We start from the raw sequence: 115,343 nt of genomic DNA, 5'->3' as shown, positions 1-115,343 counted from the left end.
TTCCATCAGAATTTTACCCAGCATATTCAGGCCGCTACCGTCGCCGCCATCCGCCCAGTAACGGTCATTGGCGGTGTGCTCGACCAACTCGGCGTCGCCGGTTTCCAACAGTATAGAAGTAAGTTTTTCATGCTGAACGAATTTGGCCATGACCGCTGCGCGCATGATGTCGTCTTTGACTTCCTCCCAATCCGGCCGCAAGGGACGTGTGCGTTCGCGCCCCATATTGGCGGCCTCCATGGGCTTTGACGCCATGCGCACGGCTTCTTCGTGTTCAGTGCCTGCGAATTTCTGCGCCTGAAAATAATGTTCGGACGTAGGCCAGCGCTTGTCTTTCAGATATACCGGGTCGCGGGAGAAATTGGAAAAGCATCCGTATTCGCCGTTGGCCAGGTAAAAGTGAATGGTTTTCTTCTCAGTCATTACATCTCTCCGACATTAACTGCGCGGTCCTTCGATGGTTCTGGGGAAGAAATGATTCTCCACGCCGCGCTTGAGTCGATACAGTTTTGCAGGTCGGTTGCTGCCGGTGCGCATGGCGCCGCTTTCCTCCAGAATATCCGCATCCAGGATGCGGCGACGGAAGGACTTTTTCTCCACCTCGTTGCCCAGAATCACTTCGAATACTTTCTGCAGCTCCGTCAGCGTAAATTCCTCAGGCAGCAAGTGAATCGGCAGCGCCGTGTATTGCACCTTGCTGGTCAGCCGTTCGCGACACAGGCGCAGAATCTCGTTGTGATCAAACGCCAATTTATAGTCGCTTAAGGCTTCGCTTACGGGAACCCAGCGCGTTTCTTCTTTGGCGCCTTTGGGGTCGACATCGATCTCCTCATGGGCGACCAAAGCGAAGTACACCACTGTCACCGACCAGCCGCGAGGGTCCCTTTGCTTGCCGCCGAAGGTGGCGACCTGCTCCAAGTAGGGGCTTTTTACCCCGGTTTTTTCCACTAACTTCCGATGGGCGGTGTCTTCAAGGACATTGTCTTTCTTCAGGTCGATAAATCCGCCCGGCAGCGCCCATGTATCTTTGGCCGGGTGTTGCGAGCGCTTCACCAGCAACACTTCGAGTTGCTGCTCCCTGAGCTTGAATATCGCCATGTCAACGGAGGTGAGAGGCACTTCGTAGTCATGAATGTTGTAAGCGGCGAGAAAGTCTTTTTCTGAGGCGTGATCTTGCATAACCTGAAAAACATACTAATATTAGTGGCATTAGGCCACTAATATTAGCGGCACTGAACGATGGTGTCAAAACAGACGCAATCGCTGTAACAATAAAAGCATATCCAAACTCCAGAGTAATACCATGGACATACAATCCTTTTTGGTCGGCTTCTTCGGCGGCTCCGCGATAGAAATTATCGCATCCCTGGCGGGCTTCACCTGCGTGTTCCTGATCATTCGGCGCAATATCTGGTGCTGGCCCATCGGGCTGGTGCAGGTGGCGCTGTATATGATTGTGTTTTATGACGCCAAACTTTACTCCGACTTCATTCTCCATGGCATTTATGTGGTGATGCAGTTTTATGGCTGGTGGTATTGGCTGCAGGGCAGGGGACAGGATGATGATCTGGTGGTGTTGCCTACAGCCCTGCCGATTACGTTGCTGTGGGTGGCGGTCGCCATTCTCGGCAGCTTTGGCCTGGGCTACGTCATGTCTACCTATACCGACGCGTCGCTGCCATACCCTGACGCCTTCACGACAGTCGCCAGTCTGGTGGCGCAATGGTTGTTGTCCAGACGCCAGCTGATCAACTGGGGATTCTGGATTGCCGTAGATATAGTCGCCATCGGCGTGTATTGGCAGAAAGGTCTGTATCCGACGACGGTTCTTTACGCGACCTTCCTTGTTATGGCGAGCGCTGGCCTTATGGTCTGGTTGCGTCGCTATCAAACTCAAATGCTGGAGATGAAAGCGGAATATGCGAAAGCCTGAGTTCGATGCGGAGCGCAGGGTTGGCCTGACGTTAGGGAAGTTCGCGCCGCTGCACAAAGGGCATCAGTATCTGATAGAACAGGCGTTGGAGCAGGTGGGTCACCTGCTGGTGATGATTTACGGCTGTCCTGATGTGATTGATGTTCCGCTGGAACGGCGAGCGTCCTGGATTAAAACTCTGTACCCGCAAGTAGAAGTCATTCTGGCGCCGGATGGACCTCAGGAAGTGGGCGATACGCCGGAGATATGTCGGAAGCAGGAGGACTACATCGGGCAGTGCCTGGCTGGCAGAAGGGTGACTCATTTTTTCTGCAGTGAATTCTACGGCGATCATGTCAGCCGTTATCTCAACGCGCAGGACTGTCGAGTGGATGAAGCCAGAAAGATCGTACCCATTTCCGCGACTCAGGTGCGTAATAACCCCTTCGCCGCCCGAGACTGGCTGCATCCGCTGGTGTACCGGGACCTGGTGAAGAAAGTAGTGTTTCTGGGGGCTCCGTCTACCGGTAAAACCACGTTAGCGCAGGCGGTGGCGGCGCGCTTTAATACGCAATGGATGCCGGAGTACGGGCGGGAGTATTGGGAGGAAAATCAGATTGAGAGACGTCTGACCCCCAAGCAACTGGTGGAGATCGCAGAAGGTCATCTGCAGCGGGAAGAGAACCTGCTGCTGGATAGCGATAGTTATTTGTTTGTAGACACCAATGCCCTGACGACGCGTCATTTCGCTCATTATTATCATGGGTTCGCATTGCCCGAGCTCGAACGCTTGGCGGATGCGGCGGCGCAAAGATACGACCGCGTATTTTTGTGCGCTGACGATATCCCCTACGAAGATACCTGGGATCGTTCAGGGGAAGTGAATCGCGGAGATTTTCAGCGGGAAATCATTGCGGAGCTGGAGCGCAGAAAGATTGATTTTGTGCTGTTGGAAGGCGATGTGGAAGCGAGAATCCGGCAGGTCACGGAAGTTCTGAAAGAGGATAAAAAAAGCGCTTGACCACTTAGTGGCATTATGACACTATATATCCATCGACAGGGTTCATGGGACTCATGAATCCACGGAGAAAAAGATTTAAGCGGACCTGGAAAGACCGGGTTCCCGTCAACGACAGCAAGGAGATTGCTGATATGCAAAATTTCGAATACGACTTTTTAGTATTTATCGGACGTTTCCAACCCTTTCATCGCGGCCACCTTGCGGTGATTGAACAGGGACTGCGTAAAGCGCGTCAAATGATCGTCTTATGCGGATCGGCGCATCAGCCCCGCTCCACACGCAACCCCTGGAGCGTCAGCGAACGCGAAGACATGGTGCGCAGCGCCCTCAGCAAAGAAGATAGCCAACGCGTACATATCGCGCCGCTGATGGACATTGTCTACAACGATGAGATCTGGGTCAGAAACGTACAGTCCACGGTTCAGGGACTGGTCACCGCTCATCACGGCATGCCGCACAAATCCGCCAAGGTGGGATTGATTGGCCACAGCAAGGACCACAGCTCTTTCTACCTGAAGTTGTTCCCTCAATGGGGGAATGTTGAAGTAGAAAACGTGGATGGCATCAGCGCCACGCCGGTGAGAGAAGCGATTTTCGGCGTTAACCAGACGGATCGTCGCGGTGGTTTGAATTATCTGGATAGCGACGAAGCCGCGCAGGTGTTGCCGACAGCGGTGCGGGAGAAACTGGCGAAATTCTGTCTCAGCGAAGACTATGAGGAAATCAAATACGAACATGATTTCATCGCCAAGTACAAACGCGCCTGGAGCGCCGCGCCCTATGCACCCACTTTTGTAACGGTCGATGCGGTTATCGTACAAAGCGGACATGTGCTGCTGGTGGAGCGCAAAGCGCGTCCCGGTAAAGGGTTGTTAGCGTTGCCGGGAGGCTTCGTAGATCAGAATGAAAAATTACTGGATGCATGCCTGAGAGAGTTGCGGGAAGAAACCCGACTGAAAGTGCCGGCGCCGGTGTTGAGGGGCTCAATCAAAGCGCAGCAAGTGTTCGATGATCCTCATCGTTCAGCCAGAGGACGCACTATCACTCATGCATTTCACATTGAGCTGGAGCCAAGCAGCGAGCTGCCGAAAGTGAAAGGCGGCGATGACGCCAGACAGGCCATGTGGGTGCCGCTGGCGGAACTGGACCCAGGCAAATTATATGAAGATCACTACTTCATCATTCAGGAAATGACCGGTATCTAACCGGAAAATTATTAAGACAAACGAGGGACGCGGATAGACCGCAACACCCTTTACCCAAACATTGACCGGAGGATTTCCGTCATGAAAAACAGCATTATCTTAAACGTAGATTCTTATAAAACCTCTCACTACCTGCAGTACCCAGCTGGCGCCACGCAGGTTTCCAGCTACATCGAATCACGGGGCGGCGCGTTTGAAAAGGCGGTGTTCTTCGGCTTGCAGATGTTCATCAAAGAGTATCTGACCAAGCCGATTAACGCGGACGATATCGAAGAAGCCAAGCTGGTGTACCAAGCCCACGGCGTTCCCTTCAATGAAGAAGGCTGGCGCTATATTCTGGATAAACACGAGGGTTATCTGCCGATAGAAATCCAGGCTGCGCCGGAAGGGACTGTCATGGATGTGAAAAACGTGATGGTGCAGGTGATCAACACGGACCGCAATTGCGCCTGGTTGACCAGCTATGTGGAAACGGCTTTGTTGAGAGCGGTCTGGTATCCGACTACGGTCGCCACCGTATCCTGGAGCTGCCGCAACATCATCAAGCGTTACCTGGAAGAAACGGCGGACACTATCGAAGGATTGCCATTCAAACTGCACGACTTTGGCGCTCGCGGCGCGAGTTCTGAAGAAACCGCTGCGATTGGCGGGGCCGCTCACTTGGTGAACTTTATGGGCACTGACACCGTTAGCGGCATCATGGCGGCGAGACGCTACTACGGCGCTGATATGGCGGGCTTCTCAATCCCTGCGGCGGAGCACAGCACTATTACCAGCTGGGGCAAAGAAGCGGAAGTGGACGCCTACGCCAACATGCTGGAGCAGTTCGCCGAGCCTGGCAAACTGGTGGCGGTGGTCAGCGACTCTTATGACTTGTGGAACGCTATCGACAACCTCTGGGGCGAAGCGTTGAAAACCAAGATTGAGCGCAGTGGCGGCACCTTGGTAGTGCGTCCTGACAGTGGCGATCCTGTCGCGATTGTGACCGAAACCATTGAACGACTGATGCGGAAATTCGGCTTCACCGTCAACAGCAAAGGATACCGGGTATTGCCTGCGTGCATCCGGGTGATTCAAGGCGACGGCATCTCTTTGCACACGATCGAAGCCATTCTGGCGGCGATGAAAGCGCGCAAGCAAAGCGCTGAAAATATTGCTTTCGGCATGGGTGGAGAGCTGCTGCAGAAGGTGAACCGGGATACTTTGAAATTCGCGATGAAAGCCTCTGCAATATGCGTGAAAGGCATCTGGAGAGATGTTTACAAAGACCCTATCACCGATCAGGGCAAGCGTTCTAAGAAAGGACTTCTGGCGCTGGTTAAAGGCCTGGATGGCGGCTTTCAGACAGTGCGCCGGCAGGATCTGGGCAATCGGGAGGATCAACTGGTCACAGTCTTCCGTAATGGCGACCTGATGAAGGAATGGACCTTCGACGAAGTCAGGGCCAACGCAGCGCAATAAGCCCGTTGCTACAGCGGAGTCGGTTTTCCGGCTCCGCTTTTTGCGTTTCTGGACGTTGTCATTTTCTCGATAAAAGCGGATTGAATACTAAACAAAGGCTTGTTAATATCCGCGCCCACTAAACGAATTTATCTGAAGAGCAAGGTTATGACATTCACCACTACCAGCATCAGCGGCCGTGTCGGAGCGATCACCATCGTTCGCGACAGCGCGTGCATTTTGGTATTGAAGTCATAGCCTTCGCTATAGCTGGCGGAGGCGTATAGGCCTCCGGTTGCAGTGTGAAAAAACCCCGGTAGGCCTCCGCCTCCCGGGGTTTTTTCGTTTTCGGTTCCGAAAAATTTCGGACGCTTATTCAACATCGCCAAGCAATGGTTTCGTTATGAGAACTTACGACAAGTACATCGCAGCAATAGTCCCAGCCCAAGGGCCGGAGTTCTCGCGCCTATCCCTTGGTGCTTCCACTTTTTCCACGCTTGTTCGTCCTGTTTTTGTAATGGGTAAGCGCGGAACGCCAAAAGACCGGGAAACAACTTAACGCTCCCATGACGCCTCTTGCGCCCTGGGAGTAAAACCTTCCGGGCGTATTCAGAAAAACCTGTCCGGAAGAGAGATTTCAGGTTTTCAGAGGTTTGTTATGAAACTTCAAAAGTTAAGAAATATCGGCATCATCGCTCACGTTGACGCAGGCAAAACCACCTTGACCGAAAGGTTGCTGCACTTTACTGGCGCTCTGCACAGCATGGGCGAAGTGCATCATGGCGGAACCGTCACCGATCACATGGTTCAGGAACGCCAACGAGGCATCACTATCGCCAGCGCGGCGGTTACAGTGGGCTGGCGGGATCATCGCATCAATATTATTGATACGCCTGGTCACATCGATTTCAACATCGAAGTGAATCGCTCGTTGCGCGTGCTGGACGGCGCAGTCGTGGTTTTCGACTCCGTAGCCGGCGTTGAGCCGCAGTCGGAAACCAACTGGCGATTGGCGGATCAGTACGGCGTGCCGCGCATATGTCTGGTCAATAAAATGGACCGCATCGGCGCTGATTATTTACGCGTGGTGAATATGATTCGCGAACGGCTTGGCGCCAGGCCGCTGGTGGTTCACTTGCCGGTCTTCGTCGAAGAAATCTATGTCGGTTTGATCGATTTGACGACCATGACCCTGCATCGCTGGAACACGGATGATGGCTGGAAATATTCGTCCGAAGACATTACGCCTGAGTATCAGGAACAGGCTGCGCATTATCGGGCGCAACTGGAAGAAACCCTGGTTGAGCTGGATGATGAGCTCCTGGAAGGCTGGCTCAATGGAGCCGCCTTGCAGACTGATGATCTGCGACGACTGATTCGTCAGGGCGTTGTCAGTGGCGCATTCGTTCCTGTGTTGTGCGCGTCTGCATTCAAGAACAAAGGCGTGCAGATGGTGCTGGACGCGGTGGTTGATTACCTGCCTTCGCCGCAGGATGTGAAAGGCGTGGAAACCGTCGATGGCGCTCAGGTTGTGGAAGCGGACATCGAAGGCGCCTTCGCTGCATTGGCCTTTAAAGTGGTGAACGATAAACACGGCGCTTTGACGTATGCACGGGTTTATCGGGGTTCGCTTGCAGCAGGCTCGCGGGTGTTGAACGCCAATGTTGGTCAATATGAACGCATTGGCCGCATATACGAAATGCACGCGGACCGTAAGGTGGCGCGTGATCGTATCGGCGCCGGCGACATTGTATCGCTGGTCGGCATGAAGCACACGCAGACCGGCGATACATTGTGCGCCCCGGAAGCGCCTTTGGTGCTGGAGCGCATCAATGCGCCGGAACCGGTTATGGATATCGTGATCGAGCCTAAATCCAGACAAGATCAGGATCGTCTGGGTGAAGCATTGCGTGCGATTGTTGGCGAAGATCCCAGTTTGCGCCTCAGCACGGGCGCAGCAGGAGAAACGCTGGTGTCAGGCATGGGCGAACTACACTTGGAAATTGTGGTGGACCGACTGCAAACGGATTACGACATCGCCGTGGCGATTGGTCGACCACAGGTGGCGTATCGGGAGACGATCACGCAACTGGCTGCTGTGGACTATGTCTACAAGAAGCAAAAAGGCGGACCCGGTCAGTTTGCGGAAGTGCGCATGCACTTTGAACCCATCGCCGGTGACGGCATCGAGTTTGAAAGCCAAATCGTCGGCGCGGCCATCCCGCGGGAATATGTTCCCGCAGTGGAAGACGGCGTCAGACAGGCTGCGCGCTCTGGCATATTGGGCGGTTATCCCAGCGGCGGCTTCAAGGCGGTGTTGCTGGACGGCTCCTACCATGCGCAGGATTCGTCGCAGCTGGCGTTCAGCGTTGCCGGACGGGAAGCCTTCAAGGAAGCCATGTCGCAGGCGGCGCCCAGACTGTTGGAGCCCGTGATGGCGGTTGAGATTGTGACGCCTCGCGACCACGTCGGCGACTGTATTGGCGACCTCATGCGACGTCGTGGTTCGATCCTCGTCCAGGCGGACCGAGGCGACGCCTGCGTCATCAACGCGGAAGCGCCGCTGGCGGAAATGTTTGGCTATATCGGCGACCTGCGCACTATGACGGCAGGACGAGCCAGCTTCTCCATGACGTTCTCGCACTACGCGGAAACGCCACAGGGAGTCGCCGACTCGGTACTTAACGCCGATTGATCTTAATCACCCAGTGCGAACTGTGTTCCACACTCAAAAGGGGCCCGGAGTTATTCCGGACTCCTTTTTTCTTTCATTTTTCAATAGATAAATCGAGATAGCGATTCAAGCTGCCCGTCATCTTTTCCATCGCGTTTTCAAGCGCGCAACTTTGCCCTGCAAGATGTTTCTTACTGGTTATTAGTCCGCATGTGTTTCCAATCATGTGCGTCGTAGATGGACCTACCGTGGGAGAAGAAAACAAGAAAGTCGCCATGACAGCCGCTAAGACTGTCGCCCGTATTTCTTGATCTTCATATTCATTCAACCTGCAGGATCACTACTATGTCTACCCGGGAAACCGTCAACGCGTTACTGTCAGATCTCGCCAGTCAGTTGAATCTGTCGTTTCTGAAACTGAATGAAAACGGAATATGCGCTTTTGAAAACCCTGAAGGCGTCAAATTTCTGATTGAAGCGCCTGAGCACAGCGCTCTGGTGTTTATCGCCAGTCCAATGCAGTTTATGCCGAAACTGAATGATCAGCGTCGGGAATTGCAGCAGCATCTGCTGGAAGGGAACTTCTATTTTCATAACAATCTCGGCGCCGTATTTAGTCTGGATACCCGGGAGGACCGAATATATCTGCAGTACAGTTTTCCCGTCGCATTTCTAGACAAAGACCTGTTCGGCAATATCCTGAATAATTTCATTACCTACGCTACCCACAGCTATAAGGAACTGCAGGATAACTTTTTTGCGGAAACGGCTGCGCCAGAGCATAAGCCACCCATGTTTTACCAACGTTTTTAAGCGTTCTGGAGGCATAAAGCTATGCAAGTCAGTCATTCAACGCAATCTGTTCAGACCCAAACCGGGGCGACCCCGGAAGTAGTAACGCATGAGACTACTAAGGCCTCACACCCTTATGCCGGTTTGAGCGCCTCGCCACCCAGCGCCAACACGGCTCCGGATAATGCAGGCTCAATGAGTCAAACCGCGCTGAATAACCTTTTACCCACTCTGCGCCGTTCAGACTCTATGGAACTGAGTCATTTGGAAAAATCTCATTCCCAGGGCGTGGGAATAACGTCGCAAGGCAGAGTCAGCGTCATTAGAAGTGGCGCGGAACTGCAGAAGTCGGTTGCCCATACGCAAGTCATGGAGAAGATTTCTGAACGGGGGCAGACCAAAACTAAAATGTGGGATGCTGGCGGTTCGTCGGATAGTCCGGCCAAGACTTACACCAAAGATCAGGTTAAGGATAATACGGCGCTCACTAAAGAGGATGCCTGGGGAACGGGACGAGGAGATATTCATAAAGGGAATAATTCCCGCAACACTCCGTCATTTGAAGCTAATGTCTCCAAACAAGACGCTGAGGCGTTGATGTTGTCGCAGATGCAAGACTTGGTGAAGAGCAAGATTATTGGCAGCGGCAATTTACAAAAGGGAGATGTTGTTCGCTTGGAGTTTCATGGCAACGAGGGGCCCTGTGATGGTTGTAAAGGTCGCCTGGAAGCGTTCACTGTCTCTCTGAAAGCTCACTTGGAGACAAAGGGCGTCAAAATCGAGTCAGATATATTTTATAACCAGGACGCAGTGGCGACGCAGCGCGCCGGTTCCGATACCTCATATGGCTGGCTGGGGGCGATAGGCGACATCAAAGAAAGCTACTTAGCGGAAACATCCAGGCTTTCTTCATATTCAGGCAATCAGACGGAAATATTGTCTGACTCTAAATACGGCTCAACGGGCAAAGAGAAGACCTTGCATGGCGCCAGACTTCACTTTGCAGAACCGCCCAAGCCGTCGACAGTAGACGTTGCAGTACAGACGGATCAGCAAGACCAAAAAGTTTAACTGATAGGATTTACCGCCAGGGACTGGCAATGACTCAACCTGGGACCTAGCATAAGTTAAGCGCCCGGCACTGCGTACATCCGCGCATTGTCTGGGCTGGATGCGGCGCCTATATTTTTCGGCCCGGCACATTAACCTGACATTGCTGAGTCCATGAAGTTACAGAAGTCCGAACTCCCTGCATTGCTTGAGCGTATTTATTCTGAGGTGACGCCTTTGTATGGCGTAGGTAAGACGGCGGATTACATTCCTCCTCTGTCGAGGGTGAATCCGCGCCAGTTCGGCATGGCGATTCGCTTTGTCGATGGTGATGAATTTACGGTGGGCCAAGCCTCGACGCCTTTTTCCATTCAGAGTATCTCCAAACTGTTCGCCCTTATGCTGGCCTTGGACATCGTGGGCGACGACTTATGGAAGCGGGTGGGACGCGAACCTTCCGGTATGCGCTTCAACTCATTGTTGCAGTTGGAGAATGAAAACGGCATTCCGCGTAATCCTTTTATCAACGCCGGCGCTATTGTGGTGACCGACACCATCGTTAATCACAGTGCGTCTCCGGTGAAACGTCTGGAGCAGTTCATGGCGTCGCTGTCCGGTAATGTATTCAACCGGTACGACCCGGAAGTTTATGTTGCTGAAGCGCGTACGGGATATCGCAACGCCGCCATCGCTAACTTGCTTAAGGCGCTGGGTAATCTGGAAGGTGAAGTGGATGTAGTGCTCGACAGTTATTACAAGCAGTGCTCCATGACCATGAGCTGTCTGGATCTGGCGCGCGCCACCGAGAGTCTGGCCAATAAAGGTAAATCCAGTTTCCGCACACAGTTTCATGGCGAACGCATGGACAAACGGGTCAATGCCTTGATGCTGACTTGCGGGCTGTACGACGCCGCCGGTAATTTTGCGTATCAGGTGGGGTTGCCTGCCAAGAGCGGCGTGGGAGGAGGCATTGTGGCGGTGTTGCCCGGCTATTTCTCCGTTGCGGTGTGGTCGCCGGAACTCGATAACTACGGCAACTCAGTGCTGGGCCAGAAGGCGCTGGAGTTACTCACTCATTACACCAGCAGTTCTATCTTCTGACGTCACTCATCCTGAGAGTCTGTATGGGTAGGAAGGGGCGTCAGCGGGGCGCTCCAGGTATTTAGTCTTTCACCCCGCCTATCCAGGTTTCCTCGACCTCTAATTGGTCATTCAACAATACCAAATCAGCGCGATATCCCGGCGCAATACGGCCGTACTCGTCATCAATCCCCAGGAATTGCGCGGGATACAGCGACGCCATACGCAGCGCTTCCTCTACGTCGAGGCCAATAGCGCTGACGGTATTACGCACTGCGGTGGCCATATCCAGGTCTGATCCCGCCAGCACGCCTAGCTCCGTCGCCAGTCGACCGTTACAGCGCACCAGTTTCTCGCCCAGCAACTCGAACTCTTCACCCGGCATGCCGACAGAATGCATGGCGTCGGTGACCAGCATGATTTTTCCCTGAGCCTTGGCGCGCAGGGCGATACGCATAGTAGCTGGATGCACATGATGATTGTCCGCGATCAGGCCACACCAGCTGTCGGCGTCATCCAGCGCGGCGCCGACGACGCCAGGATCGCGATTGCGCAGCGGCGTCATGGCGTTGAACAGGTGAGTAAAACCTGTCGCCCCTTCCGCCAGCGCCTGATGAACCTGCTCATAACTGGCGGCGGTATGTCCCAGGCAGACGTGAACGCCACGCTCCCGCAGTTTGCGTACAAAGCCTTCCGGCACTTTTTCCGGCGCCAGGGTGACGATAGTGACGCCAATGTCGCCGAGGCTGCTGAGCAACTGCAGGGCGTCGGCTTCTGGTTCACGAATAACCGATTCCCGATGAACGCCTTTGCGGGCCACGTTCAGATAAGGTCCTTCCAAATGAATGCCGAGCACCCCCGGCGCGCCTTCGCGTAATGCGGCTTCCACCGCGCGCACCGCAGCTTCCATTTTGTCGCGGGTGTCGGTGATCAGCGTCGGCATGAAAGCGGTGGTGCCGTAGCGCCGATGGGCGGCGCCCATTTCCCGCAGCACCGCTGGACTGGGGTTGTCGTTGAACAAAGCGCCGCCGCCGCCGTTGACCTGAACATCGATATATCCTGGGGCCAACAACATTCCATTCAGAGAGAGACGGACCGCATCTGCGGGAATTTGATGCTCGGGCGTGATGCTGTGAATGCGTCCGCCTTCGATGATTAACGCTTGTTGCGAGAGTAGGGTCTCGCCGGTAAAAATCCGGCCATCAGTTAAGGCTGTTAGCATTCGCTTATCTCGGACTTCTGTTTGATCAGTAAGATGGCGCCGTCCAGCGCGTCCCCCAAAGGAGAGGTCAGGTAAGGCGTAATATCCCGCGGCAACCAGGGGACAATGGCTTCGCTCAGGCCCCCCATGATGCAGACGGCGGGCGCGCCTAGATTAATCAGGCCGCGAATCATCAACGCCGCTTCATCGGCGGTTTTCGCCAATAACTGCGTAGCGACGGGGTCATCCAGGCGGGCGTGCTCGAACACCAGTGGAACGAAAGCGGCGTAATCTCTGGGTTTGGCCTGATCCATCCAGGCCACGACGTTTTCCTGGTTGTTGTCGAAGCGCTGCATGACGGCGTCGGTCAGCGCCGAGGCCGGCTGCAGTCTTTCGAACGCCAGCAGGGAGTGACGCAGCGTGTTCAGGCCGAGCCAGGCGCCGCTGCCGCAATCCGATACCGGGAAACCCCAGCCGCCCAGTAAGTGAAATTCATGATCTATCGTGGCTACGGCGCAGGAGCCGGTGCCCATGATTAATATGCCGCCGTTGGCGCCATTGAAGGCTCCCAGACAGGCGGTATGTGCGTCGGTAAGCAAGGCCAGATCCGCGAACGGGTGAGGGTGGTTCAATACCAGTTCCCGTTCTTTCTTCTGCGCGACCCCCGCCAGACCAAAGCCCGCGTGAATATAAGGCAGCGCCTCGTCATCCAGATTCGCCGCCGTCAGCGCCTGACGGGTGGCCAGCATAATATTGGCGTAGGCGAAGTCAAGGCCCAGGCGCGGATTGGCGCCCCCTGCGAAGCCTTCGCCGAGGAGGCGGCCATCGGCGGCGCAGAGGCGGGCGCGACAGGAGGTGCCGCCGCCGTCGACGCCGAGATACATAGGTTGCTGCGTCACAAATAGGCCCCCTGTACGCGTAAAGTTTCGCTCTGCACCCAACGATAATAGTCGATCAACTCCAGTTTGGAGGCGGCTTCCGTGTCCACGATCACCAGCGCGGACGGATGCATCTGCAAGGCGGAAGCTGGGTGCATGGCGCTGATTGGCCCTTCCACCATGGCTTTGACCGCATCCGCTTTGGCGGCGCCCGCCGCCAGCAGCATGACTTTGCGCGCATCGAGGATCGTACCAATGCCCATGGTGATGGCCAGATGCGGCTGCTCTTCGTCAGCGGAAAAAAAGCGGCTGTTATCGCGAATGGTTTCCTGGGTCAGGGTTTTCGCGCGGGTGCGAGAGCTCAGGCTGGAAGTGGGCTCATTAAAACCGATATGACCATTACGGCCAAGCCCCAGTATCTGCAGATCAATGCCGCCGGCGCTATGGATTTTATCTTCATAGGCGCGGGACTCCGCCATGGGATCGCCCATGCCGCTAGGGATATGAGTGTTCTCGGGAAGAATATCAATGTGGTCGAATAACTGCTTCTGCATGAAGCTACGGTAGCTCTGCGGATGTTGCGGGGCAATACCAATGTACTCGTCCAGATTAAAGGTGCGTACCTGACGGAAGCTCACCTCTCCCTGCTGGCGCCGCTGAATCAAGTGTGCATACAATGCAATGGGCGTGCTGCCTGTGGCGAGACCCAAGACCGCAGCCGGTTTGTCCTGTAATAAACGAATGCACTGTTCGGCGCCCATCCGGGCCACTGCTTCCGGGGAATCTGCGATGATGACGCGCATAAGATCTCCTGCTGATTCAACGCCCTCTGAAGCAAGCATCCGGGACGTTCGATCGAAGACAATACCTTTTTAATACCATTAATATAATAAGCGCACATGCGGACGAATAACAGCCCCAAATTTAGATAAAGGCGCCATTTTTGGACAAAGGTATTAAATTTCAGCGCTAGGAAGGCTTGATTACCACTTTGCAATGGGTTTATATTGGTATTGTCAAATAAAAATACCAATTATTCTCCGGTATTGAGTACGAGCTGTTGAATCACTAACAACCTCTATGGGAGAAACAAGCGATGAGCTTTTTAACAATAAAGGGTGCGTTTCGCCATGCGGCGAAGATCGGGTTGGGCGTTTTCGCCCTGACGACATTAACTGCAGAAGCCGGCGACAAGCTGGTCATCGAAAGCTGGCGCAACGACGACGCCAAAGTCTGGAACGACGTTATCATTCCCGCCTTCAACAAAAGTCACCCCGATATCAAAGTCACTTTTACCCCTACACCTCCCGCAGATTACAACTCGGCTCTACAGGCTAAGCTTCAGGCGGGCACGGCTGGCGATCTGATAACCTGCCGTCCGTTTGACGTGTCCCTGGCTCTTTATCAGAAGGGCAATCTGGAGAAGTTGAACGATCTTGAAGGCATGAATAACTTCCCTGAAGTCGCCAAAACCGCATGGTCCACTGACGACGGTAAAGATGTATTCTGTCTGCCAATGGCCTCGGTCATTCACGGTTATATCTACAATAAGGAAATTTTCAAAGAACTTGGTTTGTCCGTACCCAAGACGGAGTCCGATTTCTTCAAGGTGCTGGAGAAGATCAAGGATGAATCCCGCTATACACCGCTGGTAATGGGCACTGCTGACCAGTGGGAAGCCGCCACCATGGGCTTCCAGAATGTCGGTCCCAACTACTGGAAAGGGGAAGAAGGACGCAAGGCCCTGATCGACGGCAAAGAGAAGCTGACCGACCCTGAGTACGTGAAAGTCTGGGAGCATCTGGCGAAATGGAAACCTTTCCTGGGCCGGGGCTATCAGGCGCAGAAATATGCGGATTCGCAGAACCTGTTCACTCTGGGGCGCGGCGCAATCTATCCCGCCGGCTCCTGGGATATCACCACCTTCAACGAGCAGGCCGACTTTGAATTCGGCGCCTTTCCTCCGCCAACTCCAGATGGCCAGAAAACCTGCTACATCAGCGATCACACTGATATCGGCATGGGCCTGAACGCAGGATCCGCCAACAAGAAGGAAGCCCGTATTTTCCTATCCTGGATGGCGGGTCCGGAGTTCGCAGAGCTTTATGCTAACCAGCTGCCAGGTTTCTTCCCGCTGGGCAACCACAAGATTTCCATCAAAGATCCTGTGGCGAGCGAATTCCTGAGCTGGCGCGGACAGTGCGAACAGACCATTCGCAACTCTTACCAGATTCTGTCTCGCGGCACGCCCAATATGGAAAACCAGCTTTGGAACGTGACCGTGCAAGTGCTGAACGGCTCCATGGCGCCCAAAGCGGCGGCGGAAGAAGTCGAAAAAGGCCTGAAAACCTGGTATCAGCCGCACATGTAATCTTCCGTTAGTGAAGATCCCGCCCCGGCGCTCCGTATATAAGGAGCGCCGGGCGCATAATAAACACAGCCGCAGACGCATTATCGCCTGTGCAAAGGCAAACCGGGGCGGGCTTTCCGTCTCTCACCGGCTTGGTGTAGCTATTATGACTCACTCTGATATACGCAAACCTTTTCCATGGCACATCCTGGTCTTTCTGGGACCCGGACTGCTGATTTATCTGACTGTCAGCGTATACCCGTTGCTGGATACGCTAAGACTGGGCTTTTTTAGTGAAGACGAAAGCGGCGCCACCTTTTTTGTCGGTATGCAGAATTACGCCAACCTCCTGTTTAGCGAGGTCTGGTCGGAGCCTTTCTGGAACGCCCTGAAAAACAATTTAATGTTCTTCGTTATCCACATGCTGCTGCAGAACCCTATTGGTCTGCTGCTGGCTCTGCTATTGAGCTCGCCGCGGCTGCGCCTGAGTGGAACCTATCGCACTCTGCTGTTCATGCCGACCATGTTGTCGGTGGTGATTGTCGGCTTCGTGTGGCAGTTATTGCTGAGCCCGCTTTGGGGGATTTCCGAAGACTTCATGTACAACATCGGGCTGGGCGATTATTTCGACGCCTGGCTTGGGAAAGAAGGCACGGCGTTAGTGACGCTGTCGTTAATTTCCGTGTGGCAGTTCGTCGGCATTCCCATGATGCTGATTTACGCCGCACTGCTGAATATTCCTGAGGATCTCAATGACGCCGGCGTGGTGGACGGCGCCAATAGCTGGCAAATCTTCTGGAATATCAAACTGCCTTTGTTGCTGCCCACCATCAGCATGGTGTCGATCCTGACCTTCGTCGCCAACTTCAACGCCTTTGAACTGATCTACGCAGTGAAAGGCGCGCTGGCGGGCCCCAATTTCTCCACGGACATCATGGGCACCTTGTTCTACCGCACCTTCTTCGGCTTCCAGCTGCAGCAGGGTAGCCCCACCATGGGCGCGGCGGTGGCGACGCTGATGTTCCTGATCATCCTTATCGGCGTGGCGATTTACCTGTTCTTCGTACAACGGCGCATCCAGCGCTTCCAACTGTAACGGGGAGGCGAACTATGCTAAACAAGATGACGCTGACTATGCCTTGGAGCGGTATGAATAAACTGACGTTAAAGCCGGATCTCGGTAAAAAGTTGATGGTGCACGCAGTGTTGCTGACCTACACCGTCATCGCTTTGTTCCCGATTCTGGTGATTCTGATCAACTCATTCAAAACCCGTAAGGCGATCTTTAACGACCCGCTCGGGTTGCCGGACGCGAGTAGCTTCACGCTGGTCGGTTTTGAGGAAGTGCTGGCGCGCTCCTCGTTCGATGTGTTTTTCTTCAACAGCCTGATCGTGACAGTGTTGTCGCTGTTCTTCGTGTTGTTGTTCGGCGCCATGGCGGCCTGGGCGTTGACGGAGTACCGTTTTCGCGGCGCGCTGTTTATCGCGGCGCTATTCGCCATGGGCATCATGATTCCAATTCGTCTGGGCACGGTGAGCATCCTGCAGCTGATGGTGGACTTGGATCTGGTGAACACCCGCACCTCCCTTGTCTTGGTGTACATCGCGCAAGGGCTGCCGCTGGCGGTGTATATCCTGTCGGAATTCATACGCACCATTCCGAAAGAACTGAAAGAGGCGGCCCGCTGCGATAATGTCAGCGAATACAAAATCTTCTTCCAGATCGTGCTGCCCTTGATTCGTCCGGCGATGGCGACAGTGGCGGTGTTCACCATGATTCCTATCTGGAACGATTTGTGGTTCCCGCTGATACTGGCTCCCGGCGAAAGCACGCAGACCATTACATTGGGTGTGCAGCAGTTTATCGGTCAGTTCGTGACGGACTGGAATGCGGTGTTGTCCTCTCTGACGCTGGCGATTGCGCCGGTACTGGTGCTGTATCTGGTTTTTTCACGCCAATTGATTCGCGGCCTGACGGCGGGAGCGGTGAAATGAGCGGCGTAATCTATATTCGTGGCCTGCGTTCCGGCGCACCGGCGGGGCTATGTCGGACAAGAGGTGAGTAATGGCTGACGTACAACTTAAACAGATTAAGAAGAGTTACGGCCAGGTCAATGTCCTGCACGGCATAGATCTGGACATCAAGCACGGCGAGTTCGTGGTGTTGGTAGGCGCGTCCGGATGCGGTAAATCCACATTGCTGCGCCTGATCGCCGGTTTAGAGGACATTAGCGGCGGCGAACTGCTGATCGACAACAAAGTGGTGAATCATCAGCCGCCCGCCAAGCGCGGCATCGCCATGGTGTTCCAGTCCTACGCTCTGTACCCGCACATGTCGGTGTTCAAGAACATGGCTTTTGGCCTGAAAATCTCCGGCAAGGACAAGAACTTCGTGCGGGAAAAAGTGGAGCACGCCGCCAAGATACTGCAGATCGATCATCTGCTGGAGCGTTTGCCCCGGGAATTGTCTGGCGGTCAACGTCAGCGGGTGGCGATAGGGCGCGCTATCGTGCGCGATCCTAATGTGTTTCTGTTCGACGAGCCGTTGTCCAACCTGGACGCCGCCTTGCGGGTGCAAACCCGGGTGGAGATCGGCAAGCTGCACAAAGACCTGGACGCAACCATCATCTACGTCACCCATGATCAGGTCGAGGCCATGACCCTGGGCGATAAGATCGTGGTGATGAACAAGGGCAGGGTGGAGCAATGCGGTTCGCCTCTGGAGCTGTATCGTCATCCTCGCACGCAGTTTGTCGCCGGCTTCATCGGCTCGCCGAAAATGAACTTCATGAAAGGGAAAGTCTCTGTAAAAACAGAGGGCTCCATTTATGTGAAACTGGCTGACGGCGTTGAAGTGGAAGCCCGCGTGGAAAGCGGCGCCATTGCTGTTGGCGAAGAAGTGACGGTCGGCGTGAGACCTGAACATTTGCAGGAAAGCCTTCACGGCGAAGGCCGGTTAAAAGGAAAAATTAACCTGGTCGAGCATTTGGGTGAAGTCAGTTATATATACATGACATTGACGGATGGATCTGAAGTTGTCGTGCGTGGAGACGGCGAAACGGAAGTGAAAGTGGGCGAAGAGATATACGCTGACTATCAACCGCAGAATGTTCATGTATTCAATGCGCAGGGACTGGCTTTCAAACGATTAACGGCAGCGGAAGCCGATGCGCCGGCGGCTGCCATGATTAGGCAGGCAGCCGGTGGAAATACCTGACTTTATTCAAGTTTCTGCTATGCTAGCGTCTTCTCGCAGCTCAAAAAGCAAATCTACTGCTAAGAACCTACGTCAAGACGCTATGAGCAAACCAGACAGTCTGATTACGAAAATCTTCGGAATACCGGAGCAAATCTCGCGGCACTCCGCGCCGTTGTATCTGCAATTGCAGACCAAGATCCGCGAGGCGGTGGACGCTGGCGTACTCCGCGCCGGCGATGTGGTGCCCGCGGAGCGCGAAATCGCCGCCGCCATGAAAGTTTCCCGCGTCACGGTGAGGCGCGCCATCGACGATCTGGTGGAAGAAGGCCTGCTGACCCAGCGCCAGGGTGCGGGCACATTTGTGACCGAGCGCGTGGAACAGCCGCTGAACTATCTCAAGAGCTTCTCTGAGATCATGCAGGAGCGCGGCAAAAAGCCGGGCTCTCGCTGGCTGGACCGTTCCGTTGGCGTGCCCCACGAAGATGAACGCGTGGCGCTGAAACTGGCGGTGGATAGTGAAGTGGTGCGTTTCCATCGTCTGCGTTTGGCGGATGATAAACCCATGGGGCTGGAAGTGGCGACGATACCGCGACAGTTTCTGGACAATCCGTTTGAAGTCACCGGGTCGCTGTATGAAGCGCTGGCGGAAAAGGGATTGCGTCCGGTTAAAGCGTTGCAGCGTCTGCGCGCTATCTCCATTGATGAAACCCGCGCCAAGCTGCTGGACATTCCTGTGGACAGCGCCGTTCTCTATATCGAGCGTTTAGGCTTGCTGGAAGATGGCGTACCCATCGAGTTCACGCGTTCCTATTTCCCTGGCGACGCTTATGACTTCGTCGCGGAGATTCGCAACGTATCTCACTATGCGCCAATGGGCTTTCACAAGTCGGATGGCGTTGAGGAATACGACGAGGACTGAGCGCGCTGAGTCGGGTCGTATTTAATTTAGACAGAATGGAAGTAAGGTGGACGGCGATAGCCGGCTCCACCTTATTTTTTATCACGCCAAATCAATTCAACTGAAACCGAATCGGCACCGCCATTTTCCAATGGGTGCGCTCAAGCTCATCTGGAATAGGCTCGAACTGGGCCAAGGTGACCAGCGCTTTGACGGCGGCTTCGTCCAGACGGGAAATACCGGAGCTGTCCCGCAAACGCACTTCCGCAATATCGCCGCTTTTTGTAATGGTGAACTCCACCGTGCTGGTGCCTTCCTGGCGGCGGCGCTTGGCGCTCAGCGGGTATCTCTTGTTCTTCTCCAGGGCCAGTTGCAACGCATTGATATAGGCCTGTTCAATACTGACGATCTGCGCTGAGCTTAGCTGCAGCTGCTCCGCAATGGCTGGAGCCGTGGAGATATCCGTATGCGGGTCTGGTGAAGGAACGGGGTTTTCCGCCACTTCCTTGTTGGGTTCAGGGTCGACTTTGGCGACTTCCTCTTTTTTGGTGGGCTGAGACGTCTTTACCTTTTCGACGACTTTTTTCGGCTCAGGCTTTTTCTTAACCGGCTTCTTGGGTTCTGCCGGCTTTTCCACCTTGGCCACCTCCGGCTTGGGCTCGGGAGGCGTCTCTACCGGTTTAGGCGTTTCCTCTACGATTTCAGGCTCGGGCTCTTCAATGACCGGCTGTTCGGTTTCCACCACCTCTTCCACTTCTGGCGCTGGCTCCGCTTCCGGTTGCTTCGCCTCTACCTGTTGCTCGACGATGCGCATTTGCGACAGCACCAGGGACACTGGCGCGGCGGCGATGGGAGCCGGCGCTGGCGATGAGACGCCGGAAATCAGCCAGGCTGCGAGCGATACGTGCAGACATAGAGCGACGGTGATTCCGATGATATGGCGTTTCATTGGTTACGACTGGCGAGTACGGAGAAATTGGTCAGTGAATATTTCTGCAGCAGGTCGGCGACCGCTACAAAGCTTTTGAAATCCGCCTGACTGTCGACCTTGAGAGTGATCGGGCTGGATTTCCCCAGCGCTTTCAGGTGACTTTCCATTTGTTCCAGAGACGCGGCTTCATCCTGGTAGTAGTAAAGATTTTCCTTGTCGATAACGATATTCACCGCGTGTTCCGGCGCGGACTTGTTGGAAACGTTTTCCGCACTGGGCAGTTCAATGGGGATTTTACCCTGCACCACGAAGGTGGCGGTGGTCAGCACGATGGCCAGGAGCACCAGCATGATGTCGATAAACGGAATGACGTTGATCTGATCAAACTTTTTCATCGTGGGCCTAGCTCCCCTGGCGGGTATCTCTGTCGGCGCGCCATAGCGCCTGTGTGACTTCCACTTTGCGGGTCAGCGCGTTGTAAATCATCAGGGTGGGGATCGCCACCAGCAGGCCCAGGGCGGTGGCTTTCAATGCCAGCGCCAAACCGCTCATGATGGCGCCCACTTCCACATTGCCGTTTTGGCCGATCTGATAAAAGGTCAGCAGAATGCCGGCGACGGTGCCCAACAGGCCAACATAAGGGGCGTTGGCGCCGATGCTGGAAATAGTGGTGAGGTGCTTGGTCAGGTCGACGGTGAGTCGATCGAAATTCTGGTAATCCGGCAGCGACAGGGCGCGCATGAACAGCCAGCGTTCGATGGACAGCCAGACGACGGTGAAGCTCATCAGGCCCAGGATGCCGAAAATGGTGAGATCAAGGTATTCAGAAAGAAGTTCCACTACGCCTCCCTTTGCGTCCGGCGCTGAAACGCTGTTGCGATGGAGTGGATCGCCGGGCTGCAAGACTAATTTGGGGATCAAAGACGAAAAACAATAATCATACACAAATGAAAATGATTATCAATAAGTAGCTGAGGCGACGATAGCGTGGAAAAGTCCTTTTGGGGGGGGCCAACCAGGTCCGACGCGGGAATGGGATTTATCGACTACTATTTAATTAAATCATCAAGGCTTTATTTGGGGAATTATGGGCGCACCACCTCGTTTTCACCGCTATAGCCGTACGCCTCGTCGCCTTGCCGGTCTGGCGTTAGCGCTGTTGTTGTCCGCCACCTCAGCCTCCGCCGCTTCCGTGGGAGTGTGCGATACGCTGAATGTGACCGGCAATCCCGAGTATCCGCCATTCTTATGGCGGGATCGCGATAACCCGGATCAGCTTATTGGAGTAGCCGTAAGGTTGCTGGAGATCGCGCTGGAGCCGGAAAACATCACAGTCGAATCACGTTATGTCGGCCCCTGGTCCCGGGCCCAGGTGGAGGCGCAACTGGGACGGGTGGATATGCTTACCGGCGCCTTTATCACCGAAGAGCGGCAGACTTATATGGACTATATCAAGCCGCCCATGATGATTATGCCCAACGTCATTTTTGTAAAAAAAGGCAAAGCCTTTCCAATGAACAGCTGGCTGGACCTCAAAGATCGCCATGGCGATACTCTGATCAACAACAGCTTTGGCCAAGAATTTGATGAATTTGCTGAGCGCCAATTGAACATTGAAGAAGTCCGTTCAATTGAGTTTGCGTTTGAGCGCCTGTTGCTGGGGCGCACTGACTATGTGATCTATGAGCTGTATCAGGGGTACGCTATCGGCGAGGTCAGGGGGTTCAAAGGTGAGATCGAGCATTTGCCGACCCCTATCAGCTCGGAAGGGCTTTACTACACCGTGTCGAAAAAATCTCCTTGTCACAATCCGGAACTGATTGATTTCCTTAACAAGAGACTGCGTGAGCTGGTGGATAAGAAAGCGCCGGAGAGTCTGGTGGAGCGCTATATGACGCTATGGCGCAAACAGGCCACAGCCATCGATATCTCAGAAATTTCCTCCCTTAGAACGAAAAAAAGCCGCTTCTCAAAGTGAGAAGCGGCAAACTCCCAGGATATTGAAACGCTGAGGGCAGGTTTCAATTACTTGCGTGCGTCCTCCCAGGACTTGATCAGAGCGTCATAGCTGACGGTCTCGCCTTTAGGTTTCTCGTTAGCCAGTTTGGCTTTCGGAGAACCAGGCTGATTCAGCCAATAGCTCGGGTCCTTCTTCTCGTTCAGCTTGGGACCGCACTCGCCCTGTACATTGGCGCGTTCAAGGCGCTGTAGTACTCGGTCTTGTGCTTCCGCCAAACCGTCCAAGGCTTGCTGCGGAGTCTTCTCGCCGTTGGCGGCCTCCGCGATGAACTGCCACCACAACTGGGCCAGTTTCGGATAGTCAGGCACGTTGGTGCCGGTAGGCGTCCACTGAGTACGGGCCGGGCTGCGATAGAACTCGATCAGACCGCCCAGTTTCGGCGCCACAGTGGTCATGTCTTCAGACAGGATGTCGGACTCGCGGATAGGAGTCAGACCCACCAGCGTTTTCTTCAGAGAAACGGTTTTGGCTACGGTGAACTGCGCGTACAACCATGCCGCCAGACGACGATCATCCGGAGTGGACTTCAAGAAAGTCCAGGAACCGGTGTCCTGATAGCCCAGCTTCATGCCGTCTTCCCAGTAAGGTCCTCTGGGAGATGGCGCCATCCGCCACTTCGGCGTGCCGTCTGCGTTAACTACTGGCAGACCAGGCTTGGTCATGTCCGCGGTAAATGCGGTGTACCAGAAGATCTGCTGAGCGACGTTGCCTTGCGCAGGAACCGGACCGGCTTCAGAGAAGGTCATGCCCTGTGCTTCAGGCGGCGCGTATTTACGCAGCCAGTCTACGTATTTAGTGGTGGCGTAAACCGCCGCCGGGCCATTGGTGGCGCCGCCGCGTTCTACGCTGGAGCCCACTGGACGGCAACCGTCGACGCGAATGCCCCATTCGTCAACGGGAAGTCCGTTAGGCAGTCCTTTGTCGCCCGCGCCCGCCATGGAGAACCAGGCGTCAGTGAAACGCCAGCCCAGGGAGGGGTCTTTCTTGCCGTAATCCATGTGGCCGTAAACGCGCTGACCGTCGATGTTTTTGACCTTGTCGGTAAAGAACTCAGCGATGTCCTCATAGGCCGACCAGTTCTTGGGAACCCCCAGCTCATAGCCGTAGATTTCCTTGAACTTTTTCTTGAGGTCGTCGCGCTGGAACCAGTCATAGCGGAACCAGTACAAGTTGGCGAACTGCTGGTCTGGTAGCTGATAGATTTTACCGTCTGGGCCAGTGGTGAAGGACAGGCCGATGAAGTCCTGCAGGTCCAGGGTCGGCAGAGTCAGGTCTTTGCCGTCGCCTTCCATCATGTCGGAGATAGGGACAACTTTTCCGTAGCGGAAGTGGGTGCCGATCAAGTCGGAATCGTTGATGTAACCATCATAGATGTTGCGGCCGGACTGCATCTGAGTCTGCAGTTTTTCGACCACGTCGCCTTCCTGAATCAGGTCGTGGTTAATCTTGATGCCGGTGATTTCATAAAATGCTTTCGCAAGTACTTTGGATTCGTACTCGTGAGTGGTGATGGTTTCGGAAGCAACGTTGATTTCCATACCGCGGAAACGCTTCGCCGCCTCGGTGAACCACGCCATTTCTTTCATCTGTTCTTCTTTCGACAGCGTTGAAGCGGTGAACTCGCTATCCACCCATTTCTTCGCTGCGTCACTATACTGGTCCGCCCAGCTCGCACTACTTGAGACCATCGCCACTGCCGCAGCTAAGCTGGCCAGCTGTAGCTTCATTGGTCCGGTGGGCAGTTTAACCTTATTATTTTTTTTCATGTCTACCTCTCTAATTGTTAGTTGGTTGGCTTCCATGCAAAGTCCATTTGAATCCCTATGACGCAGGGGGCGGTTTACCCCCACCTCATTACAATTCCCATCCAAAGAAGGGAAATGATCGTCGCTATCCACACCGCCATGCTGGTGAAGCCCACAAATGCCAGGTGGATATAGGCGCTGCCGAGCAACCCGATAAAGAGACGGTCGCCACGGGTGGTCAAAAGCGGCAGAAAACCTCTACGTTCAATACTTGGTGACTTCAGCTCCCAAACCGTCATCGCAATCAGAATGAGCACGATGGTGGTGAAGAAGCTAGCCGTTGGTACAGTCCACGCCATCCAGTTCATACAAAACCCCCTTACACACGACCCAAAGCAAAGCCTTTGGCGACATGGTTACGGACGAACCAGATCACCAATACGCCAGGAACTATAGTGAGGACGCCTGCGGCTGCGAGCACACCCCAATCGATGCCTGATGCGGAGACGGTCCGCGTCATGACGGCTGCGATGGGTTTGGCGTCCACAGAGGTCAGCGTCCGCGCCAGAAGCAGCTCCACCCATGAGAACATGAAGCAGAAGAATGCTGTGACGCCAATGCCGGAACGGATCATGGGGATGAAGATTTTGATGAAGAATTTCGGAAAACTGTACCCATCAATATAGGCGGTTTCGTCGATTTCGCGAGGCACTCCGCTCATGAAGCCTTCCAGAATCCACACAGCCAGCGGCACGTTGAACAAACAGTGCGCCAACGCGACGGCGAGATGGGTGTCGAAAAGGCCGACAGAGGAATACAACTGGAAGAAAGGCAGCAGGAATACCGCCGGCGGCGCCATCCGGTTGGAAAGCAGCCAGAAGAACATGTGCTTGTCGCCGATGAACTTGTAGCGGCTGAAGGCGTAGGCCGCCGGCAGCGCGATCAACAGGCTCATGATCATGTTCAGAGACACATAGTAAATGGAGTTTACATACCCCATGTACCAGCTGGGATCAGTGAAGATCTTGATGTAGTTGTCAAAAGTGATGTCCTGTGGAAACAGGCTCAAACCGCCCAGAATCTCCGCATTGGTCTTCAGAGACATATTGAGTAGCCAGTAGATCGGTAGCAGCACGAAGGCGATGTAGGCCACCAATCCGAATTTGCTGCGACTGAACATAGACATTACCCCTCTGGTTGCTTTGGCGGAGTCCCTGGCGCCTGTTTCGGCGGCCACGTTGGCCGCCAGATTTACGTTTTGTTGACTCATTACCTACTCCTCATTAGCGGCCGTCGCGGCTGATGTGCATGATGGTGGTGTAGAACAACCAGCAAACCAGCAGGATGATGAGGAAGTAGATCAGGGAGAACGCTGCCGCGGGACCCAGGTCAAACTGTCCAACCGCCATCTTGGTCAACGACTGACTCAGGAAGGTGGTGGAGTTGCCGGGACCGCCGCCGGTCAATACGAACGGCTCGGTGTAGATCATGAAAGAGTCCATGAACCGCAACAGCACGCCGATGATCAGTACGTTGGTGAGCTTCGGCAGCTGGATGAAGCGGAACACCGCCCAGCGTGAGGCGCGGTCGATGCGCGCAGCCTGGTAATACACTTCAGGAATGGCGCGCAGACCGGAGTAGCACAACAGCGCCACCAGCGGAGTCCAGTGCCAGACGTCCATCAACAATACGGTCAGCCATGCGTCCACCGGGTCGCCAGCGTAGTTATAGTCAATGCCCATGGCGTTGATGCCCCAGCCAAAGAGGCCGATGTCGGCGCGACCGAAAATCTGCCAGATGGTGCCGACCACGTTCCAGGGAATCAGCAGGGGCAGGGCGATGAGAATCAGGCTCAGGGAAGCGGCCTTGCCTTTGGTCGGCATCAGCAGCGCCACGCCGACGCCCAAAGGAATCTCAATCAGCAGTACGGCGAAGGAAAACAGGAATTGACGCACCAAGGCGTCATGCAAACGGGCGTCGTTCAGCATTTGCTTGAACCACTCAACGCCGACGAAGTAAGCGGTGTTCTGGTCAAAAATGTCTTGCACGGAATAGTTGACCACCGTCATCAACGGAATGATGGCGGAGAAAGCTACAATCAGGAATACCGGTAATACCAGAAACCAGGCCTTATTGTTTTCTACCTTGTTCATTGGTCGCCCTCCAGCAGGAATTCATCCACATAGACCTTGAGCCATTGATCCGGGAAGCTGATGAAAGCGACGCCTTGCGGCACTTTCTGGTCTTCCTGCAGGCGCGCTTTCATTTCCACGCCGCCGAGGTAGAAGGTCATGATTTTGTAGGTGCCCAGATCTTCCACAAACCTGACGTTAACCTGCATGGCTTCGTCGTTGGCTTCATCCCAGACATGGACGAATTCGGGGCGGATGCCGATTTTGATGTTGTTGCTGCGGATCTGTTTCAGACGCTCCATCACCTTTGGCCGCATGGGCAGTTCGACGCCGCCGAAGGTGACGCCATTCTCCGTCAGCTCCACGCTGACCAGGTTCATGCCCGGGCTGCCGATAAAAAAGCCGACAAAGGTGTGATTCGGCGCTTCAAACAGGTCGCGGGGCGTGCCGAACTGCACGATCTGGCCTTCATACATCACCGCGATTTTGTCGGCGAAAGTGGAGGCTTCCAACTGGTCGTGGGTGACGTACACCATGGTGATGTTGAACTGCTCGTGGATCTGCTTCAGCTTGCGGCGCAGTTTCCACTTCAAGTGCGGGTCAATTACCGTCAGGGGCTCGTCGAACAGAATGGCGGATACATCATCCCGCACCAGGCCGCGTCCCATGGAGACTTTCTGCTTCTCGTCCGCGGTCAGGCCCTTGGCTTTCTTATCCAGCAATGGAGTCAGATCCAGAATGGACGCGATCTCATGAACTTTGCTTTTGACCTTGTGTTCCGGCGTTTTCACGTTACGCAGGGGAAACGCCAGGTTATCGAACACGGTCATGGTGTCGTAAATCACCGGGAACTGGAAAACCTGGGCGATGTTACGGGCTTCCGGCGGCAACGTATTAACGCGTTTACCGTCGAACAGCACGTCGCCATCGGAAGGCGCCAGCAGTCCGGAAATAATGTTCAACAGGGTGCTCTTGCCGCAGCCGGAAGGGCCTAGCAGCGCGAAAGCGCCCCCTTGCTCCCAGACGTGGTCCATCTTGCGGATGGCGTAGTCGTCGTCGCTTTGGGGGACGGGCGCATAGGAGTGCGCCAACTGAGATAGTCTGATTTCTGCCATGGCTTAAACTCCAACGCGTCTTACCGGCGCTTGCACCAGATGTCCGCTCATATCGAACGCATACAATTTATGAGTGGGGAAATAGATATTGATGCTCTCATCCACGTCGTAAGCGTGTACGCCGGACAGGTGCATCACCAGGCTCATATGATCGTTGCGAACGTGCAGGAAGGTTTCAGAACCACTGATTTCAGCCAGATCGACATTGACGGATAGCTCCAGGTCATCGTCGTTCTGCGGCACCAGCCCGATATGGGAGGCTCTGACGCCGAACTTGTAGCGCCCTGGCTTCAGGGTGCGCAAATCCTGATTCAGCGGGAAATGAACAGTTTCGTCGAAGGTGACTTCTTCGTCGGTCACCAGGCCTTCAACTACATTGATAGGCGGCTCGCTGAACATTTCCGCAGTGAGAATATCCTGCGGACGGTGGTAAACTTCTGCGGTCGGACCGTGTTGGAGAACACGCCCTTCATGAATAACTGTCGTCGTGCCGCCCAGAGCCAGGGCTTCGTTGGGCTCAGTGGTGGCGTAGACAGCGATGGTGTTGCGTTCTTTGAACAGCTCCCGTAATTCCTGGCGCAGCTCTTCGCGCAGCTTGTAGTCCAGGTTCACCAGCGGCTCGTCAAACAGAACCATGTTGGCGTCCTTGACCAGGGCGCGGGCCATCGCCGTGCGCTGCTGCTGACCGCCGGAAAGCGCCAGAGGCAGCCGGTCCAGGTAGGGTTCAATGTGCAGCATCGACGCCGTCTCACGCACCCGCTCCTTGATCTTGGCTTCGCTCATATTGGCGAGGCGCAAAGGAGACGCGATGTTTTCGTAGACGGTCAGGTTGGGGTAGTTGATGAACTGCTGGTAGACCATGGAGATATTGCGGTCTTTTACCGGCACTCCGGTAACGTCTACGCCGTTCATGAAGATTTTGCCGCTGCTGGGTTTATCCAACCCCGCCATCAAACGCATGAGGGTGGTTTTACCGGCGAGGGTGCGGCCTAGGAGTACGTTGAAGGAGCCGGGTTTCAATGTGAGGTTCACATCGTTAATCCAAGTCTCGCCGTCAACAATACGACTGACATTTCTAAGCTCAAGGGACATCTTGCTAATCCCACCTTTGTTCTTGTTTGAATATGTTCGTAAATGTTCTTTTGAACAATTTGTTTTTTTCGAGTAGGTATATATACAAACATCGGGCCAACTTTTTTGCAAATCCGTCGTTTGTCACCGCTTGAACAAATTAGATAGGTATAACAATGATTTGCAGAGGCGAACGCTGCCGCTGAGAAAGAAAGGTAACGCTTGGACAACAATTTTCCATTTCGAAAAGTGTTGACAACTGTTCACACTTAACAACAATGATTGAACAGGTTGACTGTTTTGTGAACAGTTGAACACTGTCCTGAACACCGAATTGAACACTCATGCGAGCTCACCATTCAGAAAGACGAGGGTCCTATGGACTCAGATGAAAATAAAAACGCATCAGTCTTCGCCGCTGAGGGGACGGCGCGAACTCATAGGGAGTTGATCGAGGATTCCTGGCGTCGCTGTAAAGAATACGGGCTGACTCATAACAGCGTGCCGCAATACGGCGCTTTGAGAAGAGGCGACGTGTCAGCGCTGTTGGAAGAGCATCAGTTATTGGTGAACACCACGCAGAAAGAGGTGTTGCCTTATTACGACCATATTTTGTCCAACTCCAACTGCCTGATCGTATTGGCGGATCGGCGCGGGCATGTGCTGAACACCTGGGGCGAACAGCGCTTTACGCCGTTGGAATGCGCGCATGGCCTGGTAGTGGGCAACCGCTGGACGGAGGTGGGGGCGGGCACTAACGCCATTGGCACTGCAATCGCCACGGGCGCAGCGGTGCAGGTGGGCAGGGATGAACATTTCCTGCGCGCCAATCGTTTCATGGTCGGCTCCGCGGCGCCGATATTCAATACGCAGAAAGAGATGGTGGGCGTGCTGGACATTTCCTCCGACGCTTATCTGCCCCAGGATCATACCCTGGGAATGGTCAAGCTGATGACCCTGAGTGTGGAGAACCGGTTGATTCACAACGCCTTCCAGCGTGAACACCTGTTGATCACCTTCAACACGAATATCGCTGCGTTGGAAAGCCCGTGGTCAGGTTTGGTTGTGATTGATGAGGAAGGGCGCATCATTTCCGCCAACCGTCGCGCGGAAGTGATGCTGGCCCATGATCTGGCTTTGGCGAACATCGAAGACATCTTCAATTGCAAGCTGAGGGAACTGCGGCATCATCCAGAGGGAATGCCGATGGAGGTCTCCGCGTTGGGCAAATACCGCATGCACCTGATGATTAAACGTCCTCCTCAGGCGGCGATTATCGCTCCGGATTATCGTAAAAAGGAAAAGCCTGCGCCGGTAATAGTGGAGGAAGAACTGCCGGACGACGTCATTCCCTTTCACGAACTGGAGCATGGCGATGAACGGGTGGCGCGGATGGCGAAACAGGCCAACCGCATCATGGAAAAAGACATTCCCATTCTGATCCATGGCGAGACCGGTAGCGGCAAAGAAATTTTCGTACGTTCACTGCATTACCACAGCTCCCGCAAAGCGTTTCCGCTGGTGGCGGTGAACTGCGCGGCCATTCCAGCGGAACTGGTGGAGTCTGAATTATTCGGATATGAAAAAGGCGCGTTTACCGGCGCCAGCAACAAAGGCTCCATCGGACTGATCCGCAAGGCGCACCGGGGCACATTATTTTTGGATGAGATCGGCGAAATGCCCCTCAAAGTGCAAGCCCGTCTGTTGCGGGTGCTTCAGGAGCGCTGCGTAACGCCATTGGGTTCCACGGAAACCTTCCCTGTGGATATCAAATTGATCTCCGCCACTAACCGGGTGTTGAAAGAGGAAGTCAAACGGGGCGCATTTAGAGAAGACCTGTATTACCGTATTTCCGGCCTCAATCTGGAGTTGCCGCCATTACGGGAGCGTGCGGATAAAGCCAGACTGATCGAATATGTGCATGGCAGACTGACTCGCAGCGCCGGGGAAACCTATCATCCATTGAGCGCTGACGTGCTCGCCATGCTGACGGACCACCCCTGGCCGGGCAATGTGCGCCAGTTGATAAGCATTCTAAGCGTGGCGCTGGCCATGGCGGATGGCGACCCGATCGAAGACTGGCACATTCCTGATGATTTTTATGACGACCTCAATGGCCTTGGTCTGGCGGAGCCGGACGGAGATAGCCTGAACGAAGACGTCGATGGTTTCGGTGATGGACCGGCGATACGCAATCCGAAAGAAGAATTGGAAGCGAAGATCGTGAGGTTATACAGAGAATACGGTGGCAATGTAAGCCAGACCGCCAAGGCGGCGGGCGTCAGTCGCAACACTGTGTATAAATATATCCGCTAGGCTTGCGTCCAGCGGATGACGAGGGTCTGCTGGCGGAAACGTCAGCAGACCCTGTTGAAGGAATTATTTCTTGTGGGCGGCCTTGGCCATATTGCGCACGCCTTCCACGGAGTTGAGCCAGCCTTTGTAAAGGCGGTCGGCAACGGCTTCTTCCATGCTTGGCGGGAATGTCTTTTCGCATTGCCAAAGTTCCTGCACCTCTTCCAGTGACGAGTAAACGCCAGCTTTCAGACCTGCCAGAAACGCTGCGCCCAAAGCGGTTGTCTCAGTGACAAAGGGACGATCCACGCGCACGTCCAGAATATCCGCGAGGAATTGCATGGCCCAGTCGTTCACCACCATGCCGCCGTCCACGCGTAATGCCGCCAAATTTTCCACGCCATCCGACTTCATCGCTTCAAGCAGGTCGCGAGTCTGATAAGCCACAGACTGCAGGCCCGCCGTGACAATCTCGGCGATGCCGGTGTCCCGGGTCAGACCGACGATGGCGCCGCGAGCGTTGGGCTCCCAATAGGGCGCGCCCAGGCCGGTAAAAGCGGGAACCAGATATACGGAATGGTCCGGTCCGACTTGTTCCGCATGCCCTATACTTTCACCGGCGCTTTTTAACAGACTGATGCCATCGCGCAGCCATTGCATGGTGGCGCCGGCCATAAAGATACTGCCTTCAATGGCGTAAGTGGGTTTTCCATTAAGCCGGTAACCAACAGTGGTGAGCAGCTTATTGTTGGATTCCAGTGGCGCATCGCCGGTGTTCATGATCATGAAACAACCGGTGCCGTAGGTGCTCTTGCACATTCCTGGCGCGAAGCAGGCCTGGCCAAACAAAGCCGCCTGTTGATCGCCGGCGACGCCAGTGATGGGGACTTCCGACCCCAGAAACTGATGCTCCGTCATACCGAAATCGTCGGAGCTGTCTTTCACCACCGGCAGCATATTGCTGGGCACATTGAGCATATCGAGCAGCTCATCATCCCATTGCTGGCTGTGGATATTGAAAAGAAGCGTGCGGGAAGCATTGGTGGCGTCAGTGGCGTGCACAGAGCCGCCGGTCATCTTCCAGATAAGAAAGGTATCGACGGTGCCGAACAGGAGGTCGCCGCGTTCCGCTTTTTCCCGTGCGCCTTCCACATTGTCGAGAATCCAGCGGATCTTGGTGCCGGAAAAATAAGGATCGAGCAACAGTCCGGTTTTCTCGCGGACCATGGACTCGCGACCGTTTTCATACAACTCGGCGCAGAAAGCGGAGGTGCGGCGGTCTTGCCATACGATAGCGTTATAAATGGGTTCGCCGGTGTGACGATCCCACACCACAGTGGTTTCCCGTTGGTTAGTGATGCCGATGCAGGTGATGTCGCGGCCGGAGATCCCGGCCTCTTTCATAACGGCGCTGCAAACGCGCTTGACGGTATCCCACAAATCATGCGGGTTGTGCTCCACCCAACCGTCATTCGGAAAATGCTGGGCGAATTCTTGTTGCACGCTGTATGCGGGCAGGCCTTCACGGGTAAACAGAATGGCGCGGCTGCTGGTCGTGCCTTGATCGATTGCTAATATGTACTTGCTCACAGTCGTCGTTCTCATGTTTGGCCACGGCGACGCAAGCCAGTCTGGAAATTAACACCCGGCCGCCGCGGTCTGCTTATTATTGTTCAATACCCTTTCGGTCGCTTGCGTTACTTTCCGTCAGTTCCGTTTATCCGCTCTGTTTTGTCCTCCCGCTCATGCGCTCGCTTGCATGGGCTGGTAAGGCTCAGCGGCCCGGGGGCGCTTACCCGCGAGGTATTCCGCCAGGGCGGCCTGTTGATCTTCATTCAGGAACAGACCCATCTTCGTGCGGCGCCACAGGATATCGTCAGCGTTCATCGCAAACTCATACTCTAGCAGATAGTCCACCTCTTTTTGGAAAAAGCCTTCTCCGAACTTCTGACCCATATCGGCTTCTGATTGCGCGTCTTTCAAGAACATCTCGCAGCGGCTGCCATAAGTCGTGGCGAAGCGTTTTGCGGTGCGTGCGGTCAGGAACGGATAGCGATTCTGCAGCCCCTGGCTGTAGTTGGCGACTGTGCCGGGCAGGTCGCCGCCTGGCAATACGCTGTCAGCAGTCCATGGCGCGCCCATTTGTGGGTAGAACGGCTTGAGAGTTTTCAGAGCTGACTCCGCCAGTTTGCGATACGTGGTCAGCTTGCCGCCAAAAATGGAGAGCAGCGGTAGTTCGCCTTCAGTCTCCAGCTCGACGGTGTAATCGCGGGTGATCGCCTGGGCGGAGTCGGATTCATCGTCGCACAGAGGGCGTACGCCAGCATAGGTCCACACTACGTCAGCCGGTGAAATCTGCTTCTTGAAGTGAGCGTTCACTATGTCGCAAAGGTAATCTATTTCTTCATTGGAAATGGCGACGGTTTCCGGCGCGTCTTTGTGCTCCACATCCGTGGTGCCGACGATGGAGAACTCATCCAGATAAGGAATCACGAACACAATGCGCCCATCTTCGTTTTGCAGAATAAAGGCTTCATCTTCGTTATGTAGTTTTGGAACCACCATGTGGCTGCCTTTGATCAGGCGAATGCCACGCGGGCTACTGCGGTGCATTTCTTTCGTCAGCAGCGTTTTAACCCAGGGGCCGGCGGCGTTTACCAGTCCTTTGGCTTTCATGGTGTGTTCTTCGCCGGTGACTTCATTGCGCAATTGTACATGCCACAGGCCTTTTTCCTGGGATACGCCCACGCATTTGGTCTGTACGAAAACATCTCCGCCCAGTGAACGGAATTGCATTGCGTTCAGCACCACCAGACGCGCGTCATCCACCCAGCAGTCTGAGTATTCGAAGCCTTTGGTGATCTCTGGTTTCAACGCTGCGGCAGGCTGATTGAAACGAATGAATTTGCTGCCTGGAAGAATGTCGCGTTTGCCCAGCATGTCATACAGGAAAAGTCCGATGCGAATCATCCAGGCGGGACGCAGGTGAGGGCGATGAGGCAGGCGGAACCGCATGGGTTTTACGATATGGGGCGCCTTGCGGTAGACCGTTTCGCGCTCGTTCAGCGCTTCTTTCACCAAGCGGAACTCGTAATGTTCCAGGTAGCGCAGGCCGCCATGAATCAATTTGCTGCTTGCGGAAGAGGTGGCCCATGCGAGATCGCGCATTTCCACCAAGGCGGTTTGCAATCCGCGGCCCTGGGCGTCTACGGCGACGCCGACGCCATTGATGCCTCCGCCGATTACGAGAAGATCGTAAATTTTCTCACTCATTATTCGGAACCTTTCCATGCGGTTAAAAATTGACTAAAGTTTAAACGAAAGAAAAAAGAAAATAAAAGGAAAATTTACGAATTATTTTGTGACAGTTTCTAAATATTTTCCACTTTTTAGAGCGCATGATGAAGTAAAATGAAAATAAATTATTAAATTCAGCAAGTTAGCGATGGCCTTAAAAACTGACTACGAATTGCTTCGAGGAAGAAAAAACAAAACGTCAGGTCGATAGTCGGAAGTGGATTACTTACCCTGTGGCGGCGGAATAGACGCGATGCGGAGAGAAAAGAAAAAAAACGAAGATAGGTCTGTGAGCAGTCAAAGCAGTAATGGCGAGCGGGCGTTCCCTGGCCCGTTCCCGGGTGACGCTGTTAAGGCGTACAGATATGCAGGCGTACGTCGTGATTCTTCATCATGGTTTCTATTTCTTCACTGGGACGCTGATCGGTGAAGAACATGTTGGCCTGGGTGATGCTGCCTAGACGCACCATGGCTCTGCGACCGAACTTGGAATGGTCCGCCGCCAGAAACACATGCCGGCTCTGTTGGATGATCGCCTGGGCGACGCGCACTTCGCGATAATCGTAGTCCAGCAGGGCTCCGTCTTCGTCAATAGCGCTGATGCCGATGATGCCGAAGTCCAGGCGAAACTGTTGTACGAAGTCCATGGTGGCTTCACCTACAATGCCGCCGTCTCGCGCGCGAACCTCGCCGGAGGTGACGATCACGCGAAAGTCTTCCTTTTGGCTCATCATACTGGCGACGTGCAGATTGTTGGTCACTACCTGCAAACCTTTGTGGTTCATCAACGCTTTGGCGATGGTTTCGGTGGTGGTGCCGATATTGATGAACATACTGCTGTGATCAGGAACATGCAGCGCAATTTCCCGGGCGATGGCTTCCTTTTCCTCCAGGTTGCGGATTTGTCGGTCCTGATAGGACAGGTTCTCCGTCGATGTAATGGAGGTGGCGCCGCCGTGAAAGCGTTGGATCAGGTTGTAATCCGCCAGCAGGTTAAGATCCCGTCGCAGTGTTTGGGGAGTGACGTCGAAGGCCTCCACCAGTTCGTCTATAGTGGCGACGCCGTTCTTTTCGATGAGCTTGAGAATCGCGGTTTGCCGCGCATTTAAAGGCTTGTCAGCGGACATGTTCGTTTTATTTTCGTGCGCAAATGATAAAACGAAATGTTAGTAGAAAATTACCCAGGGCGAAACCAGTAATAGTACTTCCCTCGAAAAGGCGGGAATTCTTATCCGGACAACAGGTTAAGAACGAATCTCGCCTGCGCGTTGGCTTGGGCGCGGATGGCTATCTGGGCTTGCGTAAGTATTTTTTGGGTCGCCAGATTGGCGCTTTCAGCGGCGATATCGGTATCCGCGATGCGGCTGCGCGCCTCGGTCGCATTAAGATGCGCGGTTTCCAGTTCGCGTATGCCAGCCTCGAAACGGTTCGACAAGGCCCCGAATTGCGCCGCCCGATCAACCGTCGCTTGCAGGCTGTCGTCAATGACGGATACGGCGCTGATGGCGCCCTGTTGGCTGGAGATATCCAGGCTTTCCAAACCGAAGTTGCTCAACTCCTGCACCAGATTACGGCCTTCCAGAACGATCTGTTCTCCACCTTCTGCGCCAGCCTGGAAACGGTGTTCATCACTGGAATCGAACAGATTGACGCCATTGAAGTTGGACTGCTTCAACAACTGACGCGTACTTTCCAAAATCTGTGCGGCTTCCTGCTGCAAGGCGGCGCGGTCACTGTCGTTGTATACGCCGTTGCTGGCTTGCAGGGCGAGTTGGCGGATACGCTGTAAATTGTCGGTAACTTGGCCCAATGAGCCTTGAGCTGTCTGAGAGAGGGAAATGCCGTCGCCGGCGTTGCGAATAGCGGTGGAGAAACCGCTGATACGGCTGCTGATACGGGTGGCGATGGACAGACCGGCGGGGTCGTCAGCCGCGCTGTTAATACGCGAACCTGAACTGATGCGGGCGAAGCTCCGCTGAATTTGCGCGTCGTTCGGCGAAGGTAGCGCCGGGCCGTTAATCGTGATCGCCATGAAGTACCTCTATAATCCATAGCCTCAGGCCATTTTAGATCAATAAATAATCAATTGCGACTACCTTATATCGTTACGAGCCCCGTCCTTATGCGCACGCAGCTTTCTTTTCCGTTTCTGAGCGGCATCGCTTAGACTCTGTGTTTTAACGTTTTACTGAAGAGAAATAATCATGCGTATATGGGTAGACGCCGATGCATGCCCGAACGTCATCAAAGAGATTCTGTTTCGGGCGGCGGAAAGGGTGAAGCTTCCCTTGATTCTAGTGGCCAATCAGCCGCTTAAGACGCCGCCGTCGCAATATATCCGCAGTTTGCAGGTGGCGCCGGGATTTGACGTGGCGGATAACCATATCGTGCAGCATGTCGAACAGGGCGAGCTGGTGATCACCGCCGACATTCCCCTGGCGGCGGAAGTGATAGACAAAGGCGCTCATGCGTTGAATCCCAGGGGTGAGTTTTACAGCAAGGAAAACATTCGTCAGCGCCTGATGATGCGAGACTTCATGGAAACCATGCGCAGCAGCGGCGAACACACTGGCGGCCCCGCGGCGTTCAACCACGGCGACCGCATGGAGTTCGCCAATCAACTGGACCGTTTTCTGGCGAAAGCGAGTAAGCCTTGATCGGCGCGACGGCTTACGCCGTCGCCTCCATTCCGCCCGCCGCCTCACATAGCTCCGCCATGCGCTCCGCGGCGGCGTCACTGCCTAGTTTTCCTTGCCATTCTATATAGCGGGAACACACCGCAGCTACCTCCACACGTCCTCGCAACTGGCGCAAATCCTCTGCGCTGCGCACGCCGAAACCGACGGCGAGAGGAAGGTCCGTGTAGCGCTTGAGGCGCGCGATATAGTTATCGAACTCGGCGTCCCAGCGGGTTTGCGAGCCAGTGACGCCGGTGCGCGCCACGACGTACACCATGCCCCGGGCGGCGGCGCTGATTCGTTGCAGGCGCTCGGGAGGCGTCACGGGGGTCACCATCATGATTGGCGCCAAATTAAGCTTATCCAGCAGTGGCAAGTGCGGCTCCAGGGCTTCTACGGGCAGGTCGGGGATAATCAACCCTTTTACGCCGGCTTCGGCCGCATCGATGAATAAACGGTCAAGGCCATAGCGGTAGAGAGGGTTGAGGTAGCTCATCAATAGAAAGCTCACCTGTGGGTGACGTCGTGAGACTTGCTCCGCCAGCGCCAGCGCTTGTTTGACGCCGCCGCCGTTCTTGAGGGCGACATGGCAGGCGTGAGCCAGTGTCGGGCCGTCCGCTACCGGGTCGCTGAATGGAATTTGCAGCTCGATCATTTTCACGCCAGCGGCGACCAATCCGTCAATCGCAGGCAGGTTGGCTTCAAGAGAGGGATAGCCCACCACCGCATGGGACATGACTAGCAGTTCTTGTGGTTTTTTCTCAGGCAACATCGGCGGCGTTCTCCCCTTGCGTTGTGAAATCAGGTTGGCGAGCCAGCTCGCGTTGCAGGAAGGCGGACCAATCCGGATGCGGGAAAGCGCGCGCCACATTGAAAATGTCTTTATCGCCGCGTCCGCTCAAATTAATCACCACATGTTCGCTGGGCGACATCTGGGCCGCGCGGCGGAACCCGCCCGCCAATGCATGGGAGGATTCCAGCGCAGGGATGATGCCTTCGTGGCGCAGTAATGTCTCAAACGCCGTCAGGGCTTCCTCGTCGGTTGCGGAATCTGGCGTTAATCGCCCGCGTTGAGCGAGGTCCGCCAGAATTGGCGATACGCCGACGTAGTCCAGTCCCGCCGCTACGCTGTGCGTGTGTCCAAGTTGTCCGTCGGAGTCCTGTAAGAAAAGTGTTTTGAAGCCCTGGGCGATGCCGTCTTCGCCGGTTCCTTCCTGAAGCCGGATAGAGTGCTGGCCTTCTTCGCGGCTGCGTCCGCCAGCTTCTACGCCTATCAACTCGACGTCACCTTGATCGATATACGGCGCGAACGCGCCAAGGGCGTTACTGCCGCCGCCGACGCAGGCTACGACGCTGTCAGGATTGCGACCGATTTGGGACAGAGCCTGTTGCTGTAGCTCTCTGCCGATAATACTCTGGAAATAAGCCACCAGCTCCGGGAAAGGCGCAGGTCCGCAGGCGGTGCCGAGCACGTAATGGGTGTCTTCGAAACTGGCGGCCCAGTCGCGCAGCGCTTCGTCCATGGCTTCTTTCAAGGTGCGAGCGCCGGTGGCGACCGGAATAACTTCTGCGCCCAGGCGCCGCATCCAGAATACATTGCCGTACTGACGCTCAATGTCGTCCGCTCCCATATAAATGCGGCACTCCAGACCCAGGCGAGCGGCCATGATCGCCGTGGCCAACCCATGCTGTCCTGCGCCGGTTTCTGCGATTACCCGGCGCTTGCCCATACGCCGCACCAGAAGGCCTTGGCCCAGTACGTTATTCACTTTGTGGGCGCCGGAATGGTTGAGGTCTTCCCGTTTTAACCAGATTTGCGCGCCGCCAATCGCCTTAGACAGGCGTTCGCAGGGCGTGAGAGGCGTGGGCCTGCCGCTGAATTGCTGCGCCAGGGTCTGATATTCTCGCCAAAAGTCAGGATCGTCGCGCAAACTGAAAAATAGGCGTTCCAGCTCCATCAGAGCGGGCGTCAGTATTTCCGGGGTGTAACGGCCGCCGAAGCTGCCGAACATACCGTTGTTGCTGCGGATCATGGCGATTTTCTCCTGTATTATTCGGGCCCATAAGGCATAATGGAAACAGTTCAAATTAAACTAAACTGTTTAGTTAAAATAAAGTGAAATTCTGAGCATGGCAAGAGCATCGAAGCGAGATTTTATTGTTGAGACGGCGACAGGGATTTTTCTGGAGCAGGGCTTCAAGGGCACATCGATCGATATGGTGGTCAATGCCTGCAAAGTATCCAAACCCACGGTATACAACCATTTTCCCGACAAATCCCAGCTCATTGACGCCGTCATCGATGACTGGCTCAGGGCGCAAAACCCGGTTATGCCGGAGTGTGAGGATGAGTCCGTTCTGTGGCGCGTGTTAAGCGAAAACTGGTGGTGTGATGAAGCTATCGCCATGTATCGATTGGTTATTGGCGAAGGCTGGCGCTTCGATGAGGCCGCGCAGCGGTTCTGGCGCGAATATGACGCAAAATGGCGTGATTATGTAGGAAAATACGGGAAAAGTAAGAGTTTTACTGCGGACGCAGTCGACGTATTGCAAGCCAAAGTCAGCCATGAATTGTGGACGCGGCTCAGCGACGGAGGAAAGCGGCCATGAAAATTCTTTTAACTGGCGCAGGCGGGTTTATCGCCAGTGTCGTTCTGGAGAAACTTCTGGAGCAGGGATGTCAGGTGGTGGCGGTGGCGCGGCGGCGTGCGAACATTCCCGCATCTGAAGCAGTCAGTTTTATCCAGGCGGATTTGCAGAACCTGACCCGAATGGAAGACTGGTCCCCGATGCTGCGCGGCGTGGACGCCGTCATTAACTGTGCGGGCATCCTGCGGGAGACGCGCAAGGGCGACTTCGAGCTGGTGCACTTTGATGCGCCGAAAGCGTTGGCGGAAGCCTGCATACAGAACGGCGTAGAGCGATTTGTGCAAATCTCGGCCCTGGGAACGGAGCTGGACGGCGCTTTTATCACCTCCAAGCACAAGTTTGATGATTACCTGATGCGGGCGCTGCCCACGGCGGTGGTGTTGCGGCCATCCGTGGTGTTGTCAGAGAGAGGCTCATATGGCGGCACCTCTCTGTTGCGGGCGTTAGCGGCTTTACCTGGTGCGCTATTCGTTCCTGGTGATGGCGATCAGAAGATTCAGCCGATCCTGCTGGAGGATCTGGCGTGCGTGGTTGCACAGGCGGCGACCGGCGCCAGCGATGCGCAGAGTCTGGAGCAAGCCAGTGGCGTGGCGTATACCGTCGGACCGGAAATCGTTACGCTGAAAGAGTATCTTACCTTGGTGAGGCGCTGGTTGAAGTTTCCCGATGCGCGGATAGTTTCGGTTCCGCTTTCATTGGTGGGGGCGGCGGTATGGATTGGGCGTCGACTAGGGGCCGGTCCGCTAAATGATACGGTATGGGGCATGTTGCAGCGAGGTAACTATGCCGAGTCGGGCGCTTATGAACGTTCCTGTGAAAAATTCGACTATGCGCCGCGTTCCGTAAAGGGATATCTACAAACGTCCGCCAGCTTTGTGCAGGACCGCTGGCACGCCAGACTGTACCTGTTGCGGGAGCCCATATGGTTGACGCTGGTTGTGGTGTGGCTGCTGTCCGGCGTCGCGGGGTTCGTCGCTCAACCCGAGACATTCTCGCCTATATTAAAGGCGATGGGCCTACCCGAATTCCTATGGCGTCCTATGGTCTGGTTCACAAGCGCAGTGGACCTCGCGCTGGGGGCGTTTTTGCTGAGCCGCCGTCATATGGCGTTGGCGGGACAATTGATGTTGGCGTGCACGTTGGGATATACGCTGGCGCTGGGTCTGCTGGCGCCGGCTGTATGGCTGGAGCCTCTGGGCGGGTTGTTGAAGAATTTACCGCTGCTGTGCCTGCTGAGTGTATTTCTGGTGGTGGAAAAGCTGCGTTGAAAGAGGCGTTGTCGTATGGAGTGGTATCCCCTGGTCAAACTGATTCATATTCTTTCCTCCACCTTGCTGTTTGGTACGGGATTGGGGACGGCGTTCTACATGTGGCGGGCGGACTGTAGCGGCGATGTGCGGGTTATCGCCGTAGTGGCTCGCAACGTGGTGCTGGCGGACTGGCTGTTCACCACTCCGGCGGTGATCATCCAGCCGTTGACCGGTTTTCTGATGCTGCATTGGTTGAATATTCCATATAGCACGCCCTGGATAGGGATAAGTCTGGCGCTGTTTGTCCTGGTGGGATTGTGTTGGCTGCCAGTGGTCTGGCTGCAGATAAAGGTCGCCCGCGGAGCGGAAGCGGCGGTGCGGGAGGGGACAGGATTCAATTATCCCCACCGCGCTTATATGCGTATCTGGTATGCGCTGGGTTGGCCGGCCTTTATCGCCGTTATGGGTATTTTCTATCTGATGGTGACCAAACAGGGCTGGTGACAAGGCGTTGGCGCGCTGACGAGTGAAAAGGCGAGGGATTGCGGTTAATGCTTGGGTAAAAAATACGGAGTCTCCGTATATCGGTCTGATCTTTGCTAAGCTTTTGAAAAGAGTGGAATTATCATTTTACCCCGTTACAATTGCGATGAGGCTGGGGACATCTTCCAATCGTTGAGGATGGCGCGAAGGAACAGTCCCAGCAGTCAGCTTCTTGTTAATAGTGAGGCGCATGGATGCGCCTGCGCGGCGCTTTGCCGCGGGAGACAGGACCAGCATGTGCAGGCCCTGTCGTTGCAGACAAACAGAAGGAGGCTATTTGTCTGCCTGGTTAATGAAACATGATGTCGGTCAGATGGGGACGCGAACGGCGACGGCCCGGAGACCGGGGAGGAAGGAAATCTCTCCCTGTGGGATGCGTACGTAATATTGTGACCGCCCACTGAGCAGTGACGAATGAGTTGTTAACGTAGTAATGGATGCGACGACCCGGTCCAGGTTAGAAGTTCGCAGTCTGCGGTTTACGTTCCCTTTGTAGACGGTTGGATATCTCCGACGCGTCTTACCGATGATGTCATATCACAACAAGAAGGGAATGATTTATGAACATGGATCAGGAAAAGTCAGGCGAACGTCTGGCTTTGAGGAAAGTTGTCGGCGCTTTTTTTATCACCGCCATGATATCCGCCCCGGCCCTCGCCGCAGACCTCGTCTGCGCTTATGGCGACGGCCAGACTTTTCTCAAATGGAATGAAATCAACGATCCCAGCGTCCGCTATCAGATATATCGGGGAACGCAGCCTTTTCAGGTGGATCAAGCTTCACAGACTGTATTAGTGGGAGACGCCGAGCTGCTCGGCGATGCCGCATTCGCTTCAGGGTTGAATAAGCGAAGGTCGGGACGACCATTCCTCACGCCGTTCTTTCCGATGACCAAAGGCGAAGGCCTGTATGTGCACACGATCAGGCAGGATACCGCCACCGCTTATTACGCCGTATTTCCCAATCGCGGCGGTCAGCGCCTGGAGTCTGTAGAGGACGTCTCCTTCGGTTGCGCGGTCAGTAATGAAAGCGTCGCGAAAACCGTGCCTTTTCTGCAGGAAAACGTAGGGGGCGTACGATACTTTACTCATTGGGGCGCGCACTATGACACCGCCGTGCAGAAAGCCTTCTCCAACACGCCCAGCTCTCCATTCACCTTTGGCATTGAAGGCGATCTCAGCAAGACCGGCCAGCCTTTGTTTGTCGGCTTCCACCCGCGCCGGGCGGACCCGACCAAGACCCCTGAATTTGAAGTGAAGCCAGGCTCTTTTGATAATCCCGCCGAGGATGAGATTGTCTACTATCCGGAAGACTTCAACACTAACCTGCTCGACGCCTGTGGCGGAGACGACACTCAACCTTCCTGTGAAAGAGGACCGGTAGAGTTCGTGAATGACTTCTGGTACGGCTATCCTGATCGCCTCGGCATCCGTAATTGCAGCGCGCAGGAACTGCCTCGTAATAGCAACGGACAAGTGATTATCCGCGATTACAGTCGCCAGCGGGTGCTGCATATTATTGGCTGGCTGAAGGGGTTATTGGTCAAGAACGACGGCGAACTGAAGTCAGTCATTGATCCTGACAGAGTGTACGCCGGCGGCTATTCCATGGGCGGTATCGGCGCTCTGTTCACGGCGGTGGCGTCGCCGGACGTCTTTGCGGCGGTCATGGCCAGTGCGCCCAAATTCAATTTCTCCGCTTCCTACAGCGAGCAGTCCGACCAATGGGATATTGGAGAAACCGAGCGCTGCTACGGCGATCATTTATGGGGGGATATGCCTTCCAGTACGGTATTTGTCGACCCGGATGGATTATGGATTTACGACCGTCTGAACCTGAATTATCTGGTGGATCATGCCCGCGTAGACTTACCGATTATGTATGTCATCAATGGTAAGAACGACAACGTCGTCAGTTGGGATGAAAAACCGGAGTTCTACCAGACGATGGAAGCCAATAAGCAGTTGGGCTATTTCTTTTGGGACCAGCGCGTCAAAAACGGTAAGACCCATACACCCGTGGGCGGCGAGTGGGACCCCATGATCGACTTCTCCACAATTTACGCCTATCGCAAGAACCAGAGTTACCCGGTGTTCACCCATGTACAGGGCGCGGATAATCCTGGCTCCGGTTCGCCGATGGACGGTGACGCAGTGGGCGTGCTCAATGGGTATTTGACGTGGGAGACGCATACGATTGTCGATACGCCTGTGCGTTTTCGCATGACGCTGAAGCTGCGCAGCCTGCGTAAGTGCGTTCGCTTTAACCCGGAGCGGGAGTGCCTGCAGATGGGCAGGGCGAACGCCCCTTCCAGCATTGTGACGGCGGATGTCAGCTTACGTGGTCTGCAGAGTTTCGAGGCGGAACCGAAAGGCGTTTATCTGTATAAAGCGACCAATCCGGACAACCCCTCTGAAATCTATCAGAGCGGGTTGGCCAAAGCGGATCCAAATGGTTTGATCACCATTGAAGGGCTGCAGATCCGCGACGCCGGCGTCACCTTGTTTCTTGGCAAGGCCGAAGATTCTGGCTCACGGCCTTAGATCTTAACTTCCTCTCTTTAACGTCGCCGTATTGCGGCGGCGTTAACTCTGACGCTCTCTACTTTCAGTTGCGCCTGGTCTAGGGACTTTGTAAGGTCTGCGCTACTATCCTGCTTCGCGACCTAGGGAATCTCTGAAAAACTACCTGCGTTGCCATTGCTGCGTCAAAAGTCGGCTCAAGATGCTCATTTATTTACGATAAACAGCGCTTTTTCGCCGACTTTTTCCTTGCACTGGCGGCCTCGCCAACGTTTTTCAGAGGTTCCCTGGCTATCGCCAGTGAAGCCGCCTAAATGTAACCGGGAACGACTTGTGAAAAAGAAACGCGCGCTGTTAATTCTGTTGGGAATATTCATTGTCTGGATGGCGGCGCCGGAGTCTCCGACCATACCGGTGCAGGGAGCGACCAGTAAAGACTGGCATCCCAATGCCTTCTGGTACGAGCCCTGGGGTAAATCAGGCGTGCATAAGGGGATTGATATTTTTGCTGACGCGGGAACGCCGGTAGTGTCGCCCACCTATGGTGTGGTGGTGTTCCGCGGCGAACTCGGTTTGGGCGGGAAAGTCGTGGCGGTGTTGGGGCCAAAATGGCGAATACACTACTTCGCTCACCTTAAAGATCAGTCAGTTTATCCCGGTTATCTGGTGCGCACGGGAACGAAGGTAGGATCTGTGGGAGATACCGGCAACGCAAAAGGCAAGCCGCCGCATTTGCACTACTCGGCTGTGACATTGCTTCCTTACCCATGGCGAGCGGACGACGCCATGCAGGGCTGGAAGAAAATGTTCTTCCTTGATCCCAATGAAGTATTGGACGTGAAGTAAGGCTGCAGTCCAAGAGAGCGAAAAGAGAGAAAGAGGTAAAGCGCCTGTGAGACAGGCGCTTTGAAGGAAGGGATTACAATACCCAGTTCAACTGTACGGAGTACAGGTTGGCGTCACCTTCGGAGGAGCCGTTGAACTCACCTAAAGTGGACTCTTCAGACAGGTAAACCTTGTCGCCGTTCAGATGGGTATAACCTGCGTCTACGCTAAGATTAGCATTAACTCTGTAGGTCGCTCCGATGCTGTACCACATACGGTCTGCATCAGGGATGCTCAGGCTGCGATTCTCTTCCGCCACAGGCGTTTCGTCGAGGGCCAGACCTGCTCTCAAAGTCAGGTTGCTATCGACATCATAAGTTGCGCCGAGGGCATAGCGGATGGAATCGTCCCAGTTTTCTTCTTTCAGTACCTTGTCAACACCGCTGTTCAGTTTAACTTCCAGGTTATCGAAGTTCTCCCAGCCCATGTAAGTGACGCTGGCGTGAACGGCGAACTGGTCGTTTATACGTTGGAACAGAGACAGCTCAGTAATGTCGGGCAAATCTACAGTTAACGAACCGCTGTCGTTAAATGCGAGGATTGTGTCGGACTTAATGTCACCTTCCAGTTTGATGGACAACTTGGAGCGATACGCCAGGCCCAAGCGGGTATTCTGGCTGAGGTTCCAAAGTACGCCTGCATTCCAGCCCCAAGCATCGCCGTCGCCGGAAAGGTCTACGTTTTTGGCTCGAGCCAATCCAGGAACCCCATCAGGAACAGTAGATAAAAGCTCCGCCTCGGCTTTTACGTAGTTAATACCAAAGCCCAGGCTGAATTGGTCGCTCAGCTTGTAAGCGATGCTGGGATTGATATTGACGGTAGTGATGCTGGTTTTGTTGGCGATATCGCTAGCGCCAAAACCGTCGCCGTAATCAGTCTCCAATCCGAAGTTTGAGAATGCGCCGATACCAACAGTTACTTGATCATTCAGCGGGTGAACGAAATAAACTGCTGGGACTAAAGCGCTAGGCGCCGCACTGTCTTTGCCTGCATCGCGAGAGGGTAGAGGGAGTCCTGTGAAACTTCTTTCACCATCAACCTCAACGTTAGGATCGATATAACTCAATGCGCCGCTGAATGTGGTTTTTTCAATCAGCGACATTGCCGCCGGGTTGGCCGCCAGTACACTGGCGTCATCGGCGATTGCTGCTTCGCCGGCGTATGCCCGGCCCATACCTGACGCGCTGTGCTCCACAAGTTGGAAACCTGCCGCCAGGGCGGAATTACTCAGCGCCAGCGCTGCGCCAGTCACTAGAGATCTAACTACTTTATCTTGAAAGTGCTTCATCAATTTCCACGCTTTTTTTAGATTTTTTACGATGTCGTGTAACGGGCGATTTACCCGTCTCTTGAAAAGAGAGGATACAGGGTAGGCGTGAGGCCCGCTTCCGCCAATTGGCGTAAATTACCGTGGCTGTTTGTTTTTTAGGCGTGCTGCCCGAGAGGGCGCGTGGTTGCTGGGTTTTGCTAAAACATTAATTTTGTTAATTTTTATTAACTACGCCTTTTGAACTACCTAAAACGTGGCGATGCAGGGGCGAACGGCTGCACTCTTCCCGCAAACTTGCGTATCGGAACAGGGCGCTAACATGAGAGATGGAGGAGAAAAGGCGGCGCTTGGGCGCCGCCTTAGAGAGATTATTGAGAGGTCCACTCCAGGGTGACGCCGCTGAAATCGGTGTAACCGCGCAGGCTCATGAACCATTCGCCGGCTGAAGGGTTAGGAATGTCGCAGGACTCGTTGTTGCCGTCTTTATAGGGACGACACTGGAAACGACTGCCGCTGGGCTGTCTGCCCTTGCGCACGTACAAGTCTGCATCGCCACTGCCGCCGGAAATCTTAACGGTCAGTGTGGATACGCCTTCTGGAATGACGTCGCTGAAATGCAGCCATTCGCCAGAACCGCCGCTCAGACCACTTTCAACGCCATTGCCTTCGCTGCCGTCTCCGTTGTCTCCGCCGTCATCACCGCCGCCGCTGTATGAACCGGTCAGGCTCAGTCCGCTGTAGGCGCTGTAGCCCTGCAGCATGACGTAGTATTTGCCGGGCTTAACAGGCAGATCGGAGCAGGTTTCATCATTGCCGTTTTTGTAGGGACGGCAGTCATAGCTGGAGGAAGTCGGCTTCTCGCCCGCCTTCACGTAGAGGTCGGCGTCGCCTGAGCCGCCTGCAATCTTGAAGGAAATGTCGCTGGCGCCAGCAGGCACATCCAGCACATAGTATTTCGAGCTGCCGGCGGAACCGCTCAGATCCGTCAGGGCTTTGCCGTTGCTCAGGCTGGTGGCGTCGCCGTTATCTCCGCCATCATCGCCGCCGTCGTCTCCACCGTCATCCCCGCCGGTATGAGTGTTGATCCAGCTGGCGAAGCTGGGCACCGCCGTATAGACGCCATACTTGTTCGGCCGCGCACAGCCATCGCCCCAGCTGACGACGCCCAATTGCCGGAATTCGCCCGCCTGGTTGATGAACAATGGACCGCCGGAGTCGCCCTGACAGGAATCTTTGCCGCCCTGTTTGAGGCCTGCGCAGACGTTATGGTCATGGATATTGCTGCTGCCGTAGGCGCTGCGACACTCATCCAGAGACACGACCGGCACATCTACTTTCTGCAGAGCGTTGGGAGAATTGCCGCCTTCGGACGTATCTCCCCAGCCGATGACTGTGGTCATGAGGCCGTCATAGATATCGTTGGGCGCGCCCAATGTGATGCGGGTGTATTTCTCGTCGATTTTTTGCGCGACTTTCAACAACGCAATATCGTTTTGCATGGTGTTGGAGTTATAGCCCGGGTGATTGATGACTTCCGTCACCTGAATGACCTGGGCGTCGCTCATGTCGTTCTGACGATGCAGACCAACAACCGCCTTGAAGCTGCTGGCGGAGCGTCCGGATGTACAGTGGGCGGCGGTGAGGACATAGTAGTCGCTGACTACGGATGCGCCGCACCATTGTCCGCCGTTGTATTGCAGATACACCATGAACGGGAATTCGCCTTCAGACGCTTCTTCTCCGCCCACGATTTTCGCGGTAATGCTACGGTAGGATTCAATATTGTCGGGACCGCTGGCGTAGACATTGGCGGCGAACGTCAGTCCGGTCATCATCCCTACAAGCAGGGGTTTTTTGCACAGTTTCATTGTCGATTCCATTGCATGAGATTGTTTTAATTAAAGAGAGCTTTTTCTTAGTTGTACTGATTGCTCCCCGTCGGCTGTGCACCAAGGCGAGAGGGGACTGCGCTCCCGCGGCTCCTTTATATTTATTGGTGTTCAGATAATAAACCATACATCCACCTCTGAATGCCTTCAATTCGGTCGAATGTCTTAGGTTCAGGGGTCTATGTCAGGGTCTTATCGGCTTGGCCTGCAAATCAATATAGCGGTGAATTTGAGACTATGTATCACCTGTATAGCCTAGGCGCCGCTGACTCAGGTCTCGTAGTTTTGTCGTGAGGCCCGAAAGCGCACGCGCAGCTTGCCGCGACGCACCTCGACGTTCTTCACCAGAGCGCGCGCCAGTCGGTGGCGAAGGCTGTCCACGCGGAATTGGAAAACCGGAGCGCCGGCGACATAACGGGATAGCGCAATACGCACGGCGGCGCGGGCTGGCTTGAGGTAGCGGCCGGGGATGGGATGTAGCTGTAGGTCGGTGATTTGCGGGTCGAAGAGATAAAACGCGCCTTCCTGCGGCGAGTAGGAGAGAACGCCCTCCATCTCCACGACGCCAGTGGAGATAAAGCCGCCGGGAAGTTGCAGTTCCACCTTCGCTCCCACGGCGATGCGATTGCGGGCGTCGTCCAGGCGCACCCAGGGATCATGCAGCCTGACTCCCAACAGGTATTTTCTGGTTTCAATAGGGAAGTGCGCGGTGAGATAGCGCTGCAAATCCAGCTCGGTCAGGGCCAGCCTGTAAGCCAGCGCTCTGACGATGCTGCGACTGATTTTATAAGTCCACGCGAGCCTTAAATTTTGCATACCGCTGCTGATTATGTTGTTTTAAGCGCCATGTTCAATCCCCGGCGGAGACGTTTGATCATGGTAACCAGTAATGAGTCTGAACTGATAATAAGAACTTTCCAGTTGAAAAATGAGGACGAGGTCGTCGTTTTATGGGAAAAATGCGACTTGGTGCGCCCCTGGAACGATCCGCGCAAGGATATTCATCGCAAACTTAAAGTCGATCCTGATTTATTTCTGGTGGGAGAGTGGCGTGGACATCCGGCGGCGACGGTAATGGGCGGCTACGAGGGGCATCGCGGCTGGGTGAATTACCTGGCGGTGGACCCTCAACATCAGGGTTCGGGCTGGGGGCGCGCATTGATGGATGAGCTGCAGAGGCGTTTGCTGGCGCTGGGGTGTCCGAAAATAAACTTACAGATTCGTAAGGATAATCTGGCCGCCATCGGGTTTTATACTGCCCTGGGCTATTTGGAGGATCAGTCCATCAGCATGGGCAAGCGGTTGATCCCGGACTGATTCATCGCCCTGCGGATGACGCGGATATACGCTATTGCTCCCCGCGTCGGCATATTGCAGGATGGACGACAAAGAACTCTGGAAATAATCCACATGAAAAAACTGTTTTTACCGATATTGGTTTTGATGTCTCTGTTGAGTGGTTGTGCGGCGTTATCGCCTTTCAGCATCAGCGAGGCCACACTGGAGAGTTACATGCAGGAGCAGGTGAGTCGCTACGACCGCCAGCAACTAGAATCCGGATCGCCACTGTCATTGGCGCTGGATAAAGTGGATGTCACCCTGGGGCCGGAAGACCGTGATGTAGCGGTGTTGGAGCTGAACGGAGAAGTCGCGGTCAACGCGCTGATGGCGAAACTGCCGGTGGGCGTTTTCCTGAAAGTAGAGGGCGCGCCCTATTACAACAGCCAGGAGAAGGCGGTGTATATCCGTCGCCTGCGCTTGCTGGACAGCCGTATTGACTCCCCTTACTTCAAGGGCGATTTCAAGCCCGTGACGGACAACGCCATGCGCTTCCTGGCGCAAATGCTGGAGACCATGCCAGTGTACCGCCTGGATGACGCTAACTTGGCGGGACAGTTTATGTCTCTGACCAATATGGATTTGAAAGTGGCGCCGGGCAAACTGGTGTTCGTACCTTCCGACAAGTAATTTCCGTCGGACTGGCCGCCTCGGGCGGTCAGTCCATGATGGCTGCTTCCCCTTCCGCCTCGACATCATTCCATTGATGTAAATGACACACCTGCGGACAACAGCTTGGCAGGTATTTAAGCCACTCGGCGATAGTGAAAAACTTGATCTTCTCTCTCAGCCACAGCACCCCGGGATCACGATCATGGCGGGCGTGCCAGATCATGGACACGGGGGTGGGGCGTATCTCCAGAGGCGGCTTGGTGACATGCAGCGATCCGCATTTGGCGCCTTTGGCGATCACCATATTGGGAACGACGGAAATCAGGTCGCTGCCTTCCAACAGCGCCGGCACAGAGGCGAAATGATTCACCGTCATCGCCACGCGACGACTCAACCCCTGCTGGCTGAGCGTAATATCGACGAAACCGGTGGCTTCTCCTGTTAAAGACACCAGCAAATGATCCGCCTTCAGATATTTCTCCAGGGTCAGCGGTTCTGCCGCCAATGGATGGTCTTTGCGCATGGCGCATACATAATCGCTTTCAAACAGAAAATCGTTGCGGAATGAAGTGCGGAACTCCTGCATCACGCCCACGATAATATCCACTTCACCGTTGGTCAGGATACTTTCCGAGTTATTGCCGTTGGCGGGAACCGCATGCAGGTCAATGTTAGGCGCTTCCGTTTCCACCATTCTGCGCATGGGCAGCCAGATAAGATCCGTCGTGATGTCGCTCATGCCCACGCGGAAGCGTCTGCGAGTTGACGATGGGTCGAAATCCTGCGGGTTGACGGCGTCCTTCAGTTGAATCAATGGGCCGCTCACCTGGTGCCATAGACTGAGCGCGTGGGTGGTGGGCTGGATGCCGCGCCCGTTTTTCACGAACAAGGGGTCGTTCCAGACCTGACGCATACGCGCCACCGCATTGGACACCGCCGGCTGGGTCATGGAAAGCCGCTCCGCCGCGCCGCTAATGGAGTTCTCGGTCATGATGGCGTCGAAAATAACGAGCAAATTCAAATCTATATTACGCATATCGAGCCTTCATATAAAAATTAATGATGTATCGAATATCAAATATAAATTAGACGATATCAATGATTGCGAACAGAATGCAAGCATCGCAAAAAACCTGAGGCGCTAACGGAGCTACTGACAGCAGGTTGTCAGTAGAGGCCGGTTATTGTGCGCCTGTCAGTCAAAGGAGCTTGTCATGAAATTTTCCAGATCTCTCATTCTATACGGAGCGGTAGTGTCGGCGGCAGTCCTGTTGAGCGCCTGCCAGCCCGCTGAACCTCCACAACAGCAAGGCCACGCTATGGCGCCGCCAATGGTGGACGTCGCCACCGTGCTGAACGAGCCCGTTACGGAATGGGACGAATTCACCGGTCGCCTGGAGGCGACGCAAACAGTTGAGTTGCGCCCGCGGGTGTCAGGTTACATCGATAAGGTAACCTTCGAAGAAGGCGCGCAAGTCAACAAAGGCGATCTGCTGTTTGAAATCGATCCTCGCTCTTTTCAGGCGGAAGTGAATCGCTTGAACGCTGACCTGGCCAGCGCCGAGGCGCGCCTGGAACTTGCCGATCGCGATATGAAGCGGGCGCAAAGCCTGAAAAAGCAGAACGCGATTTCCGTAGAGCAGGTGGACAGCCGCGAGAGCCAGTTGAGTCAGGCTCGCGCCCAGGTGCAGTCTACTCGGGCTGCGCTTGAATCGGCCAAGTTGAATCTGAGCTTCACCAAAGTGACGGCGCCGATTGCCGGTCGCGTCTCCCGCGCTGTGATTACTGAAGGCAACTATGTGCAGGCTGGTCAGAGCCTGCTCACCACGCTGGTGTCCACGGATAAGGTTTACGCCTATTTCGACGCTGATGAGCGCACGTATCTGAAATACCGCGATCAGGTCGCCCGGGGCGATCGTCCCAGCGCCCGCGACGGCGATAACCCTGCGCTGATGAGTCTGGCGAACGAGCAGGACTATTCTCATACCGGCTACATCGACTTCCTGGATAACCGGGTAAATCCCGAGACTGGAACTATTCGTGGACGGGCTGTGTTCGATAACCAGAACGATGAATTCACGCCGGGTCTGTTCGCTCGCGTCAGAATTATCGCCAGTGGCCGTCATGAAGGCATTCTGATCAACGATCGCGCCATCAATACGGACCTGAGCAACAAATTCGTGCTGGTGCTCGGCGAAGATAACAAGGTGACCTACCGTCCAGTGGAGCTGGGTCCGAAAGTGGATGGCCTGCGTCTGATCCGCAAGGGGCTGCAACCTGGCGAGAAAATCGTGGTGAATGGTCTGCAACGGGTGCGTCCCGGCGCTGAAGTGACGCCGCAGGAAACCGCCATGGCGGAGCCCGCTGCGCTGGAGCGCTTCTACGCGCAACAACAGATCGTGGAAAAATATTTGACGGAGCAGGCCCGTCTGGAAGCGGCGCAAGCGGCCGCCCCGGCGAAAGCCTCTCCCAACGCCGCACTGGAACAGCCTCGCGGCTAAAGGTAAGCAGTTATGAATCTGTCGCAATATTTCATCCATCGGCCCATATTGGCCGGCGTGCTGTCGATAATGATATTTATCGCAGGCGCACTGGCGGTGTTCGAGCTGCCTATTACGGAATATCCCGAGGTGGTTCCACCCACGGTGGTGGTGAACGCCACCTATCCCGGCGCCAACCCCAAGGTTATCGCTGAAACTGTCGCCTCGCCGTTGGAGCAAGAGATCAACGGCGTGGAGAACATGCTCTATATGTCTTCCCAGGCCTCTTCCGACGGCCGTATGGCGTTGACGGTGACCTTCGCCTTGGGTACAGACCTGGACGAAGCGCAGGTGGACGTGCAGAACCGCGTCAGTCGCGCATTGCCGCGTCTGCCCAATGAAGTGCAGCGTCTAGGCGTGACGACGGAGAAATCCTCGCCGGACCTGACCATGGTTGTGCACATGGTGTCGCCGGATAACCGTTACGACACGCTCTATCTGGCGAACTACGCCACCTTGAACGTGAAAGACGCGCTGTCGCGAATTGAAGGCGTGGGCGCAGTACGTGTGTTCGGCGCCGGAGATTACTCTCTGCGCATCTGGCTGGACCCGGAAAAAGTGGCTGCGTTGAATCTGACCACCAGCGACGTGCTGCAAGCCATTCGTGAACAGAACCGCGCGGTGGCGGCGGGCACCCTGGCGGCTCCGCCATCTCCCAGCGCCAGTGATTTCCAGTTGCTGATCAACGTGAAAGGCCGCCTGGAATCCACGGAAGAGTTTGAAAACATCATTGTCCGCGTCGGTCCGAATGGGGAAATGACCCGTCTGAAAGACGTCGGCCGCGTGGAGCTGGGCTCCAGCACTTATGCATTGCGCTCTTTGCTGAACAACAAGCCTGCTGCGGCGTTGCCGATATTCCAGCGTCCTGGCTCCAACGCCATTGAAATTTCCGACAACGTGCGCGCCACCATGGCGGAATTGAAGAAGTCGTTTCCGGAAGGCGTGGACTACTCCATCGTTTACGATCCTACGGTTTTCGTAAAAGGCTCTATCAAAGCGGTGGTGCAAACCCTGCTGGAAGCCATTCTGCTGGTGGTTATCGTTGTGGTGCTGTTCCTGCAGACCTGGCGCGCCTCGATTATTCCATTGGTGGCGGTGCCGGTATCCCTGGTGGGCACCTTCGCAGTGATGTATCTGTTCGGTTTCTCTCTGAACGCGCTGTCCTTGTTTGGACTGGTGTTGGCCATCGGTATCGTGGTGGATGACGCCATCGTGGTGGTGGAAAACGTCGAGCGTAATATCGAGCTGGGCATGACGCCGGTGGACGCCACCAAGCAGGCCATGAAAGAAGTGACCGGTCCGATTATCGCGACCTCTCTGGTGTTGAGCGCGGTGTTTATTCCTACTGCGTTTATTTCCGGGCTGACCGGGCAGTTTTATAAACAGTTCGCGTTGACCATTGCTATCTCCACGATCATTTCAACCATCAACTCCCTGACCTTGAGTCCGGCGTTGTCCGCAGTGTTGCTGAAGCCGCACGGCGCCAAGAAAGATCTGCTGAGCCGCATGATCGACGGCCTGCTGGGACGCTGGTTGTTCGCGCCTTTCAACAAGTTCTTTGCGAAGGCCTCCAATGCCTATACCTGGGGCGTGAAGCGCATCATTCGCGGCGGTCTGGTGATCCTGGTGGTGTACGGCGGTCTGATCGGCCTGACCTATCATCAGTTCCAGACCACGCCCGTGGGCTTCGTGCCGCAGCAGGACAAGCAGTATCTGGTGTCCTTCGCGCAGTTGCCGGACGCGGCCTCGCTGGATCGTACTGAAGACGTGATTCGGGAAATGTCCGCCATCGCGCTGAAGCATCCCGGCGTGGAATCCGCTGTCGCATTCCCTGGTTTGTCTGTGAACGGTTTTGTGAACGCCCCTAACAGCGGCATCGTATTCGTGACGCTGAAGCCCTTCGAGGAACGTAAGGACCCCTCTCTGTCCGCTGGCGCTATCGCAGGACAGTTGAACGGCGAATACAGCGCTATCAAGGAAGCCTTTGTGGCGATATTCCCACCGCCTCCGGTCATGGGGCTGGGCACCATCGGCGGTTTCCGCCTGCAGGTCGAAGATCGCGCCAGCATGGGCTACAACGAGCTGTATGCGCAAACCCAGAATATCGTGCAGAAAGCCTGGGCGACCCCTGGACTGACTGGCCTGTTCAGCAGCTTCCAGGTCAACGTGCCGCAGATCGATGTGGATGTGGATCGCGAGAAGGCCAAGTCTCACAACGTGTCTCTGAACGATGTGTTTGAAACCATGCAGGTCTACATGGGCTCGCTGTATGTGAACGACTACAACCAGTTCGGCCGCACCTATCAGGTGAATGTGCAGGCGGAGGATGACTTCCGTCAGGAAGCGGATCAGATCAGCCGCTTGAAAGTGCGCAACGGCCAGGGTGACATGATTCCTATCGGTTCCTTTGTGAACGTCACTCATACGGCGGGTCCGGATCGGGTTATGCACTACAACGGTTACCCCACCGCGGAAATCAATGGGGCGCCGGCGCCGGGCTACAGCTCAGGTCAGGCCCAGGCGGCGATCGAAAAGCTGCTTAAAGACGAGTTGCCCAACGGCATGACCTTTGAGTGGACCGAGCTGACCTATCAGCAGATTCTGGCGGGCAACACGGCAATATTCGTCTTCCCGCTGGTTGTTCTGCTGGTCTTCCTGGTGCTGGCGGCGCAGTACGAAAGCTGGTCGTTGCCATTGGCGATTATTCTGATCGTACCGATGACGTTGTTGTCAGCCATGACCGGGGTGATTCTGTCCGGCGGAGATAACAATATCTTCACCCAGATTGGACTGATCGTACTGGTGGGACTGGCGACCAAAAACGCGATTTTGATCGTGGAGTTCGCCAAGGAGCGTCAGGATGCGGGTCTCAGTCTGATGGACGCCATTCTGGAAGCCTGTCGCCTGCGTTTGCGTCCGATTCTGATGACGTCTCTGGCGTTCATCATGGGCGTGGCGCCATTGGTGTACTCCAGTGGCGCCGGCGCGGAAATGCGTCACGCCATGGGCGTTGCGGTGTTCTCCGGCATGATCGGGGTAACGATCTTTGGATTGTTGCTGACGCCGTTGTTCTATCATCTGATTCGTCGCTGGGTGAAAAAGCGCGATCCACAGGACGTAGCGCAAGGGGAGGCGGCTCATGCGTAAGGCGAAGTTTTTCCTGGTCTCCGCGCTGACTCTGGCTATGGCGGGATGCATGACAGTGGGGCCTGATTATCAGGCTCCGGAACAGCCTGCGGCGCAATTGCAGACGTTTAATCAGCAGCAGTTCGACTTCCAGCGTATGGAGGAAAACTGGTGGGGACAATTCAACGATCCCCGTATTGAGAAACTGGTGGATCTCGCCCTTGCTGACAACCATGACATCGCCAAGGCGCGGGCCAATGTGAAGGCGGCTTACGCCGCCTTTGACGACAGTCGCGACGACCGCTTTCCGAAAGGCGGCGTGGGCGCCGATTACAGCGCCTCGCGCGCCAAGTCGGCGCCGACTTTCTCTGACGCGGCCAAGGTGGAGCAGTATTCCGCTGGAGGCAACCTGAGCTGGAATCTGGACTTCTTCGGCCGCGTGACGCGGCTGATCGAAGCGGCGGAGGCGGAAGCGCTGTCCAGTGACGCGGCGTTACGCAATGTGCAGGTGGAGATCATCGCCGAAGTCGTCCGCGTCTACGCGGACTTGCGCGGCGCCCAGGCGCAGATTCAAGTGGCGCAGCGCAATCTGGAGAATCTGAAATCCGTCGTGGATCTGACGGAAGCCAAGTACAAGACGGGCGTCGGCGCAGAGCTGGATGTGGTGCGCAGTAAGGCGCAGTATGCCGGTGCTCAAGCCACTCTGGCTCCGTTACAGGCGCGTATCGCCCGTGATGAATATCGGCTGGCGGTGCTGACTGGTTCCGAGCCCGGCAAGCTGGCGATGGACTTGAGTTATCAGCCCATTCCCCAGGTGGCCACGGCGCTGGCTATTGGCGACCCCGCGACCTTGTTGCGTCGCCGTCCTGACGTGCGCGTCGCTGAACGGCGTTTGGCGTCGGCCACCGCCCGAGTTGGCGTGGCGACGGCGGACCTGTTTCCCAAGGTGGAGATGACGGGTTTCCTGGGCTTTATTTCCGGCTCCGGCAGTGAACTGCTGAAATCCTCCTCCGGCGCCTGGTCCGTGGCGCCCAGCCTGAACTGGGCGGTGCTGGATTGGGCTTCTCTGAAGGCGCGGGTGCGAGTGGCCGAGGCGCAGAACGAGGCGGCCCTGGAAGACTATCAACAGACGGTTCTGCGGGCTTTGGAAGACGCACAGCTCAGCTTTGTTAATTATCATCAGAGCCAACAGCGTTATCTGCACTTGCAGGCGCAGGTGGAGAGCAGCGCGCGGGCTCAGGAAATCGCCCAGGCGCAATACAAGGAAGGCTTTATCGACCTGCTGGTGTTGCTGGACACGGAGCGCACCCGTCTGGCGGCGGAAGACGCAGCCATGCAGGCGGAGACGGATATCATGAAAGGCGTTGTGGAAATTTACCGCTCTTTGGGCGGCGGCTGGGAAGCGCCGGCGGATAATGTCGCCGCGACCGGCTCGGAGGCGTTCACACGAGGCTAGCCCCCTGTTTTCTGCGGCCATCTGACGTCGTCGCGCGCTTTGCGGTCCTTTTTGCGATCTCATGACAAGCGCAAGGGGCACGACACTGACGGCGGATGGTCGCAGATCCTTTTTCTAATTCTGGAAGACCTCTGTCAGTTTTTTTTCATGTGGAACACCTCCACACGATTCCTGCCTTGATCTTTGGCCTGCTGCAAGGCCACTTCCGCTTGTTTGAAAAGCTGCTCGAACGGCGTATCGCACTCTCCGATACACAGCCCGATAGACGCGGTGACGCGTACTTCCGGATCGCCATCCTCGGGCCCGGTGAAAACCATGTCGGCTATGGATTCGATGAGACGTCCCGCGATCTGCATGCCGACCTTATCATTGGCCTGACTGAGGAAAATGGCGAATTCTTCGCCGGCGATACGTCCAAACACATCGTATTCACGCAACGCGTCCCGGGTCATTTCCGCGATGCGGCGCAATATTGCGTCTCCCACCGGATAGCCATAGTTGTCGTTGACCTTTTTGAAATGGTCCATGTCCAGCAGCATCAGCGTCATGGGCGCGCCGGTGCGCCAGCAGCGATTCGCCTCCGCTTCCGCCGCTTCGAAAAAGCCGCGATAGTTGGAGACATGCGTGAGTTCATCCGTCATAGCCATATGGCGTAACTTCTGGTTGGCGTGATTGATGCGGCCTTCCAGTTGCTTCTGCGCGGTGAGGTCGCGGGCGCGCACCAGCATGCGGCCTTGTTTGTCGATCTGTTCCGAGAATAAGAACCAGCGACCGCCGCTGATCTCCACCTCATAGCTGCGAAACTGGCGCGTGCGACGTAATTCCTGTGCGTATCGCAACCACCCCTCAAGATCGTCGGACTCAATGTGAATCCCTTGCCGGGTGTCGTAGCAACGTTCCGCCAGACGACGAAAGCTGAAACCGGCGAGAAAGTCGCATTCAGCATTGAAAAGCCGGGCGAAAGCGACGTTGCAGTACTCAAGAAGATCCTGGTCGTTGAAGAGGGCGTAAGCTTCGTCGCTGCTTTCTATAAAAGCGAACAGCGTATGCTCCAGATCGTTGACTTCGCTGGACATGAATAAAGGCTCCACAGCGGGTGCAAAAAATAAGTTGGAATAAGGCGTTGCGCGTTTTCCGCCGTTGATGCCGACGCGACGCAATGCGGCGCATCAAAAATAACGCCTATTAATTAAGTAGCATACTTTTCAGGATTATTCCGCCGCAGGACGCGGCGGAGCAGGTTCAGCCCAGCTTGTATTCGATCTCGGCGGAGACGCTGGGGGCGTTGGAGCGGCTGCCCAGGGTCACCATGGTGCGATTATCGAAAGCGTGGGTCCACAAGGATAAGTCATTGGGCACGTAGACGGGGCGGGTGAACTTAAAGGACGCCTGGCGAATCTCACGTTCATTCTGATTGCTCAGGTAGCCCATGATTTTGCCGACGGAATACATGCCATGCACTATCGGTTTCTTCATGCCGCACAGACGCGCGGTCCACTGGTACAGATGGATCGGATTGAAGTCGCCGGACAGCCTCGCATAACGGCGAATATCGGCGCTGCCGAAATAGAAGGTCGTCTGCGGAGCCGCGTCGGAAAACGGCGTGCGCGGTCCGTTACGGGCGGGGCGATGATTGCCCGGGCGTTTGCTCAGGTAATGATTGACCATTTCCACCGCCACCTGACCGCGGGTCCAGATTTCCGTCGTCACCGTGAAGCTTTGCCCATGTGCGCATTCTTCCTGACCGGATAAATACGCGCGTACAGTCAATCGGTCTTGGGCGCATACTGGAAAGCGCTGGATAAACTTGACGCCCAGGTGCACCAGACCCAGCAGTTTGAGAGGGAATTCCGGCCGGGTTAGCAGGGTCAGCTGGGGTTTTTGGGTAAAAACATACAGAAACGGCAGGGGCGCGCGTTCAGTTTGTCGGTATTGCGGACTAAACTCAAAGAAGTGCAGATATTTTTCCAGATGGCTGCGGCAAAGAGTGATATCGAAAACCTCAACGCATAATTCAGGCAGGCGAGTGTAGGTCAGCTCCCGCTTTAGCAAGGTCTTTGCGTAAAGCGTCAGTAAATCAGGGAGTTGGGGTTCGGTGTAGCTTACTACGTGCATAACTGTTCTCTTCTCGCCGCCGGCCGGTGGTCGAATGCGCTCATTCGTGACATCCCGGTTGTCTGTTATAAAGTTGTCTGTTGTAAATATGTAACCGTTTGTAAAGTTGCTATATAAATAGATTAAAAAAGAATCAGCTACAATAGGCTTTTGGGTTGGTATGGTCGGCCGAAAGGATGATAAGGCGCTATTATCATTGCGGAGAAAAGGCCAAATGAGACTGTCAGTATGGGTGTTTAGTGGGCTGCTCGCGCTACTGATGCAGCCGTCAGCGGCGGAAGTGTCGCTGGTGCTGGCTTCACAGGAGGACTTCAAGCCATATGAATGGCGCGATGGCGATCAGGTCAAAGGCCTGGACGTGGATATCGTCGAAGAAATGGCGCGTCGTCTGGGCTGGAAGGTCGATATCAAGCTCTATCCCTGGAAAAGAGTGCTGCATGAAGTGGCGGCGGGGTCCATTGATGGCGGCTTTTCCGCTTTTCGTACGCCGGAGCGGGAGGAGTATGCGATTTTTCTCGATCCGCCAATTCATCTGAGCACCTATTGTGTGTTTGTTAACCCGGAGCGGCCTATCGTTTTTTACAGCCTGGAGGATTTGGACGGCAAGGTACTGGGCAAGAATCTGGGCTTTTCCATCAATCCTGAGTTTGATCATGCGCAAAAACGGGGACGTTTTGAGGTGATCGAGAAGAGCATGAGCCATAATCTGCGTCTGCTTGCCGCGCAGCGCATCGACGCTGTGATTGGCAATGCCCTGGAAGTCGACTACATGGCGCGGGAACTGGGCCTGGAGGATAAGATAGAAGGGCTGCCGACAAAAGTCGCATCGGATACCCCCGCCCATTTGATTATCTCCAGAAAATCGCCGCTGGCCAAAGATCCGGAATTGCTCAAGCTGATGGAAGAAACCCTGCGGCATATGCTGGAAGACGGCACTTACGCCGCCTTGCTGAAGAAGTATCAATAATCCTGACGACGTTTCGTCTGGTGCTTATTCCGGTTTGCTGATTTGCTTTTTGCCGGTGACCATGGCGGCGATAAGATTTTCTTTGCCAAAGCGTGAATACAGGCTCACCGCAGCGATGTGAATAAGCATGAGCGCCATTAATGCGTTGGCCAAGCCCTCGTGAATTTCCTCCAGCCAGTCTTCGCCCCAAAAGGCGTCGAGGCTCATCATCCAGCCGCTGACCGCCAGCGCAGCCACCAGGAACATGAGCGCCAGAATCATCAGGCCGCCCATCGGATTGTGGCCTACCGTTTCGGTGGGCTTGCCGGACAGGAGTGCGCCTACATAGTTTTTAAGCCGTGTCGGCGTAGGAAAAAAAGACCGAAAGCGCGCGTAGGGCGTCCCTATAAAACCCCATAAGACTCTGATCGCAATCGCGCCTCCGGCGTAATAACCGACCCATTCGTGCCAGGAACTTCCGTCCTCCAGTACCCACAGATTCAGAATGCACGCTGTGGCTAACGTCCAGTGAAATAAGCGGACCAGAGGGTCCCAGACACGAACGGTTTGCATGGGAAACTCCTTAATCTATTTCAGTTTTGACAGCTTCGCCGTTAACCGGGTTGAAGTAGATCTCCACTTTCTGACCCTGGTTGTTCCAGCCGTAGATTTCATAGCAGCCGGTGTCTGTCTCTTTGAACTTCTTGATCTTGTAACCCTGGTCCAGCAGCGACTGTTTGAAAACGTCCTGATCCTGCCAGGCGGACTTGGGCTCTGTGGTGCAGGTAGGGTCTGCAAACGCGGTGGCTGCGGTCAGACTCAGAGCGGCGGCGAATAAGGCGATTGAGGTTGGTTTCATAAATCTGTTCCTTGTGTGAATGTCTTGTTTAACGACAAGGAGCAGATTAAGGGGCGAAGCTTAAGGGAGGCTTAAGTCAATGCGCGATAAAGAAAATATTTTCTGTTGGGCTTATTGAGGCTGAGGCAGCGACAGGCCCATCAGCGTCACGCTGTAGAGCGCGCCGTCCATTTCGGCGACATTGGGTAATTCTCCCCAACATTGAAAGCCGTGCTTGCGAAACAAGGCGAGACTGGGCGCATTGTGGGAGAAAATCACTCCGACGAGCGCCGTCACGCCAAGTTGCGGCGCCAATGCTATCGCGTGACTCAGAAGGCGGGCGCCCATGCCTTTGCCGCGCTGCTTCGGCGCCAGATAGATGCTCAATTCCGCCGTGTGTCGATATGCAGGACGAGAATGATAGGGCTCGAAGCTGATCCAGCCCAGAATTTGGCCCGCTCGTTCCGCCACCAGCAAGGGACGTTCTTCGGTATGTCGCAAAAACCAGTCCCGGCGACTCGCTGCGGAAACCTCTTCAGTGTCCGCCGTGACTTGTCTGGAAGCGACTGTGGAATTATAGATTTCGACAACGGCTTGCAGGTCCGCCTCTTGTGCGGGACGTAACTGGAAATCCTCAAAGACGGCGTTAAGCATGTGAGGTCCTTAACCATGAGAGTTGTGAAACGCCCAGCCGTTATAGCGCAAAACGTTATTTTCGAAAAGCTCGCTGGCAAACCCTGTCAGCGCGGGTGTAAAACGCTATATTATTCAACCCGATGCGTTAGACGCCAGCCGGCGCGACGTTTTACCCACAGTCCGTGCAGTCAGGGATATTTCGACTATGTACATGCCCGCTTCATTCAAGGTGGAGGACCGTTCCGCCATGCTGGATTTTATTGACCGTTGGAGTTTCGGTGTTTTGATGACGCTGAAAGCCGGGGTGCTGGAGGTCAATCAAGTCCCCTTTATACTGGACCGCCAGAATAACCGCTTGTATGGCCATCTGGCCCGCCAGAACGATCAATGGAAGGAGCTGGACGGCGCCGATGAAACACGGGTGCTGTTTCAGGGACCGCATGCGTACGTGTCGCCGGACTGGTATGAAAGCACGGGCATGGTGCCTACCTGGAACTTCATGAGCGTGGAGGCGCGGGGGCGTTCGGAATTATTGCCCCCTGAACGTCTGCCCTGGCTGCTGGAGCAGTTGAGCGACAAACACGAAGCGGCGTTCGCTAACCCCTGGAAAATGAACAAAGTGCCGCCCGCCAGGCTGGAGGCGATGATGAAAGCCATTGTCGGTTTCAGCGTTGATATCGAAACCTTGAACGGCAAGTTCAAACTCAGCCAGAATCGTAACCCGCAGGATCGGGCCGGCGTCATCGCCGGACTGTCGACGCAGCCGGACGAAAACTCCCGGGTGATCGCGCAGCAGATGCAGTTGCTGCAGGATAGCTGACTTTATCAGAGGCGATGATATGGACTACGCAGCGGCCAGACAGGCGCTTTTAAGTAAACCCGAAGCCATTGAGGATTTTCCGTTTGGACCCGAGGTGGCGGTGTTCAAGATCAGAGGCAAAATGTTCGCGACCCTTGGCATGGAAGACGGCGAGGGACGCATGAACCTGAAGTGCGATCCGGTGGAAGCGTTGGCGTTGCGGGATATTTTCCCCTCCGTCACGCCGGGCTATCACATGAATAAAAAACACTGGAATACGCTGGCGCTGGATGGCGGAGTACCGCCCGGAGAGATCGGGCGGATGATAGATAATTCCTACGCGCTGGTGGTTAAAGGTCTCACCAAGGCGGAGCGTCAGGCGCTGGAGCTGCGTTACGGCAGGGAAACCCTGTTCCCCGCCTAAGCGTTTTTGGTGTTCAGAACCGGCAGTTGGAGGGCAGGTAAGCCGGATCAATATCCGTCTTGTTGGCTCCCACAGCTTCCATACCCTCGACTGCGGGGCTATGTCCGCACAACCAGGTCATTGGGCTGGCGGGGCTGCCGGTCACGATAGCGGGGCGAATGGTGAGATATTTGTCCTGCAGACTTTTGTTCACCTTGTTGCCCAACTGAACATGAAAGGCGCCGTTCTCCAGAGTGATGTTCTTCACAAAATTCCCCAATAACTTGTTGGGCGCAGGCATGCCTGCGGCGGCGTTATCGGTCGGAAAATCGCCTTTGTATTTGTAATACTCTTTCACCTGATCACGCAGTTCGCCCACGATGGTGACCGCCTCGGTGACCTGCGCCCGCGTGACGTAAACCTGATAGCTGGGCAAGGCGACGGACGCCAGAATGCCGATGATGGCGACCACGATCATTAATTCGATGAGGGTGAAGCCGTTTTGCGCTGTGGTAGTCATAATTCTGCCTTTGATGAATAACGGTTAAATAGCGGATCCTAAGCCGAATATCGGGAGGTAGACGGCGATGATGGCCGCTCCTACCAGAATGGCGATGAGGGTGCTGACGCCTGCGACGAATTTGGTTTTGAAGGACGCCAGCGCTGCGGCGTACGCGACGTTGAGTCGCTCGAACTGATACGCCAACTCCTGTTCCAGCGCGTCAGTTTTCAGGGCGATCATCAGATCCAGGTATTCTGGTTGTGAGAGTGTTTCTTCCAGGCTGGCGCTGGAACAGAGCTGCAGCGCTTCACGTAAGGACGTTTCCGCATCCAGACCGGAGCGGTTAAGCAGATAGGCGTTGGCGAGCCAGAGATAACGTAGATGGGCTTTGGCGATGGAGGACAAGCCTGGGAGGCGTTGTATGAAATCCGGCATGGGCCGCAATCGTCGAATACAACCGACTGTCTTGAATCCAATCCAAAATAGCGGAATCAAACCGATCAATACGAAGATCCAAACCGACTGAAACGACTCTAAGCCGGATATCAGCGCCAGCGTAAATGCTGGCAGCTCCATGTCCATTTCACGATAGAAAGCCTGAAATCCAGGCAACACCTTGATGAGCAGGACGCCGAAAACAAAGATGGCGATCATTAACAGGGCGAATACGTAGCCAAGCAGACTTTGCAGTCCGTCCCAAACGCCTCGCCAGGAGACTTCCATGGCGTGAGAGTGAGTGATATAGCGTTCCAGAAAACCGGGTAACGAGCCGCCTTTGGCGCGCACAATGGCGGCGAGGCGACTTATGTCGTAGAAGGGGCTGTCCTGATAAGGCGTCGCATGTAAGCTGACGTCGCCTTGCAATACCTTTTTCAGTTGCTCAATCTGAGGCTGTGCGTGAGCCGGCAGGAGAGGTTCCAGTCTGGCCAGCGCCTGCTCCAGAGAAAGCCCCTGTTGGACCTGATGGTTCAAATGTCGCAACAATTGGCTCAGATTTGAGTTTGGCGAAGAAATAAGGATCACGGTTTAACCTCTACAGATATAAGGGAGTTGCTCAGGAGGCAGCGAGCTTTTGTCGTCGCCGTAGATTTTGCGTGGACCCGAGTGCGCTGACGCGCATGTCCATCCCAGGGTGCGCAATGCGCCATCGGGATTGCTGACGACCGGTCGAAAGCTGATGGTCCTTGGCGCTTCTCCCGCTCGAGGGGAAAGGGTGAAGTGCAAGGCGCCGCTTGAATCGAGCTCCGTTGATTGGAAGTAGATCGCCTCGACGTTACTCAGCGCATGTAGTTCTTCTCGCTCCGGCCAGACCCCGGAGAAGGCGTATTTTTCCGCCATGTCCACTCTGATTCCTTCCAATAAACCAAAGGCTTCGGTCAGGCGGGCTTTAATAATAGCGTGACGCCCGGCGTCTAGTGCGAAAGTTAAAGCGACGCAAATCACGGCGATACAGGTAAGGATCTCCAACCAACGAAAGCTACCGACAGCTTGAAAAGACGGTTTTAAAGCGAGGGAAGCGCCGCCCGGTTGCTGCGGCGAGTTGACGTTGAGCGCAGAGACGTCGGCGCTCGACTGGGCTGGAACAGCTATGAACTGCTGATTGATCCACCGCGCCCGCCAGTTCAAATAGGTCAGGAAGAAGAAGGAGGGCAGGATAAACAAAGGATTCAATGCTTGTGCGAGCGTAGTGGCGGCTATCGCCACCGCAAGATAGAGCGCGCTGGTCCATGGACCAAGCGAAGGATCAGAGCGGCCCGCCAAGGAGGAGCTGCGCGCGAGATTACTAACCAGAGAAGGAATAAAAAAATAAAAAAACAGCCCGCGCAGCGGCGGCCAGATAGGATCTCCCGATATAAGCCGATACTTGCGCCAATTCATGTAATGCCAGAATAGTTCGTACACGCCGAGCGTTAACACATACAAAAGACAGTGCAACCACATGGGCGGCGCAAAATAGGGCGTCAGTGTTTCTTTGAAAAAACGGCGGCGTTCAGGCAAAGCCAGTCCTTAATGCGAAGAAGAAAATTATTAGCAGTTTAGCTGATTTGCATCCTGAACTACTTTTGATTCAGGTAATTACCCGTTTATTTTCTGGGGATGACAATGAGGTTGGGTAAACTTCGCCTGCAGGCAGCCATGGAAATTGTGAATGTGTAAAGGTGGCCGTTAGGGATGTCGGTGCGGTTTCGCTGTATTGACTGCGTCGGTTTACTGTTTAGAATGGCCGCCTTTTAGGAATTCTCATGGATTTGAATCTAATCATTGGCGTTTTGATCCAGAGCGCTTGCCTGTTCGCTGCCGCTAAGCTGCTGAAAGTCTCGCTTGGATTGATAGAAGCGTTTTTGGTTGTGCTCGTCGCCACCCTGATTTTGGGCTTTGTTCAAGGGCTGCCCGGTTTTCTTGCTGCGCTTGGGTTCTATCTGATTGCGTTGAAAGTGATTACTAAAGCGGATGCGTATGCAGAAATTTTTATTCTTACCATCATCGGCATAGGCGTCCAAGCGCTTTTGAAAAAGTTCTTAATCGCCGCCATTCTCGCTTGATTTTTCTGAATATCCGCGTCGCTTTGTCATTTCGCTTAGCCTCTACATCTAGTATTTACTTTTAATAGTCAAAACAATATATTGTGTCTCAGCTATGGTTCACGCCTGTTCAAAGGTTGTGCTAAGAGGGAATCCGGTGAGAGTCCGGTACTGACGCGCAGCGGTGTGGGGGAACGAAAGCGACGCGGGTGGAAACGCCCACGCACTGTCCTGAAAGAGGATGGGAAGCGGTCGCCGTAGGTTCGCAAAAACGTGTAAACGCCCCCGAGTCCGAAGACCTGCCATGCTGAAGTTATTCATGCCTTCGCGACTCAGGGTAATGATAAAGCGCCGCTAAACGCGAGGCGATTTTCGGCCTGTCTGCGCGTCGCTTTATGTCCCTAATCGTGAAGGTTCGGCCAGAACACGCGATAGAGGACAATTCCATGACCGGTAGTTTTTCGTCCCCCAGCGAGGCGCGCGCCTCCAGCTCCCCATCTGTTTCATCCGAGTCACACACTCATAACGCCCTGCTGCAGGTGATCAAACGCACCGGTCAGGCTGCGCCGTTTGACGACCGCAAAATCGCTATGGCGGTGACCAAGGCGTTTTTGGCGGTGGAAGGACATTCCGCGTCCGGCTCGCCCCGTGTGCGGGATTCCGTAGAAAAACTGGTTAAAGATATCGTGGCGCGTCTGCGTCGCCGCAGCCCCGAAGGCGGTTCGGTGCATATCGAAGAAATTCAGGATCTGGTGGAATTGGGCCTGATGCGCGGCGGCTTTCATAAAGTGGCTCGCGCCTATGTGTTGTATCGTGAAGAACATGCCCGTCAGCGTGCGCCGGCGCCAAGCGAGCAGGCGGGGGAGACGCATCCTGATATCAATGTGAAATTCGCCGACGGCACGGAAGCGCCGCTGAATATGGGGCGTTTGCGCACAGTGATCGGCGATGCATGCGCGGATCTGGACGGCGTCAGCGAGGAAAAAGTCCTGCAAGGAGCGTTGAAAAACCTGTACAACGGCGTCAAACACAAAGACGTCAATGCCGCGCTGGTCATGGCGGCGCGTCCGCTGATCGAAGAAGAGCCCAACTATTCCTATGTGTGCGCCCGTTTGTTATTGGACGGTTTGCGTGAAGAGTCGCTGAGCTATCTCAATATCGCAGCGTCCGCCACGGAAACTGAAATGGCGGAACTGTATCCGACTGCGTTCCGCGCCATTATCGAACGCTGCGTGGAACATGAACTGCTGTCGCCAAGTCTGCTCGAATTCGATCTGGAACGACTGGGCGCTGCGCTGAAGCCTGAGCTTGACCGCCAATTCACCTACCTGGGATTACAGACCCTTTACGATCGTTACTTCATCCACTGGCGCGAGACCCGCCTGGAATTGCCGCAGGCTTTTTTCATGCGCGTCGCCATGGGATTGTCGGTGCAGGAAGATGATCCCAACGCCCGCGCAATTGAGTTCTACAACCTGTTGTCCTCTTTTGATTACATGTGCTCTACGCCGACGCTGTTCAACGCGGGGACCAACCGTCCGCAGTTGTCTTCCTGCTACCTGACGACGGTGCCGGATGACCTGGAGGGAATTTACGGCGCGATCAAGGACAATGCCCTGCTGTCCAAATGGGCGGGCGGTCTGGGTAATGACTGGACTCCGGTGCGTTCTCTGGGCTCTCACATCAAAGGCACCAATGGTAAGTCCCAGGGCGTGGTGCCGTTCCTGAAAGTCGTCAACGACACGGCGGTGGCGGTGAATCAGGGCGGCAAACGTAAAGGCGCGGTGTGCGCTTATCTGGAGTCCTGGCACCTGGATATCGAAGAGTTCCTGGAACTGCGCAAAAACACTGGCGATGAACGCCGCCGCACCCATGACATGAACTCCGCCAACTGGATTCCGGATCTGTTCATGAAGCGCGTATTCGAGGACAAAGAGTGGACGCTGTTCTCACCCAGCGATGCGCCGGATCTGCATGATTTGTACGGTTCCGCTTTTGAAGCGCGCTACACCCACTATGAATCTCTGGTGGAAAGCGGCGCTATTACCCTGTTCAAGAAAGTTTCTGCGCAGAACTTGTGGCGCAAGATGCTCTCTATGTTGTTCGAAACAGGCCATCCCTGGGTGACCTTCAAGGACCCCTGTAATCTGCGTTCGCCGCAGCAACACGTTGGTGTGGTGCACTCCTCGAACCTGTGTACGGAGATCACTCTTAACACCAGTCAGGACGAAATTGCGGTATGTAACCTGGGCTCTATCAACCTGGTCAACCACATACGCAATGGCGAAATCGATCATGACCGTTTGCGCAATACTGTGTATACCGCAGTGCGCATGCTGGATAACGTCATCGACATCAACTATTACGCGGTTCCCCAGGCGCGTAACGCCAACCTGCGTCATCGTCCTGTGGGCATGGGCCTGATGGGCTTTCAGGATGCGTTGTACAAGCTTGGCCTGCCCTATAGCAGCGTCGAAGCGGTGCGCTTCGCCGATCAATCCATGGAGCTGATCAGTTATTTTGCGATCACCGCTTCCTCCAATCTGGCGAAAGAACGCGGCCGCTACGAAACCTATGAAGGCTCCTTGTGGGATCAAGGCGTTCTGCCGATCGATTCTCTGGACCATCTGGAGCAAGAGCGCGGCGCGGAATACTGTACGCTAGATCGTGGTCATAGCCTTGACTGGGCTCCAGTGCGCGAACTGGTGAAAAAGCAGGGCATGCGTAACTCCAATGTCATGGCGATCGCGCCTACAGCGACAATTTCCAATATTGTCGGCGTTTCCCAGTCCATCGAACCGACGTATCAGAACCTGTTCGTCAAATCCAACCTGTCCGGCGAATTCACCGTGATCAACCCCTGGTTGGTGCAGGAGTTGAAGGCGCGGGATTTGTGGGATTCCGTCATGGTCAACGACCTCAAGTATTTCGATGGCTCCGTCGCGCAGATCGACCGCATTCCGGAAGACGTCAAACAGCTGTTCCTGACCGCGTTTGAAATTGATCCTCGCTGGTTGGTGGAAGCGGCCTCCCGTCGCCAGAAATGGATTGATCAGGGGCAGAGTCTCAACCTGTACATGGCTGAACCCTCCGGTAAAAAACTGGACAACTTGTACAAGCTGGCCTGGTCCCGCGGCCTGAAAACGACATATTACCTGCGCTCTCTCGGTGCCACGCAAATGGAGAAAATCTCTTCCGGCGCTTCCCAGAGCGATAGCGCCAAACCTGATGTTGACGACACTGAGAGTCAGGAGCCGCAACCGAAGTTCTGCTCGATTCTCGATCCGGACTGTGAAGCCTGTCAGTAAGCGACGATAACAACCAGGAGCTATGACCATGAATACCGAACTGATGAAGCAGACTGCGACCTTGTCGGACTGGGACGATCCTCTGGCGGTGGCGATTCCTGCTGTGTCCACATCCTCTGCTGTTTCTGCGCAGTCACCCGTTTCCACCTCTCCCGCCGCGGCCCCCGCCGCCGGGGGAGCCCCTGACAACGAGCCGGAGCCCGCGGCCCTGGCGGAGGAGGCGATGGAAGAACAGGTTTTACAAAAGCTGGACCCGGTCAATCCTGACGACAAGCGGGTGGTGAACGGGATGACCGACATCAACCAGCTGGCGCCGTTCAAGTATCCCTGGGCGTGGGAGTTTTTCCTCAACGCCAACAAGAACCACTGGACGCCTCTGGACATCAACATGTCCCAGGATGTGTACGATTATCATCACAAGCTGACGCTGGAAGAAAAGCATGTGTATGAGAACGTACTGGCTTATCTGACCACGTCCGACATCCTGGCCATGCGTAATATCGGTCTGGCGGTGATGGAGAAAATGAGCGCGCCGGAGCTGCAGATCTATCAGGCGCGTCAGGTGTACGAGGAATCCCTGCATACCTGGACCTATCAACACTGTATCGAAACCATTGGTCTGGATCAGAGCGAGATTTATAACCGTTACCGCGTCACGCCAGCGATCTATCGCAAGATCAAGATGGGCAACGAGCGTATCAGCGCGCTACTGCGCCCAGATATCAATCTGCGTAATCGGGATGACCTGGAAACCTTCGTGATGGCGTATATTTTCTTCGCCGGTATTTTCGAGGGCTGTTGGTTTTATAACGGCTTCAGCCCTATCTTCGCCTTGCAGCGCCGCGGATTGATGAAAGGCACCGGCGAGCAGCTGCAATACATTATGCGGGACGAAGTCATGCACTGCGCTTTCGGTATCCGTGTGGTGAAACAGATCATCAAGGAAGAAGGCGTCACCCTCGATCCCAAAGCCATCAAGACGCTGTGGGAAGAAGCGGAAGCAGCGGAGACCGGCTACGCCCATTTCCTGCTGAAAGAACCGATCCTGGGCTATACCGCGGAAGACCACATCGAACAATTCCGCTTCATCGCCAACCGCCGCGCCAAGCAGCTGAAACTGGACGAACCATTCCCCGGCGCCGGCAACGCACTGCCCTGGCTGGACGAACAGGCCAGCATGCGCAAGGAGAAAAACTTCTTTGAAACCCGCGTGACGGAGTATCAGACCGGGGCGTCGTTGCAGTGGTAATTTTATCTGCAAGCATACGGCGACAGATAATCTTTTAATCTCCGTTGAGATTGTTGATTAAATGATAGCCTCGCCAGTTTGGCGGGGCTAAAACTCATTATTTTTGCTGTTTAGATACTTAATGAGTCTAGAAGAGAACTGGAGGGAAGATCAGGATTTTGTTAATACGAAGCTACTTTTGCCCGTAACCTATGTGTATTGCATGAATAATGGCGGCTGCTTTTTAGCACAACAAGTGGCTGACCCTCTCTTGGCGCACTTCAATTACTCAGACTAGGTGCAAAAGTCCAGTTGCACCAATTACGGGGCAGAGGATGCATCGATTTGTAGCTTGGTTGACACAGAGTTTTAACGCTTTCCTAGTTTTTGTCTCTGAAAGACTCTGCTATAGCCTCTAATTCAGCCATGAGATTGTTATCTTCATCAGTATTTTCTTTTTCATTCGGCTTTTTAGGGTCGAAGTGTTTGATAATATCAATCAGCAAATATTTGTTTCTATCTATAAATCCATAGCAGTAGACAAGAACAAAGCCACTTCTTCTATAAAATTGGAGGGTTCTATTGGGCCATGCTTTATTATCTCTTCTTATATGGAGATGCATGAGCTCCAGATATCGCCTATTAAAGGTCCTTGTATAGGGTGCATCTCTCCCAAAATCACCTGGGACATATCCATCTTCTTCCTTGTACCTTCTGAACTCGCTTTCTAGCTTTTCTTGCTGCTGTATGGTCAGCCTGTTTTGCAGGAGCTCATGCATGAAAACTTCAGCCATTCCAGCCCCCATTTTTATTTCTGGGCTTATTGGCGATTTCACTCAGCTCTGATTCCGTTAAAAAGTCACTGACAGCGCTTTTCTTATTAGGACTCTTGTTTTTATATATCTTTTCTACCTGCTTAGTCTTCTTATTCAAAATGAACTTTATTTCCATTTATCTATACGCCCTTTTTTCTTTAGATTTTCTATATCTTTCTTCGCGTTTTCTGATATGTTTACCAAATCTTCTTCGGTAATGCCGAGGCTGCTTTCTTCGGGTGAAATAAGCTTCGTGCTGCCTCTCTGGCTATATTCTATATACTCCATCATTTCTTCAAATAAATATGGCGAAACGGCATAAAATAGAACGTCATTTTTGTCATCAACAACAGCAACAGGCTCCGCATCTGCTTCTTCTAAAAGCTTTGCGAACTTTTCTTTGAACTCCTCTAACGGAGAGGTAAATGTTGATAATATTTCTTTGCTCATACAGTTTTACCTTATCTCTTTAAAACTCTTACATAACACATTGAGCTTTATTTCAGGGGGGGGCTATAAAAGCCATTATACCACCAGCTCGCATATCGCCTATCGGCCTTTATCCCTAAGAGTGCTCAGGGTGGGGGCCCCGAAATCACTATATTTATTTAATACTGTGAGCGTAGCCACTAAGTTTTTTGGTTTCAGTTCAACCGCATATTCTTGAGTCAAACTGTAGTGTTCCCAGAGGCTTAAAAGTCTGTGATGTGGAAAGGGGCGCCACGCTCAATTCGCATAGTAAGGCTCAGCGCCTTTTGCGCTAACTTCGTGAATCGTACGTCTCATATCACTTGGTATTTTTCGACAAGAATGGAGTATTGTGCAAAGAGTTAAGAGGATCTTGCTAACCCTTTGAACGCCGTAACCTGCATTCTGATATTCAGTTTCTACAGTTGAATAGATTTTGGAGGTTGCACATGTCCGATGGAAAAAACAAAACCTGGTTTATTACTGGCGCCTCTCGCGGCATGGGATATCAGATCGCTGTCGCGGCCTTGGCGGCGGGAGATAATGTGGTGGCGACCGGGCGTAGCCTGGATGCGCTGCGTAAGGTCTATGAGTCTGACGATCGCCTGTTATTGCTGGCGCTGGATGTATGTAGTCAATCTCAGGCGGAGGATTGCGCAAAGCAGGCGGCGGCGTGCTTTGGCGGCGTCGATGTGCTGGTGAATAATGCAGGATATGGTCAGTTGGGCGTCTTTGAAGAAGTGGCGTCCGAGAGAATTTCCGCGCAGTTTGAGACCAATGTATTTGGAATGATGGGGGTAACCCGGGCAATATTGCCTTATATGCGACAACAACGTCAGGGCCGGATTTTTAACCTGTCCTCCATCGGTGGGGTAATCGGCTTTGAGGGCGCATCGGCCTATTGCGCCGCCAAGTTCGCCGTTGAAGGCTTTTCTGAAAGCCTGGCCGCAGAGGTGGGGCAGTTCGGCATTGGCGTCACCATCGTTCAGCCCGGCTTCTTCCGCACCGACTTTCTGGATGACAGTTCAGTCCAGTACGGCGAACAGCGAATCGGCGATTACGAGCGGTATTCCACCGCCGTTGCGGAAGCCTACCGCAGCCGCAATCATCAACAGGCTGGCGACCCGGCCAAGTTGGGCGAAGCTTTGGTGAAGCTGTCCCGTGAGGAAAACAGCCCGCTCAGATTCGCTGCAGGTTCCGACGCGGTGCAGTACCTCACTCAGGCGTACAACGTTCGCCTGAGTGAGCTGGATAAGTGGGCGTCGTTATCCGTCTCGACGGATATTGTGGAATAAGTCGCCGCGCGGACGCGCGAGTTCAACGGGATGCTGGGTATGTCGGAAATATTCGATCGAATTAAAGAATTAGCCGGTCTGATTCAAAAGCACTGTCCTCAAGATGGCGTGCATGAAAGCGACATCCCCAGACTCTCGTTTATTCGCTCGTCATCTCCTACAGAGCCGGTGCTCGCCGTTCATCAGCCAGCGGTCTGCGTCGTGGCGCAAGGCGCAAAGAAAGTCATCTCAGGGGAACAGCTATTCAAGTACGACGCCGCCCACTATCTGGTGGTGTCGGTGGACCTGCCCATCGCTGGCCAGGTGATGCAGGCGTCGCCGGAGCAACCTTATTTGTGCATGCGGCTGGATCTGGATCTCGCCATCCTGGGCGACCTGATGCTGGACGCCAAGTCCGCAGGCGCGGACGCGCCTCAGCAAAGCGTCGGCGTCAGTCTGGTGACGCCACGACTGCTGGATGCATTGATCAGGCTGGTTGCGTTGCTGAACGACGAGCCCAAAGACATCTCCGTTCTGTCTCCGTTGGCGGAAAAGGAGATCCTGTATTGGCTGGCGAATGGCGATCAGGGCGTCATTCTACGTGAAATCACTAACGGAGACAGTCGCTTACGACAGATAAGCAAAGCCGTTCAGCATATAAAATCCACCTTTAATCAGCCTTTCGACATGGAAGAGCTGCTACACCTTACCTGCATGAGCGCGTCCTCGTTTTTCCAGCATTTCAGGGCCGCCACCAACATGACGCCGCTGCAGTATCAGAAACAACTGCGGCTGTTGGAGGCGCGACGGCAACTGCTGTTAGGCGACCAGGACATCGCCAACATCGGGTACGGCGTTGGCTACGACAGCCCCTCACAGTTCAGCCGCGAATACGCCCGCCTGTTCGGCCTTCCACCCTCCAAAGACCTGACGCGCATAAAGAACGCTGGGGCTTCTGAGTACTGGCTGCCGTAGTTGGTTAGTTTGATTTATATGAAGAAGCCGACCATCCAAAGACAGTCGGCTTTTGGGCGTCTCAGGCCTGTTGCGTCAGGCGACTGAGAGGGGGCAGGGGTTTAGCGGGTCACTCCAGTTCGCCGACTAGGTCAACCCCTGAGTAATCGCGGTAGGCGCGGATGCTGATGTACCAGTCGCCGGCGGCGGGGTTGTTGAGGGTGCAGACTTCGTTGTTGCCGTTGGTGTAGGGACGGCAGTTGTACTGGGAGGTGGTGGGCTGGGCGCCTTGGCGGACGTATAGGTCAGCGTCGCCAGAGCCGCCGGAGATGGTGGCGGTGAGTTTGCTCATTCCGGAGGGGACGGACAGCTTGAAGTGCTTCCAGTCGCCGGTGTTGTCGGAGAGATTCTTTTCCTCGATTCTGGGTGTGTCGCCAACAGTGACGGTTTGCGTTGTACTGGCGGAGTTGCCATCGTTATCCGTTACGCTGAGGCTGACGCTATATCCTCCTGCGCTGGTGTAGGCGTGGGTTGGATTACGCGAGATGGAGGAATTGCCGTCGCCGAAATCCCATTGCCAGCTGACGATTTCGCCATCGCTGTCGGAGCTTTCGTCGCTGAAACGCACTTCCAGTTTATCCACTGAGAAAGAGAAGTCTGCGACAGGGTCGCCATTGGGCGTTTCATTATCGCCGGCGGGAATCTGATTGTTGAAGTAGCTGGCTACTTGCGGCCAGATCTTATGAATCAGCACGCCCTGGTTGGGACAGCCGCCAAAGTGATGCAGTGCGATGACGCGGTTGGTTTGTCCTGCGAGGACGGGCGATCCGGAACTGCCGCCGATGGTGTCGCAGTTATAGCCCATATCGGTGCCGGTTCCGCGGCCGTTGACGGAAGGCTGGTCCACCCGACACAAACCGCCGCTGTTCTGGTCGCTCTCAATGGAAAGCTCTTTGGGATTGCCGCTGCCGTGCTGAGGTATGTAGATGCGCTCCTGATTGGTGGCGGGACGCACATCCAGACCGAAGTAGCCGAAAGACTGGATGGAAGAGAAGTTGTTGACGGTAAACAGGGTGTAGTCCAGCTCATAGTTGGTGGCCAGCATGTTGGCGCCGGTGACCACTTTTGTTCCCGCAAGCGAGCCGCTGCCGCAGCTGGTGCGCTGATAGTTGAACCAGACTTCCGTGTTGGCCACGCCGGACTGGGACGAGACGCAATGGTTATTGGTGAAAATCCGGTTGTCAGGACCTACGCGCCAAGCTGTACACAGGCTGGAGCCGTTGACCAGTATGCGCGCCACCGGGCGTGTGCGTTCATACTCTTCCGGGTGGCTGTCCGCCCAGCACTGCACGTCGCGTCTTTCATTGACGCCACAGGTGGAGAACCTGCTTGTTTGCTGGCTCATGAGTTCGTCGATCTCTTCCTGGGGAAAGCCTTCCATGACGGAGTCGACTTCAATACTGTAAGACGCCTGGCCGCTGACGCCGGGGAAGTACTCCACGATCGCGGTTGACCCAATGACGGAAAGCGCGGCGAAAGAGCTGGCTCCATCATCGCCTTCGCGCAGCGTATGCAGTGATGGATTGTCGCCGCCGTAGCGATGCGCGATGTCTCCCTGGGCGTTACGCACCACGACGTAGCTTCCCTCAGGTATGTCGAAACGGGAGAAATGTACTTTGATGAAGCTGGCGTTTTCTTTGTGGATTTTTATACGGCGATCACTGACCGCCTGATAGGCGGCGACGCTTTCCCTCCTTAGCTGGCTCTCATCCGTCAGTAGCCCTTTGAAAGGCGTTTCTGAAGCGATGGTTATGGGTGGTTGGGGAGCTGCGATGGCGTCATCTGACGCCGCCTGCAAGTTGGCGGATAGTGTTAAGGACAAAGCAAGCCCGGCGACCCAAGCTATTTTTGTTTTCATAAGGTCCTCTCACATTAGATAGTTAATTCCATTTTCCTAGCCTTAGCGGCGGTTTTAACCCTACCTCTTACGTGAATGGATATACTCAAACGGAATATTTATAGTTATTGGTATTCTAATGGTACAGGATAGCCAACTTATTCGAGCAGTTAGAAAAGAAGTGATACTTTCTACAATTTAGTCTAAAGGGCGGGGCGTTTATGCTCGAAAGGAATGAACGGCGGCTTGAACGACCTGTCGAATGCGACATGGCGTGGAGGCTGGTTTCAGGCTTCCGCCGGCCTGCTGACACTAACGCTGAATACAAAAACGCCGGCCGCTCATACAAGCGGCCGGCGTTTTAAGTTAAGACGTGAAACGCGCTTTTGTCAGTGGATATGACGAGCGTGTGAGGTCTTAGCCTTGCTTCAGCCAGTGACGGAAATCTTCCCGTTCCAATAAGGGGCCGAAGCGGCCGTCTTCACGCAAAGCAGCTTCATCAAATTCGTAGCTGAAGCGCTCCTTCAAGACTTTCAGGGTTTCCCAGGCGATATCGAGCCGGTCAGTCTTGATGAGGGCGAAGGTCAGCGTGGAATAACTCGGTTCATAGTAAGAATCGCTGCGAATGGCTTCGTAGGAAAGACGAATCGCCTCGTCGTACTTTTCGTTGAGCAGTTTGACTCGCGCCAGCTCGTCCAGAATGCCTGCGTCCTTCAGCCCCGTCTGTTCAATCTGCGCCTGCAAGTGCTCCGCCGCCGCCTGATAATTTTCCTGGTTCAGGCTGCGGTAATAAAGCAGCCACTGATAGTTGGGGGAGGTTCCCAGACGTTCATTCAGTACGGCGCTCTGCTCTATAAATCCCGCGTAATCGCTGGCGTTGAGAAGCGCCTCTGCATAGAGCAACTGGAGGTAGTCATCGTTGCGGCGCTCGTCTGCGAGGCCTTCAAAGACGCGATGAATCTCTGCGACATCGTCGGACTTGGAGACTTTGCCAAGCTGCAGGAGTAATGCCTGTTTGGTGGGATTGCTCTGCAGATTGATGCGATAGCTCAAGGACAGCCCTTGCGCGATGCGATAGCTCAGGTCGTACACCGACAGCCAGTTGTGGAAATCGGTAATCCGATATTCCCCTGATGCGTCTCTGCGATAGTAAACCGTCAAATACCCCAAGGCTTCGTCGTCCAACCGATAGGTAATTTGAGACTGCTCAGGATTAATACTGGCGATGTCGTAGTAACCGTTCTCCGACGGCATATCGAGAAGACTGCCGGCGACGATGGCGCGATAGTTGGATAGTTGCGTATCAATGAGCCGACTCTTGGCGCTGGGACGAAACGCGACGGGCAGATCAGAGCGATCGACGGCTTTGCCCAGCAGATCCCGCATGTCCACCATCTCGACGATCTTGTCGGCGTTGCGCAGGTTCAGAAGATCCCGCAATTGCTTGGCGAACTCATTGATGGGACGGGAAGGATACTCCCCGGGCGTTTCCTCCGCAGCGGCGGCGCCATCCGTAGATGCGGACTGCGTGGCGCAACCAACGATGAAGAGGGAAAACGTCAGAACGGCGAGTGTCGCGCAGTGTTTAACGAGCCATTTTGCGGAGCGGATCATTGCGGCGTCTCCAAACCATAAACCATTGATTGAATGGACGAGATGAAATCCGCAAAGCGTGACTTATCTGTCTCTTCGCTGCGCGTCACCTGATAGTAGTGCTCGCCGGAATCGTTGATCTGCTTCTTCAGGTCCAGGAATGACTGAGTTTCCGCCGCAGGCATGGCGGCGCGTTTGAATTCCAGCTCATGATGCAGGTTCAGCGTGCGGCCCAGATAGTCTTCCTGATAGAAGTAATTGAAGTAGTCGTTGCTCAGGCTGACCTTGGCGGCCTGATCGGTAAATTTGAGACTGTAGGGATATTCCAGGGAAATATCATGCACCACCCTGATTGGTCCCGGCAGCGTCAGCGGCCCTGAACGCCGCGTCACCGCGGGACTTTTTACGTATTCAAACAGCGAATAGGCGTAGAAGCGGGTCGCCTGCACGTCGTCCACGGGTGCATAAAATTCATTGATGCGGTAGTGCTCATCAATAACAAAGCGATTGTTATCGTTGTCGTCGGTGATTTGAACCGGCTCCAGCTGTTCCGCGCCGGGATACAGCTTCTGCATGTAATTCAGCATATCCTGGCTGAACTCGCGTATGGACTTATTGGCCAGACGCTGGCGCATACGATCCGCCTCAATGCCGGTGTATTCCGTGGTGATGAAGTGTTCCACAGGCGCGCTGTAATCAATCACCTTGAAGCGCTCGCGGGTGATCATGCTGGGAGTCGCCGCCACTTCCGGCAGACCGACTTTGACCAGCTCCCGTTCGCTGGGATGGCCGATGATCAGCGCTTTGCCGTAATCGTAGTATCCCAGGGTGCTCAACGAGCCTTTCTGGTAGCGACGGGTAGGGTCCAGCCAGTAACGCTGTCCATCCAGCTCCACCAGGGTGATGACATGGTCGAAACCGCCGGGCGAAGGCGCAATCTTATCGACGCCGGAGGCGATCTCCCAGGACACCAGGGCGGGGTAGGCGTCGATGCCGATGCTTCTGAGCAGGGACACCAGCAGCAGGGTTTTGTCTTTGCAGTCGCCGTAGCGGTTTTCGATGACTGTATCCGGCGCCCGGGGCAGATGAGAGTTCTGACCCAGCTCAATGCCCAGATAACGGATTTGTTCCTGTGCGAACTGCAGCGCGGCGATTACCGCCTGCTCTTTGGGCATGCTTTTCAGCTCATCCCGCAGGTCGCGCAGTTCTTTGGATTTGATGGGACGCGCCGCGTACAGAGGCTCCGCCCAGCGAATCACGCCATCCCAGTCCGGGAAATCCGTCAGACTGATAAAACTGCCCGGTTCATAATCCAGAGGGTAATCGCCTTCGTTGTAGTAGGCGGCGACATTGGCGTCATCCCACACATAGGCTTTGGATTTACCGTAGGCGCTGATGCTGGGCTGGGTGTCGTATTTCACAGCGGACATGCGCAGTTCGCGATTGGGCGGCGCAATAACGCGGGTATAAAGGCGATGCACCGGCACCTGCCAGGACATGGAAATGCCCTGGAAGTAATGGTCGCCGAAGACGGGGTTACGACCGACGATGGAATAGCTGAAGTCTACAGCGTCGCCCACGCGAGTGCCTTTGACGAACACCACGCTGGTGACGTAACCGCTGAACATTTCCTGGTTCAGCTCAGTTTCTTCTCTGATTAAAGTGATGCTTTGCGGGTCCAGACGATCAATGACTTTGCCATCGCGAATAACGTTCAGCTTGTGCCAGACCAACTGCTGAAAGTCTGGATTGAAGGTGACCTTGAGGTGGGAGATTTCCTCCAGGCCGTCCAGATTGTTGGCGCGTTCGACAAAGTGATAGAAGTATTGAGGCGAGCGCGTGGCGGCGCTGGTCTGGCGGTCCACCAGTAAGTACTCCACCGCTCCGTTGTCGTGTTCAGGAGCGGCAGGCGCCTGCACAGACTCCACCCACTTCGGAGCGGCGGAGATGTCGTAGGCGTAACCATTGGATTTAAATGTTTGGCCGTTGGCCTGGCAGGCGAGCATAACGCCCAGGGTGGCGAGAAGGCCATAAAGTCTGCCGGAGAAGCGATTCATTCGTCTTCCTTGTGAGTACATCAATCAAAAAAAGGGTAGGCGGCGCAGTTTACCACGTACCCGGCGGCATGTGAGTGGTCAAATTGTAAACAAATTAAGAATGTCGAGCGTTATTCCGCGGCGTAAACTTCTTCTCCTCGTAGCCAGGTCATCATGACCCGGGCCTGACGAATGACTTGGGGGGCGGCATCGAGAATATTTCTATCCAGCACGACAAAATCCGCAGACTTGCCAGCGCGGATGGAGCCGGTGATCGCCTCCAGTCCCAGGGCGGTCGCCGCGTTGATGGTGTAGGCGTCGAGCGCGGCGCGGACGTTGGGCAAGCCACGTTCCTTAAGCTGCACGGCATTGGCGATAGCGGCCATCGGATTGATCGGGTTCACGTTCCAATCGCTGCTGAGCGTGACATTGGCGCCGCTGGCGTATACCTCGCCCAGCGGAATGAGACGATGCGCCCGCTGCTTCCCAATAAGCGGCTCGGCCCAGCTATGATCCGCCGCGCCGATATAGTCAGATCCAACCTGAAAATCCGCATCCACCTGCAGCGCCTTGAAGCGGTCCAGATCACTCGCGTCCACCAGCTCCAGATGCGTCATGTTGTAGCGGCGCTGTGAGCCGGCCTGACGGGCGGCGGCGATCGCGTTGAGGCTTTCGCGCACTCCGCCGTCGCCAATGGCGTGGATATGCGCGCCATAGCCGAGGCGGTCCAGCTTGACCAGCCAGTCCTGCATGACCGCCTGGGGCAGGTAGTTAAGGCCATAAGGCGACTGCGGAAAGTAGGTGAAATCATAAGGCTGCAGAGTCTTCGCCGTGCCATTGACGAGAATGCCGTCGCTGTACATTTTCACTTGGTTGACGATTAACAGCCCGTTGGGGTCTGGATTGTAAATCGAACTCAGAAAGTCCAACTGCTCCTGTTGCGGCACATGAGGGTAAATCCAGGGTCGCAGCGAGACGCGGGCCGTCAGCTCGCCATCCGCCGCCACGGCGCGCCACACGTCATACCAGCCGCGCTTCCAGTACAGGCGACCGTCGCCGATGGTGGTGACGCCATAACGCGCGGCCTCCGCCAGACCACTTAACAGGCCGTCGTAGCTGACCTCAAACTTGTTGCGCAAACTGTTCCAGGCCTGCTCCATGACGATATCGCCGGCGTTGTCCACAATGACGCCATTCAGTTCGCCGGTTTCCGGGTTTTTCCTGATCCTGCCCCCTTGTGGATCAGGCGTATCCGCATTGATGCCGGCGAGGCGCAGGGCGACGGAGTTAACCCACATGGAGTGTGAAGTCTGCTCCATGATCACCACGGGGCGATCCGGGAACACGCTGTCGATCACTTGCAGGGGCGTGGGGCCTTCTCCGTCCAAGGTGGCGTCAATGGTATGGCCCCAGCCGATCACCCACTGGTCCGGCTGCGAGGCTTCACGACACTGGCGTAAGTAAGGCAGCTGTTCGCTGGGCGTCAGGTCCGGGGCGAGTTCGCAATCGCCGCCAGCAGAGGAAGCGGCCTCGAAGACATGGTTATGGTTGTCGATAAAGCCAGGTAACAGCAATCTGCCTTTTATATCAATAACCTGTGTATTCTCATCCATTAACGATTCAATCTCCGCCGTGTCTCCCACTGCGAGAATGACGCCGTTGCGCGTCGCCACCGCCTGCGCCATGGGTTTCTGCGCGTCGGCGGTATAAACCACAGCGTTAATAAAGGCCAGATCGGCTGCGCCGTCGTTGGCAGTCGCCGCCTCAGTGGTTGCCGCGCATAAGGAAAGCGCCAGCGCAATCGGGGCGCATTTATGGATTGGATTCATTGAGTCGGCTCCTTGGGCCAGCATAGGGTGAAGCATGCGCCGCCTTGTCGGCTGTCGGTCACGCTTACGGTTCCGCCATGCAACGTGGAAATACTTTTTACAATCGCCAGACCCAGTCCGGCGCCGCCGGAATCCCGTGAGCGGCTGGGGTCGAGACGAGTGAATGGCTCGAAGACGCGTTGGCGTTTGCCGGGCGGCACGCCGGGGCCGTCGTCGTCCACTTGAATCTCGAAGTGAGTATCGGTCAGGCGCCAGCTGATTCTGACGCTGTGGTCGGCGAAACGGGCGGCGTTTCGGATCAGGTTCACCAATGCGCGGGAGAATAAGCGTCGATCCGCCCACACCTGAATTTCCTGTGTGGTCGGCTCCGCTGGCGTAACGAACTCCACCTGAGGATGCATTTTGCGTTGTTTGGACAGAATCTCCTCCACTACATCCAATACGGCGACTGGCTCACATTGCAGGTCGCCGCGGCCATGCTCCAGTCGGGAGTAGCTGAGCACTTCTTTCACCAGGCCGCTCAGTTCATCCAACGCGCCGCTGATCTCCTGATGCAGTGTGCGGATATTTTCCGCATCCGGGGCGGTTTTCGTGGTTTCGTCATCCGCCAGATCCAGCGCGAAGCTGATGCGCGCCATCGGGCTGCGGAACTCATGAGCGACGCCATGCAGCAGGTCGCGCAGATCGTCATAGTGACGGGCGCGGCTTTCTTTTTCCCGGGCGATATGACGCTCTACGGTTGACGCCTGCTTCAGCAATTCCGCTGGCGCATCGGCGGACTGAATGGGACCGGTGGGGCCATTGAAGAGACCGTTGATGCGACGCAGTGCGGCGCTGACCTGGGAGATTGATTCCCGTAATGGCCGCTTCACGCTGGCGAGGAGCAGGTACAGGACTACCGCCAACAGACTCAGATAAAGGACAACGTAGCCCGCCAGCCAGCTATAGAAAGAACCGCCGTCGCCTTGCTCTTTGAATACCGCCTCCAACGTCATATTTTTGTCAGGGATGGCGGTTTGCACGCTCCATGAGTCCGGGGAGCTGCGCTCCGTCACCAGATATTCGCCCGCCATCAGGCGACGACGCTGATCAAGGGTCAGACTCATGTCCTTGTTCTCCAGAATGGAGTATTCGATCAGCTCATAAGAGGGCTGCAGCGCTATGTCCGCGCTTTCCAGCAGGTCCGAGGCGGCGGCCAGCAAGCGGTCGCCAGCGGCAGTGGCTTCCTGCTCGGACAGCTCCGCGGCGACTTCCCTCAGGCCTTCTCCTGAATGACGACGGGATTCCTCGGCGGAAAGCGCGCTCTCCCACCACAACAGGGGATACGCCCAGTCGTAAGCGATAAAGCATACGCAAAACAACAACGCCAGGGCGGCGTAAAAACGCAGAAACATGCTCAACTCTCCCTTGTATCGGCGTCGTCGACAAACAGATAGCCTTCTCCGCGGACGGTTTTGATCATGCGTGGGTGTTTGGGATCGTCGCCAAGACGTTTGCGAATACGCGAGACGCGCAAGTCGATGGAGCGATCAAGTCCGTCATATTCCAGGTTGAATATTTCCCGATACACCAGGTCGCGTGAGATCACTGAGCCCGCTTGTCGGGCGAGGTAATAAAGCAGGTTGAACTCCGCCGTGGTGAAGTCGATGGCGTTTCCGGCTTTGACTACCGTTCTGGCGTTAGGATTGATGACCAGATCTCCGATATGAACGGCCGCGCTTTCCTGTGACGCAGCGGCGTCCGAATCCTGTGCGGAGTAGGTTTCGACGCGACGCAACTGAGCGCGGATATGCGCCAGCAGCACCCTGGATTTGACCGGTTTGGCCAGATAGTCATCGGCGCCGACCTCCAGTCCGGCGACTTCGTCGATGTCGTCATCCAGGGAGGTCAGCATGATGATTGGGCCTTTATAGTGCGTTCTGACTTCCCGGCACACTGATAAACCATCCATGCCCGGCAGCATGACATCCAAAATAATGAGTTGCGGCTGATTGCGCTCCAGCCAGGCCACGGCGGACTCTCCGTCGTGAATCACATGGACGGAAAAGCCGTTCTGCTCCAGAAACTGGCGAACCAGCCGGGTCAGGCTTTTGTCGTCATCCACCAGTAGCAGTCGCTCAGTTACTTTCATGCTTCGTTTTCTCCATTCTATTTCCGCTGACATCAGGCCAGCGCCCGGTCTATGCGTCGTCACCGGGCGCGCGTTCGCATCAGGGCCCGGAGTGGATAACCAAAGGGTTATTGATATACAGGCTTTCCCACTCCTGTAGCTCCGGGTCGGTCAAGGGTAAGGAAAAGGTCGCCCAGTGGGCTTTTTTGCGGCATAAATCCGGCTTCAAGCGCACTACTGTCAGATCTGGACCTTCCCAGAAAAGCCGGAAATCATCCCGCCGCGTGCATCCCGTGCTTTTAACGCTGAAGACCAACTGATCCAGTTGAATCGACACGGACTGCAGCACGGCGGGTCGGCTCAGAGGAACGCCGGCTTGCGGCGTCTCTGTATCTTCGGCGTATCCTGACGTCGCCGCCATAGATAACGTCAGTCCCAGGGCTAATATTATTCTGCGGTGCGCTTTCGCTCTTTGGTAAGAATAGCAATCGCTCATTGCGGCGACCTCCTGCATTTGGATTAACGATGGCTGCTCAGGCTGCGGCGCGCCAGCCATAGCAGGGCGAGAGCCGGCAACAGAAAGCCCATGGCTCCGCCACCGCCTTTTTTACCTTGGCTATCAGAAGCGTTCAGGGCGATGGCGCGAATATGGGCGCGTTTGTTTTCGCTCGAGGTCTGTTCGGTGACGTCCTGGAACGACCAGGACACCGTATGCTGGCCATCGTTCAGGGTGTGACTGATTCGCTTATATTCGCCTTCCGCTTTGGCGTCAAATATGCGCTGGCCATCGATGTATAAATTGAGGTCCTCGGCGGCGCCATTATCGATTTTCCATTCGAAGCTGAAAACGCCTTTGCCGCTAAAGTGGGTTAGCAGCAACGACTCACTTTTATCCTCACTCAACTCTGCGGTCAGCGCCTGCTTGCCGTCTTCTGCGCGCGGAGTCCAGTCGCCTTCCTGGCTCTGTCCCCAAACGAAGGTGGCGTTTTGTCCCAGCTTGAAGTCGGCGTTGTGGATGGACTGCGCCGAGAAGACGTAGGTCCAGTTCGGATGCGCGCTGTCCGTGCTATTGATTGTCAGCGTCGTGGTTTTACGCCCGGTTTCCGCGAACTGGAGCGTCAGGACCAGATTACAGACGGCGCCGGGTTTCAGCATCGCATTGTCACAGGCGGCGGCGTCGATCTGATAGCCACCGTCTCCGGTTAAGCTGAGCCCCTGTAATACCATGTCTTTTTGGCTGTTGTTGGTGAGCGTCAGCGTCTTCTGCAGCTTGTAACCGGCGCTGATCTGTCTGAAGTCCGTCTGGCTGATCGCAAGACCGTCCGCCTGCGCCATTTGCTCTTTGATCCACGTATTAAAGGTGGCGACCCGGGCGTAAACACCGGGAAAACCAGCTTTGGCGCAGCCTTCGCCAAAACTGACTACGCCAACCTGAGTCAGGACGCCATGGTTGTCCCATAGCATGGGGCCGCCACTGTCGCCGTCGCAGGTATCTTTTCCCCCCTTTGGGTAGCCGGCGCACACCATGGTGTTGTCTATCTTTCCTCCTATTGCGCTATAGGCGGTTGCGCACCCGGCCTGATCGTAGAGAGGAACCTCTGTCTGGCGCAGCTTGTCAGGATAGTCGGCGCCGTCAGCGGACATATTGCCCCAACCCATGACTTTAAACGTCGCATCAGGGGCTAACGAGGCCATCGTTGCTTCGTCCGCCAGGGGAATGACCGGATGTTTGACCGCTTCTTTCAGCTCCAGCAGCATCAGGTCGCCATAAGGGTCGCCCAGGGCATGCACGAAGCGTTTTACGCCGACGCGCTGTTGTCCTTTGTCCTGCGATTTGAGATCAAAATCGCCAGCGACGACGAACACCGAGTCAGCTGGCTCGTCGCCAATACAGTGCGCGGCGGACAACGCCCAACGCTCCGCGATCAGGCTGCCGCCGCAAAAATGATCGCCCAGGGTCGAATTCTGGATAGACAGCATCCAGGGATAGCCGCCGGCTGATTGATCGCCGCCGATGATTCTGGCCGTAACGGGTTCCTTCGCAAGCGCGACGTGAGACAGGGCGACCATGCCAAGCATTGCGCTCAAGGACAGAACTTTATGAGGACTCATTCCAAACTCCACTTCAAAAACAGATTTACGCTTTTCCCGGCGTAAGCTAATTTGTTGGTGCGGCAGCGCCCACCGACGGCGCTATTTAAGTGGCTGGCCATGTAGAGCTCTATCTCGGTTTTGTATCAGAACGTACAGGAACGAGGGAGGCGGTGGGGCGACGCTTGTCAGGAATGAATTCAGTAACGCTGATTTAAGGTGGACAGGATAGTGACGACGTTAGAGCATGATCGGACTTTGGGCATCGCAGACATTGCGCAAGCCAAACGCAGAATACACGGGTATACCCTGGAAACGCCGTTAGTCAGCTCGTCTTTGCTGAACCAGTGGCTGGGGCATGAGGTTTATTTCAAAGCTGAATGCCTGCAGAAAGTCGGCGCGTTCAAGGCACGCGGCGGGTGCAACACAGTGCGCTGGCTGCTGGAGAACGGTCGCAGACCTGAGCGCATCATCGCCAACAGCTCAGGCAATCATGCGCAGGCGGTGGCCTGGGCGTCGAGTTTGTTTGGCATCCCTTCAACGATATTCATGCCGGAGAATGTCTCCCGGGTTAAAGCCCGCGCCACGGAGTCCTATGGCGCCGAAGTCGCCTTGTGCGCGACCCGCGCGGAAGTGGACGAACGAGTGCTGGAAGCGGCCAAGGACCCCGGCGTATATTGGATTCCCCCCTACAATCACGAGCAGGTCATCTGCGGTCAGGGCACTGCGGCTTATGAGGCGCTGCATGAACTGGGGGAAGTGGACGCGGTGTTTGCGCCCTGCGGCGGCGGCGGACTGGTTTCCGGCACACTGATTGCGACGCGGGCGCTTGCCCCGAAAGCGGAGATGATCGCGGCGGAGCCCTTACAGGCCAATGATGCGGCGATTTCTCTGCGGGAAAACAAGATTCATCGCCTGAGCGCCACTCCGGACACCTTGGCCGACGGCGCCAGAACTCTGGCGGTGGGCGACATCACTTTTGAATATATTCGACAACTGGACGCTCTGTATGAAGTAGAAGAGCAGCGCATTGCGTTTTGGACGCAATGGTTGACGCACTTGCTCAAGCTGCATATCGAGCCCACCAGCGCCATGACCATGGACGCCGTGCGCCAGTGGCTGAAAGGCCGCAGCGGCAAAAAGCGCCTGCTGGTGATCCTGACCGGCGGCAACGTCGATCAGGGAATGATGTCGGCGCTGTGGCGGGACAATTATCTCAATGAGTTCGAGCTTTAACGCCGAACGCGTCGCTTAGGCCTTTAGCCCAGGCGACGAGTGGACTCTCTGATCACCAGCTCCACATTCAAATTGACGGACTCCGCGCCTTCGCCGCGAATCAGGCGCAGCAGCCGCTTCGCCGCGGTTTGCCCGACTTCATATACCGGTTGCCGGATCGTAGTGAGGGGAGGGGTGGTGTAGGACGACATGGGCAGATCGTCGAAGCCGATTAGGGACATGTCCTCAGGCACGCGGATGCCGCGGCGGTACAGGGCCAGACGGGCGCCGTAGGCGGTCTGATCGTTGGCGCAGAAGACGGCGCTGAAAGAAACGCCTTTGTCGAGCAGCCGGTTCATCGCCATCAGGCCGCCGGGCTCGATAAAGTCGCCTTGCGCCAGCAAGTCTTCATCAAAGGCGATGCCTGCTTCTTCCAGCGCCATTTTGTAGCCATGCAGCCGGTTACTGGCGTCGTGCTGTTCCTGGGGGCCCTGAATATGCGCGATTCTGCGATGACCCAGAGAAATCAAATGCTTGGTCGCCAGATAACCGCCCATGCGGCTGTCTATAAAGATAGAGGCGGCGTTATCCGAGTGGGCGGTATGCCCGACGGCGACGATGGGAGTCTGTGAGGCCAGATCCAGAATCTGTTCGTTGTTGAGATTGCCGGTCAGCAGAATAATGCCGTCCACCCGTCGTGCGATCAGCAGACGGATGCGTTCTATTTCACTCTGGCTGTTCCAGTGGCCGCTGGCCATCAGTGAGGCGTAGCCTGATCCCTGCAGACCTTCCTCAATGCCTTTGAGCAGCTCGTTGAAGAAGGGGCTTTCCACCGCTTGAGTGATAACGCCAATCGTCATGGACTGGCCGCTTTTGAGGCTTTGCGCCAGCACATTGGGCTTGAAGTTCAGGTCCTCAATCGCCCGCTCCACGGATCTGCGTTTGTCATCGGAAACCCGGGCGGTGCCGTTGAGAATACGGGAAACGGTGCTGACGGAAACACCCGCCCGCTTCGCCACTTCGGTGACGGTGGAGGCCGCCGGCTGTGCGCCGAGTCGCTTCTTCTTTACTGTATTTTTTCTGATTGTCTGTTCCAAGCTAAACTCCCATAGCCCGTCGAAATCCTGTCATTCCCTGGAAGATATGCGCATACGTCACTCTTCACTTCGCATGCGGCCGCTGAATCGTATAAGAATGGATTCGTGCCCGGCGTGTGCTCGTACGGTTCTGATAATAAATGAAATTTCCGGATATTTTCATTTTTTTATTGACAAGCGTATTTGCACGACGTTATAAAATTGCTGTGTTTGAAAACGTTTTCATTACGTTTTTGTCAAAATAACACAGTGCATTGATGAATAGAATAAGCACAAAAACCAACCTCGATGTAAGGGCTCCGGCCCAGGAGAATAATAAGATGAAGATCATGCATGCTCTTCTGTTGAGCGCGGCCATGTCGGGAAGCGTCGCCGCGCAAACAGTGACTCTGGAAGTGGCTTCATTTCCAGATCTGGACAGAGGCATTAAAGCCGCCATACCGTTATATCAGGAAGCGCATCCTGACGTGGAGATCAAGCTGGTCAGTCTGGCTTTTGGCGATCACCACAATGCGATGACCACCTCTCTCGCTACCGGCTCCAACCTGCCTGACGTCATGGCGGTGGAAGTCGGATTTATCGGCAAATTCGCCGCGTCCGGCGGCATTGAAGATTTATCCAAGCCTCCCTACAACGCTATGCAATATCAGGATCAATTCGCCAGGTTCACCCTTCCGCAGGCGACCGGCGGAGAAGGCAATCTGGCGGCGATTCCGGTGGATATCGGTCCGGGCGCTTTGTTTTACCGCCAGGACCTGTTACAAAAGGCGGGAGTGGATGAAAGCGCTTTCTCAAATAATTGGGACGCTTTTATTGAGGCGGGGAAAAAAGTGAAGGAAAAAACCGGCGCGTACATGGTGGCGCACGCCGGCGATCTGAAGGACATCATCATCCGTTCGGATCTGGAAGACGGTGAAGGCATCTTTTTTGACAAGGAAAACAACTCCCTGGTGACCAGTCCCCGCTTCGAAAAAGCGTTCAAAGTGGCGAAAGCGGCCCGTGACGCAGGCATCGACGCCAAGGTCAAAGCCTGGACCAGCGAGTGGACGGAAGGGTTGCGACGGGGGCAGATCGCCACCCAAATGATGGGCTCCTGGGTGGCGGGGCATCTCGCCAACTGGATAGCGCCGGAGTCCGCCGGACTGTGGCGCAGCAAGCAACTGCCCGACAATGTCTACGCCAGCTGGGGCGGCTCTTTTTACGCTATTCCCGCCAAGGCGCAGCACAAACATGAGGCGTGGGAATTTATCCGCTTTCTGGCGTTGAACAAAAGCATGCAGCTGGAGGCGTTTCATAAGCTGGATGCGTTTCCCGCCCTGGTTACGGCGCAGAACGATCAGTTTCTGCAACAGCCCATCGAATTTCTGGGGGGGCAAAAGGCCCGCGTTCAGTGGAAAGAAGCGGCGGATCGCATACCCGCCATTACTGTGAACAAGTACGACACCATCGCCGATGAGATCGTCAACGCCGAGCTGGATAAAGTGCTGCTGCACGATAAAGATATCAAGGAAGCGCTGGCGGATGCGCATAAGCTCATCAAACGCAGGGTCCGCTACTGAGCGGGCCTGAGATGCGCGAACAACCAAAGTCCATGTCAGACTTAGTGGAGGCCCGGTAATGTCGGCGGTTATGGAGCGGCGGGAGACGCCAGCGGCGGCGCCAGTAAAAAGCAGACGCAGATGGCTGACCCGAAAAACGGCGCCCTACGTGTTTATCAGCCCGTTTTTCATCCTGTTCGCAGTATTCGGGCTGTTTCCGTTGCTGTTCACGATTTATCTGTCTTTTCATTATTGGGACCCGTCCACGGGTTTGGGCGGCATGAAATGGGTCGGTTTTGAGAACTTCACGTTCGTGCTCACGGACGACTGGTTTCATAAGTCGCTCTACAACACGTTCTGGATCGCGCTGGTGAGTGGGGTTCCCCAACACCTCGCGGCGATACCGCTGGCGTTTTTCCTGCACACCCGGTTGTCGCGCTGGCGCAATGCGGTGGTGGGGTTGTATTTCCTGCCGTTTATCACCTCCACGGTGGCGATTTCCCTGGTGTTCACCTCGTTATTCTCCCGCGACTACGGGCTGATCAATGTGCTGCTGACGCAAATGGGACAGTGGGAAGTCGCCGGTCTCAGGCCTCTGGGCTGGGTGTTTCCAACAGAGAACATTGACTGGAACGATCCCGGTTACACCAAGTGGGTGATTTCATTCGTTGTCTGGTGGCGTTACGTGGGCTGGAACACGGTGTTGTACCTGTCCGCGCTGCAGACTATTCCCAAGGATTTGTATGAAGCCGCGAGCATCGACGGCGCCAGCCGCCGCCAGCAATTCTGGCATATCACCGTGCCGTTGCTGCGGCCCATGATGTTCCTGGCGATCACGCTTAGCATCATCGGCAACCTGCAGCTTTTTGAGGAGCCTTTTATTCTCACCGGCGGACTGGGACCGGGCGGCACCAGTATCGGCGGGCCGGATCAGGCGGGTAAAACGGCGGCGATGCACATGTACGCCACCGCTTATATCGAGAGTGATTTCGGCACGGCGTCCGCAGTCGCATGGCTGTTGTTCCTGATCATCGCGATGATGACCTGGGCCAACAACAAAGCCTTCAAAGAAAAATCCTAGGCGGGAGCAGGCAATGGAAAGACGTATCATCCTGGATCCCGGTCAGTGGATCGCATTCATGGTCGTCGCGGTTGGCGCGATGATCATGTTGGGGCCTTTTTACTTCATGTTCGTTTTCGCGACTCACAGCAACACGGATATTCTTTCCGTGCCGCCGCCGGTGTGGTTTGGCGGTCAGTTTGTGGCGAACGTGCAGGTGCTGCTGGAGAAACTGCCTTACTTCTGGAATAACCTGGGTGTGAGCTTTTATGTGGCCATCATCACCACGGCGTTGAATTTGTTCTTCTGTTCCCTGGCGGGCTACGCCTTCGCCACCTATGAGTTCCGCTTCAAGAATCTGTTGTTCATGATTGTCATGAGCACGCTCCTCATCCCGCCGTTTCTCGGCATGATACCCACCACCCTGATCATGACGCTGTTCGGGTGGATGAATGAGCCGCGGGCGCTGTATCTGCCCATGGCTTGCAGCGCCTTAGGCGTATTTTTGATGCGTCAGTACATCAGCTCGGCGATTCCCCGGGAGTTGCTGGAAGCGGCGCGCATGGACGGCTGCGGCGAATTCGCCACCTTCCGTCATATCGTGCTGCCGCTGACGGGGCCCGCCATGGGCACCCTTGGGCTGATCACCTTTATCACATCCTGGAACAACTTCATGACCCCTCTGGTGGTCATGCGGGACATGGAAATGTACACGGTTCCGTTGGCGCTGCGCGCGCTACAGGGCTCCGGGCAAGTGCCCTGGGGCGCCATTTGCGCAGGCTCCTCCATCGCCGTGGCGCCGCTTCTCGTCATATTCATATTGGCGTCGCGGAGGCTGATCGAAGGTATGACAGCCGGCGCGCTGAAGGGATAGAAGCGGCGATTTAGAAAGCAATAAGAGGCTTGTATTTTATGAATCAGAAATTTGCAAAGGATTTTACCTGGGGCGTGGCGACCAGCGCGTACCAGATTGAGGGGGCCGCCAATGAAGGCGGAAGAGGGCCTTCCATCTGGGACACCTTCTCTCATACGCCGGGCAAGACGGTGAATGGAGAGACCGGCGACGTCGCCTGCGATCACTATCATCGCTACCAGGAAGATGTGGATCTTATTGCTGGATTGGGTGTGGACGCCTACCGTTTTTCCATCGCCTGGCCGCGGGTGCAACCGGACGGCAAAGGCGCCTGGAATGAAGCCGGCTTCGACTTTTACAGTCGCTTGATCGACGCGCTGCTGGTCAAAGGCTTGCAGCCCTACGTCACTTTGTATCATTGGGATCTGCCGCAGGCGTTGGAAGACCTGGGCGGCTGGCGCAATCGCGATACCTGTTATCGATTCGCCGACTATGCGGCGGAGTTCATGCGGCGTTACGGCGATAGCGTGAAAACGATTTCCACTCATAACGAACCCTGGTGCACCGCCACCCTGGGACACGCTACCGGCCAGTTCGCGCCGGGTTATCAGGACGAGGCGATGGCCTATCAGGTGTCTCATCATCTGTTGTTGTCGCACGGTTTGGCGCTGCAGAGCATGCGTGCGGTGAACAGCGAGACGCCAGTGGGCATCGTGCTCAACCATACCCCCACTTATCCGGCTAATCCGGATTCGGAAGCTGACCGCCAACTGGCGCGTCTGGATGACGGAACCAACATTCGCTGGTACATGGACCCGATTTTCCGCGGCGCTTATCCTCAGGATGTGCTGGCGTATCTGGGGGACAAAGCGCCCAAGGTCACGGACGGCGATATGGACATTATCAGGCAGCCGCTGGATTTCCTGGGCGTGAATTACTACACCCGCGGTTACTTCAGCCAGGCTAACCCACAAACCCCGGCGCCGGCGGCCATGGGGCTGACCGACATGGGATGGGAAGTCTATCCGCAAGGTCTGGCGCAGCATTTGGTGAGAATCACCCGCGACTACCTGCCGCCGCCGATTTACATCACCGAGAACGGCGCCGCTTTCCCCGATCGCATGGAGAATGGCGAAGTGCAGGACCCGGCGCGGATTCATTATCTGGAGACTCACCTGCAGGCGCTGCGTCAGGCCATGGAGTTGGGCGCGGACATCCGCGGTTATTTTTACTGGAGCCTGGCGGACAACTACGAATGGAACTGGGGTTACAGCAAGCGCTTCGGGCTGACCTACGTGGATTACGCCACCCAGCAGCGCACGCTGAAAGCCAGCGGTCACTGGTATCGGGATTTTATTGCCCGTCAGCGCGCTTAGCTGCGGCGGGCGCAAGCGAGTGAAACACTAACCCGGGACGAGGGGAGAACAGTATGGCGTCCTTACAATTGCTTGGCGTTGAAAAGAGCTACAAAGGCGGCGCCAGCATCATCAAAAAGCTGGATCTGTTTGTGGAAGACGGCGAGTTTGTGGTGTTGGTTGGCCCCTCTGGCTGCGGTAAATCCACTCTGCTGCGCATGATTGCGGGGCTGGAGGAGGTTACCGCGGGTCATATCCTGATCGGCGACAAGCGCACGGAAGGGCTGCCTCCGTCCGAACGCGGCGTGGCCATGGTGTTCCAGAGTTACGCCCTGTATCCCCATATGACCGTGGCGGAAAACATGGGGTTCTCTCTCAAGATGGCCGGTTTGCCGAAACCCCAGGTGGCGCAGGCGGTGGAGCGGGCGGCGGAAGTGCTGCAGATCACCCACCTGCTGCAGCGTAAACCCAAAGCGCTGTCTGGCGGTCAACGCCAGCGGGTGGCCATCGGCCGGGCGATTGTGCGCCAGCCCAGCATCTTCCTGTTTGATGAACCCCTTTCAAACCTGGACGCTGCGCTGCGCGCCCAGATGCGGTTGGAGCTGGCCAAGCTCCACAAGCAACTGGGAACCACCATGGTCTACGTGACTCATGATCAGACTGAAGCCATGACACTGGGGGACCGCATCGTCGTGCTTAACGGCGGCCATATTGAACAGACCGGCCGTCCCATGGAGCTATATGAGCGGCCCGGCAATCAATTTGTGGCGGGCTTTATCGGCTCGCCGAAGATGAATTTTCTCCCTTGTCGCGTGCAGGCCAGCAGTGAACGGGGCGCGACGGTGCAGATAGGCTCATCGCCGCGTCCCTTGCAGATTCCCGCGCCCTCCGGTCGTGTGGCTGGCGAACCGGTGTGTCTGGGCGTGCGGCCCGAGCATGTGCGTCTGACGACGCCGGATCAGGGTATTCCTGCGCGCGTGGACATTATTGAAGAAATGGGCGATGTCGCGGTGGCTTATCTGCATGTGGCGGGGCTGGAAAGACATCTGGTGGTGAAGACGCCTTCCTCCGCCATGGGTTTTTATGAAGGCGGTCAGGTCGGCGTTGCGGCCGAGCTGGAGTGCTGCCATCTGTTCAATCAACAAGGGGTTAACCTGTCTTTGGGCTGAGCCTGTTTCCGACGCGATTGCGGGGCCAGGGAACAGCCCGAAGTACGCAGAGAGCTTTGGGGGCGATTTGCGTATCGACGCGGCCAGAATAGGCCCGTCTTGGCGATGGTTGTCAATTTGGGAACAAATTGGGAATCGTCGCCTTTCTTGTTTTCAGTCGCGGTATAAACGCTCTTTTCCATCTAAAAATATTAAATATTTCAATAAGATGAATGATTGTTGCGGGCTTCTGGCGTAAGCGGGGTTTTACCTCGGGGTGACAGGCTGTCGCGTTATAACGCCCTGGTTAAGCCGCTGCAGCCTTGACCCTAATACCCCCCTGCAACATGATTTTGGGGACGTTCCCAACTGTAGAAGCCTGTCATGCCAACAATTATCGATGTATCGGAGCTGGCCCATGTGTCGAAGTCCACGGTCAGCCGGGTGGTGTCAAACAAAGGGTCTGTTTCTCCCGCCGCGCGTAAGCGGGTGGAGGACGCCATTCGCAAGCTGGGCTACCGTCCCAATCATTTCGCGCGGGGCCTGAAAAGTAATAAGTCCGACATCATCGGCGTGGTGGTGGTGAACCTCGCCAGCCCCTTCTATGCGCAGATGCTGAGCGGCGTACAGGATTACATCTCCGGTTCCGACAAACATCTGGTGGTCACCAGCGGCTATGGCGATCTGGACCGGGAAGTCGCCGTGATCAACTCATTGCTGGATCGCCGCTGCGACGGACTGTTGCTATACGTGGAGAACGAAGTGCCGTTGGAGCGTCTGGCCGGCGTACATCCCGGCAACTACCCCATTGTGACCATGGGGCGCATGCTGCCGGGGATTTCCAAATGGTCGGCGCGGGTGGACAACCTGCATGGCGGCTATTTGGCGGCGCGTTATTTATTGGAGAGAGGACACCGGCGCATCGCGCATCTGATGGGGCCGGAGAGCTACCTGGACGCTCGTCTGCGCCGGGACGGCTTCCTGCGCGCCATGGCGGAGCACGGCCTGACCGAGCGCGACTATTTGATTCTGTCCGGTCCCTACGAGGAGACGTTCGGCTATCAGGCGACCCTGCGGCTGCTGGATGGCGGCGCCCGATTCACGGCTATTTGCGCCGGCGATGACGATATGGCGGCCGGGGTCTATCAAGCCCTGCGCGAGCGGGGCGTCAGCGTACCGGAGCAGATCTCGGTGGTGGGGTATGACGATAATTTCCACGCCAAACTAATGTGTCCCGCGCTGACCACTGTCAGGCAGGACGTAATGGAGATGGGCGAGGCGGCGGTAAAACTGCTCATTGAACGCTTGGAGAATCCGACCATGGCGGAGAAGCACGTTGTGTTGGAGCCCAAGCTGATCGAACGGGATTCAGTGAGGGATCTGAACTGAATCGTCAGGGGTTCAACTTAAACAGGAAATGGGAAGACGAATGAAAGCGACGACAAAAATAAAAACGCGGTCTTTAATCGCTTGTTTGGCGCTGACGGCTTCGGTGCAGGCGGCGGAGGCGGATCAAAACAGGATTCACGGCGGCGAGCTGGTGCTGGCCCCGACTCAGACCAACGCCCATGTGCGTAACTTCAACCCCTATAATTTTTCCGTCGGCGCTTTTTACGCCCAGGACTTCATCTACGAACCCCTGTGGATATACAACATCGCCCATCCCGGCCAGGACTTCCCCCGTCTCGCCGTCTCCTTCGAGACCGCTGACGACCTGCGCTCCATCACTTACCATCTGCGCCCAGGCGTAAAGTGGTCAGATGGTCAGCCCTTCAGCGCGGACGATGTCGTCTTTACGTTCGAATTGGCGAAATCCCACCCGGCTTTTCCAGTCGGTCTGGACATCCAGTCCGACAGCAACCCCAACGGGCTGATCGTCAGCATGGAAAAGATCGACGACCTCACTTTTGTGGCGCGTCTGAGCAAGCCCAGCGCACTGGCGCACGAACATATCGGCGTGATGTATCCCTTGCCGCGCCATATCTGGAAAGACGTGCAGGACCCAACGACCTTCGCCAATCCGGAGCCGGTGGCCACCGGGCCGTTTACTGAAGTGCGTTCTTTCAGCATGTCCCAGTTCAAGGTATGCCGGAACGAGAAATACTGGGACGCCGGCAAACCCTACATCGACTGTCTGAAGTTCCCTCAGTATTCCGGCAATGACCAGACCATGCTGGCGGCGAGGGCCGGCAAAATCGACTGGCTGGGAGACGGCATGTCGGACCCGGAAAAAACCTACGTCAACGGCGACAAGCATAACAAATACTGGTTTCCCGCCGGCGCCAACGCCAATTTGCATTTGAACACCCGTAAAGCGCCGTTCAACAGTCTGCCGTTCCGCCAGGCGTTCAGTATGGCGCTCAACCGCCGCTTTATTCTGGATGTAGCCACCTTCGGTCTGACCACGGAAACCCAGTTTCCTATCGGCACCGGCGAACTGTACAAGGACTGGTACGATGCGCAGGCCCTGCAACCCTATCGCTATCTGATGGAGTACAACCCCAAGCGGGCCAAGGCCCTGTTGGATGATAACGGATTTGTTGATCGCGATGGCGACGGCTGGCGCGACAATCCGGACGGCTCCTCCATTGAGTTCAAACTGGCGGTGCCCTCCGGCTGGTCGGATTGGGTCAACACCATGATGACGGTGTCGGAAAACCTGCGCGACATTGGCGTCAACGCCCATCTCAGCACCCAGGACGAAAGCACCTGGTTTGCGGGAACCACCCAGGGCGATTTCGACGTTTACATCATGTGGACCAAACCTTCCGCGACGCCCCATGGAACCTACAGTCTGATGTTCGCCACGGATGGGCTGGCGGAAGGGCGGCGGCTGGAGCAGAACATGCACGGCATGGTTATCCCGGAGATCAATCAGGCGTTGGACAAATTTGCGCAAACCCAGGATCGGACCGAACAGAAAAAATGGCTGACGCAGGTGCACAAACAGGTGGCGGAGAAACTGCCGGTCATCACCCTGTTCGCCAACCCGGACTGGTATCAGTACAACGACTCCCGCTTTCAGGGCTGGGTAACCCAGGACAATCCCTATGTGCGGCCGATGCTGCATCTGGGGGTGCCGGAGCGGGGCGTGCATGTGTTGAACCTGTCTCTGCGTAAAGAAGCGGCGGCGCAAGTGGCGCGACAATAGCGTCCGCCAGGGAGATGTGCTGATGCGCTTTATTCTGCGCCGTCTTGGGTTTTACTGCGCCGCCTTTGCGGTGGCGTTGACCCTCAACTTTTTTATTCCCCGTCTGATGCCGGGCGATCCGGCGGCGACGCTGTTTGTCAGCCTGCGCGGACGTATGTCGCAGCAAAGCCTGGACGCCATGCGCGCCGCCTATGGGTTTGACGGCAGTCTGTGGGATCAGTTTGTCGCCTATGTTATCCGGCTATTGCATGGCGATCTGGGCGTTTCCACGGTTAACTTTCCGCAGCCTGCTTCAGAGATGCTGTTATACGCCGCTGGCTGGACCTTGTTTCTGGTGGGCGTTGCTACGCTGCTGAGCTTTGTCGTGGGCATTTTATTTGGAATGCTGGCGGCCTGGCGGCGCGGCTCCTTCTTCGACACGCTGTTTACGCCAGTGAATGTCATGCTCAACGCCTTCACCCCGGCGGTGGTGGCGTTGCTCCTGTTATACGGTTTCGCCCTGCAACTGGAATGGTTTCCCTTGGGACGGGCCTACAACATTGATCTGGAGCCGGGATGGAATATGGCCTTCATGGGCAGTGTCCTGTATCACAGTGTGCTGCCGCTGGCGTCTTTGGTGATCATCGCCATTGGCGGGTGGCACCTGAGCATGCGCAACACCATGATCAATCTGCTCAACGAAGATTACATCACCCTGGCGCGGGCCAAAGGGCTCAGCGGTCGCCGTATTCTGTTCCGCTACGCCGCCCGCAACGCCATGCTGCCGCAGATCACGTCACTGGCCCTGACCTTCGGCTTTGTGCTGGGAGGGGCGTTGATCACGGAGGTGGTGTTCAACTATCCCGGACTGGGCAAGTTCACCCTCGCGGCGATTGAGAAAAGAGATTACGCCTTCATTCAGGGACAGCTGTTGCTGCTGACATTCACCGTGTTGTTGGCGAACCTGATTGCGGATCTGCTGAATCTGCTGCTGGACCCCCGGTTGCGCGACAGGAGCGAATTAGCGTGAAACTGCATGATCTACAGGTCGAACTGGGCCTGGACAACCTACAAACGGATGGGCTGCTTCATCGGGCGCCGGCGCCTCTAAGGGTGTTTCTGGCGGATAAGCGCGGCGTCGCGGGTCTGCTGATTCTACTGTTGTTGACGGTGGCGGCTTTGGGCGCGCCCTGGTTGACGGAGTTTCCCCCGGATCGCATGAGCGCCATGCCGCACTTGCCGCCGGACGGCGACCATTGGCTGGGAACTACGCGCATGGGCAAGGACGTCTTTGCGCAATTGCTGTATGGCGCTCAAGCCAGTTTGACAGTGGGGTTGCTGGCCGGGGCGCTGGCGACGCTGATCGGCGTATTCGTGGGCATGTGCGCGGGTTATTTTGGCGGCCGTCTGGATGACGTCATCAGCTTCATCGTTAATGTGGCGCTGGTGATTCCCGCGCTGCCGCTGATTATCGTGATCGCCAGCTTTGTCGACAGCGCCAGTCCCATGGTGATCGGACTGGTGCTGGCCGCCACCGGCTGGGGCTGGACCGCCCGCATTATCCGGGCGCAGACCCTGCAAATCCGTCATAAAGACTTCATCCTAGCCGCCCAACTGCTGAATGAGCCCTGGTGGCGTATTCTGGCGGCGCATATCCTGCCGAACATGCTGTCTCTGGTGGTGAGCGGCTTTGTGCTGACCACTATCTACGCCATTCTGGCGGAGGCGGGTCTGGAGTTCATCGGTCTGGGCGATCCCAGCGCGGTGACCTGGGGAACCATTCTGTTTTGGGGGCAGCAGAATTCGGCGCTGCAAGTCGGCGCCTGGTGGGAAATTCTGCCCGCCTGCTTCGCCATCATGCTTACCGGCGCGGCGCTGGTATTGATCAACTTCACGGTGGATGAAATCGCCAACCCGCTGCTGCGCAAGCGGCGCGGGGAAAAAGCGGTCATCGCCTACCTGCGCAAGAAGGGATTGCCTGTCAATGACTGACGTTTTACTGAGCATTCGCAATCTGTGTGTGGATTACCTGACGGACGCCGGCGTCGCCCGCGCTGTGGACGATATCAGCTTCGATATCCGTGCGGGGGAAGTATTCGGTCTGGCGGGGGAATCCGGTTGCGGCAAGAGCACCACTGCTTTCGCTATCGCCAGATTGATTCGCATGCCGGGCTTCGTCTCTGATGGTGAAGTGCTGTTCGAGGGGGAGGACGTGTTGCGCATGGACGCAAAACGGCTGCGGGCGTTTCGCTGGGCGCAGACCAGCGTTGTTCTGCAGAGCGCCATGAACGCCTTGAATCCGGTGATTCGGGTGTCGGAACAGGTCTGCGACGCCATTCGCGCCCACCAGCGTGTGAATGAGGATCAGGCGCGCTCCCGAACCAGGGAGCTGTTTGCCCTGGTGGGCATTGATCCCGGCAGACTGGACGATTATCCCCATCAATTCAGCGGCGGCATGCGGCAGCGTATCTGCATCGCCATGGCGCTGGCGTTGCGGCCCCGGCTGATTATCATGGATGAGCCGACCACGGCGTTGGATGTGGTGGTGCAGCGCGACATTATTGGCAAGATTTCCGCATTGCAGCGGGAGTTTGGCTTCTCTGTGCTGTTTATCTCCCACGATCTGGGATTGATGCTGGAGTTTTGCGACCGCATCGGGGTCATGTACGCCGGTCGACTGGTGGAAGCAGGAACGGCGCGGCAGGTCGGAGAGCAACCGGCGCATCCTTATACGCAAGCGCTGCTGCGCTCCTTTCCGTCATTGTGCGGCCCTCGCAGACGCCTGCAGGGCATCCCCGGCGCGCCGCCGCGTCTGACGGAATCGATCGCGGGTTGCGCTTTTGCGCCCCGTTGCGAGAAGGCGGAGTCGACCTGTCTCACCCAGACGCAAGCGTTGGCCTCTTTAACGGAAGGACGCGTTGTCGCTTGCGCCAGAGTTTCCCGTCCGCTCGTAGCGACGACGCAAACCGCGGAGGTCTCATGACGTCAGAATCTGCATTGCTGCGTATGGAAAATGTGTCCCTGGATTTTAAAACCGGGACATGGGGGCGCCGATCCGTCTTGCGCGCCTTGCGTGATGTCAGCCTGTCTCTGCGGCTGGGCAAGGCCCTGGCGTTAGTAGGCGAGTCGGGCAGCGGCAAGAGCACCTGCGCGCGTCTGTTGAGCGGGCTGCACCAGCCGACGGCAGGCGATATCTATTGGCGCGGCGCGGGTCTGGGGCAGCGTAAATCCAAAGAGACCGCCGCTTATCGTCGTAGCGTGCAGATGATCTTTCAAGACCCATTCAGCTCTCTTAATCCGGCGTTATCTATCGGTTATCAGATTGAGCGGCCCCTGCTGGCCAACGGCGTTGTCGACAACGCGGCCGACGCCGCCCGACAAGCCCGCATCTTGCTGGAGCGGGTCGGCCTGCATCCCGCCGATGAGACCGCCGCGAAACGCCCTCATGAGCTGAGCGGCGGTCAGCGTCAACGAGTCGCCATCGCCAGAGCGCTGGCGGTTAAACCGGAAGTGATTCTGGCGGACGAACCCACTTCCATGCTGGATGTGTCGGTGCGCATCGGCATTCTGAATCTGCTGTTGGATCTAAAGCAGGAGCAGGGCATTGCGTTTCTGTTCATCACTCATGATCTGGCTTCGGCGCGCTATTTCGCTGACGACATCGCTGTCCTTTACGGCGGCTCATTGGTGGAGCAGGGCGATAGCGAGGCCATTACACAGAATCCGCAGCACCCCTATACCCGGTTGCTGCTGAACTCCATTCCCGGCGCGGGGGACAATCCCTCGACCGCCCCGGCGCAGACGGACGCGCCTATGCGTCAGCCGGACGCCAAAGGTTGTCCTTTCGTCCATCGCTGTCCGCAAGCCCTCGCCGAATGCAGGGAAGTCATGCCTGCGTTGCGCCAGCTGGCGGATAACCACGCCATTCGTTGTCATCTTTATTGAACTCATTTTCGGAACGCTTTTATGTCGACCAGCTTGCTCGTGAACCATCTTGGTTATTCCTGTGACGCCGTCAAACGGTGCATCGTCCAAAGCCGGGAGCGATTAACCGGTTCGATGGCGCAACTGATCTGTGAGGACGGCGAGATCGTGGCCAGATTCGCTTTGGGAGATCCTATGCGCGCCGCGGGCTGGCATACCGGCGACTGTTATGTTTTGGACTTCAGTCAGGTTACGGAAGCGGGCCGCTATCGCTTTGAAATGGATGGCTGTGAGGCGGACGGCGGTCGCGTGCGCTCGCACTGGTTTGACATAGACCCGAGTATCGGACAGCGTCTGACGCCGCTGATGACGGAGTATTTCCGGCTGGTGCGGTGTCAGGGGCGATATGACGACTATGACCGCAACCTACCGTTCTTTGGCCAGCGTAAATCCGGGCGCGTCGATGTCAGCGGCGGCTGGTACGACGCTTCTGGAGATGTCAGCAAATATTTGAGTCATCTTTCTTACGCCAACTACATGGCGCCGCAACAGACGCCGTTGGTGGTATGGAGCCTGCTGTCGGCGGCGCCGCGTCTGCCCAAGGCTGTTCAGGCTCAGGCGGGGGAAGAGGCGTTATATGGCGCGGACTTTCTATGCCGGATGTTCGACGAGGACGAGGGATATTTTTATCAGATTGTATTTGACCGCTGGAGCAAAGACCCCGAGCAGCGCAATATCTGCAACTACGCCACGCAGAAAGGCTACAAGAGCGAGCGCTGGGAGGCCAGCCTGCGTCAGGGCGGCGGCATGGCCATCGCCGCATTGGCCGCTGCGGCGCAGTATAGCGTGGCGCTTGGCGTGTATGACAAACCCTACCGGCGTATCGCTGAGCGCGCCTTCGCGCATCTGCAGGAAAACAATCTCGCCTATCTGGATAACGGCAAGGAAAACATCATCGACGACTATTGCGCCTTGCTGGCGGCGGTGGAGTTATATCAGCTAACCGGACAGGAGCGATACAGCCAGTACGCCACGGCGCGCATTCGCAATCTGGTCAATAAACAGAGTTGCGGTCATGGCTACGAAGGCTGGTGGCGGGTGGAGGAAGACAATGACCGGCCTTTCTTCCACGCCTCCGATGAAGGGCTACCCATCATCGCCTTGCTGAGAGCGCAGGAGGTGATGGATAGCGACATTCCCCTGCAGTTCTTTGTGCGCCGTGGGCTGGAGTTTTATCTCTCTATCAGCCGGGATGTGGACAACCCTTTCGGCTATCCCCGGCAGTTGGTGAAGCCCCTTAAACAACGTCCGCGGGCGCAGTTTTTCTTCCCTCACAGCAATGAATCCGGCTATTGGTGGCAGGGAGAGAATGCACGACTCGGCTCGCTGGCGGCGGCGTCCCGCTGGTATCGACGGCAGAATGATGTTCCCGAACGCCTGCGGGCGGAGCTGCGTGGATTCGAACAGAATTTGCAGAACTGGTTATTGGGACTTAATCCGTTCAATTGCTGCATGGTAGAGGGCGTGGGCCATGACAACCCGCAATACAGCGAACTCTATCCCGCCTCCAAAGGCGGGGTTTGTAACGGCATTACCTCAAGCCTGCATGATGAAATGGACGTCGCCATGATGGAGACGGACGACCCCCTGCACAGCTGGCGCTGGAGCGAGCAATGGCTGCCCCACGCCGCCTGGTGGTTATTGGCCTTCTCCATGGAGGATCAGGGCGTTTCGTAGCGATAATGCCCGGTGATGGGATAGTCGAACAGCATGTCCTCCAGTTTGGGACCGCGTCCGATGTTGTGCACGATCATCGGGCGGCTGCTGAGCCAGTGTTTCTTATCCACGACGATGCCGATGTGAGGCAGATTGCCCGGCAGCATCCAGGTCACCAGATCGCCAGGCTGATAATCCTCCGCCTTGTCGGTGACGGGCAGCGATTGGCCGTGACGGGAAAAGTAGGTCTGTAAATTGGGAACGCGGCGGTGATCGATGTTGGCGTCCGGTTTCTGCAGTCCCCAGATTTTCGGATACAGCGAGAAATACTGACTCATGTCCTCATGCACTTCTTTTTGCAGATCCACGCCTAATTGACGGTAGGCGCGTATCACCACATCAGTGCAGACGCCGGTGTTCGCAGGCACGTCGCCGTTGGGGTAGGGAATTGAGCGGTAGCGGCCGTCATACACGACCTGATGGTTGGTTCGCTCAAGCGCCGCGGTGGACAGGCGTTGAGAAAAATCGCCATCGGCCTGCGTCAACGCAGAGCAGAACGTCATGGCGGCGAACAGGAAAAGGCGCGCTTTGCAATGGACAATACAACGCATATGGATAACATCTGCTTCTTAATTCATTCAGACGTCAGCATGGCGGAAAGTGCAATGGAAAACCATTCGACTTCAGCGAATAATTCGACGCTTGCCGCAGCCTGTCGGACAGTCTCTTTTCTATGACGCTTCTAGATCCCTCAATATTGGCTTTTCTCGCAGCCGTGGCGATATTCACTGGCTTCGTCAAAGCGGGCGTACCGGCGTTGGGCGGTCTGATTTCCGCCGCCATGGCGTTGGTGTTTCCTCCCAAAGACGCCCTGGGAATCACCTTGCTGTATCTGCTGGCGGGAGATGTGGTGGCTGTCAGCCTATATTGGCGACAGGCGCATTGGAGTGAGCTGGGCAAGATGCTGCCGTCCATCTTTATCGGCATTGGGCTTGGCGCTCTGGCGTTGCATTTTCTGGACAACGAGAGCCTGGGGCCTGTCATCGGCGCCTTGATTCTGATTCTGGTGGCGATGGAGCCCCTGAGGCCTTATATCACCGCCTGGGCGATGCGGCGGCTGAACGCCGTGCGCTATTCCTCGGGGATCATGGCGGGTGTCGCCACGACCATCGGCAATGCCGCCGGTCCCATACTCACCCTGTATTTTTTACTGCTGAAAATCGATAAGAACGGTTTTATCGGTACGGCGGCGGTGTTCTTTTTAACGGTCAATCTGACCAAGGTTCCGGTCTACGCCTATCTGGGCGTGCTCAAGGATTATTACCTGCTGAGCTATCTGGCGACAGTTCCGCTGGTGTTGCTCGGCGCCTACGCCGGACGCCGTTTTCTGGTCTGGATTCCACAACAATGGTTTAACCGCATCGCCCTGATTATGACCGGCGTAGCGGGATTATGGCTACTGCTGCGGGCGCTCTGAGTCAGCGTCCACCGGGCCCACATAGGCGAAACGTTTTACTTTGACCCCGTCTTTCTCGATGGTTTCATTAAACATCGCTAACGGCCGCACCCACACGCCATAGTCGCCGTACAACGCGCGATACACCACAAACCACTCCTCCGTCTCCGAATGCCGCGCCACCTCCAATAACTGATAGCGGGGTCCTTTGTAATGCTGGTAGATGCCTTTGGGTAAGTGCATGGATAGCCTCTATTTAGTCGATATAACTGGAATCATCATAGTGTGTCGCCTTGATGATTTTGAAAAGGGGGCAAGTATTATGCATTTAATAGTTAATACGTCATGAAACTATTGTTATGAGATTTAATGTTGTATTTAAAAAGGAGGACAATTTGTAGAATTTACAAAACCGGCAAGTATTCATGCATAAGTTATAAGCCATTTGATTTTACATGGTTTTTTTGATTATGGATGTTGCTTTTTATTAATTTTGTGATTTATAAAGGCAAACACAAGTTTGCTAACGGCTCATTTTCGAGAGCTATTTTTTTTATGAACTTTCACACAGGGGGTGTAAAAGTGAAGACTTCTAATAATTCCTTACTATTTTCTTCCATTGTACTTGTGGCGTGCGCTTCAACCTCGCAAGCGGCCTTAATCGAGTGGAATGGGGCTGAGGGGAGCGACTTTAACAATGCCGCAAATTGGTCTGGCGGCGTGACGCCCGGCGTCACAGATACGGCGCAGTTTACAACGGACGGCAGCCATGCTGAGCTCTCTGATAATGCGAGCGTTGGTGAATTGTCGGCCGATGTGGGGCGGGCCACAGTAGATCTGGATGGAAACAATCTGGATGCTGAACGAGGCGTCACCGTAAAAAGCCAGCTCACAATCAAAAATGGTAAGTTCAATGAGACGGTGGGAGATAGCGGACCTCCTAAAATAATCGCAGTAGGCAACGACAATATATCAGATAGCTCGTTAGTCTTTGACAACGTCAGCTTTGGCGACAACTTTACGAATCAAGGCTCCTTACAGTATGAGATAGGAACTAGTGGCGCTGGCGCGCTCAGGCTGGAAAATGGCACATCCGCTGTGGGTCAGTCTGCAATGATTGGCAAGAATGGCGAACTGTCTTTGTCTGGCGGCTCAAGTCTGTCGTTGGCGAATGAGTTATATGGAAACGGCGGTCGAATCACCATCAAAGAAGGGTCAAGAGTGACTGCGACGGGCGCATCTGTTGCAAATACAAAAGTCCTCGTGGACGGAGAAGGCTCCTCCTTTGAAATGGGTCCTAATGGCTCTCTGGGTACGGCGAAATTTCAAAACGGCGGCAAGGGTCAGGGATGGGGCGTTAGTCTGGGGGATGTGACTATTGATGGCGCTGGGAGTTCATTCACCTCTGAGGGGGTAAGCGATGTCGGCAAACTGGAGGTTAGAAATCACGGTGAATTGATCGCTGACAATTTGAACTTATCCCGTGAAAGTCGCATCACCTTGGGAGAAGGTAAAATCACTACTGCCTCACTTGACCTGAACGGAGGCGAACTAAGTGGGTCTGGTGAGATTAAGGGCAGCCTTAATAATACTCGCGGTGGCGTTGTCTCGACGGGCGAGTTTGGCGGCTCTATGCGAGTGGAAGGCGATTATACTCAAGATGAGTCAAGCAAGCTGGAAATTACCTTGGGAGACTGGAGTACGCTTGGCGGCTACGAGCTGAATATAGACGGCGTGGCGAACTTGGATGGGGTACTTCAAATCAATTTGTGGGATGAGTTTAAACCAAGCATCCATGATTTCTTCACTCTGATCAATGCTGACAAAATAAACGGTATGTTCAGTGATTTTGTGCTGCCCGATTTAGGGTTCGGCATGCATTGGGATTGGGGATATCGCCGCTCCTACTCCGGTGTGAACTCCTTTGGCTTAAGAATCGTTTCCAACGCATCAGGCAAGCCTGTTCCTGAGCCATACGTATTGGTGTTGATGACGTTAAGTCTGGCTGGAATGGCTGGCGTCAGACGCTTTCGCAAATAACTCTTAAACAGCTCCTTCCTGAACTGGAAATTGTCCCCTGGTTAAAGGCTGGGGGAGAGTTTTCCCATTCGTTTACCGCGCTTTTTATTCCTCTGGTGAATAGCTCATATTCACGGGCGGTCGCTTGCATGCACCTAATTTGAAACAGATATCGAAGTTGTTTCTCAGAGGCTCCTTAGACCTATTTCTTTAGAAATAAGACTTTTTTGGGGCCAAGGTTATTGGGGTAGTTTTCTTGTAACTCATTGATTTTATTGAGTCAGCTATTTTTACATAAAATCAATGAGTTAACTAATTTTAACAATATAACTTTATGATTTTAATAACTAATTTCATATCTGGTCCCCTACTTGCCAATTAGAGGCTCGTTATGTAAATAAACTGTGGCACAAGGGGTGTAATAGTGAAGACTACTCAAGGTCTGCGTATTTTTTCTTCATTAGTGTTTGTTACCTGCGCTTCTCTATCCCAAGCGGCGGTAATTAACTGGAACAATGTAGGCGGCGGAAACTATAGCGATGGCGCTAACTGGTCTGGTGGGGTCGCGCCAGGAAATACTGACGAAGCATTGTTTGATTCAAGCGCTTCTAGCTCCTATACCACTACATTTACAGAGGACGCCGACGCCCAGAGCCTATCTGTGAATAACGATAACGTTACTATAGAGCTTAATGGCCACAATCTGGAAACCACCTCTGGAATCTCAGTTGGCGGGGCAGAGGGCGGACGCCTGACCCTGCGTGGCGGCAAGTATAATCAGAAAGCTGACGATAGTGGCGATTTGATCAAGGTGCTTGTAGGCAGCGAAGCTGGCTCAAAAGGCGATTTGGTGCTTGATGGCGTTGAATTTGGTAATCCTGAAATCTACGGCAGGATGCAATATTACATTGGCCAGTCTCAGTCTGGATTTGGTGGCGGAGAGGGGACGCTGGAGCTCAAGAATGGCTCTCAGGCTCTGGGGCAAACTGCCTTTATCGGAGATAAAGGTAAAGTACTAATCTCGGGCGGCTCCGGTTTAAGCTTGGCGAACGAGTTGATCATGGAGAGTGGTGGAAATCTGAAAATTTCTGAAGGCACCGGCGTTAGCTCATCTGGCGCAAGTCTGGCGGGAAAAGTTCTGGTAGATGGAGAACACTCCAGCCTCAATGTCGGCGAATATGGTCACATGGATGGGGACATCACTTATCAGAACGGCGCAACCGGTAGCGGGGGAAATATAGCTGTAGGCAACCGCATGACCATTGACGGCGCAGGCTCTGACTTCTCCGCCATGGGGAATGTGGATGTCAATGGCAGGCTTACTGTTAGCCACGGAGCAAGTTTGAGTTCAGATTACGCTATTTCTGCGCTTCCCAGTGGCGTGCTGTCCTTGAATGACGGGAAAGTAAGCGCAGAAGCCGTATTAACAGAAGGCGGCAAGATTGAAGGCTCCGGAGAAATAAAGGGCAACGTAAGCAATACTAACCGTGGAACGGTGGCGACGGGCGAGAATGGCGACGCGTTAACTATTACTGGTAACTATTCGCAAGACAGCTCAAGCACCCTGGCGTTGACTCTGGGCGGTTGGGATGCGATTGGCGACTATAAGCTGAATATTTCTGGCGACGCAAATCTGGACGGCATTCTAAAGATCGATCTTTGGGACACCTTCAAGCCTGAGCTGAATGACGTATTCACGCTGATCAAAGCGGAAAACATCAATGGGATGTTCAGCGACTTCGTATTGCCGAGTCTGGCTTCTGGTTTAGCCTGGGATTGGGGTAGCGTGATGGTTGCAGGCTTGGAGACTTTCAGTCTGAAAGTTGTGAAAAGCGTACCTGAGCCCTACACCATTGTGTTGATGACCATCGGTCTGGCTGGATTCGCTGGCGCGAGACGTTTTCGTAAAGCGGCGTAAGCCCATTCCTGTTTATTGAGATATTCCGCCCGTACTTTGTGATACCGCAAAGTACGGGACTTACCTTCCTGCTCCTGACAGTCTGTTATCATTTGCTGCACACCTCGCCCGCTAACTCCTGTCGATATTAATTGTCGTTTCTGACTTTACAATTCATAACCTCAACGTTTCATGGCCTCAGTGTGAGCCGCTGTGCATGGGGGCAAAATACAAGTTTTCTGAATAAGGAAGTATTCTTGTAAGTTGTTGATTTATATAGTCAAAATATTTTACATGAAACGTGACGAATTTTATGGAAATAATTTTAAGTACCTGAATTTAATGCAGAAAATATTTGTGGCTCATACCTTGCTAAAACGGCTCCGCCTAAAAACGAACTATTACACAAGGGGTGTAACAATGAAGACTACTCAAGGTCTAGGAATTTTAACTTCATTAGTATTTGTAAGCTGTGCTTCCGTCTCCCAGGCGGCGGTGATTGACTGGAGCAATGTCAGCGGCGGTGATTTTAACAATGGAGCAAACTGGACGGGAGGCTCAGCGCCGAGCACTGCAGATACAGCATCATTCAATACGGATGTTGCCGGTTCGTATACTGCATCCTTATCGCAGGATACTGATGTCGATAATGTGTCAGTAAAAAATGACGACGTCGTGATCGATTTGAATGGCCGGAATTTGGAAACGATGACAGGAATATCTGTCAGCGGCGACAAAGGCGCTACGTTAACGCTGAGGAATGGCTCCTTTAATCAGAACGGTGATGAATTCGGAGACCTGGTGGAAATCATGGTAGATAGCGCCTCCGCTTCCGAAAGCAGACTTGTGTTGGATGGCGTTGATTTCGGCGGGAGAGGAATGGGCTCAAGGATGCAGCTTTACGTAGGTTATCCTCCTGCATCGGGTGGGACCAGAGAAGGGGTGTTAGAGCTGAAGAATAAGTCAGGCGTCACCGGGCAGTCTGCTTATATCGGGGGCAAATTGATCCTTTCGGAAGGCTCTAGTATGGGCCTGGCTGGCGAGTTGGACCTTGATGGCGTTCTGGAGATTACAGGCGGTGCTGGGCTAGGGTCTTCCGGCGCTTATATATCCGGAAAAACGCTGGTGGATGGAAAAGGCTCAGATCTCAGTGTGGGCGAGTTCGGAGGTTTTAGTGGAGAGACCACCTTTCAAAATGGCGCTACGGGTTCGGGCGGCCGTATCTCTACGGGAGGGCGCTTTACTGTAGATGGCGCTGGAACTGAAATTAGGGCTATAGGCTCTATGGATTTGGGCGGTAATGTTGTCGTCAGTAATAGCGGGAGCCTTGTGTCCAGTGATCTGATTACGGTTACTGGCGTTATGAATTTAGACAACGCTCAAATTGAAGCCTCGTCTTTAATGACTGAATTCGCTGGCCGTATTCAGGGCGCTGGAGATATTACTGGTAATGTTAAGAACACGGATAAAGGAACCGTCGCGACGGGAGCAAACGGTTCTTCTTTGAATATTGATGGAAACTATACGCAGGAGCATGGCGGCACGTTGGAGCTGACCTTGGGCGACTGGGATGCGATTGGCGACTACAAGCTGAATATCAACGGTGACGCTGACCTGGACGGCATTCTAAAGATCGATCTTTGGGACACCTTCAAGCCTGAGCTGAATGACGTATTCACGCTGATCAAAGCGGAAAACATCAACGGTATGTTCAGCGATTTTGTGTTGCCGAAACTGTCTCCTGGCTTAGGTTGGGATTGGGGAAGCGACATGGTGGCGGGGTTGGATACTTTCAGCCTGAAGGTCGTCAAAGGCGTGCCAGAGCCTTACACCATCGTATTGATGACCATTGGCCTGGCGGGATTCGCTGGCGCGAGACGTTTTCGTAAAGCGGCGTAAGCCCAGTTCTGTCTATTGATATGTTTGGCCCGTACTTTGTTAAATTGCAAAGTGCGGGCTTTTACGTTCCCTTCTTTTAATCTGCCTTAATCTATACGTATCTGAACTTTATTTGTTTATTTATAAAACAAATTATCACCTAATTGTCTTTTCTTGTATATGGTAAGTCATCTTTATAAAAATGAGATTTGCTGTCACATATATATTGATAGTACAAGTATTATTAATAGTTAAGTGTTCTTGTAAGTTGTTGATTTATATGGTCAAAATATTTTATATGTTTGTCTTGTTGAAGATTTTATAAGTTATATATTGTTGATTTTAAATATGAAAATATTCTGGTCCGCACCTTGCTAACGAGTCTGCGCCATATAAATGAACTAATACACAAGGGGTGTAACAGTGAAGACAACTCAAGGTCTGGGAATTTTAACTTCATTCGTGTTTGTAAGCTGCGCGTCCGTTGCGCAGGCAACGGTCATTGACTGGAACAATACAGGCGGCGGTGATTTTAATAATGATGCAAATTGGGTGGGAGGGACGGCTCCCAGCGCATCGGACTCAGCTTCGTTCAATACGGGGGCAGACAGCGCTTATACCGCGTCACTGTCTGAGGACGTAAATGTTCAGGGCGTTTCAGTGAAGAGCGATGAGGTTGTTATTGACCTCGATGGTCATAACCTGGAAATGCAAGATGGTATTTCTGTAAACAGCCATTCAGGCGGACATTTAACACTGAAGAATGGTGTACTCAATCGGGATAGAGACGACACTGACGAAGAGATAAGAATACTGGTAGGAAGTGAGAGCGGTTCTAAAGGCAGCCTTGTTCTTGATGGCATGGAAACAGGAAGAAGCGCTTTTTTAGGGATGAAATATTATGTCGGCTTTTCAGACACGGATAGCGGAGGAGGCGAAGGGTTGCTGGAGCTGAAAAATAAGACGCATATTTCCGGATACTCTACTCATGTGGACGGCAGGTTAGCGCTTAACGACGAGGCCTTCATGGGGCTGAATGAAGATCTGTATTTAAGAGAAGGCGTGATCGAAGTTAATGGTGGTTCTTGGTTGTCTGCAGAGGAGGCGGAACTTAATGGAAAAGTGCTTATGGATGGGAATAACTCAAGCCTGAGCGCACAGTATATGAATCTGACGGAAGAAGGGACTATTAGTATAACTAACGGCGCCAGGGTCTCTGCGGAACTTGGCGGCTACTATGGAAAAGTAGTGATAGATGGAAAGAACTCTTCAATGGACATTTGGGATACAGCTTATTTTGGTGGAGACCTGATCATTCAAAATGGCGCAACCATGACGGGTAGCTATATCAAAATTGGTAAGAGTTTGACCATCGAAGCAGGTTCTAAGTTTGATGAAGGAAGTTATTTCTTCATTGATGGAACGACAACGGTTAAAAACGGAGCAAGTCTCTCAAGCAGAGAGTTAATTGTCAGATCTGGTGGCGCACTGGTGATGGAAGACAGCGATGTCGACGTGAATATTATGCAAACGGAAGGCGGCAAGGTCCAAGGCTCTGGAGTGATCAGAGCGGGAGACGTTCCTGGAGAATACTCTACAATTGTATGGAACAATGACGGCGGCGTTGTCGCTACGGGAGAAAACGGCGGAACTCTGACCATCAAAGGCGACTATTGGCAGGAGGAGAGCGCCACCTTGCAGTTGACGTTGGGGGATTGGGGCTCAATTGGCGACTTTATGGTCAATGTTGAAGGTGAGGCGAGACTGGACGGTATTCTTAAAATCGACCTCTGGGAAACTTTCAAACCGGAAGTGAATGACGAGTTCTCACTGTTTAGCGCGAGTAACATCAGTGGTATGTTCAGCCACTTTGAGCTGCCGGATATCGGTCCCTATCTGGAGTGGATCTCGAAAAGCCGGGAGGTTGACGGGATGGAAACTTATAGTATCAAAGTCATTAGAGCACCCGAACCCTACACCCTGGTTCTAATGACCATCGGCCTGGCTGGATTCGCTGGCGCGAGGCGCTTTCGTAAAGCGGTGTAATTAGGCTCAAGTCGCTTTTAAGTATGGCTCGCTCGTCAGATGTGGTTGATGAGTGGGCTATGCCCACAAAAATTTTTGGCGCTTTGGTTAGGGTGTGGCTTAGGATAAGTATGGATAGTGTTTGAACACTCATACAAGGAGGAAAGCATGAGTCTCATCTCAATGGCGGAAAACCTTTGGATCTACAACGGTGAAGCGGTGCCTTATCTGGGGTTGGCGTATACCACCCGTATGACGGTAGTGCGCTTGTCCAACGGCGATATTCTTGTTCACTCTCCCACGCGTTACGATGAAAATTTGGCTCGGGAAGTCGCCGAGTTGGGCCCGGTCAAATATCTGGTGACGCCGAATAAACTTCATCACTTGTTTTTGCCTCAGTGGATGGCGCACTTCCCCGACGCCGCCTGCTACGGCACTCCTGGCTTGCAGGAAAAACGTAAGGATATTTCTTTTGACGGTTTACTGGGCGAGAACCCGGAGCCAGAGTGGGAAAAGGATGTGGACCAGACTTTGTTTCGCGGCAGTTTCGCCATGAAAGAAGCGGTTTTCTTTCACCGCAGCAGCCGCACTCTGATCCTCGGGGATTTGATCGAAAACTTCCGTGTGGACCACTTCCATGGTTGGCGCCGCTGGGTCGCTCTGCTGACGGGGATTATCGCGCCTCATGGCAAGACGCCCATAGACTGGCGTCTCACTTTTATATTCGGCAGGTCTAAAGCCAGGGCCGCGCTGCGCAAAATGCAGGCGTGGCGACCCGACAACATTATCATTGCTCATGGCGAATGTGTGATTGGCCATGGCTCTGAATTTCTGGCGCGGTCTTTTTCCTGGCTTAAATAGCTGGTCGGCGCGGGGCCGTCTACATCAGGTCGACCCCGCACTTCAGGTCTTCGAACCAGGATAGGAACTGGCCGATTTTGTCTTTGCCGAAAAACGGCTTGCCGTGCTGCGGCAGCATCATTTCCACATCGAGCTTGCGCACTTGATTCACCCATGCCTGACAGGCTTTGTTGGAAGCCATATAGCGCTTATGGAAACCTTCCATTAATGGGATATGCTTGGCCATATCCTGCACGGGTTCATGATCCCAGCCTGGAGTCATGGCGGCGCCGACGTCCCCGGAGAACAGAATTTTGCTGATCGGGTCGTAGAAGTGGAAGTTACCCACCGAATGCAGAAAGTGCGCAGGCACCGCGCGGATCTGGGATTTGCCCAAAGTGATCTGAGCGCCATCGTCCGGCAACTCCACCATGCGGTGACTGAGAGACTTATTCATTTTTCCAGAGACGAACTCCGACACCAGATGCGGCAGGAAGCGCGCCCACAGGCGCGAGGTCACTACCTGACAGTCGGTGTGCATCAGCCAGCGCGGCAACGAAGTGATGATGTCCGGGTCCTGATGCGAGGCGAAGACATAACGCAGGGAGGACTTGATGGAAATGTGTTTGGACAGTTCGATGGAAAGCGGCGTGTAGGTCAGTTCGCCGCCAGGGTCAAAGAGCGCGGCTTCACCATGATCAACGATGACCAATTGATTGCTGGGAATCGCTTCCCCTTCGACCAGACCGGTCAGGAACAGGCAGACATGCCCGTTTTTATCATACAACTTCATTGCTTTTTGGCTCATATTCCCTCCATAGCCATTCGGCGCCGGCCGCCTCGGTTAAAAATAAGACAACCTGACAAGAAAGCGGCGTATTGTACGTGGCAAGTCCGATGCGGCTCTGATATAGGTCAAAATGGAGAGATTAGGAGGGCCTGAACCACAAAGATATCAAGGAAAATAGGGGGCTCAGGCCTGTTCGAGTAGCTGTTCGACCAGGGTGACGACACCCTGGGTGGCGGGTTCATTTACCACCACTGCGTCGTGCGCCTCTGGATTGGCGTTAGGATCAACGATATACATAGGGACGCCGCGCATGCGCTTCTCCACCAGATAGGCGGCGGGATACACCTCCAGAGACGTTCCCACCACCAGCATGATATCGGCGCTGTGGACGATTTTCTGCGCCTGGGAGAACAAAGGCACCGGCTCGCCAAACCAGACTACGTCTGGTCGTAACTGGCTGCCTTTTTCACATTTATCGCCAATGTTAATGTCCCGATCGCCATGCTGGTAAACCAGCTTAGGGTTCACGGAGCTGCGGCTTTTCATCAACTCGCCATGGATATGCAGCACCTGACTGGAGCCAGCGCGCTCATGCAGGTTATCCACATTCTGGGTGATGATGGACACCAGATAACACTCCTCCAGCCGGCTCAGGGCGTAGTGCGCGGCGTTGGGCTGAGCGGCGGCCATGATGCGGCGTTGCGCGTTCCAGTAGGTCAGCACTTTCTCGCGATCTTTGCGCCATCCTGTCAGCGAGGCGACCTCGTTATAGTCGGTCTCGCGCCACAGACCGTCCTCGCCGCGATAAGTTTGAATGCCGCTTTCGGCGCTGATTCCGGCGCCTGTAATTACCACGATATGCTTCATAAAAAACGTACTTCAATATTGGAGAAGGGCACTGAGCGTGCGAATCAGCATGCCAAACAATACGCTGTCCAGGCAACCTGGAATATCCCTGACGCGGAGTTACGCCAGCGTCAATCGTTCACAAGGAGAGGCAATGAGTTTCGACGCTTTTGTTGCGCGCCGCTTAAGGGACTCGCAGGGATCATTAGGCAGAATGCTCGCCAGTTGGATGAGTAACGCTCATGACGAGCTGAATCAGTTCATGAAACAGGCCATGTGTCTGGAACCTTCCGACCGCGTGCTGGAAATCGGCTTCGGCGCCGGCAAACTGATTCGCGAAATGGCGCATATCACCACCAACGGCGGGGTAGCGGGCGTTGATACGTCGACGGCCATGGTGTCCCGGGCGACACGTAATAATCATAAACTCATTTCCTCCGGCCGGGTGACGCTGGTGAACGCCTCCGTTGAAAGCATTCCCTTTGATGATGCGGCTTTCACCAAAGTGTGCAGCGCCAATACGCTGCATCTCTGGCCGGACCCGGAAGAGAATATTCGCGAGGTGTTTCGCGTACTGACCAATGGCGGAACTTTGGCGCTGGGGTTTTGTTCGGAGAATCCGCCCGACGGGCAGCCGCTCGCACGACATGGTTTTGCGCTTTGCTCTGAAGACAGTGTCATGGCGCTGTTGCGTCTGGCGGGCTTTTCCCGCATTGAAATATTGCAGGAAAAACGCCGGCAAACGACGCTCTACTGCGCGCTGGCGACCAGATAGTCACCGACTTTGAGATCATCCGGCGTGACGTAAAAGCTGGCCCCGATACGGCTTTTAACCGCGACGCCATCTTGTATCTTCGCCAGACATCCACTGACTTCTACGGCGCATTCCAGTTGATTGGGGCGCGCTATATCAATCATTATCAGATAGCGGTTTCCGGCAGCCGACATGAAAGTCGTTTCACTGTGGCTTCCGGCGCGCTGCAGCAGTTCTGCATAGGACGCGTGCCAAAGTTCTTTCATCGCAGCCTGCAGCGCCGCGATGGCGTCTTGATGTTCGTTATTACTCAGCAAAGGAATGATCTCATGGATAAAGACAATGCTCGGATTGCGTTAGTAACCGGAGGTAGT

General features: G+C 55.0%; 103 protein-coding genes and 1 riboswitch (2 of these 104 cut by a window edge). Of the genes, 55 read left to right on the top strand and 48 right to left on the bottom strand.

Annotated elements, in window-relative coordinates; genetic code table 11:
• Both KP814_RS10230 and KP814_RS10225 read right to left on the bottom strand, forming a co-directional pair.
• On the bottom strand, window positions 1-423 hold the 5' portion of the coding sequence (locus tag KP814_RS10230) for an NADAR family protein (RefSeq protein WP_216736685.1). 57 nt of this gene lie to the left of the window's left edge; the window shows 423 of its 480 coding nt (coding positions 1-423); the start codon lies at window positions 421-423; its stop codon lies beyond the left edge, outside the window.
• Between the two features lie 15 nt (window positions 424-438).
• A complete protein-coding gene (locus KP814_RS10225) occupies window positions 439-1,179 on the bottom strand; it encodes an NUDIX domain-containing protein (protein WP_216736684.1) in 741 nt (246 codons plus the stop codon).
• 124 nt (window positions 1,180-1,303) lie between these two features.
• Here KP814_RS10225 and pnuC point away from each other — a divergent pair, with 124 nt between their 5' ends.
• The 8 genes from pnuC (at window position 1,304) to KP814_RS10185 (ending at window position 11,195) form a co-directional block, all read left to right on the top strand.
• Window positions 1,304-1,933 carry a nicotinamide riboside transporter PnuC gene (gene pnuC, locus KP814_RS10220; RefSeq protein ID WP_216736683.1) on the top strand — a complete coding sequence of 210 codons (630 nt, stop codon included), beginning with the start codon at window positions 1,304-1,306 and terminating at the stop codon, window positions 1,931-1,933.
• Complete coding sequence (locus KP814_RS10215) at window positions 1,920-2,933, top strand: AAA family ATPase (RefSeq protein ID WP_216736682.1); 1,014 nt, start codon at window positions 1,920-1,922, stop codon at window positions 2,931-2,933. The genes pnuC and KP814_RS10215 overlap by 14 nt, the downstream gene beginning before the upstream one ends.
• 131 nt (window positions 2,934-3,064) lie before the next feature.
• On the top strand, window positions 3,065-4,138 hold the full coding sequence (locus KP814_RS10210) for a bifunctional nicotinamide-nucleotide adenylyltransferase/Nudix hydroxylase (protein WP_216736681.1): 1,074 nt from the start codon (window positions 3,065-3,067) through the stop codon (window positions 4,136-4,138).
• Window positions 4,139-4,219: 81 nt separating this feature from the next.
• The gene (locus KP814_RS10205; RefSeq protein ID WP_216736680.1) at window positions 4,220-5,599 is read left to right on the top strand and encodes a nicotinate phosphoribosyltransferase; all 1,380 of its coding nucleotides are present in this window, start codon (window positions 4,220-4,222) and stop codon (window positions 5,597-5,599) included.
• A 637-nt stretch (window positions 5,600-6,236) separates the two neighbouring features.
• Window positions 6,237-8,273 (top strand): elongation factor G, encoded by a 2,037-nt coding sequence (gene fusA / locus KP814_RS10200; protein ID WP_216736679.1) that lies wholly within the window; start codon window positions 6,237-6,239, stop codon window positions 8,271-8,273.
• 324 nt (window positions 8,274-8,597) lie between these two features.
• Complete coding sequence (locus KP814_RS10195; RefSeq protein ID WP_216736678.1) at window positions 8,598-9,065, top strand: CesT family type III secretion system chaperone; 468 nt, start codon at window positions 8,598-8,600, stop codon at window positions 9,063-9,065.
• A 21-nt stretch (window positions 9,066-9,086) separates the two neighbouring features.
• Window positions 9,087-10,115, top strand: coding sequence for a hypothetical protein (locus tag KP814_RS10190; RefSeq protein ID WP_216736677.1), 1,029 nt, complete (start codon window positions 9,087-9,089; stop codon window positions 10,113-10,115).
• 153 nt (window positions 10,116-10,268) lie between these two features.
• Window positions 10,269-11,195, top strand: a complete 927-nt coding sequence (locus KP814_RS10185) for a glutaminase (protein ID WP_216736676.1) — start codon at window positions 10,269-10,271, stop codon at window positions 11,193-11,195.
• Between the two features lie 61 nt (window positions 11,196-11,256).
• Here KP814_RS10185 and nagA read toward each other — a convergent pair whose 3' ends face one another.
• Genes nagA through nagB form a run of 3 tightly spaced genes read right to left on the bottom strand, consistent with a single transcriptional unit; the run spans window position 11,257 to window position 14,056 of the window.
• Complete coding sequence (gene nagA / locus KP814_RS10180; protein ID WP_216736675.1) at window positions 11,257-12,396, bottom strand: N-acetylglucosamine-6-phosphate deacetylase; 1,140 nt, start codon at window positions 12,394-12,396, stop codon at window positions 11,257-11,259.
• Window positions 12,390-13,274, bottom strand: coding sequence for a BadF/BadG/BcrA/BcrD ATPase family protein (locus tag KP814_RS10175; protein ID WP_371824047.1), 885 nt, complete (start codon window positions 13,272-13,274; stop codon window positions 12,390-12,392). Before KP814_RS10175 ends, nagA begins: the two co-directional genes overlap by 7 nt.
• Window positions 13,271-14,056 (bottom strand): glucosamine-6-phosphate deaminase, encoded by a 786-nt coding sequence (gene nagB, locus KP814_RS10170; protein WP_216736674.1) that lies wholly within the window; start codon window positions 14,054-14,056, stop codon window positions 13,271-13,273. Before nagB ends, KP814_RS10175 begins: the two co-directional genes overlap by 4 nt.
• A gap of 293 nt (window positions 14,057-14,349) precedes the next feature.
• Here nagB and KP814_RS10165 point away from each other — a divergent pair, with 293 nt between their 5' ends.
• From KP814_RS10165 to KP814_RS10145, 5 genes are all read left to right on the top strand, one after another.
• Window positions 14,350-15,624 (top strand): ABC transporter substrate-binding protein, encoded by a 1,275-nt coding sequence (locus KP814_RS10165; RefSeq protein WP_216736673.1) that lies wholly within the window; start codon window positions 14,350-14,352, stop codon window positions 15,622-15,624.
• Window positions 15,625-15,769: 145 nt separating this feature from the next.
• Window positions 15,770-16,699, top strand: coding sequence for a carbohydrate ABC transporter permease (locus tag KP814_RS10160; protein WP_216736672.1), 930 nt, complete (start codon window positions 15,770-15,772; stop codon window positions 16,697-16,699).
• A gap of 14 nt (window positions 16,700-16,713) precedes the next feature.
• Entirely contained in the window at window positions 16,714-17,598 is an 885-nt protein-coding gene (locus tag KP814_RS10155; RefSeq protein ID WP_253938288.1) for a carbohydrate ABC transporter permease, read from the top strand.
• A 70-nt stretch (window positions 17,599-17,668) separates the two neighbouring features.
• Window positions 17,669-18,820 carry an ABC transporter ATP-binding protein gene (locus KP814_RS10150; RefSeq protein ID WP_216736671.1) on the top strand — a complete coding sequence of 384 codons (1,152 nt, stop codon included), beginning with the start codon at window positions 17,669-17,671 and terminating at the stop codon, window positions 18,818-18,820.
• A gap of 82 nt (window positions 18,821-18,902) precedes the next feature.
• The gene (locus KP814_RS10145) at window positions 18,903-19,721 is read left to right on the top strand and encodes a GntR family transcriptional regulator (protein WP_216736670.1); all 819 of its coding nucleotides are present in this window, start codon (window positions 18,903-18,905) and stop codon (window positions 19,719-19,721) included.
• A gap of 91 nt (window positions 19,722-19,812) precedes the next feature.
• On the opposite strand, the gene KP814_RS10140 is transcribed toward KP814_RS10145, so the two are convergent.
• From KP814_RS10140 to exbB, 3 genes are read right to left on the bottom strand one after another with little or no spacing between them, the layout of a single operon-like run.
• Window positions 19,813-20,649, bottom strand: a complete 837-nt coding sequence (locus KP814_RS10140; protein ID WP_216736669.1) for an energy transducer TonB — start codon at window positions 20,647-20,649, stop codon at window positions 19,813-19,815.
• Complete coding sequence (gene exbD, locus KP814_RS10135; protein WP_216736668.1) at window positions 20,646-21,026, bottom strand: TonB system transport protein ExbD; 381 nt, start codon at window positions 21,024-21,026, stop codon at window positions 20,646-20,648. Before exbD ends, KP814_RS10140 begins: the two co-directional genes overlap by 4 nt.
• Before the next feature lie 7 nt (window positions 21,027-21,033).
• Window positions 21,034-21,471, bottom strand: coding sequence for a TonB-system energizer ExbB (gene exbB / locus KP814_RS10130; RefSeq protein ID WP_216736667.1), 438 nt, complete (start codon window positions 21,469-21,471; stop codon window positions 21,034-21,036).
• Between the two features lie 247 nt (window positions 21,472-21,718).
• Between exbB and KP814_RS10125 the strand changes: the two genes are divergently transcribed.
• Entirely contained in the window at window positions 21,719-22,609 is an 891-nt protein-coding gene (locus KP814_RS10125) for an ABC transporter substrate-binding protein (protein WP_216736666.1), read from the top strand.
• Window positions 22,610-22,656: 47 nt separating this feature from the next.
• On the opposite strand, the gene KP814_RS10120 is transcribed toward KP814_RS10125, so the two are convergent.
• The 6 genes from KP814_RS10120 to KP814_RS10095 form a co-directional block, all read right to left on the bottom strand.
• Complete coding sequence (locus KP814_RS10120; protein WP_216736665.1) at window positions 22,657-24,417, bottom strand: ABC transporter substrate-binding protein; 1,761 nt, start codon at window positions 24,415-24,417, stop codon at window positions 22,657-22,659.
• 74 nt (window positions 24,418-24,491) lie between these two features.
• Window positions 24,492-24,764, bottom strand: a complete 273-nt coding sequence (locus tag KP814_RS10115; protein WP_041599056.1) for a DUF2160 domain-containing protein — start codon at window positions 24,762-24,764, stop codon at window positions 24,492-24,494.
• A gap of 11 nt (window positions 24,765-24,775) precedes the next feature.
• A complete protein-coding gene (locus KP814_RS10110; protein WP_305858151.1) occupies window positions 24,776-25,576 on the bottom strand; it encodes a carbohydrate ABC transporter permease in 801 nt (266 codons plus the stop codon).
• 103 nt (window positions 25,577-25,679) lie between these two features.
• Window positions 25,680-26,549 (bottom strand): carbohydrate ABC transporter permease, encoded by an 870-nt coding sequence (locus KP814_RS10105; RefSeq protein WP_216736663.1) that lies wholly within the window; start codon window positions 26,547-26,549, stop codon window positions 25,680-25,682.
• Window positions 26,546-27,643 carry an ABC transporter ATP-binding protein gene (locus tag KP814_RS10100; RefSeq protein WP_216736662.1) on the bottom strand — a complete coding sequence of 366 codons (1,098 nt, stop codon included), beginning with the start codon at window positions 27,641-27,643 and terminating at the stop codon, window positions 26,546-26,548. Before KP814_RS10100 ends, KP814_RS10105 begins: the two co-directional genes overlap by 4 nt.
• Window positions 27,644-27,646: 3 nt before the next feature.
• Complete coding sequence (locus KP814_RS10095; RefSeq protein WP_127974286.1) at window positions 27,647-28,735, bottom strand: ABC transporter ATP-binding protein; 1,089 nt, start codon at window positions 28,733-28,735, stop codon at window positions 27,647-27,649.
• A gap of 357 nt (window positions 28,736-29,092) precedes the next feature.
• Here KP814_RS10095 and KP814_RS10090 point away from each other — a divergent pair, with 357 nt between their 5' ends.
• The gene (locus KP814_RS10090; RefSeq protein WP_216736661.1) at window positions 29,093-31,030 is read left to right on the top strand and encodes a sigma-54-dependent Fis family transcriptional regulator; all 1,938 of its coding nucleotides are present in this window, start codon (window positions 29,093-29,095) and stop codon (window positions 31,028-31,030) included.
• Between the two features lie 63 nt (window positions 31,031-31,093).
• Here the strand turns inward: KP814_RS10090 and glpK are convergent, their stop codons facing one another.
• The 4 genes from glpK to KP814_RS10070 all read right to left on the bottom strand — a co-directional run bounded on the left by glpK (window position 31,094) and on the right by KP814_RS10070 (window position 36,338).
• Window positions 31,094-32,599, bottom strand: coding sequence for a glycerol kinase GlpK (gene glpK, locus KP814_RS10085; RefSeq protein WP_216736660.1), 1,506 nt, complete (start codon window positions 32,597-32,599; stop codon window positions 31,094-31,096).
• A gap of 153 nt (window positions 32,600-32,752) precedes the next feature.
• On the bottom strand, window positions 32,753-34,282 hold the full coding sequence (glpD, locus tag KP814_RS10080) for a glycerol-3-phosphate dehydrogenase (protein ID WP_216736659.1): 1,530 nt from the start codon (window positions 34,280-34,282) through the stop codon (window positions 32,753-32,755).
• Window positions 34,283-34,656: 374 nt separating this feature from the next.
• Window positions 34,657-35,433, bottom strand: coding sequence for a DeoR/GlpR family transcriptional regulator (locus tag KP814_RS10075; protein WP_216736658.1), 777 nt, complete (start codon window positions 35,431-35,433; stop codon window positions 34,657-34,659).
• 101 nt (window positions 35,434-35,534) lie between these two features.
• Window positions 35,535-36,338 (bottom strand): flagellin, encoded by an 804-nt coding sequence (locus tag KP814_RS10070; RefSeq protein ID WP_216736657.1) that lies wholly within the window; start codon window positions 36,336-36,338, stop codon window positions 35,535-35,537.
• A gap of 172 nt (window positions 36,339-36,510) precedes the next feature.
• Between KP814_RS10070 and KP814_RS10065 the strand changes: the two genes are divergently transcribed.
• Window positions 36,511-36,963 (top strand): YaiI/YqxD family protein, encoded by a 453-nt coding sequence (locus KP814_RS10065; RefSeq protein WP_216736656.1) that lies wholly within the window; start codon window positions 36,511-36,513, stop codon window positions 36,961-36,963.
• Between the two features lie 13 nt (window positions 36,964-36,976).
• On the opposite strand, the gene trpA is transcribed toward KP814_RS10065, so the two are convergent.
• Together trpA and trpB are read right to left on the bottom strand one after the other, a co-directional pair.
• Window positions 36,977-37,756, bottom strand: a complete 780-nt coding sequence (trpA, locus tag KP814_RS10060) for a tryptophan synthase subunit alpha (RefSeq protein ID WP_216736655.1) — start codon at window positions 37,754-37,756, stop codon at window positions 36,977-36,979.
• Window positions 37,746-39,017, bottom strand: coding sequence for a tryptophan synthase subunit beta (trpB, locus tag KP814_RS10055; RefSeq protein ID WP_216736654.1), 1,272 nt, complete (start codon window positions 39,015-39,017; stop codon window positions 37,746-37,748). Before trpB ends, trpA begins: the two co-directional genes overlap by 11 nt.
• 97 nt (window positions 39,018-39,114) lie before the next feature.
• Here trpB and KP814_RS10050 point away from each other — a divergent pair, with 97 nt between their 5' ends.
• The 5 genes from KP814_RS10050 to KP814_RS10030 all read left to right on the top strand — a co-directional run bounded on the left by KP814_RS10050 (window position 39,115) and on the right by KP814_RS10030 (window position 44,794).
• Window positions 39,115-39,594, top strand: coding sequence for a TetR/AcrR family transcriptional regulator (locus KP814_RS10050; protein ID WP_216736653.1), 480 nt, complete (start codon window positions 39,115-39,117; stop codon window positions 39,592-39,594).
• Complete coding sequence (locus KP814_RS10045; RefSeq protein ID WP_216736652.1) at window positions 39,591-40,901, top strand: NAD(P)H-binding protein; 1,311 nt, start codon at window positions 39,591-39,593, stop codon at window positions 40,899-40,901. The genes KP814_RS10050 and KP814_RS10045 overlap by 4 nt, the downstream gene beginning before the upstream one ends.
• A gap of 15 nt (window positions 40,902-40,916) precedes the next feature.
• Window positions 40,917-41,387 (top strand): DUF2269 domain-containing protein, encoded by a 471-nt coding sequence (locus KP814_RS10040; protein WP_216736651.1) that lies wholly within the window; start codon window positions 40,917-40,919, stop codon window positions 41,385-41,387.
• Window positions 41,388-41,986: 599 nt separating this feature from the next.
• A complete protein-coding gene (locus KP814_RS10035) occupies window positions 41,987-43,969 on the top strand; it encodes a S9 family peptidase (protein WP_216736650.1) in 1,983 nt (660 codons plus the stop codon).
• A gap of 312 nt (window positions 43,970-44,281) precedes the next feature.
• Window positions 44,282-44,794 (top strand): M23 family metallopeptidase, encoded by a 513-nt coding sequence (locus tag KP814_RS10030; protein WP_216736649.1) that lies wholly within the window; start codon window positions 44,282-44,284, stop codon window positions 44,792-44,794.
• A gap of 73 nt (window positions 44,795-44,867) precedes the next feature.
• On the opposite strand, the gene KP814_RS10025 is transcribed toward KP814_RS10030, so the two are convergent.
• The 3 genes from KP814_RS10025 to KP814_RS10015 form a co-directional block, all read right to left on the bottom strand.
• Window positions 44,868-46,121 carry an OmpP1/FadL family transporter gene (locus tag KP814_RS10025; RefSeq protein WP_216736648.1) on the bottom strand — a complete coding sequence of 418 codons (1,254 nt, stop codon included), beginning with the start codon at window positions 46,119-46,121 and terminating at the stop codon, window positions 44,868-44,870.
• 350 nt (window positions 46,122-46,471) lie between these two features.
• The gene (locus KP814_RS10020; RefSeq protein ID WP_216736647.1) at window positions 46,472-47,971 is read right to left on the bottom strand and encodes a trypsin-like serine protease; all 1,500 of its coding nucleotides are present in this window, start codon (window positions 47,969-47,971) and stop codon (window positions 46,472-46,474) included.
• A 291-nt stretch (window positions 47,972-48,262) separates the two neighbouring features.
• Window positions 48,263-48,808 (bottom strand): DUF1439 domain-containing protein, encoded by a 546-nt coding sequence (locus tag KP814_RS10015; protein ID WP_216736646.1) that lies wholly within the window; start codon window positions 48,806-48,808, stop codon window positions 48,263-48,265.
• Between the two features lie 60 nt (window positions 48,809-48,868).
• Here KP814_RS10015 and KP814_RS10010 point away from each other — a divergent pair, with 60 nt between their 5' ends.
• Entirely contained in the window at window positions 48,869-49,309 is a 441-nt protein-coding gene (locus tag KP814_RS10010) for a GNAT family acetyltransferase (RefSeq protein WP_216736645.1), read from the top strand.
• Between the two features lie 93 nt (window positions 49,310-49,402).
• A complete protein-coding gene (locus KP814_RS10005; protein ID WP_216736644.1) occupies window positions 49,403-49,960 on the top strand; it encodes a DUF1439 domain-containing protein in 558 nt (185 codons plus the stop codon).
• Window positions 49,961-49,988: 28 nt separating this feature from the next.
• Here the strand turns inward: KP814_RS10005 and KP814_RS10000 are convergent, their stop codons facing one another.
• Entirely contained in the window at window positions 49,989-50,978 is a 990-nt protein-coding gene (locus KP814_RS10000; protein ID WP_216736643.1) for a LysR family transcriptional regulator, read from the bottom strand.
• 178 nt (window positions 50,979-51,156) lie between these two features.
• On the opposite strand from KP814_RS10000, the gene KP814_RS09995 reads away from it, so the two are divergent.
• Genes KP814_RS09995 through KP814_RS09985 form a run of 3 tightly spaced genes read left to right on the top strand, consistent with a single transcriptional unit; the run spans window position 51,157 to window position 57,064 of the window.
• Entirely contained in the window at window positions 51,157-52,443 is a 1,287-nt protein-coding gene (locus KP814_RS09995) for an efflux RND transporter periplasmic adaptor subunit (protein WP_216736642.1), read from the top strand.
• 12 nt (window positions 52,444-52,455) lie between these two features.
• Complete coding sequence (locus KP814_RS09990; RefSeq protein ID WP_216736641.1) at window positions 52,456-55,629, top strand: efflux RND transporter permease subunit; 3,174 nt, start codon at window positions 52,456-52,458, stop codon at window positions 55,627-55,629.
• Complete coding sequence (locus KP814_RS09985; protein WP_216736640.1) at window positions 55,622-57,064, top strand: efflux transporter outer membrane subunit; 1,443 nt, start codon at window positions 55,622-55,624, stop codon at window positions 57,062-57,064. Before KP814_RS09990 ends, KP814_RS09985 begins: the two co-directional genes overlap by 8 nt.
• A 134-nt stretch (window positions 57,065-57,198) precedes the next feature.
• Here KP814_RS09985 and KP814_RS09980 read toward each other — a convergent pair whose 3' ends face one another.
• Window positions 57,199-58,140 carry a GGDEF domain-containing protein gene (locus tag KP814_RS09980; protein WP_216736639.1) on the bottom strand — a complete coding sequence of 314 codons (942 nt, stop codon included), beginning with the start codon at window positions 58,138-58,140 and terminating at the stop codon, window positions 57,199-57,201.
• Window positions 58,141-58,306: 166 nt separating this feature from the next.
• Window positions 58,307-59,179, bottom strand: a complete 873-nt coding sequence (locus tag KP814_RS09975) for a MaoC/PaaZ C-terminal domain-containing protein (RefSeq protein WP_216736638.1) — start codon at window positions 59,177-59,179, stop codon at window positions 58,307-58,309.
• A gap of 214 nt (window positions 59,180-59,393) precedes the next feature.
• Here KP814_RS09975 and KP814_RS09970 point away from each other — a divergent pair, with 214 nt between their 5' ends.
• A complete protein-coding gene (locus KP814_RS09970) occupies window positions 59,394-60,146 on the top strand; it encodes an ABC transporter substrate-binding protein (RefSeq protein ID WP_216736637.1) in 753 nt (250 codons plus the stop codon).
• A 24-nt stretch (window positions 60,147-60,170) separates the two neighbouring features.
• Here KP814_RS09970 and KP814_RS09965 read toward each other — a convergent pair whose 3' ends face one another.
• From KP814_RS09965 to KP814_RS09955, 3 genes are all read right to left on the bottom strand, one after another.
• A complete protein-coding gene (locus KP814_RS09965; protein WP_216736636.1) occupies window positions 60,171-60,698 on the bottom strand; it encodes a cytochrome b/b6 domain-containing protein in 528 nt (175 codons plus the stop codon).
• Window positions 60,699-60,708: 10 nt separating this feature from the next.
• Window positions 60,709-60,984: a PepSY domain-containing protein gene (locus tag KP814_RS09960; protein ID WP_216736635.1), complete on the bottom strand. Its 276-nt coding sequence runs from the start codon at window positions 60,982-60,984 to the stop codon at window positions 60,709-60,711.
• A 111-nt stretch (window positions 60,985-61,095) separates the two neighbouring features.
• Complete coding sequence (locus tag KP814_RS09955; protein WP_216736634.1) at window positions 61,096-61,617, bottom strand: GNAT family N-acetyltransferase; 522 nt, start codon at window positions 61,615-61,617, stop codon at window positions 61,096-61,098.
• Window positions 61,618-61,804: 187 nt separating this feature from the next.
• Here KP814_RS09955 and KP814_RS09950 point away from each other — a divergent pair, with 187 nt between their 5' ends.
• Complete coding sequence (locus KP814_RS09950; protein WP_216736633.1) at window positions 61,805-62,419, top strand: FMN-binding negative transcriptional regulator; 615 nt, start codon at window positions 61,805-61,807, stop codon at window positions 62,417-62,419.
• Between the two features lie 19 nt (window positions 62,420-62,438).
• Window positions 62,439-62,822: an MmcQ/YjbR family DNA-binding protein gene (locus KP814_RS09945; protein ID WP_216736632.1), complete on the top strand. Its 384-nt coding sequence runs from the start codon at window positions 62,439-62,441 to the stop codon at window positions 62,820-62,822.
• Between the two features lie 13 nt (window positions 62,823-62,835).
• Here KP814_RS09945 and KP814_RS09940 read toward each other — a convergent pair whose 3' ends face one another.
• The 3 genes from KP814_RS09940 to KP814_RS09930 are packed head-to-tail and all read right to left on the bottom strand — an operon-like array spanning window position 62,836 to window position 65,301.
• The gene (locus KP814_RS09940; protein WP_216736631.1) at window positions 62,836-63,321 is read right to left on the bottom strand and encodes a pilin; all 486 of its coding nucleotides are present in this window, start codon (window positions 63,319-63,321) and stop codon (window positions 62,836-62,838) included.
• Window positions 63,322-63,345: 24 nt separating this feature from the next.
• Window positions 63,346-64,326 (bottom strand): type II secretion system F family protein, encoded by a 981-nt coding sequence (locus tag KP814_RS09935; RefSeq protein WP_216736630.1) that lies wholly within the window; start codon window positions 64,324-64,326, stop codon window positions 63,346-63,348.
• Between the two features lie 3 nt (window positions 64,327-64,329).
• Window positions 64,330-65,301 carry a pilin gene (locus KP814_RS09930; protein WP_216736629.1) on the bottom strand — a complete coding sequence of 324 codons (972 nt, stop codon included), beginning with the start codon at window positions 65,299-65,301 and terminating at the stop codon, window positions 64,330-64,332.
• A gap of 245 nt (window positions 65,302-65,546) precedes the next feature.
• Here KP814_RS09930 and KP814_RS09925 point away from each other — a divergent pair, with 245 nt between their 5' ends.
• The 3 genes from KP814_RS09925 (at window position 65,547) to KP814_RS09915 (ending at window position 70,382) form a co-directional block, all read left to right on the top strand.
• Window positions 65,547-65,846: a hypothetical protein gene (locus KP814_RS09925; RefSeq protein WP_216736628.1), complete on the top strand. Its 300-nt coding sequence runs from the start codon at window positions 65,547-65,549 to the stop codon at window positions 65,844-65,846.
• Window positions 65,847-65,924: 78 nt separating this feature from the next.
• Window positions 65,925-66,147: riboswitch (cobalamin riboswitch) on the top strand.
• 124 nt (window positions 66,148-66,271) lie between these two features.
• Window positions 66,272-69,133 carry a ribonucleoside-diphosphate reductase subunit alpha gene (locus tag KP814_RS09920; RefSeq protein WP_216736627.1) on the top strand — a complete coding sequence of 954 codons (2,862 nt, stop codon included), beginning with the start codon at window positions 66,272-66,274 and terminating at the stop codon, window positions 69,131-69,133.
• Window positions 69,134-69,161: 28 nt separating this feature from the next.
• Complete coding sequence (locus KP814_RS09915; protein WP_216736626.1) at window positions 69,162-70,382, top strand: ribonucleotide-diphosphate reductase subunit beta; 1,221 nt, start codon at window positions 69,162-69,164, stop codon at window positions 70,380-70,382.
• Window positions 70,383-70,741: 359 nt separating this feature from the next.
• Here KP814_RS09915 and KP814_RS09910 read toward each other — a convergent pair whose 3' ends face one another.
• The gene (locus KP814_RS09910; protein ID WP_206617982.1) at window positions 70,742-71,197 is read right to left on the bottom strand and encodes a type II toxin-antitoxin system YafO family toxin; all 456 of its coding nucleotides are present in this window, start codon (window positions 71,195-71,197) and stop codon (window positions 70,742-70,744) included.
• 105 nt (window positions 71,198-71,302) lie between these two features.
• Window positions 71,303-71,626, bottom strand: coding sequence for a hypothetical protein (locus tag KP814_RS09905; protein WP_127974248.1), 324 nt, complete (start codon window positions 71,624-71,626; stop codon window positions 71,303-71,305).
• 467 nt (window positions 71,627-72,093) lie between these two features.
• On the opposite strand from KP814_RS09905, the gene KP814_RS09900 reads away from it, so the two are divergent.
• The gene (locus KP814_RS09900; RefSeq protein WP_216736625.1) at window positions 72,094-72,939 is read left to right on the top strand and encodes an SDR family NAD(P)-dependent oxidoreductase; all 846 of its coding nucleotides are present in this window, start codon (window positions 72,094-72,096) and stop codon (window positions 72,937-72,939) included.
• A 39-nt stretch (window positions 72,940-72,978) separates the two neighbouring features.
• On the top strand, window positions 72,979-73,893 hold the full coding sequence (locus KP814_RS09895; protein ID WP_216736624.1) for an AraC family transcriptional regulator: 915 nt from the start codon (window positions 72,979-72,981) through the stop codon (window positions 73,891-73,893).
• Window positions 73,894-74,002: 109 nt separating this feature from the next.
• Here KP814_RS09895 and KP814_RS09890 read toward each other — a convergent pair whose 3' ends face one another.
• From KP814_RS09890 to KP814_RS09855, 8 genes are all read right to left on the bottom strand, one after another.
• A complete protein-coding gene (locus KP814_RS09890; protein ID WP_216736623.1) occupies window positions 74,003-75,790 on the bottom strand; it encodes a PKD domain-containing protein in 1,788 nt (595 codons plus the stop codon).
• A gap of 396 nt (window positions 75,791-76,186) precedes the next feature.
• On the bottom strand, window positions 76,187-77,383 hold the full coding sequence (locus KP814_RS09885) for a lipopolysaccharide assembly protein LapB (RefSeq protein ID WP_216736622.1): 1,197 nt from the start codon (window positions 77,381-77,383) through the stop codon (window positions 76,187-76,189).
• Window positions 77,380-79,419, bottom strand: coding sequence for a DUF3857 domain-containing transglutaminase family protein (locus KP814_RS09880; protein WP_216736621.1), 2,040 nt, complete (start codon window positions 79,417-79,419; stop codon window positions 77,380-77,382). The genes KP814_RS09885 and KP814_RS09880 overlap by 4 nt, the downstream gene beginning before the upstream one ends.
• A 110-nt stretch (window positions 79,420-79,529) precedes the next feature.
• Window positions 79,530-81,227 carry an amidohydrolase gene (locus tag KP814_RS09875; RefSeq protein ID WP_216736620.1) on the bottom strand — a complete coding sequence of 566 codons (1,698 nt, stop codon included), beginning with the start codon at window positions 81,225-81,227 and terminating at the stop codon, window positions 79,530-79,532.
• On the bottom strand, window positions 81,224-82,222 hold the full coding sequence (locus tag KP814_RS09870) for a sensor histidine kinase (protein WP_371824049.1): 999 nt from the start codon (window positions 82,220-82,222) through the stop codon (window positions 81,224-81,226). Before KP814_RS09870 ends, KP814_RS09875 begins: the two co-directional genes overlap by 4 nt.
• Window positions 82,223-82,623: 401 nt before the next feature.
• The gene (locus KP814_RS09865; protein WP_216736618.1) at window positions 82,624-83,358 is read right to left on the bottom strand and encodes a response regulator transcription factor; all 735 of its coding nucleotides are present in this window, start codon (window positions 83,356-83,358) and stop codon (window positions 82,624-82,626) included.
• A gap of 79 nt (window positions 83,359-83,437) precedes the next feature.
• Window positions 83,438-83,833 carry a hypothetical protein gene (locus KP814_RS09860; RefSeq protein WP_216736617.1) on the bottom strand — a complete coding sequence of 132 codons (396 nt, stop codon included), beginning with the start codon at window positions 83,831-83,833 and terminating at the stop codon, window positions 83,438-83,440.
• A 23-nt stretch (window positions 83,834-83,856) separates the two neighbouring features.
• The gene (locus KP814_RS09855) at window positions 83,857-85,449 is read right to left on the bottom strand and encodes a serine protease (RefSeq protein WP_216736616.1); all 1,593 of its coding nucleotides are present in this window, start codon (window positions 85,447-85,449) and stop codon (window positions 83,857-83,859) included.
• A gap of 210 nt (window positions 85,450-85,659) precedes the next feature.
• Here KP814_RS09855 and KP814_RS09850 point away from each other — a divergent pair, with 210 nt between their 5' ends.
• Window positions 85,660-86,664 (top strand): serine/threonine dehydratase, encoded by a 1,005-nt coding sequence (locus KP814_RS09850; RefSeq protein WP_216736615.1) that lies wholly within the window; start codon window positions 85,660-85,662, stop codon window positions 86,662-86,664.
• 23 nt (window positions 86,665-86,687) lie between these two features.
• Here KP814_RS09850 and KP814_RS09845 read toward each other — a convergent pair whose 3' ends face one another.
• Window positions 86,688-87,740 (bottom strand): LacI family DNA-binding transcriptional regulator, encoded by a 1,053-nt coding sequence (locus tag KP814_RS09845; RefSeq protein ID WP_127974236.1) that lies wholly within the window; start codon window positions 87,738-87,740, stop codon window positions 86,688-86,690.
• A 320-nt stretch (window positions 87,741-88,060) separates the two neighbouring features.
• On the opposite strand from KP814_RS09845, the gene KP814_RS09840 reads away from it, so the two are divergent.
• From KP814_RS09840 to KP814_RS09785, 12 genes are all read left to right on the top strand, one after another.
• The gene (locus tag KP814_RS09840; protein ID WP_216736614.1) at window positions 88,061-89,299 is read left to right on the top strand and encodes an ABC transporter substrate-binding protein; all 1,239 of its coding nucleotides are present in this window, start codon (window positions 88,061-88,063) and stop codon (window positions 89,297-89,299) included.
• A 58-nt stretch (window positions 89,300-89,357) separates the two neighbouring features.
• Window positions 89,358-90,359, top strand: coding sequence for a carbohydrate ABC transporter permease (locus KP814_RS09835; protein WP_216736613.1), 1,002 nt, complete (start codon window positions 89,358-89,360; stop codon window positions 90,357-90,359).
• Window positions 90,360-90,372: 13 nt separating this feature from the next.
• Entirely contained in the window at window positions 90,373-91,212 is an 840-nt protein-coding gene (locus tag KP814_RS09830; protein WP_216736612.1) for a carbohydrate ABC transporter permease, read from the top strand.
• 38 nt (window positions 91,213-91,250) lie between these two features.
• Window positions 91,251-92,567: a GH1 family beta-glucosidase gene (locus KP814_RS09825; protein ID WP_216736611.1), complete on the top strand. Its 1,317-nt coding sequence runs from the start codon at window positions 91,251-91,253 to the stop codon at window positions 92,565-92,567.
• Between the two features lie 53 nt (window positions 92,568-92,620).
• Window positions 92,621-93,715 (top strand): ABC transporter ATP-binding protein, encoded by a 1,095-nt coding sequence (locus tag KP814_RS09820; RefSeq protein ID WP_216736610.1) that lies wholly within the window; start codon window positions 92,621-92,623, stop codon window positions 93,713-93,715.
• A 363-nt stretch (window positions 93,716-94,078) separates the two neighbouring features.
• Complete coding sequence (locus KP814_RS09815) at window positions 94,079-95,083, top strand: LacI family DNA-binding transcriptional regulator (protein WP_216736609.1); 1,005 nt, start codon at window positions 94,079-94,081, stop codon at window positions 95,081-95,083.
• Window positions 95,084-95,123: 40 nt separating this feature from the next.
• Window positions 95,124-96,845 (top strand): ABC transporter substrate-binding protein, encoded by a 1,722-nt coding sequence (locus tag KP814_RS09810; RefSeq protein WP_216736608.1) that lies wholly within the window; start codon window positions 95,124-95,126, stop codon window positions 96,843-96,845.
• Window positions 96,846-96,867: 22 nt separating this feature from the next.
• On the top strand, window positions 96,868-97,854 hold the full coding sequence (locus KP814_RS09805) for an ABC transporter permease (protein ID WP_216736607.1): 987 nt from the start codon (window positions 96,868-96,870) through the stop codon (window positions 97,852-97,854).
• Window positions 97,851-98,816, top strand: a complete 966-nt coding sequence (locus KP814_RS09800) for an ABC transporter permease (protein WP_216736606.1) — start codon at window positions 97,851-97,853, stop codon at window positions 98,814-98,816. Before KP814_RS09805 ends, KP814_RS09800 begins: the two co-directional genes overlap by 4 nt.
• The gene (locus tag KP814_RS09795) at window positions 98,809-99,807 is read left to right on the top strand and encodes an ABC transporter ATP-binding protein (RefSeq protein WP_216736605.1); all 999 of its coding nucleotides are present in this window, start codon (window positions 98,809-98,811) and stop codon (window positions 99,805-99,807) included. The genes KP814_RS09800 and KP814_RS09795 overlap by 8 nt, the downstream gene beginning before the upstream one ends.
• Window positions 99,804-100,769 (top strand): ABC transporter ATP-binding protein, encoded by a 966-nt coding sequence (locus KP814_RS09790; RefSeq protein ID WP_216736604.1) that lies wholly within the window; start codon window positions 99,804-99,806, stop codon window positions 100,767-100,769. The genes KP814_RS09795 and KP814_RS09790 overlap by 4 nt, the downstream gene beginning before the upstream one ends.
• Before the next feature lie 21 nt (window positions 100,770-100,790).
• Complete coding sequence (locus KP814_RS09785; protein WP_216736603.1) at window positions 100,791-102,485, top strand: glycoside hydrolase family 9 protein; 1,695 nt, start codon at window positions 100,791-100,793, stop codon at window positions 102,483-102,485.
• On the opposite strand, the gene KP814_RS09780 is transcribed toward KP814_RS09785, so the two are convergent.
• On the bottom strand, window positions 102,470-103,075 hold the full coding sequence (locus KP814_RS09780; protein WP_253938286.1) for a DUF1287 domain-containing protein: 606 nt from the start codon (window positions 103,073-103,075) through the stop codon (window positions 102,470-102,472). The two genes, KP814_RS09785 and KP814_RS09780, sit on opposite strands and share 16 nt — an antisense overlap.
• Before the next feature lie 122 nt (window positions 103,076-103,197).
• Between KP814_RS09780 and KP814_RS09775 the strand changes: the two genes are divergently transcribed.
• Window positions 103,198-103,941, top strand: coding sequence for a sulfite exporter TauE/SafE family protein (locus tag KP814_RS09775; protein WP_216736602.1), 744 nt, complete (start codon window positions 103,198-103,200; stop codon window positions 103,939-103,941).
• Here the strand turns inward: KP814_RS09775 and KP814_RS09770 are convergent.
• Window positions 103,921-104,163: a DUF1653 domain-containing protein gene (locus tag KP814_RS09770; RefSeq protein WP_216736601.1), complete on the bottom strand. Its 243-nt coding sequence runs from the start codon at window positions 104,161-104,163 to the stop codon at window positions 103,921-103,923. The genes KP814_RS09775 and KP814_RS09770 overlap by 21 nt on opposite strands.
• A gap of 231 nt (window positions 104,164-104,394) precedes the next feature.
• On the opposite strand from KP814_RS09770, the gene KP814_RS09765 reads away from it, so the two are divergent.
• The 5 genes from KP814_RS09765 (at window position 104,395) to KP814_RS09745 (ending at window position 112,600) form a co-directional block, all read left to right on the top strand.
• Window positions 104,395-105,960, top strand: a complete 1,566-nt coding sequence (locus KP814_RS09765; RefSeq protein WP_216736600.1) for a PEP-CTERM sorting domain-containing protein — start codon at window positions 104,395-104,397, stop codon at window positions 105,958-105,960.
• Between the two features lie 403 nt (window positions 105,961-106,363).
• Window positions 106,364-107,857 (top strand): PEP-CTERM sorting domain-containing protein, encoded by a 1,494-nt coding sequence (locus KP814_RS09760; RefSeq protein WP_216736599.1) that lies wholly within the window; start codon window positions 106,364-106,366, stop codon window positions 107,855-107,857.
• Window positions 107,858-108,130: 273 nt separating this feature from the next.
• Window positions 108,131-109,735 carry a PEP-CTERM sorting domain-containing protein gene (locus KP814_RS09755; RefSeq protein WP_253938285.1) on the top strand — a complete coding sequence of 535 codons (1,605 nt, stop codon included), beginning with the start codon at window positions 108,131-108,133 and terminating at the stop codon, window positions 109,733-109,735.
• Window positions 109,736-110,137: 402 nt separating this feature from the next.
• Complete coding sequence (locus KP814_RS09750; RefSeq protein ID WP_216736598.1) at window positions 110,138-111,760, top strand: PEP-CTERM sorting domain-containing protein; 1,623 nt, start codon at window positions 110,138-110,140, stop codon at window positions 111,758-111,760.
• 147 nt (window positions 111,761-111,907) lie between these two features.
• Window positions 111,908-112,600 (top strand): DUF4336 domain-containing protein, encoded by a 693-nt coding sequence (locus tag KP814_RS09745; protein ID WP_216736597.1) that lies wholly within the window; start codon window positions 111,908-111,910, stop codon window positions 112,598-112,600.
• Window positions 112,601-112,619: 19 nt separating this feature from the next.
• Here KP814_RS09745 and KP814_RS09740 read toward each other — a convergent pair whose 3' ends face one another.
• Both KP814_RS09740 and KP814_RS09735 read right to left on the bottom strand, forming a co-directional pair.
• Window positions 112,620-113,387, bottom strand: coding sequence for an MBL fold metallo-hydrolase (locus KP814_RS09740; RefSeq protein ID WP_127974219.1), 768 nt, complete (start codon window positions 113,385-113,387; stop codon window positions 112,620-112,622).
• Window positions 113,388-113,552: 165 nt separating this feature from the next.
• The gene (locus KP814_RS09735; RefSeq protein WP_216736596.1) at window positions 113,553-114,236 is read right to left on the bottom strand and encodes a Sir2 family NAD-dependent protein deacetylase; all 684 of its coding nucleotides are present in this window, start codon (window positions 114,234-114,236) and stop codon (window positions 113,553-113,555) included.
• 133 nt (window positions 114,237-114,369) lie between these two features.
• Between KP814_RS09735 and KP814_RS09730 the strand changes: the two genes are divergently transcribed.
• A complete protein-coding gene (locus KP814_RS09730; protein WP_216736595.1) occupies window positions 114,370-114,990 on the top strand; it encodes a class I SAM-dependent methyltransferase in 621 nt (206 codons plus the stop codon).
• Here KP814_RS09730 and KP814_RS09725 read toward each other — a convergent pair.
• Complete coding sequence (locus KP814_RS09725; RefSeq protein ID WP_216736594.1) at window positions 114,966-115,286, bottom strand: hypothetical protein; 321 nt, start codon at window positions 115,284-115,286, stop codon at window positions 114,966-114,968. The two genes, KP814_RS09730 and KP814_RS09725, sit on opposite strands and share 25 nt — an antisense overlap.
• Window positions 115,287-115,298: 12 nt before the next feature.
• Between KP814_RS09725 and KP814_RS09720 the strand changes: the two genes are divergently transcribed.
• Window positions 115,299-115,343, top strand: partial view of an SDR family NAD(P)-dependent oxidoreductase gene (locus tag KP814_RS09720; protein WP_216736593.1) — the 5' end (the start) only. 708 nt of this gene lie beyond the right edge of the window; only the first 45 of its 753 coding nucleotides appear in the window; it begins with the start codon at window positions 115,299-115,301; its stop codon lies beyond the right edge, outside the window.

It is taken from the genome of Hahella sp. HN01 (assembly GCF_018986435.1).
Taxonomy (GTDB): domain Bacteria; phylum Pseudomonadota; class Gammaproteobacteria; order Pseudomonadales; family Oleiphilaceae; genus Hahella.
Note: the sequence above shows the minus strand (reverse complement) of the source record. Positions and strands in the feature narration are given on the sequence as shown.

Excerpts from the sequence above, each read along its gene's own strand:
- KP814_RS10190 (WP_216736677.1), top strand. The coding sequence starts at position 9,087 with ATGCAAGTCAGTCATTCAACGCAATCTGTTCAGACCCAAACCGGGGCG.
- KP814_RS09855 (WP_216736616.1), bottom strand. The coding sequence starts at position 85,449 with ATGAGTCCTCATAAAGTTCTGTCCTTGAGCGCAATGCTTGGCATGGTC.
- KP814_RS10020 (WP_216736647.1), bottom strand. The coding sequence starts at position 47,971 with ATGAAACTGTGCAAAAAACCCCTGCTTGTAGGGATGATGACCGGACTG.
- trpA (WP_216736655.1), bottom strand. The coding sequence starts at position 37,756 with ATGTTGCCTGAGAAAAAACCACAAGAACTGCTAGTCATGTCCCATGCG.
- KP814_RS10090 (WP_216736661.1), top strand. The coding sequence starts at position 29,093 with ATGGACTCAGATGAAAATAAAAACGCATCAGTCTTCGCCGCTGAGGGG.
- KP814_RS09915 (WP_216736626.1), top strand. The coding sequence starts at position 69,162 with ATGAATACCGAACTGATGAAGCAGACTGCGACCTTGTCGGACTGGGAC.
- KP814_RS10105 (WP_216736663.1), bottom strand. The coding sequence starts at position 26,549 with ATGAACAAGGTAGAAAACAATAAGGCCTGGTTTCTGGTATTACCGGTA.
- KP814_RS09985 (WP_216736640.1), top strand. The coding sequence starts at position 55,622 with ATGCGTAAGGCGAAGTTTTTCCTGGTCTCCGCGCTGACTCTGGCTATG.
- KP814_RS09815 (WP_216736609.1), top strand. The coding sequence starts at position 94,079 with ATGCCAACAATTATCGATGTATCGGAGCTGGCCCATGTGTCGAAGTCC.
- KP814_RS10120 (WP_216736665.1), bottom strand. The coding sequence starts at position 24,417 with ATGAAAAAAAATAATAAGGTTAAACTGCCCACCGGACCAATGAAGCTA.
- KP814_RS10025 (WP_216736648.1), bottom strand. The coding sequence starts at position 46,121 with ATGAAGCACTTTCAAGATAAAGTAGTTAGATCTCTAGTGACTGGCGCA.
- KP814_RS09885 (WP_216736622.1), bottom strand. The coding sequence starts at position 77,383 with ATGATCCGCTCCGCAAAATGGCTCGTTAAACACTGCGCGACACTCGCC.
- KP814_RS10145 (WP_216736670.1), top strand. The coding sequence starts at position 18,903 with ATGAGCAAACCAGACAGTCTGATTACGAAAATCTTCGGAATACCGGAG.
- KP814_RS10210 (WP_216736681.1), top strand. The coding sequence starts at position 3,065 with ATGCAAAATTTCGAATACGACTTTTTAGTATTTATCGGACGTTTCCAA.
- KP814_RS09810 (WP_216736608.1), top strand. The coding sequence starts at position 95,124 with ATGAAAGCGACGACAAAAATAAAAACGCGGTCTTTAATCGCTTGTTTG.
- KP814_RS10195 (WP_216736678.1), top strand. The coding sequence starts at position 8,598 with ATGTCTACCCGGGAAACCGTCAACGCGTTACTGTCAGATCTCGCCAGT.
- KP814_RS09755 (WP_253938285.1), top strand. The coding sequence starts at position 108,131 with ATGAAACGTGACGAATTTTATGGAAATAATTTTAAGTACCTGAATTTA.
- KP814_RS10075 (WP_216736658.1), bottom strand. The coding sequence starts at position 35,433 with ATGTCCGCTGACAAGCCTTTAAATGCGCGGCAAACCGCGATTCTCAAG.
- KP814_RS10005 (WP_216736644.1), top strand. The coding sequence starts at position 49,403 with ATGAAAAAACTGTTTTTACCGATATTGGTTTTGATGTCTCTGTTGAGT.
- KP814_RS09790 (WP_216736604.1), top strand. The coding sequence starts at position 99,804 with ATGACGTCAGAATCTGCATTGCTGCGTATGGAAAATGTGTCCCTGGAT.
- KP814_RS09740 (WP_127974219.1), bottom strand. The coding sequence starts at position 113,387 with ATGAGCCAAAAAGCAATGAAGTTGTATGATAAAAACGGGCATGTCTGC.
- KP814_RS09900 (WP_216736625.1), top strand. The coding sequence starts at position 72,094 with ATGTCCGATGGAAAAAACAAAACCTGGTTTATTACTGGCGCCTCTCGC.
- KP814_RS10015 (WP_216736646.1), bottom strand. The coding sequence starts at position 48,808 with ATGCAAAATTTAAGGCTCGCGTGGACTTATAAAATCAGTCGCAGCATC.
- KP814_RS09835 (WP_216736613.1), top strand. The coding sequence starts at position 89,358 with ATGTCGGCGGTTATGGAGCGGCGGGAGACGCCAGCGGCGGCGCCAGTA.
- KP814_RS09870 (WP_371824049.1), bottom strand. The coding sequence starts at position 82,222 with ATGACGTTGGAGGCGGTATTCAAAGAGCAAGGCGACGGCGGTTCTTTC.
- KP814_RS09980 (WP_216736639.1), bottom strand. The coding sequence starts at position 58,140 with ATGTCCAGCGAAGTCAACGATCTGGAGCATACGCTGTTCGCTTTTATA.
- KP814_RS10165 (WP_216736673.1), top strand. The coding sequence starts at position 14,350 with ATGAGCTTTTTAACAATAAAGGGTGCGTTTCGCCATGCGGCGAAGATC.
- KP814_RS10205 (WP_216736680.1), top strand. The coding sequence starts at position 4,220 with ATGAAAAACAGCATTATCTTAAACGTAGATTCTTATAAAACCTCTCAC.
- KP814_RS10040 (WP_216736651.1), top strand. The coding sequence starts at position 40,917 with ATGGAGTGGTATCCCCTGGTCAAACTGATTCATATTCTTTCCTCCACC.
- exbD (WP_216736668.1), bottom strand. The coding sequence starts at position 21,026 with ATGAAAAAGTTTGATCAGATCAACGTCATTCCGTTTATCGACATCATG.
- KP814_RS09905 (WP_127974248.1), bottom strand. The coding sequence starts at position 71,626 with ATGAGCAAAGAAATATTATCAACATTTACCTCTCCGTTAGAGGAGTTC.
- KP814_RS10045 (WP_216736652.1), top strand. The coding sequence starts at position 39,591 with ATGAAAATTCTTTTAACTGGCGCAGGCGGGTTTATCGCCAGTGTCGTT.
- KP814_RS09840 (WP_216736614.1), top strand. The coding sequence starts at position 88,061 with ATGAAGATCATGCATGCTCTTCTGTTGAGCGCGGCCATGTCGGGAAGC.
- KP814_RS10115 (WP_041599056.1), bottom strand. The coding sequence starts at position 24,764 with ATGAACTGGATGGCGTGGACTGTACCAACGGCTAGCTTCTTCACCACC.
- KP814_RS09960 (WP_216736635.1), bottom strand. The coding sequence starts at position 60,984 with ATGAAACCAACCTCAATCGCCTTATTCGCCGCCGCTCTGAGTCTGACC.
- KP814_RS09945 (WP_216736632.1), top strand. The coding sequence starts at position 62,439 with ATGGACTACGCAGCGGCCAGACAGGCGCTTTTAAGTAAACCCGAAGCC.
- KP814_RS09890 (WP_216736623.1), bottom strand. The coding sequence starts at position 75,790 with ATGAAAACAAAAATAGCTTGGGTCGCCGGGCTTGCTTTGTCCTTAACA.
- KP814_RS09735 (WP_216736596.1), bottom strand. The coding sequence starts at position 114,236 with ATGAAGCATATCGTGGTAATTACAGGCGCCGGAATCAGCGCCGAAAGC.
- KP814_RS09955 (WP_216736634.1), bottom strand. The coding sequence starts at position 61,617 with ATGCTTAACGCCGTCTTTGAGGATTTCCAGTTACGTCCCGCACAAGAG.
- KP814_RS09875 (WP_216736620.1), bottom strand. The coding sequence starts at position 81,227 with ATGAATCCAATCCATAAATGCGCCCCGATTGCGCTGGCGCTTTCCTTA.
- KP814_RS09950 (WP_216736633.1), top strand. The coding sequence starts at position 61,805 with ATGTACATGCCCGCTTCATTCAAGGTGGAGGACCGTTCCGCCATGCTG.
- pnuC (WP_216736683.1), top strand. The coding sequence starts at position 1,304 with ATGGACATACAATCCTTTTTGGTCGGCTTCTTCGGCGGCTCCGCGATA.
- KP814_RS09880 (WP_216736621.1), bottom strand. The coding sequence starts at position 79,419 with ATGAATCGCTTCTCCGGCAGACTTTATGGCCTTCTCGCCACCCTGGGC.
- KP814_RS09770 (WP_216736601.1), bottom strand. The coding sequence starts at position 104,163 with ATGCACTTACCCAAAGGCATCTACCAGCATTACAAAGGACCCCGCTAT.
- fusA (WP_216736679.1), top strand. The coding sequence starts at position 6,237 with ATGAAACTTCAAAAGTTAAGAAATATCGGCATCATCGCTCACGTTGAC.
- KP814_RS09940 (WP_216736631.1), bottom strand. The coding sequence starts at position 63,321 with ATGACTACCACAGCGCAAAACGGCTTCACCCTCATCGAATTAATGATC.
- KP814_RS10215 (WP_216736682.1), top strand. The coding sequence starts at position 1,920 with ATGCGAAAGCCTGAGTTCGATGCGGAGCGCAGGGTTGGCCTGACGTTA.
- KP814_RS09795 (WP_216736605.1), top strand. The coding sequence starts at position 98,809 with ATGACTGACGTTTTACTGAGCATTCGCAATCTGTGTGTGGATTACCTG.
- KP814_RS09925 (WP_216736628.1), top strand. The coding sequence starts at position 65,547 with ATGGATTTGAATCTAATCATTGGCGTTTTGATCCAGAGCGCTTGCCTG.
- KP814_RS09785 (WP_216736603.1), top strand. The coding sequence starts at position 100,791 with ATGTCGACCAGCTTGCTCGTGAACCATCTTGGTTATTCCTGTGACGCC.
- KP814_RS09860 (WP_216736617.1), bottom strand. The coding sequence starts at position 83,833 with ATGAGCGATTGCTATTCTTACCAAAGAGCGAAAGCGCACCGCAGAATA.
- KP814_RS10000 (WP_216736643.1), bottom strand. The coding sequence starts at position 50,978 with ATGCGTAATATAGATTTGAATTTGCTCGTTATTTTCGACGCCATCATG.
- KP814_RS09920 (WP_216736627.1), top strand. The coding sequence starts at position 66,272 with ATGACCGGTAGTTTTTCGTCCCCCAGCGAGGCGCGCGCCTCCAGCTCC.
- KP814_RS09895 (WP_216736624.1), top strand. The coding sequence starts at position 72,979 with ATGTCGGAAATATTCGATCGAATTAAAGAATTAGCCGGTCTGATTCAA.
- KP814_RS10140 (WP_216736669.1), bottom strand. The coding sequence starts at position 20,649 with ATGAAACGCCATATCATCGGAATCACCGTCGCTCTATGTCTGCACGTA.
- KP814_RS10035 (WP_216736650.1), top strand. The coding sequence starts at position 41,987 with ATGAACATGGATCAGGAAAAGTCAGGCGAACGTCTGGCTTTGAGGAAA.
- KP814_RS09865 (WP_216736618.1), bottom strand. The coding sequence starts at position 83,358 with ATGAAAGTAACTGAGCGACTGCTACTGGTGGATGACGACAAAAGCCTG.
- KP814_RS10225 (WP_216736684.1), bottom strand. The coding sequence starts at position 1,179 with ATGCAAGATCACGCCTCAGAAAAAGACTTTCTCGCCGCTTACAACATT.
- KP814_RS09830 (WP_216736612.1), top strand. The coding sequence starts at position 90,373 with ATGGAAAGACGTATCATCCTGGATCCCGGTCAGTGGATCGCATTCATG.
- KP814_RS09990 (WP_216736641.1), top strand. The coding sequence starts at position 52,456 with ATGAATCTGTCGCAATATTTCATCCATCGGCCCATATTGGCCGGCGTG.
- KP814_RS09975 (WP_216736638.1), bottom strand. The coding sequence starts at position 59,179 with ATGCACGTAGTAAGCTACACCGAACCCCAACTCCCTGATTTACTGACG.
- KP814_RS10050 (WP_216736653.1), top strand. The coding sequence starts at position 39,115 with ATGGCAAGAGCATCGAAGCGAGATTTTATTGTTGAGACGGCGACAGGG.
- KP814_RS09995 (WP_216736642.1), top strand. The coding sequence starts at position 51,157 with ATGAAATTTTCCAGATCTCTCATTCTATACGGAGCGGTAGTGTCGGCG.
- KP814_RS10185 (WP_216736676.1), top strand. The coding sequence starts at position 10,269 with ATGAAGTTACAGAAGTCCGAACTCCCTGCATTGCTTGAGCGTATTTAT.
- KP814_RS10150 (WP_216736671.1), top strand. The coding sequence starts at position 17,669 with ATGGCTGACGTACAACTTAAACAGATTAAGAAGAGTTACGGCCAGGTC.
- KP814_RS09970 (WP_216736637.1), top strand. The coding sequence starts at position 59,394 with ATGAGACTGTCAGTATGGGTGTTTAGTGGGCTGCTCGCGCTACTGATG.
- trpB (WP_216736654.1), bottom strand. The coding sequence starts at position 39,017 with ATGATCCGCAGCAACAACGGTATGTTCGGCAGCTTCGGCGGCCGTTAC.
- KP814_RS10110 (WP_305858151.1), bottom strand. The coding sequence starts at position 25,576 with ATGTTCAGTCGCAGCAAATTCGGATTGGTGGCCTACATCGCCTTCGTG.
- glpD (WP_216736659.1), bottom strand. The coding sequence starts at position 34,282 with ATGAGTGAGAAAATTTACGATCTTCTCGTAATCGGCGGAGGCATCAAT.
- KP814_RS09745 (WP_216736597.1), top strand. The coding sequence starts at position 111,908 with ATGAGTCTCATCTCAATGGCGGAAAACCTTTGGATCTACAACGGTGAA.
- KP814_RS09730 (WP_216736595.1), top strand. The coding sequence starts at position 114,370 with ATGAGTTTCGACGCTTTTGTTGCGCGCCGCTTAAGGGACTCGCAGGGA.
- KP814_RS10010 (WP_216736645.1), top strand. The coding sequence starts at position 48,869 with ATGGTAACCAGTAATGAGTCTGAACTGATAATAAGAACTTTCCAGTTG.
- KP814_RS09965 (WP_216736636.1), bottom strand. The coding sequence starts at position 60,698 with ATGCAAACCGTTCGTGTCTGGGACCCTCTGGTCCGCTTATTTCACTGG.
- KP814_RS10125 (WP_216736666.1), top strand. The coding sequence starts at position 21,719 with ATGGGCGCACCACCTCGTTTTCACCGCTATAGCCGTACGCCTCGTCGC.
- KP814_RS09780 (WP_253938286.1), bottom strand. The coding sequence starts at position 103,075 with ATGCGTTGTATTGTCCATTGCAAAGCGCGCCTTTTCCTGTTCGCCGCC.
- KP814_RS09805 (WP_216736607.1), top strand. The coding sequence starts at position 96,868 with ATGCGCTTTATTCTGCGCCGTCTTGGGTTTTACTGCGCCGCCTTTGCG.
- KP814_RS10065 (WP_216736656.1), top strand. The coding sequence starts at position 36,511 with ATGCGTATATGGGTAGACGCCGATGCATGCCCGAACGTCATCAAAGAG.
- KP814_RS10070 (WP_216736657.1), bottom strand. The coding sequence starts at position 36,338 with ATGGCGATCACGATTAACGGCCCGGCGCTACCTTCGCCGAACGACGCG.
- nagB (WP_216736674.1), bottom strand. The coding sequence starts at position 14,056 with ATGCGCGTCATCATCGCAGATTCCCCGGAAGCAGTGGCCCGGATGGGC.
- KP814_RS10155 (WP_253938288.1), top strand. The coding sequence starts at position 16,714 with ATGCTAAACAAGATGACGCTGACTATGCCTTGGAGCGGTATGAATAAA.
- KP814_RS09825 (WP_216736611.1), top strand. The coding sequence starts at position 91,251 with ATGAATCAGAAATTTGCAAAGGATTTTACCTGGGGCGTGGCGACCAGC.
- KP814_RS10160 (WP_216736672.1), top strand. The coding sequence starts at position 15,770 with ATGACTCACTCTGATATACGCAAACCTTTTCCATGGCACATCCTGGTC.
- KP814_RS09820 (WP_216736610.1), top strand. The coding sequence starts at position 92,621 with ATGGCGTCCTTACAATTGCTTGGCGTTGAAAAGAGCTACAAAGGCGGC.
- KP814_RS10095 (WP_127974286.1), bottom strand. The coding sequence starts at position 28,735 with ATGTCCCTTGAGCTTAGAAATGTCAGTCGTATTGTTGACGGCGAGACT.
- KP814_RS10100 (WP_216736662.1), bottom strand. The coding sequence starts at position 27,643 with ATGGCAGAAATCAGACTATCTCAGTTGGCGCACTCCTATGCGCCCGTC.
- nagA (WP_216736675.1), bottom strand. The coding sequence starts at position 12,396 with ATGCTAACAGCCTTAACTGATGGCCGGATTTTTACCGGCGAGACCCTA.
- KP814_RS09775 (WP_216736602.1), top strand. The coding sequence starts at position 103,198 with ATGACGCTTCTAGATCCCTCAATATTGGCTTTTCTCGCAGCCGTGGCG.
- KP814_RS09765 (WP_216736600.1), top strand. The coding sequence starts at position 104,395 with ATGTTGCTTTTTATTAATTTTGTGATTTATAAAGGCAAACACAAGTTT.